We start from the raw sequence: 114,007 nt of genomic DNA on the forward strand, positions 1-114,007 counted from the left end.
TACCTTCTGGTTCGATGCGACTCGCCTGCTGCGTACCCAGACGTCCGGCGTGCAGATCCGAACCATGAAAGACAAGCAGCCGCCAATCCGTATTATTGCGCCGGGCCGCGTCTATCGTAACGACTACGATCAGACCCACACCCCGATGTTCCACCAGATGGAAGGCCTGATTGTTGATACCAATATCAACTTCACCAACCTGAAGGGCACGCTGCACGACTTCCTGAATAACTTCTTCGAAGAAGACCTGCAAATTCGCTTCCGCCCGTCCTACTTCCCGTTCACCGAGCCGTCCGCAGAAGTGGACGTAATGGGTAAAAACGGCAAGTGGCTGGAAGTGCTGGGCTGCGGCATGGTGCACCCGAACGTGCTGCGCAACGTCGGCATCGATCCGGAAGTTTACTCCGGCTTTGCCTTCGGTATGGGCATGGAGCGTCTGACCATGCTGCGCTACGGCGTGACCGACCTGCGCGCATTCTTCGAAAATGATTTACGTTTCCTCAAACAGTTCAAATAAGGGCGGGATATCCAATGAAATTCAGTGAACTCTGGTTACGCGAATGGGTAAATCCAGCCAACAGCAGTGACGAGTTATCCGGCCAGATAACCATGGCTGGTCTGGAAGTAGACGGCGTTGATGCCGTTGCGGGCGCATTCCACGGTGTAGTGGTGGGTGAAGTGGTTGAGTGCGGCCAGCACCCGAACGCCGACAAGCTGCGCGTGACAAAAGTCAACGTAGGCGGCGATCGCCTGCTTGATATCGTCTGCGGCGCATCCAACTGCCGTCAGGGCCTGAGAGTGGCCGTAGCGACCGTTGGCGCGGTACTGCCGGGCGATTTCAAAATTAAAGCGGCTAAGCTGCGCGGTGAGCCTTCTGAAGGCATGCTGTGCTCCTTCTCCGAGCTGGGTATTTCCGGCGACCACGACGGCATCATCGAGCTGCCTGCGGATGCACCTGTCGGCACCGACATCCGCGAATTCCTGAAGCTTGACGATAACACCATCGAAATCAGCGTAACGCCAAACCGCGCGGACTGCCTGGGCATTATCGGCGTGGCTCGCGACGTTGCCGTGCTGAACAAGTTGCCTCTGGTTGAGCCAGAAATGGCCGCCGTAGCGGCTACCGTCAACGACACGCTGCCGATTCGCGTAGACGCCGCAGAAGCCTGCCCGCGCTACCTGGGCCGCGTAGTTAAAGGTATCAACGTTAAGGCGCCAACCCCGCTGTGGATGCAAGAGAAATTGCGTCGCTGCGGTATTCGCTCCATTGATGCCGTGGTTGACGTAACCAACTACGTGCTGATGGAACTTGGCCAGCCGATGCACGCTTTCGATCTGAACCGCATTGAAGGTGGGATCGTAGTGCGTATGGCGCAAGAGGGCGAAACCCTCGTACTGCTGGACGGCAGCGAAGCTAAACTGAACGCGGATACCCTGGTCATCGCGGATCATAACAAAGCGCTGGCAATGGGCGGCATCTTCGGCGGCGAGCACTCCGGCGTTAACGATGAAACCCAGAACGTCCTGCTGGAATGCGCCTTCTTCAGCCCGCTTTCCATCACCGGTCGCGCACGTCGTCACGGCCTGCACACCGACGCTTCCCACCGCTATGAGCGTGGCGTAGACCCCGCTCTGCAATACAAAGCGATGGAGCGCGCTACCCGCCTGCTGATTGATATTTGCGGCGGCGAAGCCGGCCCGGTTATCGACGTAACAAATGAAGCTCACCTGCCTAAGCGTGCAACCATTACTCTGCGCCGCAGCAAGCTGGATCGCCTGATTGGCCACCATATCGAAGATGCGCAGGTTAGCGACATTCTGCGCCGCCTGGGCTGCGAAGTGACCGAAGGCCAGGATCAATGGACTGCCGTTGCGCCAAGCTGGCGTTTCGACATGGAAATTGAAGAAGATCTGGTGGAAGAAGTTGCCCGTATCTACGGCTACAACAGCATTCCAAACAGCCCGGTACAGGCAGGCCTGGTGATGGGTACACATCGTGAGGCGGACCTGTCCCTGAAGCGTGTGAAAACCATGCTGGTGGACAAAGGCTACCAGGAAGTCATCACCTATAGCTTCGTTGACCCGAAAATTCAGCAGCTTCTGCACCCGGGCGAAGAAAATCTGATTCTTCCTAATCCTATCTCCAGCGATATGTCCGCGATGCGTCTGTCTCTGCTGACCGGCCTGCTGACTACCGTGGTTTATAACCAGAACCGTCAGCAAAGCCGCGTGCGTATTTTCGAGTCCGGCCTGCGCTTTGTGCCTGATACTCAGGCGGACCTTGGCATTCGTCAGGATCTTATGCTGGGCGGAGCCATCTGCGGAAACCGCTACGAAGAGCACTGGGATCTGGCGCGTAACGGCGTTGACTTCTATGATCTGAAAGGCGATCTGGAGTCTGTTCTGGCCCTGACCGGCAAACTTTCGGACATCGAATTCAGAGCAGAAGCAAATCCGGCCTTGCATCCAGGGCAAAGTGCTGCCATTTATTTAGCAGGTGAATGCATTGGTTTCATTGGTGTTGTTCACCCGGAGCTGGAGCGTAAGCTTGACCTGAACGGCCGCACGCTGGTGTTCGAAGTGCTGTGGAACAGGCTCGCAGACCGCGTGGTGCCTGACGCTCAGGAGATTTCACGCTTCCCGGCAAACCGCCGTGATATCGCCGTTGTGGTGGCTGAAAACGTTCCCGCAGCAGATATTTTGGTCGAGTGTAAGAAAGTTGGCGCAAATCAGGTAGTTGGCGTAAACTTATTTGACGTGTACCGTGGCAAGGGCGTAGCCGAAGGCTACAAGAGCCTGGCCATAAGCCTTATCCTTCAGGATACGGGCCGTACACTCGAAGAAGAGGAGATTGCCGCTACCGTTGCAAAATGTGTAGAGGCATTAAAAGAGCGATTCCAGGCATCATTGAGGGATTGAACGTATGGCGCTTACAAAAGCTGAAATGTCAGAATATCTGTTTGATAAGCTTGGTCTTAGCAAACGAGATGCCAAAGAGCTGGTAGAGCTGTTTTTCGAAGAGATCCGTCGCGCTCTGGAAAACGGTGAGCAGGTTAAACTCTCGGGCTTTGGTAATTTTGACTTACGCGATAAAAACCAACGTCCCGGGCGCAACCCGAAGACCGGTGAAGATATTCCCATTACGGCGCGCCGTGTGGTGACCTTCCGACCTGGTCAGAAGCTAAAAAGTCGGGTTGAAAACGCGTCGCCAAAAGACGAGTAACCTGAGTTAACAAAAGGCCGCTAACGCGGCCTTTTTCTTTTCTTGTTCTCACCCATAAACTCCCCGTAAAATCAGGCGCATAAATGTGCCGGGCTGGAGCCTTTACGCTGATGCTGAGTTTTGTTACCAGGCAACGTCGATTCGAGCGGCGCTGGCTTTTTGCGCTGATCTTCGCGATGGCCGCGGTGGCGGCGCTGAGCCTGTGCGCCGGTGACGTCTGGTTTTCGCCGCTCTCCTGGTGGAGCGATGAGGCGCATCTATTCATCTGGCAAATAAGATTACCGAGAACGCTGGCGGTGCTGCTGGTCGGGGCGGCGCTGGCGGTATCCGGCACCGTTATGCAGGCGCTGTTTGAAAACCCGCTGGCTGAACCCGGTCTGCTGGGCGTGTCTAATGGCGCGGGCGTGGCGCTGGTCGGCGGGCTGCTGCTGGGGCAGGGGATATTGCCCGGCTGGGCGCTCGGCCTGTGCGCTATCTCCGGGGCGCTTGCCATCACTCTTATTCTGTTACGTTTTTCCCGTCGTCATCTCTCCACCAGTCGTCTATTACTTGCAGGGGTGGCGCTGGGTATTATCTGTAGCGCGCTGATGACCTGGGCGGTCTACTTCAGCTCCAGTCTCGACCTGCGCCAGTTAATGTACTGGATGATGGGCGGTTTTGGCGGCGTGGACTGGCAGCAGGCCTGGCTGATGGCGACGCTGTTGCCGGTGATTATCTGGCTATGCCGCCAGCATACGCCGTTGAACCTGATGGCGCTTGGCGAGAACTCTGCCCGCCAGCTTGGCCTGCCGGTCTGGCTCTGGCGCAATATTATGGTGGTCGCGACAGGCTGGTTGGTGGGCGTGAGCGTCGCGCTTGCCGGGGCGATTGGCTTTGTTGGCCTGGTTATCCCGCATATGCTGCGCCTCACCGGGCTGACGGACCATCGTGTTCTGCTGCCCGCCAGCGCATTAGCCGGTGCGGCAGTGTTAACCGGGGCTGACGTGGTGGCGCGGCTTGCATTAAACTCAGCCGAGCTGCCTATCGGCGTGGTCACCGCCACGCTGGGCGCACCGGTATTTATCTGGTTGTTATTGAAAGCCGGGCGTTAACCCGGCTCACTGATTAAGGGGATGCTATGCAAAGCAATGTTCTGAATACCGAAGTAACGACCATTGAAGGCGAAAACACCACGCTGGAAAACTGGCAGGGTAAGGTGCTGTTGATTGTTAACGTCGCGTCTAAATGCGGCCTGACGCCTCAGTACGAGCAACTGGAAAACCTGCAGAAAGATTTCGAGGCACAGGGCTTTAGCGTGCTGGGCTTCCCGTGCAACCAGTTCCTTGGCCAGGAGCCGGGCAGCAGCGAAGAGATCAAAACTTTTTGCAGCACCACTTATGGCGTAACCTTCCCGCTGTTCAGCAAAATCGACGTTAACGGCGAGCACCGCCACCCGTTCTACCAGAAGCTGATCGACGCCTGCCCGGCGGCCGTAGCGCCGGAAGGTAGCGGCTTCTACGAACGTATGAGCAGCAAAGGACGCGGCCCGCTGTACCCGGACGATATCCTGTGGAATTTCGAGAAATTCCTCGTCGGGCGTGACGGTAAAGTTATCCAGCGCTTCTCGCCGGATATGACGCCGGAAGATCCGATTATTCTGGATGCCATCAAGCAGGCGCTGGCGAAATAATTTGCCACTCCTGCAATTAAACGGGGTCACCGTCGCAGACCGGCTTGGGCCGATTACCGCGACGGTGGAGCCGGGCGAGCTAATCCACCTCGTGGGGCCTAACGGGGCGGGTAAGAGCACCTTGCTGGCGCGCATGGCCGGGCTGAGCGAGGGGCAGGGCAGTATTCAGCTCAACGAGCAGCCGCTTGAGGCCTGGCTCCCCGCCGCGCTTTCACTTCGCCGCGCCTGGCTTAGCCAGCAGCAACTTCCTCCTTTTGCTATGCCGGTCTGGCATTATCTGCAACTGCATCAGCCTTCGCCCGATGCGGAACAGGCAATGATGCGCCTGGCGGAGGCTTTGTGGCTGACGGATAAGTTAACGCGGCCGGTTAACCAGCTTTCGGGCGGAGAATGGCAGCGCGTGCGGCTTGCCGCGGTGCTGCTGCAAATCGACCCGGAGGCCAATCCTCTCGGGCAGCTTCTGCTGCTGGACGAGCCGATGAACAGCCTTGACGTTGCCCAGCAGGCGGCGCTTGACCGCGTGCTGCTGGCGTTTTGCGAAGCCGGTATTGCGGTTGTGATGAGCGGCCATGACCTGAACCACAGCCTGCGCCACGCCCATAAAGTGTGGCTGCTGCGCGAGGGTAAAATGGTGGCTCAGGGCGGCCGCGATTTGGTGCTGACGCCGCAAAATTTAGCCGCCGCCTACCAGATGCCGTTTCGCTTACTGCGCATTGAAGGGCACAGTATGCTGATAAGTCCGCTATAACATCGCGGAAAGCTTGCAATAATTTCGCATGGCAGGCTAAATTATCGGAAATTATAACGCCAGGAGATGTCTGAAAAATGCGTTTGTGGCTTATTGCATTGGCATGCATAGTTTTGGTGGGGTGTAGCCATAATGCTCCTCATCCAAACGCCCGGCTTTCGGACTCCATCACCGTTATTGCTCAATTAAACGATCAGCTGCGTAGCTGGCACGGCACGCCGTACAGCTATGGCGGCATGAGCCGCCGCGGCGTGGACTGTTCGGGCTTCGTGTTGATGACCTTCCGCGACAGGTTTGAACTGATGCTGCCGCGCATGACCAGCCAGCAGGCGGAAATCGGCACCCGAATCGATAAAGACGACCTTTTGCCGGGCGATCTGGTTTTCTTCAAAACCGGCTCGGGAGAAAGCGGCCTCCACGTTGGCATCTACGACACCGACAATACCTTTATCCACGCCTCTACCAGCCGCGGCGTAATGCGCTCCTCGCTGGATAACGTCTACTGGCGTAAAAAGTTCTGGCAGGCGCGCCGTATCTAGCTTCTTCCGTTAAACCTGGCTGAAAATCGTGACCGTTCCCGCAAATCTGCGGGCGGTGTCAACGCGCTTTCTAATATCAGGTAATATCGGCAAGCACTGTGTTTTCCCGCTAAGGATTGTTCAATGGTTACCCTCGAAGATGTTGCCGCCCACGCCGGTGTCTCTCGCGCCACCGTCTCTCGCGTGGTGAACGGCGATACTAAGGTTAAATCGCATACCCGAATTAAAGTCGAAGCCGCTATTGCCGAGCTGGGTTATTCCCCCAATCCTGCCGCGAGGGCGCTGGCCTCCAGCCAGAGCCACACCATCGGGCTGGTGACTACGTCTTACACTGGCGGCTTCTTTGGCTCGCTGATGGACACGGTGCAAAGCGAAGCCGAATCAAACGGTAAACAGCTGCTGGTGACCCAGGGGCGCGGCGTGGAAGAGAACGAACGCAATGCCATCCAGAGGCTCTACAATCTGCGCTGCGACGGGCTGGTTATTCACGTTCGTGCGATATCTGACGAAACCCTTGTGCAACTGGCCGAGCGCGGTAATAAATTTATCGTGCTCGACAGAGAGGTTCCGGCGCTTCGCGAGCGCTGCGTGGTCTTCGATCATCGCCTTGCCAGCCAGATGGCGACCCAATATCTGCTGGATGCCGGCCACCGGGCTATCGCCTGTCTTCACGGCCCGACTCAGCGAGCCTCAAGCCTGCTGCGTCGCCAGGGGTTTCTGGACGTGATGGAACGCGACGGCATTAAGCCGGTCGCGGTGGTGGAGGGCGAGTACGACATGCCCAGCGGCTACAAGCAGACGGCGGCGCTGCTGGATAAGTATAAAATCAGCGCCCTTTACTGCTGTAATGAAGAGATGGCCGTCGGCGCTATGTTAGCCATTACCGAACGCGGTTTACGCATCCCGCTGGATATATCCCTTATATGTTATGACAGTGGAGACCGAGCGGCATTTGTTCGCCCGGCGTTAACCAGCATCTATTTCCCCATCGGGGATATGGCGCGTTACGCAACGCGTAAATTATTAAATGAACAATGTGAGAATGAATCTTTTTTACCTTCGATCGTAGCCCGCGACTCGGTGCGTGATTTGCGTTAAAAACTGGCTATGTACGGATATCCAGGATAAGCTGCAAATAATTAAAAGATAAAGCTTAAACGTTTCAGGGATGAGTGTGAAATACACAGCGATAGCGGCTATCCGAATTTTCTCGGAGTGGCGCTGTATCTCTCTGCCGTCCAACCGGAAATCTACAGGGCTGGCAAATGATTGTTTCACTTGATATTGTTTATTGTTCTCACCTCTACTTTCGCCCGGCAATGAAGCCGGATGATAGCGTTATGGGCGTGGAAATAGTGGCAAACTTTGTCGGTGAGGATGCGCCGGTGCGTATTCCCGTTGAGCTTCTTACTCCCCATCTTAGCCCGCAGCAGCAGCTCTCCCTGTTTAGCGAAAAATTAGCGCTTATTGAAGAGCATAAAAGTTTCTTTATCTCTCAGCGTCTGATTGCCTGGGTTCATATTAATGAAATCATCGTTGACGCGCTAATTAATGACCAGAGTTTATTCCTCAGGTTAAAAGCGCTGCCGTTTATTGAATTAACCCTGAGCGAAAGTTTCCCCGACCTGAATAGCGGAACGGCTAATTTAAGGCTGGCGCAAATTGCGGGTCATTTTTCACTGGTGCTGGCTGACTTCGGTGCCGGAAACGCCACCACAAAACCTATTTTTGACGGCCTGTTCAGGCGCGTGATAATGGATCGTTTCTTTATTCAAAAACAGCTGCCGGGGCGCAGTTTTACGCCATTTATGCTGGCCATCATCGGGCAAATTTCGCCTTTTTGTGAATCGCTGCTGGTGGACGGAATCAATACCAGCGCCGCCCGGCGCAAAGTACAGGGGCTTGGCTTTGCCGCGATGCAGGGCAAGCTCTGGCCGCTGGTGCCGCCCAATGAGTTAGTCTCTCTTTTACCTCCGCACGATGGGCTGATGCACTAAAGCCCCTGCTGGCTGACCGTGTTTAAAAGTCATGACAGGGGCTACACTGTGGGCCGGAGGAACCATGACCAAAACTTTAGCTTTTCTGAACAGCTGGCACGACGAGCTGCCGGGGTTCTACAGCGAATTAAAACCGACCCCGCTGAAAAATGCGCGGCTGCTTTATCACAGCCGGCCTCTGGCCGATGAACTCGGGCTGGATGCTTCGCTTTTTGATGCGCAGCACACGGGCATCTGGAGCGGCGAAACACTGCTGCCGGGTATGCAGCCGCTGGCGCAGGTATACAGTGGCCATCAGTTTGGGGTCTGGGCAGGGCAACTGGGGGACGGGCGAGGCATTCTGCTGGGCGAGCAACAGCTTGCCGACGGGCGCAAAGTTGACTGGCACCTGAAAGGCGCAGGGCTTACCCCTTACTCGAGAATGGGCGACGGGCGGGCGGTGCTGCGCTCAACTATTCGCGAGTTTCTCGCCAGCGAAGCCATGCATGCGCTGGGCATTCCCACTACGCGGGCGCTGACCATTGTTACCAGCGAAACGCCGGTGCAGCGTGAAACGGTCGAGCAGGGCGCGATGCTGCTGCGGGTGTCAGAAAGCCACCTGCGTTTCGGCCATTTCGAACATTTTTACTATCGCCGGGAGCCGGAAAAGGTTCAGCAACTTGCCGATTACGCCATTCTCCACCACTGGCCGCACCTGCTGGGGCTGAACGAGCGCTACGAATTGTGGTTTAGCGATGTGGTGGAGCGCACCGCCTCGCTGATTGCGCACTGGCAAACCGTTGGCTTTGCGCACGGCGTAATGAACACCGATAACATGTCGATTCTCGGTCTGACCATGGACTACGGCCCGTATGGTTTCCTTGACGATTATCAGCCAGAATTCATCTGCAATCACTCTGACTACCAGGGGCGTTACGCCTTCGATAATCAGCCTGCGGTCGGCCTCTGGAATCTGCAACGCCTGGCCCAGACCCTGTCGCCCTTTATCCCGGCTGACAGGTTAAATACCATTCTGGACGGCTACCAGCCCGCGATAATGCGTGCCTTCGGCAAACAAATGCGGGCTAAGCTCGGGTTGTTCAGCGAGCAGCAGAACGATAACCAGATCCTCAGCGAGCTGCTTGCCCTGATGAGCAAAGAAGGAAGTGATTACACCAGAACCTTCCGCCTGCTCGGCCTGACGGAGCAGCAGAGCGCGGCTTCACCGCTGCGGGACGAGTTTATCGACAGGGCGAGTTTTGATGCCTGGTTTGCTCGCTATCGTGAAAGATTGCAGGCTGAGCAGATAAGCGACGCGGAGCGCCAGAGGAAAATGCAGGCGACAAACCCGGCGCTGGTGCTGAGAAACTGGCTGGCGCAGCGGGCAATTGCCGCTGCGGAGCAGGGAGATACAGGCGAACTGGAGAAGCTACATCAGGCGCTGCTTCAGCCGTTTACCGACCGCCAGGACGATATCACACGGCGTCCGCCTGACTGGGGAAAACGGCTGGAAGTTAGCTGTTCGAGCTAGTTTACTGACGCAGGCCAACCTGGGGAACCGGGTGTTCCGGGTGGCGGAATACCCGCAGGTCGGCCTGATACCAGTGCTGTAAAACTTGCTCATCGAGCACCTCGTCCGGCGTACCGTCGGCCACCATTCTTCCCTTATGCAGCAGCACGATGCGGTCGGCCCAGAGCGCGGCCAGATTCAGGTCGTGCAGCACTACGCAAACCGACAGGGTACCCATTTGCGCCAGGCGGCGCAGCAGGCGTAAAACGTGCTGCTGGTGGTATAAGTCCAGGGCAGAGGTCGGTTCGTCGAGGAACAGCCAGCCGTGCGGCTGACCGTCGCACCACAGCTGAGCCAGCGCGCGGGCAAGCTGCACCCGCTGCTGTTCACCGCCGGATAAGCGGCAAAAATCTCTTCCGCTCAGATCATCGCAGCCGGTAAGCGCCATCACTTCGGCCACTACTTTGCCGGTAGATTCCTGCGGCCAGGGCGCTCGACCCATGGCAATCACTTCTTCTACCGTCCAGCTAAAAGCCATGCTGCTTTGCTGGCGCATCACCGCACGCTTGCGCGAAAGCGCCTCACTTGACCACTGCGTCAAATCGTCACCGGCCAGGGCAACATGCCCGCTGTCGGGCAGCTGAAACCCGGTAAGCAGGCGCAGCAGCGTGGACTTACCCGCGCCGTTAGGGCCTATCAGGGCGACCACCTCACCCGGTTTAAGGGCGACGTTGACGTCATCAATCAGCAGGCGGTGACCCATTTTCAGCGAAACATGGTGCGTTTGCAGAACCGCAGACATCAGCCTTTCTCCTTGTTGCGGAATATCATCGCCAGGAACCACGGGCCGCCAATCAGGCTGGTGAGTAAGCCAACCGGCATTTCGGCAGGTGCGACCAGGGTACGCGCCAGGGTGTCGGCAATCAGCAGCAGCATTGCGCCCGCCAGCACCGAGCCCGGCACCAGCCAGCGGTGGTCGGAGCCGAGCCACATGCGCACCAGATGAGGGACCACGAGGCCGACAAAACCGATTACGCCGCTGATTGCCACCGCCGCCGCGACCAGCAGCGCGCTGAGGATCAGCAGCTGGCGCTGGGTGGTTTTCACGTCAACGCCCAGGTAATGCGCTTCTTCGTCACCCAGCTGAAGCAGGTTAAGGCGTTTAGCCAGCAGCCAGATACCGACGGCGGCGGGCAGAATAAGCGAAGCGGTCGCAAGCAAGGTTGACCACTGCGCCTGGCCGAGACTGCCCATGCCCCACAGCGAAAGCTGGCGCAGCTGCGCATCATTGCTTACCCACGACAGTACGCCAACCGCCGCGCCGCACAGGGCGTTGATAGCAATCCCGACCAGCAACAGGCGTGACAGGCTATTGCTGCCTTTACGACTAAGCAGGAAGATGGCAAGGGTCACAGCAAGGCTGCCGACAAAAGCGGCAAGCATTGGAGCATATAATGCGAGCACGGCAGGCAGAGCCAGCGGGAGGACGACGGACAGGCCGACCGCCAGCGCGGCTCCGCTGCTGATCCCCAGCAGGCCAGGGTCGGCCAGCGGGTTACGAAACAGCCCCTGCATTACGCAGCCGGAAAGCGCCAGCGCGCCGCCGATAAGCGCGGCCAGCAGCACCCGGGGGAGACGAATGTTGAGCCAGATGTCGCGTAGCGCTTCATCATGAGCCTGCCACAGCACGGCAACGGACAGCCGCATCGCGCCGAGATTAGCGGCGAGCAGCGCCAGCGCCAGCAGCACCAGGCCCATTAACCACAGGGCATGATGGGGCAGGGGGCGACGTATCACGGGAGTTGCTCCGCTTTCTGGCGCAGGGCGAGAATAGCCTGCGGGGTATCAATCCCGAAGCCGAGCAGCGCCATATCGTCAACCACCATCAGCTGTTTATGCTTGCCCGCAGGGGTTTGCGCCAGGCCCGGTAAGGCCCAGACGTTAGCTTCCCCGCCGAGGGTTTTCACGCCGTCTGTTGTCACCAGCACTAAGTCAGGCTGGCTGGCAATTACGCCTTCCTGAGAGAGCGGCTGGTAGCGCTTAAAGCCCTGCATCGCATTACTTAGCCCGGCAGCATGAATTGCCGCGTCTGCCGCGGTTTCCTGCCCGGCGGCCATCGCGGTCATCCCGCCGTGGCTCATAATAAACAGCACTTTTTTACCCAGCGGTTTTTCAGGGATAGCGGCCAGCTGGTCGTGAAGCTGTTTACGCAGCTTGTCGCCCTGTTCCGTTTTCCCCAGCGCACCGGCAACGGCGGCCACTTTGGCATCAATTCCGTTGAGATTATTATCCGCCGGTACGGTAATGACCTTTACCTTGCTGGACTCAAGCTGCTTAAGCGCCAGCGAAGGCTGGGCCTGAGCGCTGGCAAGTACCAGAGTAGGGCGCATAGCGAGGATGCCTTCGGCGCTCAGCTGGCGCAGATAGCCGACATCCGGCAGTTTTTTCACGGCCTCAGGATGAAGGCTCGTGCTATCACGAGCCACCACGTCCTGACCCGCACCCAGAGCCCAGGCGATTTCGGTGACATCGCCACCGATTGTCACCACGCGCTCTGCCGCACCTGCCATTAACGGCAGGGCGAATAAGGTGAGGATCAGGCGTTTCATGCTGCCAGCCCTTTGCCGGTCAATGCGTCAATCTGAAGACGCCATTGCTCCTGCTCCGGCTGGCCTTCGGTGCGCTGGCCGTACAGCTGCGCAATCTGCGTACCGTCGGCGGCAAACAGCTCAAGGCTGGTTACGTGGCCGTCTGCGGTTGGCTTGCGCGTTACCCAGCTCTCGGCGATGGTATCGGCCATCAGGTGCAGGGTGAATTCCGGGTTGAAGATATTGACCCAGTTTTCCATCGGCACGACTTTCTGAATTTCGCCGGTGAAGATCTGCACGCAGCCGCGGTTGCCAACGAACACCATGATTTCGTTGCCGTCTTTCTTCGCCTGGTTCAGCAAATGAGAAAGCGCTTCGTTATCCACGCGGCAGGCCAGATCGTCTTTCACCAGGCGGAAAGCCTGCTGACGAGTCAACTGGTGGCGTTTCAGCAGCATAAAGAACTGATGCACGTCGGTCATGGCGCGCCATTCGCTATCGAGCTTGTCGGCTTCTACGGTTGGGGTCATTACCGCTTCTTCAACGGCTTTTAGCTCAAGCGCTGGGTTATCCGCGTGAATGAAACGGGTCAGCACCTGGCTCCATGCATCAAAGTCGGTATTGTCGGTGGTGTACACCTTCAACAGTGCATCGCCCTGATGGTCGAAGAACTGAATACTCTGACGCTCGCCGCGAGCGGTTGTTTCGCGGACGTGGAAGATGCTGGCCCACTGGTTCAGGAACAGGCGCAAGTCCAGGGCGCGAGGGTTCAGCACCAGCCCGGCATGGCCGTTCAGATGCTGGTTCTCAAAGCGGCCCACCTGCTCGTGTACCGCATATTCGTTGCGGCAGATGCATTTGGTTTCGCCAACGGCTTCCAGCGCGGCAAACACTTCTTTCACATCACCTTTTAAGCGCCATGCGTCGTGTCCGACGCGGGCATGGGTCAGTTCCGCTTCACTGATTTGCATCAGTTTGGCGATATCCCGGGCGTATTTCTTCGGGTGTTCCTGCTTCAGCTGCAACCAGCTGTCATAACGCTGACTCATGAAAAACTCCTTTACCATTGATAGCTCACGAAAATTTTACCGTTACGGCCATCCTGCGGCATACCCTGCGGTGACCAGTACTCTTTATCGAAGGCGTTACCAAACACCAGCGTGGTGGTTAAACCGCGCAGCTGCTGTTGCCCCGTATAGCTGACATAGAAATCGTTGACCGCGTAACCCGGTTGCTGAGCATAAGAGCTGCTGATGTGGGTAGAGCGCTCGGCGAAGGTGCCGACCCAGCCCACGGAGAAGCCGCTGTGTGCCACAGGAATGTCCAGCGTGGTGGTCACGGTGTCCGGGTTCAGGCTGGAAATGTACTCGCCGGTATCTTCGTCTTTACCGCGGGTGCGGTTATAAGCGGTATCCAGGCTGAACAGGTCGGCGGTGTATTTGGCGTTAACGTCCCAGCCCCAGATTTTGGCTTTCGGCACGTTGTAGGACATGGTCGTCATCTTGCGCATATCGACCGTGGTGGAGATGTAGTCCTTCGCTTTGGTATCGAAGTAGCTCGCTTTGAACTCCAGGCCGTCGTTAGCCATTGCCAGGTTGTCGAAGCGCAGGCCGAAACCGTATTCCTGAGTTTCGTTGGTTTCCGGGCGCAGGTTAGGGTTTGGCACCCAGTAGTTAGTCCCCATGCGAGGGATGGTGAAGTGTTTGGAATCGTTATACATTTCGCCCATAGTTGGGGCGCGGAATGCCTGAGCATAAGAGCCAAACAGCATCAGCCAGTCGGTCGGGCTAACGGACACGGCGCCGCGAGATGACCACTTATCGGCATCTACGTCTTTATAACCCTGGCTGCTGCCGCTGTAGTTGTCATAGCGGGTTCCGGCGAGGATAGAAACAGGCAGGTCACGCAGGGTGATTTCGTCCTGCAACCAGCCGGAGCCGAAGTCGATTTTCGCCTGTGGGAAACCGGTGGTCAGGCCGCCTGGGTTCTGCTGCTGGCGATAATATTCGCCGCCGTAGGTCAGCAGGTTAGCCGCAAAGCTGTCGTTAAACAGACGGCTGCGGTTTTCCAGTTTGCCGCCTTTGGTGGTTTGCTTGCGGAACTCGCCGCCCGCTCCCGGGGTTTCGGCATTGATACGCGCTTCTGACCAGTAAGCCGTCGCATCAGCGTTCAGCCAGTCGTTATCCTGCGGATCAAGGTGATATTTCAGCTGGGCATCGCGCTGGATGGTAGAACGGTTGGTCATCGGGTTAGAGGAAGATGCGTCCGTCGTTTGCGGGTTCTTCGGTTCGCGAGCGCTGTTGTTGTAATAACGCAGGGAGCCCGCCAGAGACTGGGCGGAGTCGATGTACCAGGTGCCTTTGGCCAGCATATTGCCGATGTTTTCGTCGTTAGGCGCGGTTTCACCGTCGCTCTGACGCAGATTGCCGCGGTCGCGGCTGGACCAGGCAACGACGCCGTCCAGATTATCGGTACGGCCAAATGCGCTGGCGCCCAGACCGAGGCTGTGGTCGCCGGTGCCGCCGGTGCCAAATACGCGGTAACCGCTGTTCTGGCCTTCAAACAGTAAATCAGCCGCGTCGGCGGTTTCATAGGATATGACGCCGCCCAGCGCGCCGCTGCCGTACAGCAGAGCCGCAGGCCCACGCACGACTTCAATACGTTTAATCAGCGCAGGATCGAGGAAGGTGCTGTTCAGGTGCCCGGTGTCAGTCCCCTGGCGAATACCGTCCACCAGGGTCAGAACGCCGCGACGATCGTAGCCGCGCATATTGATGTCCTGGCCGTTAGTGCGCCCGGAGCCGTCGATGGTTATTCCCGGAACTTTACGCAGCATGTCGGCCGCGGACGTTGCCGTCTGGCTTTCCGGAGAGCTGCCGTCGATGACGCTAACCATCATCGGCGCCTCAAAGGTGCTGCGCTGGTTGCCGGTGGCAACAACGGTCATCTGCTCGTCTTTAGCAAAAGCGGGCAGAGCGGTGAATACGGCTAACGTGAGTAAAGACAGACGGAAACCCGCCGTGTGTGTGCAAGGCATAGCGCAACTCTCCATAGGAATAACGAAAGCGCTGGCTGCCTGGGGATGACCTGGGTGGCTGGCTAATGTCCCCGTTTTAGTCAGGGGAACGGTTTGTTTAAATTTATTTAGTCAGGATAAGCTTTCCTGCCTGAGTCTGGCGTAACAGGTATTGCTGCCCTTCATGGACGATAACCACGCGGCCGTCTGCGCCAAGCAGCGCTTTGCTGTCAATCCGGCGGGGTTCCGTTGTGGTCTGCGGGCTGGCAGGGGTGAATGGCTTTTCCATACGCTTCACTCTGTATACAAATGACAATCAGTGTAACAATGAGAATCATTATCAGAAAAAGGCGATTCTGCGGCAAGCATTATTTGTAAGAAATATGTGAATTGCGGAATTTTGTGACAAAACGGCTGTCGTTACGGGTAACGCTATGAAATCCGGCGGGTTATTAAAATTCCCGCCGGAAAATATGGACTAGAAACGTCGGGCGGTGGCTTCCGCCAGCATGTTGACCAGGGTTTCAGTGTCTTCCCAGTTCAGGCACGGGTCGGTAATCGACTGGCCATAGTTCAGCGGCTGTCCGGCAACAATCTGCTGGGTGCCTTCCTTCAGGAAGCTCTCAGCCATAATGCCGGAAATAGCGCGGGATCCGTTGCGGATCTGGGTGCAGACATCCTCACACACGTCCAGCTGGCGGCGATGCTGTTTCTGGCAGTTGCCGTGGCTAAAGTCGATAACCAGGTGCTCCGGCAGGTCGAAAGCGCTTAGCGTATCGCACGCTGCGGCAATATCTTCCGCATGGTAATTCGGCTGCTTGCCGCCGCGCATGATGATGTGCCCGTAAGGGTTGCCGCTGGTCTGGTAGATGGTCATCTGCCCTTCTTTATCCGGGGAGAGGAACATATGGCTGGCACGCGCGGCGCGGATAGCGTCAACCGCGATGCGGGTATTGCCGTCGGTGCCGTTTTTGAAGCCGACCGGGCAGGAGAGCGCAGACGCCATTTCGCGGTGGATTTGGCTCTCGGTGGTGCGTGCCCCAATTGCGCCCCAGCTAATCAGGTCGGCGATATACTGCCCGGTCACCATATCGAGGAACTCCGTGGCGGTCGGCACGCCCAGCTCATTAACCTGTAACAGCAGGCGTCGGGCCTGCTCAAGGCCGTAATTAATGCGGTAGCTACCGTTCAAATCAGGATCGGAGATAAGCCCTTTCCAGCCCACCACGGTGCGCGGTTTTTCGAAATAGGTACGCATGACAATCTCAAGACTGCCCTGATGTTTATCGCGCAGGGTCTTGAGCTGCCGGGCGTAATCCATCGCGGCATCGAGATCGTGAATCGAGCAGGGGCCGACGATAACCAGCAGGCGTTTATCTTCGCCGGTGAGGATCTTTTCAATGCGGCGGCGGGCCGCGGTGACGTGCTGTGCCACCTCAGCGGAAACCGGGAAGCGTTCGGTCAGCTCGGCCGGGGTGACCAAGCTGTCGATGCGCGCGGTCCGCAATTCATCTGTTTTATTCATTGGGTGTCTCAGAAATTTTGTCTTCTCTGCGGCGATTTACCGGGAAGTGATGGGGATCACAATAAACCAAAGCTGACCGATTTCAACTCCCGGGCCGCTCTGATGGATGGATTACCCCAACGCAGTCTGTACACCCTAACATACAGGGAAAATCTTTTGTACTAGTTTCTTAGTACATGCGGCGATTCAGTCCCATAATATCGAGGATCTTGGTCGCCATCTCTTCCACTGAATAATTGGTGCTGTTGAGGTAGCGAATCTGGTTTTTACGAAACAGCGCTTCGACCTCGGCCACTTCAAGACGGCACTGGCGCAGGGAGGCATAGCGGCTGTTTTCCCGGCGCTCTTCACGGATAGCCGCCAGCCGCTCGGGGTTAATCGTCAGGCCGAACAGCTTATGCTGAAGCGGTTTGAGTACCGCCGGGAGCTGAATATTATCCATATCATCGGCGATAAACGGGTAGTTGGCGGCGCGAATGCCAAATTGCATCGCCAGATAGAGGCTGGTCGGCGTTTTTCCACAGCGAGAAACACCCAGTAAAATCACCTGAGCCTGATCAAGATTACGCATTGAAATGCCGTCATCGTGCGCCAGCGTGTAGTCAATAGCGGCGATACGAGCATCATACTTTGTCAGGTTGCCGGGGTTAAGGCCGTGGGTGCGGTGGGCAACGGGCGTAGGGTCGAGTTTTAGCTCCTGCTGCAGCGGGGCGACCAGCGTCTGCACGATGTCCTGACAAAAGCCTTCGCTCTGCACAATGATGTCGCGGATTGCGGGCAGCACGATGGAATAAAACACCAGCGGGCGCACGCCGGTCTGCTGATAAATCGCGTCAATTTGCTCTTTAACCGCCCTGGCCCGGCTTTCGTTTTCCACAAACGGCAACGTAATACTGTTGATAGATACCGGGAATTGTGACATCACCGCATGGCCAAGCACTTCGGCAGTAATAGCGGTGCCGTCGGAAATACAAAATACGTGACGATCGACTAAGTTATCCATTTTTATTCCTGAACCCTGGATGCCATTTTTCTAAAGCATAAAGTAAAACAAGGTATTCCGAGTAGCGCTAATCTTAATTTTAAAAGTGAAATAGCGTTTTTAAATTTAATAAACCATCGCAAATATAATCAATACAATACTATAACCATTTGTATAGTGTGGACTATATGATAATCAACGGTTTATGAAGTGAGCGGATCTATCCGAAAATCTCATATTTTATTTTGCTTGAACGATTCACCGGTTTCATTCCACCCTCAGAATATGCAAAGCTAAATACGAAGTCTGGTGTTTCTTGTACCCATTCATTTAAAAAAGGATTGTTTCGATGTCCAATAATGGCTCGTCACCGCTGGTTCTTTGGTATAACCAACTCGGCATGAACGATGTAGACAGGGTCGGGGGCAAAAATGCCTCCCTGGGTGAAATGATTACCAATCTTTCGGGTATGGGCGTCTCCGTCCCGAATGGTTTTGCCACTACCGCCGAGGCGTTTAACCTGTTTCTCGACCAGAGCGGCGTGAACCAGCGCATTTATGAGCTGCTGGATAAGACCGATATTGATGATGTCACCGCGCTGGCAAAAGCCGGGGCGCAGATTCGCCAGTGGATTATCGATACGCCATTCCAGCCTGAACTGGAAAACGCAATCCGCGAAGCCTATCAAACTCTCTCTTCAGACGATGCCGAAGCCTCTTTCGCGGTACGCTCCTCCGCTACCGCCGAAGACATGCCGGACGCCTCGTTTGCCGGGCAACAAGAAACTTTCCTTAACGTGCAGGGCTTTGACGCCGTGCTGGTGGCGGTGAAACACGTTTTCGCCTCGCTGTTTAACGACCGCGCTATTTCTTACCGCGTGCACCAGGGCTACGACCATCGCGGCGTGGCGCTGTCTGCGGGCGTGCAGCGTATGGTTCGTTCAGACTTAGCTTCCTCCGGCGTGTTGTTCTCCATCGACACCGAATCCGGTTTTGACCAGGTTGTGTTTATCACCGCCGCGTGGGGCCTGGGTGAAATGGTGGTGCAGGGCGCCGTCAACCCGGATGAATTTTACGTCCACAAGCCGACGCTCGAAGCGGGCAAACCGGCTATCGTGCGCCGCACGATGGGGTCGAAAAAAATCCGTATGGTCTACGCTCCAACCCAAGAGCACGGTAAGCAGGTGCGTATCGAAGACGTGCCGGAAGCCGACCGCGACCGCTTCTGCATCACCCCGGATGAAATCCAGGAGCTGGCGAAGCAGGCGGTGCAGATTGAAAAACACTACGGCCGCCCGATGGATATCGAGTGGGCTAAAGACGGGCATACCGGCAAGCTGTTTATCGTTCAGGCTCGCCCGGAAACCGTTCGATCTCAGGGCCAGGTGATGGAGCGCTACCAGCTGCACGCCCAGGGCCAAATCGTGGCCGAAGGCCGCGCTATCGGCCACCGCATTGGCGCCGGGGCGGTAAAAGTGATTCACGATATCAGCGAAATGAACCGCATTCAGCCGGGCGATGTACTGGTCACCGATATGACCGACCCGGACTGGGAACCTATCATGAAGAAGGCGGCGGCGATTGTGACCAACCGCGGCGGGCGTACCTGTCACGCGGCCATCATTGCGCGCGAGCTGGGTATTCCTGCGGTTGTGGGCTGTGGTGATGCGACCGAGCGCATGAGCGAGGGCCAGAACGTGACCGTCTCCTGCGCGGAAGGCGATACCGGCTATGTGTACGCCGAGATCCTCGACTTCACCGTAAAAAGCTCTACCGTTGACGCGATGCCCGATCTGCCGCTGAAGATAATGATGAACGTCGGCAATCCGGACCGCGCTTTCGATTTTGCCTGCCTGCCGAACGAAGGCGTTGGCCTGGCGCGTCTGGAATTTATCATCAACCGCATGATCGGCGTGCATCCGCGTGCGCTGCTGGAGTTTGACCAGCAGGAACCGGCTTTGCAGGCTGAAATCCGCTCGATGATGAAAGGCTACGACGATCCGATCGAATTCTACGTGGGCCGTCTGACCGAAGGGATCGCAACCCTGGGCGCGGCCTTCTGGCCGAAGCGCGTTATCGTGCGTTTGTCTGACTTTAAGTCGAACGAATACGCCAACCTGGTGGGCGGCGAGCGCTACGAGCCTGAAGAAGAGAACCCGATGCTGGGCTTTCGCGGGGCGGGCCGCTATGTGGCAGACAGCTTCCGTGACTGCTTCGCTCTGGAATGTGCGGCCATGAAGCGCGTGCGCAACGAAATGGGTCTGACCAACGTTGAAGTGATGGTGCCGTTCGTGCGGACCGTAGCGCAGGCAAAAGCGGTGGTTGAGGAGCTGGAGCGCCAGGGCCTGAAGCGTGGCGAAAACGGACTGAAAATCATCATGATGTGCGAGATCCCGTCCAACGCCCTGCTGGCCGAGGAGTTCCTGCAATACTTTGACGGCTTCTCTATCGGCTCGAACGACATGACTCAGCTGACGCTGGGGCTGGACCGCGATTCCGGCGTGGTTTCCGAACTCTTTGATGAGCGCAACGACGCGGTGAAAGCGCTGCTGTCGATGGCTATCAAAGCGGCGAAGAAGCAGGGTAAATACGTCGGGATTTGCGGGCAGGGGCCTTCCGACCATGAGGACTTCGCCGCGTGGCTGATGGAAGAGGGGATTGATAGTCTGTCCCTGAACCCGGACACCGTGGTGCAGACCTGGCTGAGCCTCGCCGAACTAAACAAGTAAGACTTAATCTTCCCCTCTCTTTGAAAAAAGAGAGGGGAATTATCCCTCCTGAAATAAAATCCTTCGCATCGTTAATAATCACCCCGGAACAGAGGGTGTAAATTCCCCACGCGCCATAAAAAATCAGTTTTCATTCATGTTGGCGATCACATTCCGGCAAAAAAACAAAAAATCATAAACCCACAGTTTAATTCTACAATTGTCGCTGTCTGCCGACTTTTTAATACTCAGGGTGCGTCGTGCAATACCGGCATTGAATATTGCACCACGGGTTGAAAATGCTTTTTAACCTGATAAGGCAGATAATAATGACAATATCCTCCGTACTCACTACGAAAGATAAAATTGGCTATGGCCTTGGCGATATGGCAAGCGCCCTGGTGTGGCAAACGGCTACGCTATTTCTTGCTTATTTTTACACGGATGTGTTTGGCCTACCGGCGGCTATTATGGGCACCATGTTCCTGCTGGTGCGGGTTATTGATGCTTTTGTTGACCCCTGTATTGGCGCGCTGGTAGACAGAACGCAAACCCGCCACGGCCGTTTTCGCCCCTGGCTGCTGTGGTTTGCTATTCCGTTCGGCGTCAGCTGCATTATTACCTTCTACGTGCCGGACGTGGGCGAGACGGCAAAAATAGCCTATGCGTGCCTGACCTACGCGCTGCTCAGCTTTATCTATTCCGCGATTAATGTGCCTTACTGCGCTATGCCCGGAGCCTTAACTATGGATCCGCATGAGCGCCATTCCCTTCAGTCCTGGCGCTTTGGCCTGTCGTTTGTCGGTGGGCTGATTGTGACGGTGATTGCCCTGCCGCTGGTGGCAAGTCTTGGCAAGGGTGACGACAGGCAAGGCTATTTTTATGCCATGAGCCTGATGGGCCTGCTGGGGATTATTCTGTTTTTCTGCTGTTTCTTTTTTACCCGCGAACGGTTTACGCCACGCAATGAAACCTCTGGCTCGCTGGTTGGCGACCTGAAACTTCTTGCTGCTAACGGCCAGTGGAGAATTGTCTTTCTGTTTAATATTTTGCTGCTGACGGCGGTGGTCACGCGTGGCTCGGCGACAATGTATTACGTGAAATATGTTTTACTGCGCCCGGAAATGGTCTTTACCTTTATTGTCGGCGGGATGATTGCCGCGCTGAGCGGTGCGCTTTTATCCGCAAAATTGCTGGGGAAATTTGACCGGGTGCGGGCTTACCAGTGGACGATGGTGACCTTTATTATTTTTTGTCTGCTGATTTTCTTTATTCCTGCCGAAAACGTGTGGCTTATTTTTGGCCTCAATATCGTTTTTAGTTTTATTCAAAATTTGACCACGCCGCTTCAGTGGACCATGTTCTCGGACGTTGTCGACTACGAGGAGCATCGCAGCGGGCGACGGATGGACGGACTGGTCTTTTCGACCGCGCTGTTTGCCATCAAGTTTGGTCTCGCTCTCGGCGGTGCGGTGGTGGGCTGGGTGTTGGGCATGGTGGATTATGTGCCGAATCAGGCGCAGCAGGCGTCAGGCGTGCTCACCACTATCAACTTGCTGTTTACCTTTATCCCTGCAGGACTCTTTATTGCGATGGTCGCGCTGCTGGCGATTTACAAACTGAACAGCCGCACGGCAGATACTATCGCCCTCGAGCTGGCACAAAAGCGAGCCAACGGCGCGGGGCAGGCGCCGCAGCCAACCTTTCATTCAGCTACCCAGGAGTAACCGATGACCGTAATCTACAAAGACCCGCAGCGCCCCGTAGCCGAGCGAGTTGCCGACCTGCTGGCGCGGATGACGCCGGAAGAAAAATTTGCCCAGATGCATGCTTACTGGCTGGTGCTTTCAGAAACCGGCGATCACCGTGAAAGAACGGATATGAGCGATGAGTTTGCCGGTGTTTCGGAGCAGGCCTCGCTGGCACAAAGGTTGAAGTCTGGTGTCGGGCAAATAACGCGGCCTTTGGGGACGCATATTGTTGAGGCTAAAGAGGGCGTGCGGGCCGCCAACAAGCTGCAAAAAATGCTGGTCGAGGAGACCCGGCTGGGTATTCCCGCGCTGTTTCATGAAGAGTGCCTTGTGGGCCTGCTCTGCAAAGATGCGACCCTTTTTCCTTCTTCGCTGAACTACGGTTCAACCTGGGACCCGGCCCTTATTCGCCAGGCCGCCATGCACATTGGAGAGGAGGCCCGCAGCACCGGCTGCCATCAGGGGCTTGCTCCGGTGCTGGACGTTTCCCGGGATGTTCGCTGGGGACGGACGGAAGAGACATTCGGCGAAGATCCCTGGCTGGTGGGGCTTATGGCCTGTGCTTATGTCGAAGGGTTGCAGGGTAAAAAACGCGATTTGCTGGCGACGTTAAAGCACTACGTGGGGCATTCGTTCAGCGAAGGTGCGCGTAATCATGCGCCGGTTCATCTGGGGTTTTGCGAACTAAATGATACCTTCCTGCTGCCGTTTGAGATGGCGGTGAAGCTGTCGCACGCAGGCTCCGTGATGCCCGCCTATCACGATATCGACAATCAGCCGGGCCACAGTGACGGCTTCCTGATGACGGATATTTTGCGCGAGCAGTGGGGGTTTGACGGCATCATCGTAGCCGATTACGGCGGCGTCAGTCTTCTACATCAACATCACGGCGTTGCGCGGGATGCGGCGGAGTCGGCGGCGCTGGCGTTTAATGCCGGGCTGGACGTGGAATTACCCAAGGATGACTGCGTCCGCCATTTAGGCGATGCGGTGGAACGCGGGCTTATCAGTATGGCAAAAATTGATGAGATTGTTGCCCGCACGCTGGCGGTGAAGTTCCAGCTTGGCCTGTTTGAACGGCCTTATGCCGATGAAACGAAGGTCGTGCTTCAGAGCAAACAGGCGCGGCAGGTTGCCAGAGACGTTGCCACGCGTTCCGTTACGCTTCTGGAAAACAGGGCGGCAATACCGCTGGCAGAAAATCAGAGGATGGCCGTGATCGGGCCGACCGCCGACGATCCTCTGGCGCTGCTGAGCGGCTACAGCTTCCCGGTGCATTTGATAATCAGCGACATGCTTGAGGAAACAACGCAGGTCACCACGCCTCTGGCGGCGCTGCGCCATTACCTGGGCGATGAGAAGGTCAGCTATGCCAAAGGTTGCCATATTATCGAAAAACGCATGGCCGGTGCGCCGGTCTTCCCCGGCGACAGCAGCGGAAAACCGATTCAGCATTCACCGGTTTCGCTTGATACTTCTCTGATTGCGCAAGCGGTTCGTACTGCGGAGCAAAGTGATATTGTTGTCGCCTGCGTGGGCGACCTCGCCGGGCTTTTCCAGAGCGGTACGGTGGGGGAAGGGTCGGATACTGACTCTCTTAATTTACCCGGCGTTCAGCAGCAACTGCTGGAAGCGCTGGTAGCGACCGGAAAGCCGGTCATTGTAGTGATGACCGGCGGGCGCCCTTATAACCTGGGGGGGCTGGAAGATAAATTTTCAGCACTCATTATCGCGTGGGCGCCGGGTCAGGAAGGCGGCTGGGCGATTGCAGACGTTCTGACCGGCCGGGCGGAGCCGCAGGGTAGGTTGACCGTCAGCATACCGAAGAGCGCCGGAGCGATGCCTTATTATTACAATCACAAACTGAAAAGCGGCGGCACGCCGTATGCGTTTCATTTTGGCAGCCGCTACCCGTTTGGCTATGGCAAAAGCTGGACCAGCTTCAGCTACAGCCCGATAACCCTGCGCGGTAAAACGGTGGCGATAGATGGAGAGATTACGCTAAGCGTGACCGTAACCAACACCGGGGAGCGCAGCGGAAGTGAAGTTGTTCAGCTTTACGTTCGCGACAACGTAGCCTCGATGGTGCGGCCGGTTAAGGAGCTAAAGGGCTTTGAGCGCGTTGAACTTGAGGCGGGGGAATCGGCCACGCTGACCTTTATTCTGCCCGTCGATATGCTTAATTTCACCGCCCGCAGCGGGAAACGCATTGTTGAACCGGGAGAGTTTACGCTGATGGTGGGCGCGTCGTCTGAGGATATTCGCGAGACAACTCAGGTTGAAGTGCTGGGGGAAACGCGAACTTTGCCGAAGATATGGCGAATGCTGAGCCACTGCGAAGTTAGCCGCTAATTTTTATGTTTGTGACAACCCCTCTTTCGGTCGAAAGAGGGGCGCCGTCCGGCAAGCCACGAGGAAGGGGAAAAATTAATCCCGCTTAATCAAATCCTTCACGCCCGCGATAATGGCCTCGCACCAGGCGGCATAATCATGGCCGCTTGACCACGGGTGAAAACTGACCTCATAACCTTTGTCGCGCAGTACCGTCTCAAGCTGCTGCGTATTACGGTAAATTCCGCCGTCTGAGCCTTTGCTTTCAAATCTCCCGGCCTGAAGCCAGAAGCGAACCGGCAGGCGAGGAGACTGCTGATATTGGCGAGTAAGCCAGCCCGGCGCTTCGCCCTCCGGCGCCCACCAGTAAGAACCGGACAGGCTCAGCACGTTGCCGAAAACGTCGGGGTGACGCAGGGCAACCCACGACGAAGCCAGGCCGCCATAGCTTGAACCAGCGACAATGGTTTTCTGCGCCGTCAGGCTAATGCCCTGACGTTGTAGCCACGGCACCAGTTCCTGGGCCATAAAATCGGCGAAGTCCCGATTGGGCGGCAGCTCTTTTTCGCGCCGATCGCCGTCGAGGCTGTCAATAAATACTGCATTGATTGGCGGGAGTGAATGGCGGGCGATCAGGCCGTCCAGCACGTTAGCGAGACGGTAGCGATTCTGATACATGCGGCCATCAAACAGCATCAGCGTCCAGCGTGCGGGCTGGCTGCCGCGCGGGCGATAGACAGTGACTTCGCGGCTGTTAGCAAGCTTCTTGCTCTCCACCTGATAGCGCACCAGCGAACCGTTGCGAATCGGCTCCGAGGTTGCGTCAGGCGTGAAGTAGCGGGTGGACGTGAGGTTTAAAAGCGAGAAGCGGTTCCAGCGGTCGGCCTGGCCTGCGGGACTGGACTGGGGGTTGAGCGGGTCGGCCTGGGCGCTCACCAGAATAGCGCGACGCTGTTCGCGAGCGGTGCCTTCTACCAGAGGAACGTCCGGCGCGAGCTTATATTGCATCAGCGTGTCGGCCGGAACGACATAGCTGCGATACCAGACGTCCGACTGGCCGAGGCGGAACATCGGGTCGTGATCCCCGGCGGGAGAGCCAAGCACGAAGACATTGCTGGTCGCGCCGCGCCACAGGAAAGTCACGCGTTTATTACTGGCGTCTATTGCCTCCACCAGAGGCGTGCCTTGCTCACGTCTTGCCTTCCAGAAAGCATCGGTATTGCCGCCGTGGCTCAGAGCCTGCTCCAGAGCCAGCAGCGCCGGGCTTTCCGGGGTCAGCACTTCATTCCGTTTCAGCGGAACGGTTTCGCGAATTTGCCAGCGGAACCGCCAACGCTGGCCGGGTTCCCCGCGCAATACCAGGGTTGAGGGCACGCCAACCGGCAAAGCAAAGAGAGGATTATGCTTGCCATCGACCGGGCCATTTTCCACCAGCGCGCGCCAGACACGGCCTTTACTGTCAAGCAGGTTGGCGTCCGTTATGCCCGCGAGTTTCACATTGGCGTAGTTATCCCTAAGAGCGGGAAGGCCAAAACAAATTTCACCGCTGGCGTCGAACTTCCCCTCCTGCTCTCCCTGGCTACCGGTAAATGTGCAGGTTGCGGCGACCGCCGAGGCTGAACAAAGTCCGATCATTAGTGCGCTCCACGCGGCTCTCATGTTGTTCCATCTTTGCTGTAAAAAAAGTTGTTACACGCTAATGCAAATGAGATTGATTTGCAATAACATTGCGAACCGTTGCGCTTTATGACAAAACGTAACCGGAGATCGCGGGGCGATCTTTGTTAACCCAGTAACAGGGGACGTAACGGTAATGAATTTTAAAAACAATAAAATGACCCACGGCATCTTGCTGATGGGGCTGAGTAGCATTGGGATGGTTAGCGGCGCGCAGGCGGAAGACCGCCGCGCTGCTGAAGAGACGATTGTGGTATCCGGCAGGGTGAGTGAGGATCCCTCCGCGCCGGTGAAAGGGATAGTGGCGACTAAAACGCTGTCCGCCACTAAAACGGTTGCCGACCTGGTGAAAACGCCGCAGTCGGTATCGGTTATTACCCGCGACCAGATGAACGCCTAGGATGTCACCTCCGTCTCCCAGGCGCTGCGCTATACGGCAGGGGTATTTACCGAATACCGGGGCAGCTCGAACCGTAATGACGAGGTTTTTGTACGCGGCTTTAGCTACGTGCCTAAATACCTCGACGGCCTGAGCTACGGCGCAACCGCCTCGTCGCAGACCGGGACTTTTGACCCCTGGCTGCTGGAGCGCGTGGAGCTGGTTCGCGGCCCGGCCTCGGTGCTGTTTGGCCAGGTGAACCCCGGCGGGCTTATCAGCATGACTAGCAAACGCCCGGTACGCGAAGCAATACATGAAGTGCAGTTCCGCACCGGGAACCAACATCTTGCCGAGGGCGCTTTTGATTTTGGCGGTCCGCTAAGCGACGATGGCCGCGTGCTTTACCGCCTTAACGGCATCGCCCGCACCCAGCATAGCCAGGTTGCCGATTATAAAGAGCAGCGTATGGCGATTGCCCCGGCGCTGACCTGGTATCCAAATGACCAGACTCGTTTTACGCTGCTCACCAGCTATCAAAAAGATCCGCAGGCGGGCTACCGTAATTTCCTGCCCGCCGCAGGCCTGGTCACTAAGACGTCTGCCGGGTATATTCCGCTGGACTTTAACGTCAGTGACCCGAGCTATGACCAGTCGTGGCGCGAACAGACGATGATTGGCTATGAGTTTGAACATAGCTTTAATGATATCTTCACCTTCCGCCAGAACGCCCGCTACGCGAAGATTAACCAGAAGTACCGCTATCTTGTCTATTCCACCTCCAAAAGCGACACGCTGCTTTCGCGCCGCGCCCAGCATGAAACACGCGACACCGAAGAGTTCGGGCTGGATAACCAGCTAGAAGCGCAGTTCGACACCGCAAGCGTCGGGCATACCCTGCTGAGCGGGCTTGATTATAAATCCAGTCACGACCGTCAGCAGCTTAGCCGCGGCATGGGATCTCAGTATGATCTCTACTGGCCAAACCCGCGTTACGGCATCAACGTAGATGAAAGCACTTTCAGCGCGGTGAGCGACGACCAGCAGAATCTCGATCAGGTTGGGGTCTATTTGCAGGATCAGCTCAGCTGGAATAACTGGCAGCTGCTGCTTTCCGGGCGCTACGACCAGGCCGAGGTGCGCACAACCGACCGGCTCAAAAACAAAATGGTGCAGCAGAATGACGGTAAATTCACCTGGCGTACCGGCCTGCTGTACGCTTTTGACTTCGGGCTTTCGCCGTACATCAGCTACAGCACTTCGTTTGAACCGAATCTGCAAACGAATCGTGCTCCGGGGGCGGCACCTTTTGACCCGAGTCTCGGCAAGCAAACCGAAATCGGGCTGAAGTATCAGCCGCAGGAACAGACATACATGACGCTGGCGCTGTTTGACCTCCGCCAGACCAACGTCGGGACTTATAACAGCGCGAAAGGGTGGTTCGAAAACGCCGGTGAAGTCCACTCTAAAGGGCTTGAAGCGGAGGTTCATTCGACGTTATTCGACAGTCTTAATCTGATTGGCTCTTACACCTGGACCGATGCTGAAACCGCCAGCACCACCGTGGCCGGAACCGAAGGCAAGACGCCAGCCCGTATCCCAACGCATATGGCTTCGGCGTGGGGCAGCTACACCGTTCCGGGAGGCCTGTTTAAAAACCTGACCACCGGCGTGGGCGTGCGCTATATCGGAACAAGCTATGGCGATGCAAAAAATACCTTTAAAGTAGCGGCCGTGGATTTGTATGACGCGATGGTGCGTTATGAGCTGGGTGAAGTCAGCAGCAGCCTGAAAGGGGCGGCCGTTCAGTTCAACATCAATAACCTCGCCGACACTAAGTATGTTGCGTCCTGCGCTTCGGACTCGGCCTGCTTCTACGGTATTGGCCGCACCATCACGGCAACCGTCAGCTACGGCTGGTAAGGAGAAAAACGTGCGCTACCTGCTAACAATGCTTATGGCGCTCATCGCTGCCCCTGCGGGGGCGGTAGTGAGTGAAGATAAGCCCTATACGCTGGCGAATACGCTGGTGCATACCCTTAGCTCGCCGGAAAACGGCGATTATAAAATTCTGGTTTCGTGGCCGCAGGGGAAAGCCCCGTCTGAGGGCTGGCCGGTAATTTACCTGCTGGACGGTGAGTCGGTGTTTCCGGGAGCCGTCTCGCTGATGCAGCGCCTGACCTGCGATCGCTGCCCGCTGGTGCCGGGTGTTATTGTCGCCATTGACTACCCGGAAGAGAGCCGACGGGAGAGGGATTACCGCCCGGCGGTTGATAAAATCGTGCTGGAAGCGAATCCCGCCGGTGGCACTTATCCGCCAGGAAAGCCGGGTGAAGCACAGAAATTCTGGCAGTTTATCGATACCGAGCTTAAGCCATGGGTCGCGCAGCGCTGGAAAACAAATCCTCAGCGGCAGGCGCTGTTTGGCCACTCTTATGGCGGGCTGTTTACCACCTGGCTGTTTATGACCTCGCCAAACGCGTTCCAGCATTTTTACGCCGCCAGTCCTTCAGTATGGTGGAACAATCGCTACCTGCTGCGCACGGCGCAAAATTGGCAGCCGGACGATAGTCGTTCTCACCTGTCGATTTATGTCGGGGAGTATGAGCAGTCGCTTCAGCCCCATGAGATAAAGCTCCCGGAGGCAAGAAGAGCGGTCCTGGCTCAGCACCGGGGTCAGAGAGCTATGGTTGATGGCGGTCGCCAACTGGCCGAGTCGCTTAAAGCTAAAGCCCCGCAGCGCGTCGATTTTAGCCTTGTTGAAGGGCAAACCCACCTGACGATTGCGCCGCTGGTATTGCACGGCGCTATTATTAATCACTTTGCTAAGCCTGAATGAACAATAGCCCATCATCACGATGGGCTGAACTAATAACTGTTATCGCCTGAGAGTGTCTGTTATTAAAAGCGCTTTTTAATAGCGACAGGATTAATTGTATTTATAAATATCAGTGATGTTTATTTTCGGTTCGTTCACTTTCAGGAGATATCACTATGCCTAACACCGTTCTCGAAATGTCACCTCTGGCTCGCTCATCCCACAGTATAAATATAGACGACCTGCCATCCCTTCCTGCCGACAGCGATAAGAAAAATTCTCCGCTGGCCGCCCGACTAACAAGGGTTAATAACAGCGCGGAAGAGTTAAATGTTTCAGATTCAGAAAATGATGAAATAGAAGTTCTTGCTGAAGGGAAACGCTTGCATCATCTGGCTAGCTCATTAAATTCCTCGTCGTATGAATTGCCCGTCGTAAAAGATCAAAATAAAAATGGCAGTTGGAAAAATAAAACCTTATGGGTTTTAGGTCTGCTGGGCGTGGGTACATTAATAGGGACAAAAGTGAATGCGTGGGGAAGTAAAACCAGCGTACAGCCCCAGAGCCTTGATATGCCGCATGTCTTGCCATTAACAATAGGGGGGACGGATGAAAGAGTTCCTTATGCTCGGCCGAATCGAGGAACAGAAAGTTCACAGCCGGCAATTTCTCAGCATTATAACATCGATTTAAGCTATGCAACTCCAGTGGGAAATCGTACAGCAACCGCTAGTGGTGGACAATTTTATAAGTTGGGTAATAAATCTTATTTTGTAAAACCTGGCGTAGGTAGAATTTCGCTGACACCGCAACAACAGCGGTTTTTTGCCTCGTCTGAAGTTGCCAGTAATACCCTGACTCGCTTATTTGCAACCGGTACAGAAGGGGCTCCTGTTTCATTTATTGGAACACGTTCAGGCGTTCCTCATGTAGCAACAGAAACAATTGATTTTAACGAATTGGGTAAGTTCTTCAGGAAAGATAAAGCGATAAGCAATTTTGCCGCATCGCATCCGGAGATGGCGGCTGATAATGTGGCTAAATTAAAGGCTAATGCCGTTAAGATATCTGAGCATTACAGGAAAATGAAGGAGCTTGAAAAAAGTCGACCCAATGATTGGTGGGAGACTAAAGAAAAGACGTTTGTTGACGATTATCGGACGGAAGCCCAACCCTTTAGGGAATTGATTCTTGAGGGACTAAAACTGTTACCCGATGATATTCAAAAAATGGTGCAGGAGCATATTGTCATTGGCCAGATTGTTGGTGATTGGGATTTTTTAAATGAGCGGTTTGAAAATATAGGTATCTCCAAAAATTCTGATGGGCAATACCGCGCTGCGAGTTTAGACCGCGGGATCTCATTTGGTGTCGGTTTCTGGGGGAAATCTAAACCGGAGGGTTACCTTCAGGCGGTAAGCCAGCGACCACCCGCATTTCTGCCTCTGGAAAGCGAATTTGTGCGAGAAAAAGCGGTTTTTGGAAGCGATTTACCTGAGTTAGGAAAGGATTTCTCTTACATGCCATATGCGGATGTTGCCAGGCTTTCTTCCGGAAAGGCTGAGTGGCTACCCGAGACGCTAAAGAAAATTGCCTATAGAATCACCGTTGCCAACGAACATAATATTATCCATAACATACTGAATGATACATTGATTGATGCCTCGGATGCTGGTCTTGAAAATCATCAATTTCTGAGTAAAGCACAGACTCAAACTATTTTTGACTCCAGATTACAACATGTTATTGAGCAGGCGGGGGGCATTGAAGCGGTACGACTCTGGGCGCTGAATAATGCGGCAGAAGCGCAGAGAATTAGCGTTGAGGTCGCTGCTATTCAGAAATCATTAGGCTATTAAAAAAGACCTTAAATTGGATGGTAATGCCTTTCACGGCAAATATCGGGTCAGTCCATGTGAACATGGGCTGACCATTTTCAGTAAATAAAACATCTTTTATTCTTTTCTCATCCATGAACCACTGTATTTAACCAAACCCTACAGGAGCGACATAAATCCATTTTTATGTTCCTGTTTCAGCGCTTTCTCTCCCTTTCCCGGACTCTTACCAACCTGCTTCGCCAGGAGCCTGAGCGGCCGGATGTTACAAAAAAAGGGCAAAAAAAAGCCCATCATCAAGATGGGCAAAGACTACACACAGCAATTCGTTGTTTCACTCAGGGGATATCGATGTTTATAAATCAAGGGGTTGATTCATAACCGTGAGTTAAATAGTAGGCATCCCGGCAAAAGCAGTCACTCAGATTCGTCTCAATAGTTAACGAAAGGTGAATAGTTACCGACAGGATAGCGGGGCGCGCGCGGTTCAATGGCCGGAATAGCGCCAAAAAAATACGCTATAGATTAGATTTATTAACTAGTTGCGAAAGGTGACTCCCCCGAATGGCGGGGGAGTCAGGGGGAGATTATTTTTTAACGTTTAACGTATCCTGCTCTTCGAGCAGTTCAACGACTTCTTCCGGAGAGTCCTGCGGGGCAGGTGCCTCGTGCATCCATACTGAAATCAGGCGATAAGAGACGGCCAGCAGCACCGGGCCGATAAACAGGCCAATCATCCCGAAAGCAATCAGGCCGCCGATAACACCCGAAAGGATCAGAATCATCGGCAAATCCGCACCCATGCGAATCAGCACCGGGCGAATAAAGTTATCCATGGTGCCAACCACGCAGCTCCAGACCAGCAGCACGGTGCCCCAGGTGGTGTCGCCGCTCCAGTAAAGCCAGATAATCGCCGGAACCAGAATCACCAGCGGGCCAAGCTGGATAAGACAGCTAAGCACCATCAGCACGGTGAGCAGCGCGGCGTAGGGAATGCCGGACACCGCCAGACCGATACCGCCGAGCACGCCCTGAACCAGAGCCGTTACCACTACGCCCAATGCTACGGCGCGAATGGCCTGGCCTGCCAGCAGCACGGCAGCATCGCCGCGTTTATCCGCAAGGCGGAAGGCAAAATGGCGAATGCCGTTGCCGAGGGTTTCGCCTTTGGCGTACAGCAGGACGCTAAACAGCAGCATCAGCCCAAGGTGCATGAGCAGGGTGCCGATGTGTACCGCCTGGCCCAGGAACCAGCTGGTCGTGGTGCCAATATAAGGCCGAACTTTTTCCATAATGGCGCTGCCGCCGCTGCTAACCAGCGCATTCCAGCCGGTATAAAGCTTGTCGCCTATCAGCGGAATGCTGTGCAGCCACTCAAAGGTTGGGAGCGCCATATGGCCCTTTGTTGCCCAGGCGATAACCGGGCCGCTGTTGTCCACCAGGCTATTGACCAGCATAGCGATAGGAATAACGAACAGCATCAGCAGCAGGAGCGTCATCACCAGCACCGCAAGCGAGCGTTTACCCCACAGCAGTTTTTGCAATTTAATCAGCAGCGGCCAGGTCGCAAGAACGATGGTTCCCGCCCAGGCAAATCCCAGAACAAAGGGACGCACAATCCACAGACAGGCGATAATCATCACCGAGATAAACAGCACGGACAGCAGGATCTGCAGCAGATCCTTTGGCTGACTGACTTTGACCATAGAAAGAATCACCTCAATAAAAAGCGCCAGCGCTAAATTCGCTTAGCGGATGCTTTAATGATGATGTATTTCCTCGATTTTGGACAGGCGCAATTCGCGAAGCATTATCTTAAATAACAGCCGCAAATCCTGACGGAATATGATAAAAACAAGACAGACACGCAAACGATAACTCTTACAACGCAACACAGGGTCGACCCGTCAATGATCCCACAAATTTCTCAGGCACCGGGCGTAGTTCAGCTGGTGCTCAATTTTTTGCAAGCACTGGAGCAACAGGGTTTCACCGGCGATAGCGCCACCAGCTACGCGGATCGCCTGACAATGGCGACCGATAACAGCATTTATCAGCTGTTGCCGGACGCGGTGCTGTTTCCCCGCTCGACCGCAGACGTCACGTTAATCACCCGCCTGGCTTCAGAAGAGCGCTTTAAAACCCTGGTCTTTACCCCGCGCGGCGGCGGTACGGGAACCAACGGGCAGTCGCTCAATAGCGGCATCGTGGTGGATATGTCCCGCTATATGAACCGCATCATCGAAATCAACCCGGAACAGGGCTGGGTGCGCGTAGAAGCGGGCGTCATCAAAGATCGGCTAAACCAGTTCCTCAAACCGCACGGCTATTTCTTTGCGCCTGAACTCTCCACCAGCAACCGCGCCACGCTGGGCGGGATGATCAATACCGATGCCTCGGGGCAGGGGTCGCTGGTGTACGGCAAAACTTCCGACCATGTTTTGGGCGTGCGTGCGGTGTTGATGGGCGGAGAGATCCTGGACACGCACCAGATGGCGACCGCGCTTGCCGAAGAACTTGGCCGCGAGCAAACCATAACCGGGCAGATTTACCGCACGGTGCTTGAGCGCTGCCGCGAACAACGCCAGCTGATCCTCGACAAATTTCCCAAACTAAACCGCTTCCTGACCGGCTACGATCTGCGCCACGTATTCAATGACGATCTTTCTAAGTTCGACCTGACGCGCATTCTTACCGGTTCGGAGGGCACGCTGGCCTTTATCACCGAGGCGAAGCTGGATATTACCCGGCTGCCGAAAGTGCGCCGCCTGGTAAACGTAAAATACGACTCCTTCGACTCGGCCCTGCGTAATGCACCTTTTATGGTGGAGGCGAGAGCGCTGTCGGTGGAGACGGTCGATTCCAAAGTCCTTAACCTGGCGCGGGAAGATATCGTCTGGCATTCGGTCAGCGACCTGATTACCGACGTGCCGGATAAAGAGATGCTCGGCCTGAACATCGTTGAGTTTGCCGGTGACGATGAGCCGCTTATTGAAAGCCAGGTTAGCTCCCTGTGTGAACGCCTCGATGCTCTGATAGCGTCGGGCGAGGGCGGGGTGATTGGCTGGCAGATTTGCAGCGAGCTGGCCGGTATCGAAAAAATTTACGGGATGCGTAAAAAAGCCGTTGGCCTGCTGGGTAACGCTAAAGGGCTGGCAAAGCCAATTCCGTTTGCGGAGGACACCTGCGTGCCGCCGCAGCACCTGGCTGACTACATCGTAGAATTCCGCGCGCTGCTGGACGGCCACAACCTCAGTTATGGCATGTTCGGCCACGTTGACGCAGGGGTGCTGCACGTTCGCCCGGCGCTGGACATGTGCGACCCGCAGCAGGAGATGCTGATGAAAAGTATCTCAGATGACGTCGTGACGCTGACGGCAAAATACGGCGGCCTGTTGTGGGGCGAGCACGGTAAGGGCTTCCGCGCGGAGTACAGTCCGGCGTTCTTTGGCGAGACGCTGTATGAGGAACTGCGCCGGATCAAAGCCGCCTTCGACCCGAACAACCGTCTTAATCCGGGGAAAATATGTCCGCCGCTCGGCGTGGATGACCCAATGATGCAGGTGGATGCGGTAAAACGCGGGACTTATGACAGGCAAATTCCTATCGCGGTGCGCACTTCATGGCGCGGGGCGATGGAGTGTAACGGCAACGGGCTGTGCTTTAATTTCGACGTGAAAAGCCCGATGTGCCCGTCGATGAAGATTTCCAGCAACCGCATACATTCTCCGAAAGGGCGTGCGACGCTAACCCGTGAATGGCTGCGCCTGCTGGCAGAACGTGGCGTTGACCCGCTCCAGCTTGAAAAGCAATTACCGGAACAAAAAGCCAGCCTTCGCGGCCTGATTGAGCGGACGCGCAATTCGTGGCATGCCAATAAAGGCGAATACGACTTCTCCCACGAGGTGAAAGAGGCGATGTCCGGCTGCCTGGCCTGCAAAGCCTGCTCCACCCAGTGTCCGATTAAAATCGACGTGCCGGAATTCCGCTCTCGCTTCTTGCAGCTTTACCACACCCGCTATTTGCGCCCGCTGCGCGATCACGTTGTGGCCTCGGTTGAAAACTATGCCCCGCTGATGGCGCGTGCGCCGAAGACATTTAACTTCTTTATGAGCCAGCCGTGGGTTCGCAACCTGTCCGAGAAGCATATCGGCATGGTTGACCTGCCGATGCTTTCCACGCCGACGCTGCAACAGCAGCTGGTGGGGCATCGCTCGGCAAATACCACGCTGGAGCAGCTCGAAAGCTACTCGCCGGAACGCAGGGCTAAAACGGTGCTGGTGGTGCAGGATCCGTTCACCAGCTATTACGATGCACAGGTTGTGGCGGACTTTATCAAGCTGGCGGACAAATTGGGGTTCGAGCCGGTTGTGCTGCCGTTTTCACCGAACGGGAAAGCGCAGCATATTAAAGGCTTTCTGCAACGTTTTGCCCGCACGGCGCGTAAAACATCTGATTTCCTCAATCGGGTTGCGAAACTGGGCATGCCAATGGTGGGGGTCGATCCCGCGCTGGTGCTGTGTTATCGCGATGAATACAAACACACTTTAGGCGATGAGCGCGGTGATTTTCAGGTGCAGCTGGTGCACGAGTGGCTCCAGGACATGCTGAAAGAGCGGGAAGTACAGAGCGCGGGCGGGGAAGCATGGTACCTGTTCGGCCACTGTACCGAAGTGACTGCGTTACCGACGGCACCGAATCAGTGGGCCGGAATTTTTGCCCGTTTTGGCGCGAAACTCGAGAACGTTAGCGTCGGCTGCTGCGGCATGGCCGGCACTTACGGCCACGAGGTGAAGAATCACGCCAATTCCTTGGGCATCTATGAACTATCCTGGCATCAGGCGATGCAGCGCCTGCCGAGAAACCGCTGCCTGGCAACCGGCTATTCGTGCCGCAGCCAGGTGAAGCGCGTTGAAGGCAACGGCGTTCGGCATCCATTACAAGCACTTCTGGAGATTATCGGATGATTTGGCGACGTGAAGCGACGCTTGCCGCGCTCAATAAACTGGGGGCGAATAACATGGTCGGGCATGTAGGGATTGAATTTACCCGTTTTGATGACAACGAAATAGAGGCCACCATGCCGGTGGATGAACGTACCCGGCAGCCGTTTGGCCTGCTGCACGGCGGCGCATCCGTGGTGCTGGCTGAAACGCTGGGTTCGGTCGCGGGCTACCTGTGTACCGAAGGCGATCAGAAGGTTGTTGGCCTGGAAGTGAATGCCAACCATATTCGCTCCGCGCACGAAGGCGTGGTGCGCGGCGTTTGCCGGGCGGTGCATGCTGGCCGCCGTCATCAGGTCTGGCAAATAGACATTTACGACCAACAGGACAGGCTGTGCTGCACCTCGCGGCTGACCACGGCGGTGGTTTAAGGTAATCCTTTGAGACCAATCACTCGCCTTTTTGAAAGGGCGAGTGATTGCGTTTTCTATAATAAAATAAAGAAAATACTATTTATTACTGCACATTATTTGCACCTGATGGGTAACAAATAAACGGCAGGCTATTATATCCATGTTGAAACTGAGCTCTTAAATTTTTGCCATCATGGTGAAAATGCTGGTAAAAAGCCCCCCTCAGGATGTTTATAACTTAAGGACATGGATATGTGGATATTACTGGCAGTTGCCTTGCTGCTTTTGCAGTTCAATAAAAAAGCCTCTATCGGGCTGCTGTTGATCACCCTGGTTTGGGCCGCAGTCGGCGGCGTTATCGACGGGCGCGCCGTTATTGCCCTGGCGGTAATCGCCGCACTCGCGCTGGCTTATTTGAAAGCTGGGCACCATAAAGTCGCCAGGTATTCGCTCGAACTTGTGCTGGTTGTAAGCGCCATCGGGTTAACGATGCATCTTATTCCGGGTTTCCATAATCCGAAGGTGCTGGATTCGGTCAATGCCGGGCCGCTGAGTGTCCCTTTCTCGATGTATTACAACTTCGATAAAGCGCTGGTGCCTTTCGTCCTGCTGGTGGTAATGAAATCGCTGTTCGTAAGCGAGCCAGAGTCTCGCCCGGCAAAACCATGGTGGGGCCTGCTCGTTGCTTCTATTCCCGCTTTACTGCTTCTGGCCGTCGCGCTGGGTGGGCTGAAGATTGAACCTCATGCCGCGCAGTGGCTGCTGCCGTTTCTGTTTGCCAATATCTTCTTTGTCTCTCTGGCAGAAGAGGCGCTGTTCCGCGGCTACCTCCAGCAGCGGCTGTCCGGGTTTATGCATCCGGTTCTGGCGCTGGTTATTTCAGCGGCGATTTTTGGCGCGCTTCATTTTGCCGGTGGGCCGCTGCTGATTGTGTTTGCCGCGCTTGCGGGCCTGATTTACGGCCTGGCCTGGATGTGGAGCGGCCGGCTTTGGGTGGCAGTGGCTTTCCATGTTGGGTTGAATGCCGCTCACTTGCTGTTCTTTACCTATCCTATGCTTCGGCACATTCCGCACTGATTTATTCCCGCTTACGGCCTGGTTTCCGGGCCGTTGCAGGTGACAGCCCTGAGCGTTCATGTAAAAATAGATTTTAATAAAACTCTATTTATCTGGGGGATCAAATGGGGCGTTCCAGTAAACAGCAGGCGGCTGAAAACCGTAACCTTATCGTCGAGAAAACCAGCGAGCTTTTTAAGGCCCGGCAGATAGCGGACGTCAGCATTCCCGACATCATGAAAGCTGCGGGCATGACGGCGGGAGGTTTTTATAAACACTTTGAGTCAAAAGAAGCATTAGTGCTTGAAGCCGCCGAACTGGCTTTTATTAAAGCAAGGGAGCGCTGGGACAGCATTGATGAGAATGACAAAGGCAGCGTACAGCACAACATTGCCGACTATTATTTCTCGCCAAAGCCTGCCCAAAAACGCTGCCCGATGCTGGCCTTCGGCGGCGACGTGATGAAAAGTAATGCTTCTGAACAGCTTGCAAAAGACTGTACCGACGGGATCAAGTCCCTGATGGAGTGTTTTATCGGGCACCCTCATGATGAGCAGGGCGCCGATGATGAAAAAAATCTTGTGCTGTTTGCTGCGATGGTCGGGGCGAATTATCTCGGTGAAATAAGTTCAGATCCTGCCTTCGCCGAGCGTCTTAAAAAGGCCGTTTTGGCCGCGATAAAATAACGCTGCCAGCGGCAAGTCAGGCTTTAACTCCCATCGCCGCGATGATTTCACTGGTGGTCAGAATTTCGTGGGCATACGTCGGGCCGTTGATATCGTGAGCGGCGTGCAGGGCTTCGTCCGTACGGGCGGATGTTGCGTCCCGCACCAGGGTGACGTGGAAGCCCAGTTCCATACCAATTCGCGCCGTAGCTTCGATGCAGGTATTCGCCATTAGCCCGACGCAGATAATCTTTTCCTTGCCGTATCTTTTAAGCTGATGCTCCAGATCGGTATTAGGAAAACCGCCGGAGCCCCAGTGCTCAGAAGCCACAATATCATCTTTGTGGATAGGGAAATCCTGATGCCAGGTTCCGCCCCACGATCCTTTGGCAAACGACTGCCGTGCTGCGCCGCTAAGCTGGTACGGCGTCGGGTATTTCCAGCTTACATAATCACCTTCTTCCCAGCGATGGTGAGGAACGTGGTAGACCTTAATTCCCGCCTTGCGCGCCGCGGCTACGATGTTAAGCAGGTTCTGGTGCATGTTGTGTCTGACGGCAATATCCTTGATTAACGGATAGAGTTTGCCCTCATCGGCCAGGAAGTCGTTATACAGATCCACGCACAGCAGCGCGGTAATTTCAGGTTCATAAACGGGATGGCTCATTTTCATTACCTCAGGGTTAGGCATTGTTCGTGCAAAATAGAGTATGATCATAATCTATTTTGCGCGACGAATTTTATAAACCCTGCGATGAGGTCAGTGTTATCTCGATAATAATCGCCACACCAGCCACGCGGTTCCGGCTATGGAGCACAACAAGCCGATGGCGGGGAAGAACGGGATGCCAAACGGCGTCCAGTTCAGGCCAAACAGCCACGGCATAACCACCAGCACCAGGGCGGCTAAAACGATGGCAAGCGCCAGGGTTGCCGCGGCACGTTCCAGTGATTTACCAAGATCGCTAATATTCTCCACGGAAATATCCGCGTGGAGTTTACCGTGGCGCAGTCTCTGCATAACCAGCCGCAGGGTCTGGGGCAGGGAATCGCCGCTGTCCAGAAGCTTGTTACCCAGCGCGAGCAGGCGTTTGCGGCTGCTTATGCGAGCGTAGCGCCTGAACATTTCTTTCTTAATGACCGGGCGAAGGATGCGGATAATATCAAACTGTGGGTCCATGCGGAGCAGTACGCCATCAGCGGTGATTAGCGCTTTGAACAGCAGCACCAGGTCGGGCGGAAGCGTAAGGCGAAACTCTCGTGCGGTGGAAAGCATATCGGTCAGCGCTTTGCCCAATTGAAGCCTGAGATTGCCCTGTTTTTGCAGAAAATAGTTGGCCGCCAGTTCCAGTTCGGTCAGGTTCAGCGAGTGCTCGTCACTCCATGAGATCAGGGCATCGACAATGCCGCTGGCGTCGCGTTCGCTGATGGCATAAATCAGAGACAGCAGCTCATTACGCCGCTCTTCACTGAGATAACCCACCATGCCGAAATCAATAAAACCTACGCGGTTTCCTTCAAGCGCCATCACGTTGCCAGGATGAGGATCGGCATGATAAATACGGTGCTCGAAAAGCATTTTTATAAACGCCTCAGAGCCTTTACGCGCCAGCAGCGCCCCGTCAAAACCGGCGGGAGCAAGCTGGCCGCTGTCGACGGGAGAAACGCCGGGAAGAAACGCCTGCACCACCAGCGTAGGACTGCACCATTCCCAATAAATTTTAGGAATGGCCACGTCTTCGGAGCTTGCGAATAGCTGATAAATTTTTTCACCGTTAGCGGCCTCATGGCAAAAATCCAGCTCCTGATGCAGCGCATTTTCCAGATAACGGACCAGCATCACCGGCTGAAATCGTGCCAGCGTTTCGCTTTGCTGCTCAACGCTTTCGGCAAGATAGCGCAGCAGGCGCAGGTCTGCTTTTATCGTGGCTTCAATCCCTGGGCGCTGGATCTTGACGATAACTTCATCGCCGTTTTTAAGGCGGGCACGGTGAATTTGCGCCATCGAACCGCTGGCGAGGGGCTTTTCGTCAAACCGGGCAAATATATCGGCGGGGGGAGCGCCAAGCGTAGCGGTAACCTGCGGTTCAAGCATCGGCCAGGGCAGCGGATTAGCGCCAGAATTTAGCTGACTTAGCGCCTGAGTCCAGGCTGGCTCCAGCAGATCGCTGCGGGTAGAAAGAATTTGCCCGAGCTTAACGAAGGTGGGGCCTAGCTCTTCGAATGCGGCGCATAAGCGCTCCGGCACAGGGCGCAAATCATGCTGATGATTACTGCTTAGCTTGTCGTGAAGAGAAGATAAGCCCAAAAGCCGCACGATATCCTGCAGGCCGTAGCGGAGCATCACTCCGGTTATCTCCTGCAACCGCACCCGGTCGCGAGCCGTGACCATAATCATTTTTATCATCTGGCTAAACTCCTTTTTTCCTTATCAGGAGGATAGCTGATAAATCGGCTATTAGTCCTGGAGCAAAATTTACGGCAGCTTGACTGAAACTTAGTGATACTTTGGTCAAATTAATACCTGTCGAGCACGCCTCCAATCACATAAATAGATATTTTCTATACATCTTTTCCCTTGCGGCGTTCAGCCGCTTTTCTTATTTGATATTTCCTTTTACACCAGTGGCTTAAACAGCTCTTTTCGCCATCGGCAAGAGTTTTACGACGGTCTATTCTTAGTAAAGACGCCCAAAAAAGCAGCGTTTCCCGAATACCCCTGTTTTCAGAACGTTGTATTGATAATTGTTATCATTAACATAAGGGTATCGGCCTTCGGGCGCAGAGACAAATGAGGTGATTAATGGATGTGCAAACCGGTTCCTTCGATCCCAGTGAATTTGCCTGGCAGGGGCTAACCCTGACCCCGGCGGCCAGCGCTCATATCCGCGAGCTGGCGGCGAAGCAGCCCGAGCTGCGGGGGATACGCCTGAGTATCAAACAGACGGGCTGTGCGGGGTTTGGTTACGTGCTGGACACGGTTACCGAGCCTAAGCCGGACGATCTGGTGTATGAGTTTGACGGCGCGCGCCTGTGGGTGCCGCTCTCCGCGATGCCTTTTATCGACGGCACCGAAGTTGATTACGTGCGCGAAGGCCTGAATCAGATCTTTAAATTTAATAACCCGAAAGCCCAGCACGAATGCGGCTGTGGCGAAAGCTTTGGGGTATAGGCGGTACTTATGTCTCGTAATACTGAAGCAACTGACGATGTCAAAACCTGGACCGGCAACCTCAATTATAAAGAGGGCTTCTTCACCGAGCTGCAAACCGAGCAGATTGCGAAGGGCGTAAACGAAGAGGTGGTTCGGGCCATTTCAGCTCGTCGTAACGAGCCGGACTGGATGCTGGAGTTTCGCCTGAACGCTTATCATGCGTGGCTGAAGATGGAAGAGCCGCACTGGCTCAAAGCCCATTATGAAAAGCTTAACTACCAGGACTACAGCTATTATTCCGCGCCGTCGTGCGGCAGCTGCGATGACAACTGTGCCTCTCAGCCGGGTGCGGTGCAGCAGCCAACTAACGCGTTTCTGACTAACGAAGTGGAAGAGGCGTTTAAGCAGCTTGGTGTGCCGGTGCGTGAAGGTAGCGAAGTTGCGGTCGATGCCATTTTTGACTCCGTATCGGTCGCCACGACTTACCGCGACAAGCTCTCCGAACAGGGCATTATTTTCTGCTCCTTCGGGGAAGCGATTCATGATTACCCGGAGCTGGTGAAGAAATATCTCGGCACCGTGGTGCCGTCCAATGATAACTTCTTTGCCGCGCTGAATGCCGCCGTAGCGTCCGACGGCACCTTTATCTACATCCCGAAAGGCGTGCGCTGCCCGATGGAGCTGTCCACTTACTTCCGCATCAACGCGGAGAAAACGGGCCAGTTTGAGCGTACCATTCTGGTGGCCGATGAAGGCAGCTACGTCAGCTATATCGAAGGCTGTTCTGCTCCGGTTCGCGACAGCTATCAGCTGCACGCTGCGGTGGTAGAAGTCATCATTCATCGCGATGCGGAAGTAAAATACTCCACGGTGCAGAACTGGTTCCCGGGGGATAACAACACTGGCGGCATCCTCAACTTCGTGACCAAGCGCGCGCTGTGCGAAGGTGAAAACAGCAAGATGTCCTGGACCCAGTCGGAAACCGGCTCGGCCATCACCTGGAAATACCCGAGCGTCATCCTGCGCGGCGACAACTCCATCGGCGAGTTCTTCTCCGTGGCGCTGACCTCCGGCCACCAGCAGGCGGACACCGGCACCAAGATGATCCACATCGGCAAGAACACCAAATCGACGATTATTTCGAAAGGGATTTCCGCCGGGCACAGCCAGAACAGCTATCGCGGCCTGGTGAAAATCATGCCGACGGCCACCAACGCCCGTAACTTCACCCAGTGCGACTCAATGCTCATCGGCCCGGACAGCGGGGCGCATACCTTCCCGTATGTCGAATGCCGTAACAACACGGCTCAGCTTGAGCACGAAGCCACAACCTCGCGCATCGGTGAAGACCAGTTGTTCTACTGCCTGCAGCGCGGCATCAGCGAAGATGATGCTATCTCGATGATAGTCAACGGATTCTGTAAAGACGTGTTCTCAGAGTTGCCGCTCGAATTCGCGGTGGAAGCACAAAAATTATTAGCCATCAGCCTCGAACACAGCGTCGGTTAAGGATTAAGGGAAAATTATGTTAAGCATTAAAGATTTACAGGTCAGCGTTGAGGACAAAGAGATCCTGCGTGGCTTAAACCTCGAAGTGAAGCCGGGCGAAGTGCACGCCATTATGGGGCCGAACGGCTCCGGCAAAAGTACCTTATCCGCGACGCTTGCAGGCCGTGAAGACTATGAAGTCACCGGCGGTTCGGTACAGTTTAAGGGCAAAGATCTGCTGGAGCTTTCGCCGGAAGACCGTGCGGGCGAAGGCATTTTTATGGCCTTCCAGTATCCGGTGGAAATTCCCGGCGTCAGCAACCAGTTCTTCCTGCAAACCGCGCTGAATGCGGTGCGTGAATACCGCGGGCTGGAGTCACTGGACCGCTTCGACTTCCAGGATCTGATGGAAGAGAAGATTGAACTGCTGAAAATGCCGGAAGATCTGCTGACCCGCTCGGTTAACGTCGGTTTCTCCGGCGGCGAGAAAAAGCGCAACGATATTCTGCAAATGGCGGTGCTGGAGCCGGAACTGTGCATTCTCGATGAAACCGACTCCGGGCTGGATATTGACGCCCTGAAAATTGTTGCCGAAGGGGTTAACTCCCTGCGTGACGGCAAGCGCTCGTTCATTGTGGTAACCCACTACCAGCGCATCCTCGACTACATCAAGCCGGACTTCGTGCACGTGCTGTATCAGGGGCGCATCGTTAAATCCGGCGACTTTAGCCTGGTGAAACAACTGGAGGAGCAGGGTTATGGCTGGCTTACCGAACAGCAGTAACGGCAACGCGCTCCAGCAGTGGCATCATCTGTTTGAAGCCCAGGGCACGGGGCGTTCAGAAGCGGCTCAGCAGCATATGCAACAGCTGCTGCGCCTTGGGCTGCCGACGCGCAAGCATGAAAACTGGAAATACACGCCGCTGGAAGGCCTGCTGAACAATCAGTTTGTGCTGGCGCCGCAGGGCGGGTTGACCGCTCAGCAGCGAGACGAGCTGGCATTGCCGGTAGATGCTCTGAGGCTGGTATTTGTGGATGGCCATTTTAGCGCGGAGTTAAGCGATGAGACGGCCGACAGCGGTTTTGTTATTACGATTGACGACAACCGCCAGACGCTGCCCGCCCCGGTGCAGGGCGAAGTATTCCTGCACCTTACCGAGAGCCTGGCCGAAACGGTTACCCACATTGACGTAGATCGTAACACACAGCCTAAGAAAACGCTGCTGCTGATGCACGTGACCCGCGGCAGCGGGCAGCAGGTAATGGCGACCGCCCACTACCGGCATCACCTGACGCTGGGTGAGGGCGCGCAGGCTACGGTAATAGAGCATTTTGTCAGCCTCGATGACGCCGCGCATTTTACCGGCTCACGCTTTACCGCCGAAGTTGCGGCTAATGCCCAACTGAATCATTACAAACTGGCGTTCGAAAATGCCGCCAGCTACCACTTCGCCCACAACGACCTGCTGGTTGCCCGGGATACAACGGTAAGCAGCAGCAGCTTCCTGCTGGGGGCAGCGGTGCTGCGCCACAACACCAGCACGCAGCTGAACGGCGAAAATAACCAGTTGCACATCAATAGCCTCGCGTTGCCGGTTAACAACGAAGTGTGCGATACGCGTACCTGGCTTGAGCACAATAAAGGCTATTGCAACAGCCGCCAGCTGCATAAAACCATCGTCCGCGATAAAGGCAGAGCGGTGTTTAACGGCATGATCAAAGTGGCTCAACACGCGATCAAGACCGACGGGCAGATGACCAACAACAACCTGCTGCTTGGCCGCCTTGCGGAAGTGGACACTAAACCGCAGCTGGAAATTTACGCCGACGACGTGAAGTGCAGCCACGGGGCGACCATCGGGCGTATTGACGACGAGCAGATGTTCTACCTGCGTTCACGCGGCATTAACGAGCAGGCCGCGCAGCAGATGATTATCTTCGCCTTTGCCGCGGAACTGACCGAGAGCATTCGCGACGAGGCCTTAAAACAGCAGGTGCTGGCGCGTATTGCCCGGCGTTTTGCAGGAGGCGAGGCATGAGTTTTCCCATTGAGCAGGTCAGAGCGGATTTCCCGATATTAAGCCGCGAGGTCAACGGGCAGCCGCTGGCCTATCTCGACAGCGCCGCCAGCGCCCAGAAGCCGCAGAGGGTTATCGACGCGGAGCTGGAGTTCTATCGTAATGGCTATGCTGCCGTGCATCGCGGCATCCACACGCTGAGCGCACAGGCCACCACGCTGATGGAAAATGTACGCAGCCAGGCGGCACGTTTCATCAACGCCGCGAAGCCGGAAGAGATTGTATTCGTGCGCGGCACCACCGAGGGCATTAACCTGGTGGCGAACAGCTGGGGCAACGCGAACGTGGCCGCTGGCGATAACATCATCATCAGCGCCATGGAGCACCACGCCAATATCGTGCCGTGGCAGATGCTGTGCGAGCGGACCGGGGCCGAGCTGCGCATCATTCCGCTGAATCAGGACGGGACGTTGCAGCTGGATGTGTTTCCGACGCTGATTGACGAGCACACAAAGCTGCTGGCGATAACCCACGTCTCCAACGTGCTGGGAACGGAAAATCCGGTGCAGGAGATGATTGCCTCCGCGCATCAGGCAGGTGTGAAAGTGCTGGTGGACGGCGCGCAGGCGATAATGCACCACGCCACGGACGTCGCGGCGCTGGATTGTGATTTTTATCTGTTCTCCGGGCATAAGATTTACGGGCCAACGGGCATCGGCGTGCTCTATGTGCGCGAAAGCATTCTGCAGGATATGCCGCCGTGGGAAGGCGGTGGCTCGATGATTGCCACCGTCAGCCTGACGCAGGGCACAACCTATGCGGCAGCGCCGTGGCGCTTTGAGGCAGGTACGCCTAACACCGCAGGGATAATCGGTCTGGGAGCCGCTCTGAGCTACGTTGAGAGCCTTGGATTAGATAAGATTAGCGAGTATGAGCGCTCGTTGATGAGCTACGCCCAGAATGCGTTGCAGGCCGTTCCTGACCTCGTTGTTTATGGTCCGACGGAGCGCCGCGGCGTGTTGGCCTTTAATCTTGGGAAACATCACGCCTATGACGTCGGCAGCTTCCTCGACAACTACGGTATTGCGGTTCGCACCGGCCACCACTGCGCGATGCCGCTGATGGCGTTTTACGGCGTACCCGCAATGTGCCGCGCTTCGTTTGCCATGTACAATACCCGGCAAGAAGTGGATCGCCTGGTCGCTGGCCTGCAGCGTATCCACAGCCTGTTAGGATAACGGAGACGGTCATGGCAACGCTGCCGGATAAAGACAAATTACTCAAGAATTTCAGCCGCTGCGCGAACTGGGAAGAGAAGTATCTCTACATCATTGAACTCGGCAGCCGCTTGCCGGAGCTGGCGGAAGAGGAGCGTAGACCCGGGAATATTATTCAGGGCTGTCAGAGCCAGGTGTGGATAGTGATGCACCAGCAGCCTGATGGCGTTATCACTCTGGAGGGCGATAGCGATGCGGCTATCGTTAAAGGGCTGATCGCCATCGTATTTATTCTCTACCAGCAGATGACACCGCAGGACATCTTGGCATTTGACGTGCGCCCGTGGTTTGAAAAAATGGCGCTCGCTCAGCACTTAACCCCATCCCGCTCTCAGGGGCTGGAAGCGATGATCCGCGCTATTCGTAATAAAGCCTCCAGTCTCAGCTAAGTTAGCTAAACTTAATCATACCTATGGTCCTGTTTTGCGAGGCGGTTTTCTGCCTCGCTTGTCTTTCAGCCTGCCGGCGTCCGTCGGCGTGACTACAGGAATAAAAAGTATGAAATACGCGTCTTTACTCACACTAGCCATCATAGGCGCGCTCAGCGCCATACGCCCGGCTTTAGCGCTGGACTATCCTTTACCGCCGGAAGGCAGCCGCCTGATTGGCCAAAACCAGACTTATACCGTTCAGGAGAGTGACCGCAACTTGCAGGCCATTGCCCGGCGTTTTGATACCGGTGCGATGCTGTTGCTGGAAGCGAATAACGCCATAGCACCGGTGCCTAAGCCGGGCACGGTGTTAACCATTCCCAGCCAGCTGCTGCTGCCTGATGTGCCCAGAGAAGGCATTGTCGTCAATCTGGCCGAGCTGAGGCTTTATTACTTCCCGCCGGGTGAAAACATTGTTCAGGTTTACCCGATAGGCATTGGCTTGCAGGGGCTGGAAACACCTCTGATGAGCACGAAAATAGGCCAGAAAATCCCTAACCCGACCTGGACACCAACGGCAGGCATTCGTCAGCGTTCTCTTGAGCGCGGCGTTAAGCTGCCGCCGGTTGTTCCCGCCGGGCCGAACAACCCGCTGGGGCGCTTTGCTATGCGCCTGGCGTACGGCAACGGTGAATACCTCATCCACGGCACCAGCGCGCCGGACAGCGTAGGGCTGCGCGTGAGTTCCGGGTGTATCCGCATGAACGCGCCGGACATCAAGGCGCTGTTTGAGCAGACGAGAACGGGCACGCCTGTGCGGGTGATTAACGATCCGGTGAAATTCTCCGTGGAGCCTGACGGCGTGCGTTATGTTGAGGTGCATCGCCCGCTGTCGCAGGACGAGCAGCAAAATACGCAAACCATGCCTTACGTGCTGCCTGCCGGTTTTAGCCAGTTCCGCGAAGGGAGTGAAGTAGACAAGGCGGTTATTGAGAAAGCGCTCTATCGGCGTGCCGGTTACCCGGTTGCGGTCTCCGCGGGGCAGACGTCGGTCACGGCAAATGGCGTGCAGTCGGCTCAAAACGTGGCGGTGAATACGGGGGAGGCGGCAAGCGCGACTCAGTAATGAAGAAGGGCTGGATGACGGGCAAAAAAAATGGCGCACATTGTGCGCCATTTTATACCAGTGACTCTTACTTACGGTAAGAGTGAGCCTGGTTGTCCAGACGCTGGTTAGCGCGTGCTGCGTCGTCTTTAGCAGCCTGAACGTCGGAACGCACTGCGTTCACGTCGTTGCTCAGCTGATCAACTTTAGCGTTCAGAGTCTGAACGTCAGAAGACAGTTGATCGATTTTAGCGTTAGAAGAACAACCTGCCAGCATAGTAGAAGCCAGGATTACCGCGCCCAGTACCAGTTTAGTACGATTCATTATTAATACCCTCTAGATTGAGTTAATCTCCATGTAGCGTTACAAGTATTACACAAACTTTTTTGTGATGAGAATAATTTTTTGTTGGGAATACCCTTAAATTTGATCGTTCGCTCAAAGAAGCATCGAACCGAGCTGGAAAGTTAAAAAAAAGAGAGAAAACAGGGGATTTTCATCGGATTCGTCTTACTAAAACGACGCTTAAATAGTAAAAGCCGATTTGCATTTTTATTAATAGCCATAAGGCACGGATATAAAAAAAGCGCCCTAAGGCGCTTTTGACGTAAATAAACTTGTTAACAAGTCAATTACAGGACATGTACGGATGCGGTGTTGGTGGTGCCGCTTGGGACTAACGCACCGGAAACCATCACTACGATGTCGCCTTTGCGAGCCAGGCCGCTTTCCAGAGCCACTTCTTTACCCAGACGGTAGAAGTCGTCGGTAGAAGCAATTTCTTTCACCAGCTGAGGGATAACGCCTTTGCTCAGCACCAGCTGACGAGCGGTCACTTCGTTGGTGGTCAGCGCCAGAATGGTCGCGTTCGGGAAGTATTTACGCACGGCTTTAGCGGATTTACCGCCCTGGGTTGCAACGACGATAACCGGCGCTTCCAGTTTCTCGGCAGTCTCAACCGCGCCGCGGCAAACTGCTTCGGTGATGCGCAGTTTACGGCTGTCGTTGCTGTTGTCCAGACGGCTGGTCATTACGCGGTCGGTACGTTCGCAGATGGTTGCCATGATGGTCACGGCTTCCAGCGGGTATTTACCTTTAGCGGACTCACCGGACAGCATAACTGCATCGGTGCCGTCGATGATGGCGTTAGCAACGTCGCCTGCTTCCGCGCGGGTAGGGCGCGGGTTTTTGATCATCGAGTCGAGCATCTGCGTTGCGGTGATAACAACTTTACGAGCGCGCACGCATTTTTCGATCATCATCTTCTGAGCGAAGATAACTTCTTCAACCGGGATCTCAACGCCCAGGTCGCCACGAGCAACCATGATGCCGTCAGACGCTTCGAGGATTTCGTCGAAGTTGTTCAGGCCTTCCTGGTTTTCGATTTTGGAGATGATCTGGATCTTCTCGCCGCCATGAGCCTTCAGGTGCTCACGAATTTCAACCACGTCAGAACGTTTACGGATAAAGGAAGCAGCAACGAAGTCAACGCCCTGCTCGCAGCCGAAGATCAGGTCTTGCTTGTCTTTTTCAGCCAGAGCAGGCAGCGCGATGGAAACGCCCGGCAGGTTAACGCCTTTGTTCTCGCCCAGGTCGCCGTTGTTCAGCACTTTACAGACAACGTTTTTGCCTTCGATAGCGGTGACTTCCATACCGATCAGGCCGTCATCCACCAGAACGGTGTTGCCTACGGACAGGTCGCTGGTGAAACCTTCGTAGGTTACAGCAACAATCTCGTTGTTACCCACTACGGACTTGTCGGTAGTGAAGGTAAAGGTCTGGCCTGCTTTCAGCGCAACGTCGTTGCCGCCTTCCAGCTTAATGGTGCGGATTTCAGGACCTTTGGTGTCCAGCAGGATAGCGGCTTTTTTACCGGTTTTAGCAACAACATTACGCAGGTTTTTGATGCGCTGACCGTGTTCTGCATAGTCACCGTGGGAGAAGTTCAGGCGCATAACGTTCATGCCCGCATCGAGCATTTTGCTCAGCATCTCTTCAGATTCGGTTTTTGGACCGATGGTGCAAACAATTTTAGTCTTTTTCATGACAGTCTTATCTATAAGTTGAGGAGGATTGTTAAAACTCGGTTCCGGGAGACGCAGCGGCCGCCGGAGCTTAAAAGAATACTGTGGTGTTGAAAGTGGCACCTGGTAAGGATAGGTGACAGAAATAAAGCGTGCAGAGGAAAGTGTGCTTGTGGTTCAGCCGGGGGTGAAGTCAGACAGTGTTGTTGTATAAAAAGGGAGTCCAATGAGCTGAAACCATTCAAGTTAAGAACGGGCGTATTATAGAGAGATCTTGTCGGGAAAGGAACCAAAACCGTTGATTCAGCGACAGAGTGCACAGTTTTACAGCGAGTTGTAACGAGTGGGTTACGGGATGTTTACAGGCTAGAAAGAAGAATGAAACAGAAAAGAATGGTGCGTTCAATTGGACTCGAACCAACGACCCCCACCATGTCAAGGTGGTGCTCTAACCAACTGAGCTATGAACGCACGGAGTATTCCGCTAAAAAAAATAATTAACAAACTGATTTAATTACCTTTTTAACTCCCACGGCGGGGAGTGACGTTATTATGACTGGCGCGGCGGACATTGACAAGCCCCGCCGTACCTATGTGAACAATGTTTGAGCTTTTCGCCGGGGGAGACAGCGCCGCCGCTAAAGCTTCACCGCCAGTTCCCCGCTAAACAGGATAACCGCCCGGCCGGAAATGCTCACTTTTTCCGGCTGGTTGTCGCGGATGGTCACGGCAATATCGACCACGCCGCTGCGGCCAAGCGCGCGCCCCTGATTCCCTTGAATGCGCAGCAGCTTGCCGTCATGGGGCAATGCGCCGTGATGCACCAGCCACGCGCCCATCGGGCCATTAGCATTTCCCGTTACCGGATCTTCTACAATACCGATGGCGGGAGAGAACATGCGGCCATCCGTTGCGTTTTCGCCGGGGCGGATCTGGAACGGGAAGAAGCCGTTGCAGCCAATTTCCTTGCTGATGGCGGCAAGCGCAGCCAGGTCCGGAGCCAGCGCATCGAGAGCGACTTCAGGCTTCAGCGGAACCATCACCTTGGAATGCCCTGTGGAGGCTACCTGAATGGGCAATCCCGGTAGAATATCGTCTTCATTGAGGTGAAATGCCGCGATAATTGCCGCGCGCAGGTCACCTTCAAGCGGCGGTTCAAATTCCGGTCTGCCCTGAACCAGCGTGATGCGGTAATCGTTGTCTTCAACAACTTCAATCGCTACCCGGTGGCGGCCTGCCAGCGAGGTCTGGTAAAGCTCGCAATTTTGCAGCCCAAGCACTTTCGCTCTCACGTAATGCGCCGCTACCGTCGCATGGCCGCAAATCGGCACTTCTACAGTTGGCGTGAAGTAGCGAATGCGCACATCGCTCTCTTCACTGCGGAGTACAAAAGCGGTTTCAGAATGGCGTAGCTCACGGGCGATAAGCTGCATCTGGCTCTCGCTCAGGCCATCGGCATCGAGCACTACGCCCGCCGAGTTGCCGCGAAATGGCTGGGTGGTAAAAGAATCAACGTGGTAAATCCGTGGCGTCATTTTTATTCTCGTATCAGAATCTGCTTACAGAGCTTTGCCTGAATGTTTTACCAGCCTGTCGATAAATAGAAAAATTTTCACCTGCTGGTGTCTCTTTTACTGCGGGGTAATGTGAAATATCTTGCGGTGAGGAGTTCTGCCTGAGCAGGCTTCGGGTACAAAAAAACCGGCTGAATGAGCCGGTTTAATTAATCAGATTTTGCAGGCGTCGCCGCAATCGTCATCGGCAACAACGGCCTGAGCTTTTTTATCAGCATCTTCCTGACGCTCGGCGTTGCGCACTTCGGCTTCATCTAATCCGGAAAAAACCAGATTCTCAAGATCGATTTCCATAGGTCACCTGTTGCAGTTTAGTTATCGGCTTTCTCAATAATATTCAACATTCCGCCGCCCTGCATCCCGAATATCCCTGAAACGCTCAAAACGATAAAAATGCGCAGCTTCTGTCCCGCGATCAGAAGCAGGAGTTTTGGTTGATTCTATTGCCCACGGCGTAAACTTTGTTGGTCTTTGGGTCAATATTAAACACCACGTATCTGCGTTGCGGGCAAATCAGTTCAAGGGATTTCTTGCCGCACTGCAACACTGTGGATCGGCGTACTACATTGCCGATTTGCACCGGGACATCGGTATCAACGTAGTCATCACACTCGAACCCGGCCTGCGTGGCCCTGGCTCGAGCTTCATTCATTGTCAGGCCGACGGCGTTTAATTCACGCACCGCTTCGGCATGGCTTGCTTGCGAAACGCGGGTTAACGTACAGCCGCTTAACGTCACAGACGCTATCAGGAGCAGGGTGAGTCGAAGCATAGTTGTCCTTAACGGATAAGCCAGCAGGCAGGGTGAGAGAAAAACTAACGGCGAATTAAGGCTTGCTAAATCATAGCCTGAGTGATGAATAAATGGCTTGTTTTAATGAGTTTTGAAAATAAAGGAGATAAGACAGAGGAGTAGAGATTTGCAAATATGGTGCGTCCGAGTGGACTCGAACCACCGACCCCCACCATGTCAAGGTGGTGCTCTAACCAACTGAGCTACGGACGCACTGAATATCTGAAAATGGTGCGTTCAATTGGACTCGAACCAACGACCCCCACCATGTCAAGGTGGTGCTCTAACCAACTGAGCTATGAACGCATTGTTGTCTTGGCGACAGCGGGGACGAATATTAGCGGCACACTTCGGGGCTTGCAAGGGGAATAACGCAATTTTATTCCAGATTTCACGCAATTGCCGAGCATCTGCGCAGAGTGTTGAGAAAGTAGCCGCCAGGACGGCGGCTACGGGTTAATTAACGTGCAGCGCGTTGCAGGATAGTGATGGAGGGCTGGCGTTGTAACCAACGCATGCGCAGCATCATCAGGATGGCGGCGGAGGTCAGACCGATAATAAAGCCAATCCAGAAGCCTGCCGGGCCCATCGGCTCAACCACCCAGTCGGTAAGTGCCAGCACATAGCCACTCGGCAGGCCGAGAACCCAATACGCGATAAAGGTGATAAAGAAGATCGAACGCGTATCTTTATAGCCGCGCAGCACGCCGCTGCCGATAACCTGAATCGAGTCGGAGATTTGGTAAATCGCCGCCAGCAGCATCAAGTGGGCTGCCAGTGCTACGACCGCCGGGTTGTCGTTATACAGCAGCGCGATATGCTCCCTGAAGGTCACGGTAAACAGCGCCGTGCACATCGCCAGGCAAATCGCCACGCCAACGCCGGTGCGGGCGGCAACCTGGGCATCCAGCGTTGAGCCCTGGCCCAAGCGATAACCCACGCGAATGGTGACCGCCGCGCCTAATGAAAGCGGTAACACAAACATCAGCGAACTGAAGTTAAGCGCTATCTGGTGCCCGGCAACGTCGGTAATGCCCAGCGGAGAAACCAGCAGGGCAACCACGGCGAACAGCGTGACTTCGAAAAATAACGCCAGCGCAATCGGCAGCCCGAGCTGGCTTAAACGTTTAAGCACCGCCCAGTCCGGTTTACTGAAGTCGTCCGGGTTTTTAATGTCGCGCATCGAACGGGCTTTCTTGATATAGGAAAGCATGCTGAAGAACATCACCCAGTAGACCGCCGCCGTTGCCACGCCGCAGCCCACGCCGCCCAATTCCGGCATGCCGAAGTGGCCGTAAATAAAGATATAGTTAACCGGGATGTTCACCAGCAGGCCGATAAAGCCCATCACCATGCCGGGCTTGGTTTTCGCCAGCCCTTCACACTGGTTACGGCCAACCTGGAAGAACAAATAACCCGGCGCGCCCCACAGCAGCGCACGTAAATAGCGCACGGCTTTATCGGCAAGTTCCGGGTCGATGTTATGCATGGCATGAATAATGTGCCCTGCGTTCCACAGCACAACCATCACCAGCACGGATACCATACCCGCAAGCCAGAATCCCTGACGAACCTGGTGAGCAATGCGGTCGCGACGCGCGGAGCCGTTAAGCTGGGCGACGGTTGGCGTCAGGGCGAGCAGGAGCCCGTGGCCGAATAAAATGGCCGGTAGCCAGATAGAGGTGCCTATAGCCACTGCCGCCATATCGGTGGCGCTGTAGCCACCGGCCATAACGGTATCGACGAATCCCATTGCAGTTTGTGCTACCTGAGCGATGATCACAGGTATCGCCAGGGCAAGGAGCTGGCGAGCTTCGGTGAAGTACTTCTGCATGTTTACACCTGATTATTTTTATAGAGACGAGAGACTAAAAAAGCCGCCATAAAAGGCAGCAAGAAGATGAACAGGGGAATTTGCCAGTCTATTGTAGCGAGAGTTTATTTATACGCCAGTCAAAAATATAGCGCTGCGGCGAGCAGGGCTGGCAAGGTGATTTTCCACCTGTTAAAGTGCGGCAATGTCCTTTATCGGCGGTAGTTTTACCGCGCGTGAATCGCCAGGAGTTTTTAGATGTTTACAGGTATTGTGCAGGGCACCGCGACCCTGGTTTCCATCGACGAGAAACCTAACTTCCGCACCCACATTATTGAGATGCCGACTGAGATGCTGCCGGGCCTTGAAACCGGCGCTTCGGTGGCGCATAACGGCTGCTGCCTTACGGTCACCGAAATCAACGGGAACCGCATCAGCTTTGACCTGATGAAAGAGACGCTGCGTATTACCAATCTCGGTGAGCTAAGCGTTGGCGACAGCGTTAACGTTGAACGTGCGGCTAAATTTAATGATGAAATTGGCGGTCATTTAATGTCCGGTCATATTATGACTACCGCCGAGATCTCTAAGATCCTGACCTCGGAAAATAACCGTCAGATCTGGTTTAAAATTCAGGATAAAGCGTTGATGAAATACATCCTGCATAAAGGCTATGTTGGTATCGACGGTATTAGCCTGACGGTGGGCGAGGTCACGGCGACGCGTTTTTGCGTGCATCTGATCCCCGAAACGCTGGAGCGTACAACGCTTGGCGCTAAGAAACTTGGGCAGCGCGTTAATATCGAAATCGACCCGCAGACTCAGGCGATTGTCGACACCGTAGAGCGCGTGCTGGCGAGCCGTGAAGCCGCGCTGGTGGCCGCTATTCCTGCGGGCGAATAACGCTTCTCTCGCAGCATAAGAAACGGGGCCGATTGGCCCCGTTTTTGTTTTTTAGTCCTGCTCGTTGAAACCGTTTTCAGCGGCGGTTTTCATAAACCATTCCCCGCTCTTCTTGATGGTGCGCTGCTGGGTTTTGAGATCCAGCGAGACAAAGCCATAGCGGTTTTTGTAGGCGTTGCACCACGACCAGTTATCGATAAAGGTCCACATATGGTAGCCGAGGCAGTTGCTGCCCTCGCTGATGCCCTTGTGCAGCCACTTCAGGTGGTCGCGCACAAAGTCGATGCGGTATTCATCGTCAATTTGACCGTCGTTGATGAAACGTTCTTCGTTCTCCACGCCCATGCCGTTCTCGGAGATATAGCAGGCAGGGTTGCCGTAATTCTCGCGCAGGTTGGTGAGAATGTCGTAAATACCGCGCTCGTAGATTTCCCAGCCACGGTAAGGGTTCATCTTGCGGCCCGGCATTTCGTAGGACTCGAAGAACCACTCCGGCATAAACGGGCTTTCAGGATTTACCAGGGTGTCGCGGCATTTAATGCGGCGCGGCTGGTAATAGTTAATCCCGAGTAAATCGACCACGCCGGCGGCAAGCAGGGCTTTGTCCTCAGGCTGGCAGGCCGGCAATTTATCATGCTGCTTCAGGAAGTCGACAAGCTCCTGCGGGTACTCGCCGCGCAGCGCCGGGTCCAGGAAGCTGCGGTTAAACATCAGGTCTGCCAGATTCGCGGCTTTGACGTCTGCCGGATTCTGAGAACGAGGGTAGGACGGCGTCAGGTTAAGGATGATGCCAATTTGGCCGTCTTCATTGCGAGCGTGGTAGTTTGTAACCGCTTTCGCGTGGGCGAGCATGGTGTGGTAGGCCACGGTAACCGCGCGGTCAAAGTCCACGACGTTAGGGTAGTGGTAGTCATACAAGTAGCCGCATTCTACCGGCACCACCGGTTCGTTAAAGGTAAACCAGTGCTTCACCCGGTCACCGAACAGCTCAAAGCAGGTATTGGCATAGCTGGCGTAGGCGTCAACGACTTCACGGCTTTCCCAGCCGCCTTTCTCCTGCATAACCATTGGCATATCAAAGTGATACAGATTGATAAACGGCTTGATGCCCTGGGCCAGCAGCTCGTCGATAACCTTGTTATAGAATTCTACCGCCAGAGGATTCACCTCCCCGGTGCCGTCCGGGATCAGGCGGGCCCAGGAGATTGAGGTGCGGAAGGTGTTGTGGTTGAGCTTCTTCAGCAGGGCGATATCCTGCTTCCAGCGCTGATAAAAGGTCGAGGTATTTTGCGGGCCAACGCCGTGGTGGAAGCGATTGGGCTGTTCGGCAAACCAGCGGTCCCAAATAGTTTCGGATTTACCAAAGTTCAGCGCTTCACCTTCGGTTTGCGGCCCGGAAGCGGCGCTGCCCCACCAGAAATGCTCAGGAAATGCGTATTTCATCGTTATCCTCACGGTCTGGCCTGTCATCTCCGACAGGCAATCATTTATACGGTCAATATGTTGATTGTCTGTGATTGATGAAACCGGTTTCTATGACGGGAAACGATATCTGTTAAGCAGATCAAGTCGTCGCGGCCAGACAGGCTTAAACCTGTGATGTGTATCACGTCAGTGCGCAAGGAGAGACAATTGGAGGTAAAAAACCCGGCAGATGCCGGGTTAGTGACTAGCGAGGGACACGTAAACCGTTTTCAATACCGCGGCTAAATACCACCTGCCACAGCTGAATATCGCGCGCCCGGAAGGCTCCGGCGCAGGCATTGAGGTAGTAACTAAACATCCGTTTGAAGCGTTCGGAGTAGTTATCGGCAATTTCCGGCCAGCAGACGAGGAAGCGTTCGTACCACGCCATTAGCGTTTTATCATAGTCGGCACCGAAATTATGCCAGTCTTCCATGACAAAATGCGGTTCGCTGGCGTCGGCTATCTGGCGCACAGAAGGCAGGCAGCCGTTGGGGAAAATGTACTTATCAATCCACGGATCGACATTATTGTCGGTCTTTGTAGAGCCAATGGTGTGTAGTAGGAAAATGCCGTCAGGCTTCAGGTTGCGGTCGGCAACGTCGAAGTAGGTGGCATAATTTTTCGGGCCAACATGCTCAAACATGCCGACGGAAACAATGCGGTCAAACTGCTCGTTGAGGTCGCGATAGTCCTGCAAAAGAATGGTCACATCCAGCCCTTTGCAGCGCTCTTGCGCCATTTTTTGTTGTTCTGCCGAAATGGTTACGCCAAACACGGAAACATCGTAATTTCGTGCGGCAAATTCCGCCAGACCGCCCCAGCCGCAGCCGATATCCAGCAATTTCATGCCGGGGCCAAGCTGCAGTTTTTCGCAGATCATTTTCAGCTTCGCTTCCTGGGCTTCGGCGAGAGTCGTCGCATCTTTCCAGTAGCCGCAGGAATATTGCATGTGCGCGTCCAGCATGCGGCTGAACAGATCGTTACCGAGATCGTAATGTTCTTTGCCGACTATCCACGCGCGCTTTTTGGACTGCAGGTTAACCAGCCTGGCAGCGGCGATACGCAGAGTATCTTTGAAATGGTGGGGCAGCTGGTTTTCCAGCCCGGCGCGCAGCACTTTAGTGAAAAAGACATCCAGGCGTTCGCATTCCCACCAGCCGTCCATATAGCTTTCGCCAAGGCCGAGGGAGCCTTCCTGCAAAACGCGTTTAAAAAAATCTGGGTTTTTAACCTGAATATCAAAAGGGTTTGGGCCGTTAACGGTTATGCCTGCCCGGCTCAGCATTTCATTTGCGATACGATACCATTCGTTATCTCGTACGCTCACTTCTTCTATACACGATGAACTCATAGCTTCTCCATCACCTTGTTGTGATCAGAACCTTAAAACAGCGTAGACGCTATTACCGGCTTGTGAGAACTCTCACGGAAAATTCCGTGCGCCTGATATCCGACGTAAACAGAGAAAGGGGGGATTCTCCCTTACTGAAAGGCCATCCATGGAAAAACGGAAGCACTCCGGCTCCCGTAAAAATAAAATTTATGAGGCTTATAGTAGAACCGCAATAACTATAAGCCTGTTTTTTTGATGGTTCAACGGAATATTGTTAGCAAGCTAATCACACAATATTCACACTATCGCGTCTGTTATTGCGCCCGGGATAGCTCGGCGTTGGCGCCAGCCTGCGATGCACGGCTGGAGGAGTACTGCATCGCATAGCCCAGCACCGCGAGTAAAATTGTCGCCAGCATTACGCTGGTGGTGGTGAGCAGCGGGGTGGCGACCAGCCAGGAAACCATCAGGCTTGCCAGGAAGCAAAGCCCCAGCTGTAGCGTGTTTTGTAGCGCGGCGGCCTTGCCGGTTGCCTGAGGGAACGGCAGCAGGGCGGAGGCCACAACGATCGGGTAAATTGCCCCGTTGGCAATCGCCATCACGCAGAACGGGATCAGCAGCAGCGTCAGGCTGGCATAGCCGCTCACCGCTACGGCCCAGGTGGCAACAATGCTCAACGCATACAGCGCCAGCAGCCAAGGCAGCAGCTGTTTCCCCTGCCATTTTTGCAGCGCGCTGCGGCAGCCATAGCCGCCAATCAGGAAGGCGACGGTCTGCGGCATATAGCTCAGGCCAATAACAGACGGGCTGTAGCCCATCTCATTAAGGATAAACGGGGAACCGGTTAACCAGGCGAAGAAGCTGGCTGAGCAGGCAGCATAAATCAGCACATTGCCGCTGTAGGTGCGCGAGCGTAATAAAGAGAAGAAGCTGACTTTATTGTCTTCAGTCTGCGGGTGATGCTGAGTGCGCGGCTTGAGGCGCAGGGTGGGGATCATCAGCAGCAGGGCGATGGCGAACAGCACGGCAAAAATAGCCTGCCATTCAAAATGGTTAAGCAGCCAGCTGCCGAGCAGCGGCGCAAGCGCGGGTGAAAGCCCTACCAGCGGCATAATGGTGGCGAAGATGCGGCCAGCGCGGTTGGCAGGATAATAATCCGTGACCAGCGCCTGCCAGCTCACGGCGGCGGAGCAGACGCCAACGGCCTGAATAAAACGCAGGACCAGCAGCGTGGCGGCGTCTTCGACCCACAGCATGCCGATACAGCCGACGGCAAACAGCCCCAGGCCAATCAGCAGAATAGGTTTACGCCCGAAGCGGTCTGACAGCGGGCCCCACATTAACTGCGCGAAGGCAAACCCGGCGAGGAACAGGCTCAGGCTGGCGCTGACCGCCGAGGCGTTAGTCCCCAGATCTTGCTGAATGGCGGCGAAGGCGGGCAGATACATGTCGGTGGCGAGGAAGCCAAGAACGCTCAGCCCGGCAAGCCAGATAAGAAATCCCTTTGATGGTTGCATAGTTTTCTCTTGATTTTGATAGCAGGTTAACGGGGCAGGAGTCTACGGAGTGCAAAAGCGCTTGTGAAACGCTAATATTTGCGAGTTGCATTCAAAATTTTTGCAGGCAAAAAACATGTGGTCTGAATATTCTCTGGAGGTCGTTGACGCGGTGGCGCGCAACGGCAGTTTTAGCGGGGCGGCACAGGAGCTGCATCGCGTGCCTTCTGCCATCAGCTATACGGTACGTCAGCTCGAAGAATGGCTGGCCGTGCCGCTGTTTGAACGTCGCCATCGCGATGTTGAGTTAACCGCCGCCGGAGCCTTTTTTCTTAAAGAAGGGCGTTCTGTTATCAAAAAAATGATGGCAACCCGCCAGCAGTGCCAGCAGATAGCCAACGGCTGGCGCGGGCATCTCTCCATCGCGGTGGACAATATCGTGAAGCCGGAGCGGACCCGCCAGCTGGTGCTGGATTTTTATCGTCACTTCCCGGATATCGAACTGCGGGTGTTTCAGGAAGTGTTCAACGGCGTGTGGGACGCGCTGGCGGACGAGCGGGTTGAGGCGGCTATAGGCGCAACTCAGGCCATTCCTGTAGGGGGGCGCTATGCGTTCCGGGATATGGGGGCGTTAAGCTGGCGTTGCGTGGTTTCCTCCGGGCATCCGCTTGCGCAACACGAAGGTGTAATTCCTGATGATGAGCTAAGGGCATGGCCGTCGCTGGTGCTGGAAGATACTTCGCGTTCGCTGCCCAAGCGCATTACCTGGCTGCTGGATAACCAGCGCAGAGTGGTGGTGCCGGACTGGGCTTCGGGGGCGGACTGCCTGAGCGCTGGCCTGTGCATTGGCATGGTGCCTGCCCACATCGCTAAGCCGTGGCTGGACGGCGGCGAGTGGCGGGAGCTTACCCTGGAAAATCCGTTCCCGGATGCGGCCTGCTGCCTGACCTGGCGGCAGGACGATGCCTCGCCGGCTTTAAGTTGGCTGCTGGACTACCTCGGGGACAGCGAGACGATGAATCAGGAATGGCTGCAGGAGCCGGGGCGGCAAAACCCGGCTCCGCTGAGCATTTAGCGGCGGTAATCGCGGAACGGACCGTCGGCAACCGAGCGGCGCTCGATCAGGCGCGGATGCACCTCAATGGTCTGCGACTCTTCGCGTTTGTTAACAATACGGTCTAGCAGCATGTTAAAGGCGGTTTCACCCAGTCGCTCTTTCGGCTGGTGAATAGTGGTTAACGCCGGAGAGAAGTAGCGGGCGTTGCGCACGTTATCGTAGCCGATGATGGAGATATCCTGCGGCACGCGCAGTCCCATCTCATCCGCTGCGCAAATGGCGCCCATTGCCATAATATCGCCGCCGCAGAATACCGCGGTAGGGCGATGAGGCTGGTTAAGCAACTGCTGCATGGCGCGGTAGCCGGACTCCGGCTCAAAGTCGCCCTGAACCACCCAGTTCTCCGGCACTTTGATATTGGCCTCTTCGAGCGCCTTGAGGAACCCGGCATGGCGACCGCCGCCGGTGTTGCGTTCCAGCTGGCCCGGAATAGCGCCGATGTCGCGATGGCCGCGCTCGATCAGATAGCGGCCAGCGAGATAGCCGCCGTGGAAGGCGTTATCGATGACCGAGTCGGTAAAGTCGGCGCGGGCTTCGCCCCAGTCCATGACCACCATCGGAATATGGCGGTACTCTTCCAAAGTAGAGAGCAGCGTTTCCGGGTACTCGGAGCACATCACCAGCAGCCCATCAACGCGTTTTTGCGCCATCATCGACAGGTAGGCGCGCTGCTTATCAAAGTTGTTGTGCGCATTACCGAGGATCAGGGTATAGCCTTTGGCGAAGCAGCTATTTTCAACCGACTCAATAATTTCGGCAAAATAGGGCGCTTCGCTGGAGGTTGCCAGCAGGCCAATAGATTTGGTGTGGTTGACCTTCAGGCTGCGGGCTACGGCGCTCGGAGAATAATGCAGCTCTTTGATGGCCGCCCAAACGGCGTTGCGCGTCTCTTCCGCAACAAAACGGGTCTTGTTGATGACATGTGACACAGTTGTAGTGGAAACGTTTGCGCGTTTCGCTACGTCCTTAATCGTTGCCATTAGATGTCACTCCAGACCATATCGTAAACTCCTGATAACTCATGTGTTAAACGTTTGCCTTCGCTAACTCCTGGGGCAACACGTTGGTTGCAGGCCTGTCGGGAATGCGACATACAGCGGGAGGAGGGCGTTGCCGGGCGATACGCGGTAAATTAGCGAAGGATTTTGGCTTATCCCGGAGCAAAGTGGAAGAGGGAAAACCGAGATCTGTGCAAATCCAGCAGGATTTTTATCGCCAATTGTGGGAAAATCACCCCACTTACACTTTGTAGGGAAATAAAGGAGCTTACGATGAGTACCGATCTGAAGTTTTCCGTGGTGACCACGGTTGTCGTACTGAGCTTGATTGTTGCCGGTGCGCTAACCGCCGTACTGCACTGATTTAATAAGGGCCGCTCAATGCGGCCCTTAACATTTCTGGTAAACAGAGAAACGTCGTGCTCTCTGGTTATCAGGCGGCGAGGTTTTTCGCCACGAAGCTCCAGTTTACCAGCGCCCAGAAATGCTCAAGGTACACCGGGCGAGCGTTACGGTAATCAATATAGTAGGCGTGCTCCCAGACATCCACGGTCAGCAGCGGCGTGGCGTCGGTCGTCAGCGGCGTTCCGGCATTCGCGGTAGAAACAATAGCCAGACCACCATCGCTATTTTTCACAAGCCAGGTCCAGCCCGAACCAAAGTTTTTAATTGCCGCTTCACTAAACTGCTTTTTAAACGCCTCAAAGCTGCCAAACGCCTGGTTAATTTTAGCCAGAAGCTCACCCGTTGGCTCTCCGCCAGCGTTCGGTGCCAGGCAGTGCCAGTAGAAGGTATGGTTCCAGACCTGAGCCGCGTTATTGAAAATTCCACCTTCTGAACTTTTCACTATCTGTTCTAACGTTTTCCCTTCAAACGGGCTGCCTTTTACCAGGTTGTTCAGGTTAGTGACGTAGGTCTGGTGATGCTTACCGTAGTGGTATTCCAGGGTTTCGGCCGAGATGTGTGGCGCGAGAGCGTCTTTGCCATAGGGCAGGGCGGGTAGTTCGAACGACATTGCTTCACTCCTTGTTATTTTGAGTACACCAAATAACTACTTTTATTGTGGTTATTAGGGTAACAAATTGAAAGAGTGTGCAAAAGCAGAAAGGCACTGCCCGTTGCCGGGCAGTTCAGTATTTAGCGGATGGTTTTCGGAGTCATCACGCGGCGGGCGCCGACGTAGTGACGCTGCCAGTAATCTTCGCTCAGGGAGGTAATCTGGATATCGCGGCCGCTGCGCGGAGACTGGATAAACTTGCCGTTGCCGACGTAGACACCCACATGATCGGCGGTGCCGCGCCCCTGGGTGCGGAAGAACACTAAATCGCCGCTTTCCAGCTCGCCACGGCCAACCGACGCGGCATCACGCAGGTGATACATTTCGTTTGCGGTGCGCGGGATACGGATGTTAACCAGATCTTTGTAGGCGTAATAAATGAGGCCGCTGCAGTCAAAACCGGTACGAGGCGAAGTGCCGCCCCAGCGATAAGGTTTACCAATCTGGCCCATCAGTTTGTTCATTGCCGTTTTCTGTGCTTTCTGCACCCGGACTTTATGCGCCTGAGCGATAGTCTGGTTTTTTTCTGCCTTAACCTTTACGCACTGTTTTTTATGACCTTTACGGTGGGTGCATTTTTCAGTGAAGGTGGCGGCGGTTGGCTGAATGGCCAATTTCTGAGAGGCTTTTTTACTGCTGCTTGCGAGGGTTTTGCTTTTGCCGGAGGTTTTGTTCTTTGCGACTTTGCTTTTTGCCTGAACGGTTTCTTTCTTTCCGGACTTCTTTGTGGAGCTGGTGCTGACCTTTGTTTTTGCTTTCTCTTTGACCTTGCTGCTTTTACCTGAGGTCTTCGCCGGGTGGCTTTTCTGTGCAGCATGGTGACGGACGTGCTCGGACGCCTGCGCCAAAGGAGTATAGGGCAAAGCAAATAGCAGAGCACATAGCGTGATAGAGATTTTATTTATCCGCGCCACTCGTCAATCCCCTGATAAATGAAAGCACGATGCTAACCATCATGCCTGCGTATGATTTTTGCGAAACCCGACGATTCTAATGCATAAAAGCCGATAATGTTAATAGGCAATTACTATTTAACGGTCAAAAGTGGAAGCTGGTGCTAAAAAATTAATCATTCCCGGGGGTTATCTGCTGTTTTATTGATCGTGGATGGAGCAAATTGCTAATTTTCGCGCGGCTGAAAAGTGTTATTCTTAAAGCATGTTTGCATCGCCGCGCATTCCAGGGAAAAACCTTTCTAAAATTGGTGTTTTCTGGCAGGGGTGCAACTGGCTACAATGGCAGACTGTTGCCGTATCAAGGTTTGAGGAAGCAAGACAATGAGCACTATTGAAAAAATTCAAAACCAGATCGCTGAGAACCCGATTCTTCTCTATATGAAAGGTTCCCCGAAGCTGCCGAGCTGCGGCTTCTCCGCTCAGGCCGTTCAGGCACTTTCCGCCTGCGGCGAGCGTTTTGCCTATGTTGATATTTTGCAGAACCCGGACATTCGCGCCGAGCTGCCGAAATACGCGAACTGGCCGACCTTCCCACAGCTGTGGGTTGACGGCGAACTGGTTGGCGGCTGCGACATCATCATCGAGATGTACCAGCGCGGCGAATTGCAGTCCCTGATTAAAGAGACCGCAGAGAAGTACAAATCTCAGGAGTCAGGCGCGGAGTAATCCCGCCCGGCGAATAAAAAAGCGACCCTCGGGTCGCTTTTTTTATGCTTCGCACTCAGATTCTTCCGCCGGGGGCAGAGGCCAGCCGCCGAGGCGCTTCCAGCGGTTGACGATTTCGCAGAACAGCAGGGCGGTTTGCTCGGTGTCGTACAGCGCGGAGTGCGCCTGGCTGCTGTCAAATTTTTGGCCAGCGGCAATACAGGCTTTTGCCAGCACCGTTTGGCCTAGTGCCAGCCCGCTTAGCGCGGCGGTATCAAACGTCACGAACGGGTGGAACGGATTACGCTTCAGCGAGGCGCGCTCGGCGGCGGCCATCATAAAGCTGTGATCGAAGGTTGCGTTGTGCGCCACCATAATCGCGCGGCTGCATCCGCTGTCCTTAATCCCTTTGCGCACGGCTTTAAAGATGGCGTGCAGCGCATCGTATTCGCTGACTGCACCGCGCAGCGGGTTGTGCGGGTCAATGCCGTTAAAGGCCAGCGCTTCAGGCTGAAGATTAGCGCCTTCAAACGGATCGACATGGAAATGCAGCGTTTCATCGGGGGATAACCAGCCGTTTTCATCCATTTTCAGGGTAACGGCGGCGATTTCCAGTAACGCATCAGTTTTGGCGTTAAAACCTGCGGTTTCAACATCAATAACCACCGGATAAAAACCACGGAAACGGTCGCACAGGCCATGCAGTTGCGTGTTGTCTGACATCAGATTCTCTTAATACGGGGAAAATGCAGCGCGCATTATGGCAAATTTCGGGGAGTGTTGCAGTATTGGGCGCACATTGCGCCCATTGCCTAACGAAAAATCAGTTACCCAGGCCTTTGCCCGCGTGCTTCTCTTCGATCAGTTCGATTTTATAGCCGTCGGGATCTTCCACGAAGGCGATAACGGTGGTGCCGCCTTTAACCGGGCCCGCTTCGCGGGTAACGTTGCCGCCGTTGTTGCGAATGCGTTCGCAGGCTTCAGCCGCGTTGTCCACGCTTAAGGCGATGTGGCCGTAAGCGGTGCCGAGATCGTAGCTTTCCACGCCCCAGTTATAGGTCAGTTCGATAACTGCGGTGTCGCTTTCATCGCCGTAGCCAACAAAGGCGAGAGAGTATTTATATTCGGTGTTTTCGCTGGTGCGCAGCAGTTTCATGCCCAGCACTTTGGTGTAAAACTCGATGGAGCGTTGCAGATCGCCAACGCGCAGCATGGTATGAAGTAGACGCATAAAATCCTCGTCGAATGAAACAGTTATTTGCACAAGCTTTGAGTATAGCGGCGATCGCTCGCCGCTATCAATGAAAGGAACTTCGGTATTACAGAGTTGGGTAGTCGGTGTAGCCTTCGGCACCGCCGCCGTAGAAGGACTCAGGGCGCTGCGGGTTCAGGTCAGCATTGGCCTGCAGGCGGGCAACCAGGTCCGGGTTGGCGATGAATGCGCGGCCAAAGGCTACCGCATCAATCAAACCTTTGGTGATCAGGTCTTCCGCTTTTTCAGGCGTATAGGCACCGGCACCGATAATCACGCCGCTGAAGCGCTCGCGCACTTTCTCGCGGAAGGCTTCCGTGTACGGCTCGCCGCCTGCCCAGTCAGGTTCGGACATATGCAGATATGCGATACCGCGCTTGCCCAGCTCTTCAATCAGGTACAGAGCGTCTTCTTCTTCGTTCGGGCCGTTATCCACATTCTGGAAGGAGCCAATCGGGGAAACGCGGATCCCGATGCGATCGGCGCTCCACTCTTTGATCCCCGCGTCCACCACCTCAAGCACCAGGCGAGCGCGATTTTCGCGGCTGCCGCCGTACTCGTCGGTACGGTGGTTAGAAGAAGGGGACAGGAACTGGTGCAGCAGGTAGCCGTGGGCGGAGTGCAGTTCTACCAGGTCAAAACCGGCGTCACGCGCGTTGCCAATCGCCTGACGGAAGTCATTGACGATACCCGGGATTTCGCTGGTTTCCAGCGCGCGAGGCATCGAAGTATCTTCGCGAACCGCGTTACCGTTTTCATCACGTAGCGAAGTGCGGGTACCGGCGATAATTGCGGATGGCGCAACGGGAGCCTGCTGGTCTGGCTGGAGGGTGTTGTGGGAAATACGACCGGTATGCCACAGCTGAACGGCCATATGGCCCTTCGCCGCATGTACGCCAGCGGTGATGTCTTTCCACACCGCGATTTGCTCATCGCTGTGCAGGCCTGGGGCACCGGCATAACCTTTAGCCTGAGCAGAAATCTGCGTAGCTTCGCTGATGATAAGGCCAGCGCTCGCACGTTGACGGTAATACTCGCCCATTAGCGGCGTTGGGATATCGCCAGGTTCGATGCTGCGCAGGCGCGTCAGCGGAGCCATAAAGATGCGGTTTGGTACGGTAATTGCGCCAACTTTAAGCGGCGTAAACAGTTTATCTGCTGACATGGATTTTCCTCAAGTAGACCGGTCGTCTAGTAATTTCGTAAATAAAAACCCGTTAACGAACGGGTTCAGCTAATAGGGTTTGCACATGCGCAAGGGCGCTTTCCAGCGGCACGGCATTGCGGGAAATCTTTGCCTGCAGGCTGGCGCCGAGCCACAGCGCATAAAGCACCATTGCCTGGTCAAAAGCCTCGCCTTCAAAGCTCAGGCTTTTTTCCGCACGGCCTTTTTCAAGGGCGTCTGCAAGCAGGGCGATGACCTGTGCGCCGCCGTTGTTTAACGCGCCGCGCATATCTTCCGAAAGGTCACACACTTCTGCCGACAGCTTAACCACCAGGCAGTTGCTCAGGTTTCCGCTCTGGCAAAAATAGCTCAACATATCCTGATACCACTTCAGCAAACGGCGGCGGTAGTTGCCCTCGCCGTTAGCAAAGTGTTCCGCCAGCCGCTGGTTCGACGCCTGGTAATAACGCTCCAGCATCGCCACGCCAAACGCTTCTTTGGAGCGAAAGTAGTGGTAGAACGAGCCTTTTGGCACTTCCGCCGTGCGTAACAGTTCGCTAAGACCCATGCCGGTAAAGCCTCTGGCAAGGCAAAGCCGTTCGCCGATGGCAAGCAGGTGTTCGCGAGTGTCGTGTTCAGGATGTCGATTCATGGCTACAGAATGTAGTAGACCAGTCAGTCTAATGCAATACCCGACGCTCGCTTTTTTCACGACTGCCGGATTTCAACGGCGACGACAGTCGGCAAGAATATCCATATCTTTCTGATAAACCGAACTATTAACGTTCATCATGCCCAGCAGCGTGGAGAACAAATTATCCTGCGAAACCTCATCTCTGGCGGCTTTTTGGGCCAGGCAGACGTTATCAACGGCAAAATTCTGCTGGTAATCCTGCGACAGCCAGACCAGCAGAGGAATATGCGTTTGCTGAGAAGGCGCCAGCATATAAGGCGTGCCGTGCAGGTAAATACCGTTTTCGCCGAGAGATTCCCCGTGGTCGGCAAGATAAATCAGGGCGGTGTTAAGCTTCTCCTGATGTTGCTTTAGTTTGTCGATGGTGCGGCTCAGCACGTCATCGGTATGCAGAATGGTGTTGTCGTAGGTGTTAATCAGCGCCTGGCGGCTGCAATCCTGAATCTGATTGCTGTCGCAGGTTGGGGCAAATTTACGGAAGTTTTCCGGATAGCGCTGGTAATAGGCCGGGCCGTGGCTGCCCATCAGGTGCAGCACAATCACCGTGTCGTGGCGCAGTCCGTCAATCACATTATCCAGGCGGTGGAGCAGGACGTCATCAAGGCAGGCGTTATCTTTGCAGTACAAATCCAGCCGCCATTGAGTCATATCGCTATGGGGTAGACGGTCGCAGGCTCCTTTGCAGCCGCCGTCGTTGTCGCGCCACAGGACATTTACCCCGGCGTGAGCGAGCACGTCCAGCACCCCTTCCTGGTGGCGAGCCACGTCGGCATCGTAGCTTTTGCGCGGCATATCGGAAAACATGCACGGCACCGACACCGCCGTTTCCGTGCCGCAGGATGACGCTTTTTGGAAGTAAATCACCTGCTGTTTTTTAAGCTGCGGATTGGTTTCTCTTTGGTAGCCGCCAAGGGAATAATTCTCGCCCCGCGAGGCTTCGCCAACCACCAGCAGCACCAGCGTTTTCTTCGCCTGGTGGCGAATGATTGCGCCTTTTTGAGCATCTTCGCCAATTTTGATTAACGTCTGGTCTCCTGCAAACCAGCGCTCTTTGCTATAGCGGCTAATGGCGCTGATGTAGTTTGCAGGGGTGACCATTTTCACCACGCCTTTATTATTGCGAAACAGCGAGGCGTAATCTTTATAAAACACCGAAGCAACGAGGATTATCACCAGAAGCCCGGCCAGAATGCTCACCAGGCGAGTAAGGGCAGTATGCCACCAGCGGGCAGGCGCAACTTTCACCACGGCCAGTGCAAGGGCGGGAACCACGCCAGCCAGCGTCAGCCAGCCTATCAGCTGTGGTGTAACCAGGGCGGCGGCTTCCTGGGAGTCGGTCTCAAACACGTTAACCATCATGTTTTTATCGATGACGGCCCCGTAGGTAAACATAAAATAGTTGCTGGCCGCGCAGCCGATAACCAGCAGCACCAGCACGGGTTTGCGCAGCCACGGCAGATTAATCACGCTAAAGATGGTCAGCCAGGCGCAAAACAGCACTACCGGCACCGAGGCGGCAAAGAGCCAGCTGTGAAAAGAGTCCGGGGCGATCAGCTGCCAGCTGCGGCGAATAAACAGCGAGTTAATCAGGGTGAAGAAAAAGGCGCAGCAGAGGTTAAATTGCGCGTCGTTACATCGTAACTTTCTCAGGAAATCCATATAAGCCGTGAATACAAAACAGAATTTCCGCCAGAATAGTGAGGGAAGATTAGCTCAACCTTAATTTCGCCAGCTTTTATCCGGGCGACGATTATTTAGCCGCCGCGCTTGCATCCCGGCAAGAGTCGGGCTTCAATTGATGCAAAGTCGCCAGCGAGGTGGGTTAGTGTCCGAACAGCTTGAGTTCTTCCCCATTCAGAGTCCCTGTCGCGGCATCTGCCAGTCGGATGATCGCGGTTTTTGCCGCGGCTGTATGCGCAGCCGGGATGAGCGCTTTCAGTGGCAGCAAATGAGCGACGGGCAAAAGCAGGACGTGCTGCGCCTGTGCCGCCAGCGTTTATTGCGCAAGTTACGAGCAAACAAGCCAAATTCTCCTGAAGAACCCGAGCAGCCCTCACTGTTTTAATCATTCAGCGCCGTTATACTCGGGGCAGTTCTTTTCCTTATTGAGGTTATATTTTTATGGTACAGCGCATTACGATTGCCCCGCAGGGACCGGAGTTTTCACGCCTGGTGATGGGCTACTGGCGTTTGATGGAATGGAATATGTCGCCTCGCCAGCTGGCGAGTTTCATTGAAGAACACGTTGAGCTGGGTATTACCACCGCGGACCACGCCGATATTTATGGTGGTTATGCCTGTGAAGCTGCGTTTGGGGAAGCCATGCGCCTGGTGCCGCATCTGCGTAGCAAAATGGAGATTGTTACCAAGTGCGGTATCGCCACTACGGCGAAGCCAGAGAACGCTATTGGTCACTATATTACCGACCGCGATTATATTATCAGCAGCGCGGAAAGCTCCCTGAAAAAGCTGGCAACCGACTATATCGACCTGCTGCTTATTCACCGTCCGGACCCGCTAATGGATGCCGATGAAGTGGCCGAGGCGTTTACCGCGCTGCACCACAGCGGCAAGGTACGCCACTTCGGCGTATCTAACTTTACGCCGGCCCAGTTTGCGCTGTTACAGTCCCGCCTGCCGTTTACCCTGGCAACCAACCAGGTGGAGCTCTCCCCGGTACACCAGCCGCTGCTGCTTGACGGCACGCTGGATCAGCTCCAGCAGCTGCGCATTCGTCCGATGGCGTGGTCATGCCTCGGCGGCGGCAGCCTGTTTAATGATGATGCGTACCAGCCGCTGCGCGACGAGCTGCAAAAAGTGGCGGAAGAAATGGGCGCCGACACTATCGAACAGGTGGTTTACGCCTGGGTGATGCGCCTCCCGTCTTCTCCGCTGCCGATCATCGGCTCGGGCAAAATCGAGCGCGTACGCTCCGCTATCCATTCCCTGTCGCTGGAAATGAGCCGCCAGCAATGGTTCCGCATCCGCAAAGCGGCTCTCGGTTACGACGTGCCTTAACCGTTACTGACCGCCTGCCAGCGTTCCGGCAGGCGGTGCCTGTTCCAGCTGCGAAAGCGAGCAGTAAAGCCGCCAGATAATTCCCGCTAGTTCCCGCGCCGCCGGATCATGATGGTGCGCCAGCGTTTCGCAGATCCTCTGTAGTTCCTTAAGTGACTCCGCCAGCGGCCTTTGCAGTACGCCGCGTTCGCTCATCACGTCGCGCAGAGTATGGATGCAGACATCCCGCACCATCGACAGCGGGTCGGAGCGCGTTTCCCAGCCGCGTAGCTGCCAGACAACATGCGAACAGTTAAGCAGAACCACGCCCCAGCGCAGCAGCCAGCGGCGGGCCGCGTCATCTTTACTGCTGCTTAGCTGGCTGATGTGATGATAAACCAGCGACTCAAACTGGCTTTCGCTGTGCTGCGGTTTGCGGCTGAGCTGGTCGATAAAACCGCGCCGCAGCGCTCTGATATGGCGGCGGCTGCGGCGGGTATCCGAGCTCGGCTTGAGGACCGAAAACGCGAGCCAGGAGATGCCGACCCCGAGCACTTTTGCCAGGTTGTCATTCATAAAACCGGCAAAGTCATAAACCGGCGGATTGCTGACGGCGAGAAATGACCCCATAAACACGATCAGCTGTCCCCACAGGGCGGCGCGTTTGGGCTGCTGCAATTTTAACAATTGCATGGTTGCCAGCAGCGGCAGCAGGAAAAGCAGGAATTGCCAGAGCTGGGTTATCTGGATCATCAGGCCAAATTTGACCAGGAAGCTAAACAGCGACAGCCAGAGCAGGGTGCGCATCAGCAGCGTCAGCGACCCAAGCGGTGAAGCAACCGAGGAATAAAGCACGCAGCTAATCGCGGCAAGCGACAGCGCGCCGCTCCCGGACTCCCACTGGGTGCCGATGCACCAGGCTCCGGTAAGGGTGATAACGCAGAAGGTGCGCAGCGCGCTCCACAGCGCTTCGGCGTTGTCGGTATGGCGGGCGAGAGGCGGAGCCTCGGGCGGCGTAATAATTGAAACCGGGGTAGCGTTTTCCAGCGCCCTCAGCCAGCGGCTGCTGTTGAGATAGAGCCAGCAAAAATAGCGCAGGCGGTGCCAGAACGCCTGATGGCGATAATCATCCGCAGAGCCAGGCGCAATTTGTTGCAGCAGCTTTGCAACCGCGTATTTGCTGGCATCCGGCTTTGCCAGCTCGCGCAGCAGGCTGTCCAGCACCGACCAGATATTCGCCGGAGCTTCCGGCCAGTTAAGCAACATGCGGCGCAGGCTGGAGATAACGCTTGTCAGCCGCAGCTGCTGGTGCAGGAGATAATTCAGTAAATTGTTTTGCCGCCGGAAGCGGTAGTGGCTCCAGAACGCCTGAATGCGCAGCAGATTCATGGTCAGGATCTGGCCGATAATCCCTTCATGCGCGGTGCGTATGGCATCGGTGGTTTCCGGCTGCCACAGCAGGCTGGCGTGCTCCAGCAGGCGGGCGTGCATATTTTTCAACGCGCTGACCAGAGCGCTGCCGTCAGAAGTGCTCGGCAGCACCATCATCATAAAACCGCTGCACAAAATCCCGACAACCACCTCGCAAACTCGCGCCTGGGCGATATCCCAAAGCTGGGTTGACTCGAGGGTATTCACCATCGGGAAGGCGATAATCGCCGCGGTGTAGCCTGCCAGCATAAACGCATAGGCGACGTTATTCTGAAAATGGCTGGAAGCCCAGGTACACAGCGCCAGCCAGCTGGCCATGGCGAAGGTAAACAGCCAGGGATCGTTAAGCGCATTACCGGCGATAATCAGCGAGGCGGCCGCGCCGATAAAGCTCCCGGCAATACGCCCGAGGCTTTTGCTGATGACGCCGCCAACGGTAGGGAAGCTGACCACCGCCGCGGAAGTCATTGCCCAGTAAGGTTCGTCCAGATCGAGCGCATAGGCGATGGTGAGCGCCATGCCCATTGCAATAGCGTTGCGTAGCGCATAGCGCCATTGGCCGCCGGTCGCTTTACCCCACGGAGTGTTACGCCATTCGAGGAAACTCAGGTTCATCGGGCGGCTCAGGGCTGAACGCTAACGGTGCAGGTAGTGCCCGATACCAGCGTCACGCCCTGAGGCACGGCGTCCAGGCTAATGCGTACCGGCACGCGCTGCGCCAGGCGAACCCACGGCACGTTTGGTTTGATGTCCGGCACCAAATCACTGTCACTTTCAATACTTTGGTCGTATATGGCGCGGCCGATGCTTTCAACTTTGCCGCTCAGCTTCTGGTTACCGTTATACAGGACGATTTGCACCGCGTTGCCCGGCTGAATATGGCGCAGCTTGGTCTCTTCAAAATAGCCGACGACGTAAAACGAGTGGCTGTCGACCAGGGCGAATACGGGTTTGCCTTCGGTCGCGTAGTTGCCGGGACGCGAGGAAAGATTAGTGACCCAGCCGTCAACCGGGGCGGTGACCGTGGTTTGCGACAGCTGCCACTGCGCCTGCTCCAGCGTGGCCTGGGCGACTTTTACCGCCGCCTGCATCGCTTTAACGTTGATATTCGCGGTATCCATATCCTCGGCGGAGATGTAGTTGCGCGGCAGATTATGGCGGCGATTCGCTTCGTTACTGGCCTTTGCCAGATCGGACTGGGCCTTTGCCAACTGGGCTTCGGCATTAAGCACCGCGATATGGTAAGGCGTTGCGTCCAGGGTAAACAGCGGCGCGCCTTTGCTGACGAACTGATTGTCCTTCACGTTCAGGGTAACAATGGTGCCGGAAACCTGCGGCGTAATGCTCACCTGTTCGGCGCGAACTTTACCGTCCCGCGTCCACGGCGATTGCATGTAGTAGTTCCACAGCAGCCAGCCTGCCAGCAGCGCGGCGGCAAGAACAAGCAGGGTAGAAAAGTATTTTATTGTTTTTAAATTCATTTCGTTACCAGAAAACTAAAAGGGCCATCGCGCCGCTTACGGAGAGCGAGAAGAGGGATAAGTCCATCAGCGTGGGGTGCCAGATTTCACCGGAGTAGATCCAGTCGCGCAGCAGGCGATGCACCACCAGCCAGATAAAAAAGCCGAGAAAGACCGCTTTGAACAGCGGGGGGAAGTAAACGGAGGCCCCGACCACAAGATCCTGAAGCGGGAAGCCGGACGGGCTAAAAGTGAGACTCACGTACGATAATCCTTTAAAAAACGGGGATGGCTGCCGTTTCCCCTCACTTAGATGTAGAATAAAAGTATAGCTGGTTGCATAACTTCAGCGAAAGTAAGGGATTTGTTTTTAACAATTAATGCCTGCACAATAGTCTAAAATCAGTATAATAAGTTAGCAAGCTAATTATAAGGAGATGAAATTGGAATCGCCATCGCCATTAGGATCGGATCTGGCCCGCCTGGTACGCATTTGGCGTGCTCTGATCGACCATCGTCTCAAACCTCTGGAATTGACACAGACACACTGGGTAACGCTGCATAATATTCATCAGCTGCCGCCAGATCAGTCGCAGATTCAGTTGGCAAAAGCGATCGGCATCGAGCAGCCATCACTGGTTCGTACTTTGGATCAGCTCGAAGAGAAGGGATTAATTTCCCGTAAAACCTGTGCTAACGACCGTCGGGCAAAGCGCATTAAATTGACCGAGCAAGCGGCACCGATTATCGAGCAGATGGAGAGCGTGATAAACGAAACGCGCGGTGAAATTCTTACCGGAATTTCTCGCGAAGAGCAGGCGCTATTAATTAACCTGATAAGCCGCCTCGAGCAGAACATTATCGAGCTGCAAAGCCGCGGTTAATTTCGCTCATCAGGTAAAGCCTCACCGTCGGGTGGGGCTTTTTTTATGCCTGACGCTGGACAGATAATAAATCTCTGCTATCACGATTTGTTTATCTATATTTCAGAAGTGTTAATGTTATTTAATTGTTTCTCTCCGGCGCGCCGCGCTTTTAATAATGAAGGCATGTTAATAAAAACGAGCCTGCATTATGTCTTATCGCATCAGTATTCTGGATAAAAGCCCGATTTCAAACGGCGAAAGCGCGACGGATGCGCTGGCGCGTACTCTGTATCTGGCCCAAAGGGCAGAAGAATGGGGCTATCACCGCTTCTGGATTGCCGAACATCATAATACCGCGCAGCTGGCCAGCCCTTCGCCGGAAGTGGTGATTGCGTGGCTTGCCGGGCAGACGAAGCGTATTCGCATCGGCTCCGGCGGCGTGATGCTGCAACATTACAGCCCATACAAAGTTGCTGAAAACTTTAATCTGCTGGCATCGCTTGCCCCGGGGCGAGTCGATCTTGGTGTGGGAAAAGCACCCGGCGGTTTGCCGCGCTCAACCCAGGTTTTACAACTGGGAAGCTCGCCCGAGGCCAAAGGCACGTTCGACGACCAGCTCGCCCAGCTCGATAACTGGCTTTCGCTGACCGATCCGGCGGAAGAGGACGGCGTTCGCGCCACGCCGCTACCTGCCCAGCGCCCGGAGGGTTTCCTGCTGGGTGCCAGCCTGCAAAGCGCAAGACTTGCCGCCAGCCTCGACTGGAATTTTGTTTTCGCCGCCCATTTGAACGGCGACAAAGCGCTGCTGCACGAGGTGCTGAGCTACTGGCGGGCTAACAGCCGCCGCGACGTGCTGGTGGCGGTTCAGGCCGTTGTTGCCCAGGACGTTGCCGAAGCGGAACGCCTGGCTCAACAGGTTGAAGTCTGGGGCGTCGAACTGGAAAACGGCCAGCGCGTCAGCGTTGCCAGCGAGGAGCAGGGCCGCAGCTTCGCCCGCCAGTCGGGAAGCCCGTTGCGCAGCCTGGTCCGGCGCGAACCCTCCCTGCTGAAAGGCACCCCGGAAACGGTTCGTGAGGGGCTGGAGGCCCTGCACCAGAATTACGGCATCAATGAATTTATTATCGATACCCCGCTGGCGGAAGGTCCGGCGCGTATTGCCTCCCTGCGGCTGCTGGCCGAAGCCCACGCGGCGACGGAGGTGGTGTTATGAGTTTTGGCCAACAGCTTATTGCCTGGCGGCGTGAACTTCACCAGTTCCCCGAGCTTTCCCTTCGGGAGGTTGCGACTACGGCCCGCATCCGCGACTGGCTGCAAAGCGCGGATATTCGCCTGCTTCCTTACGAACTGAAAACCGGCGTAGTGGCCGAGATTGGCAGCGGGGAGCGCGTTGTGGCGCTTCGGGCGGACATTGATGCTTTGCCCATCGAGGAAACCAGCGGCGTGGCGTTTAGCTCGCAGCATCCTGGCGTTATGCACGCCTGCGGCCACGACGTCCACAGCAGCGTGATGCTGGGCGCGGCCTTATTGCTTAAGCAGCATGAGCCGGAGCTGGATGGGCGAGTACGCATCCTGTTTCAGCCCGCAGAAGAACGTTTTGGCGGCGCGCAGCTGCTGATTAACGCCGGAGTCCTGCAGGGCGTATCGGCTATTTTCGGCATGCACAATGAACCCGGCCTGCCGGTTGGCGCTTTCGCCACCCGCGGCGGAGCGTTCTACGCTAACGTGGACCGCTTTATTATCCGGGTGACCGGCAAAGGCGCTCATGCCGCTCGTCCCCACGAGGGTAAGGACGCCATTCTGCTTTCCAGCCAGCTGGTTAGCCTGCTTCAGAACATTACCAGCCGCGAGGTGAATACGCTTGATTCCGCGGTACTCAGCGTAACGCGTATCGCCGGGGGCAACACCTGGAACGTTCTGCCGGAAAGCGTCGAGCTTGAAGGCACCTTGCGCACGCATCGCGCCGCCGTGCGGGAAGCCGTAAAAGTGCGGGTCGGCGAAATTGCCGCAGGGCTCGCCGCCGCCTTTGGATCGCAAATAGAAGTTGAGTGGCATCCCGGCCCGGACGCGCTGATCAACGATGAGCGCTGGGCGGCCTTCGCCGATGAAATTGCGGCAGCCGAGGGGTACGAAACCCGCCCCGCCGATCTGCATATGGGCGGCGAGGATTTTGCGGTATACCTCCAGCATATTCCCGGCGCTTTTGTCAGCATCGGGAGCGAGAGCAGTTATGGCCTGCATCACCCGGGCTTTGATCCCGACGAAAAACTAATTGAACCGGCAGCCCGCTATTTCTCACATTTAGCGCAGGCTGCATTAAAACAACTTTAATTAAATACTCATTATTGCGGGCCGGGGCGGCTCGCATAAGGATCGGGCATGTCTGCAAAACGGCAATTACGTCTTGGCACTATATTACATGGCGCATCGGGAAATATGTCCGCGTGGCGTCATCCGGCAGCGACGGCGGATGCCAGTATTAATTTTGAATTCGTCAAACAAACCGCGTTAAAAGCCGAAGAGGGAAAGCTGGACTTTTTATTTGTCGCCGACGGCTTATATATTAATGAAAAATCCATCCCGCATTTTTTAAATCGCTTCGAGCCGCTCACCGTATTATCCGCGCTGGCAAGCCTGACCCAAAATCTTGGGCTGGTGGGAACGTTATCTACCTCCTACAGCGATCCTTTTACCACGGCCAGGCAGTTTGCCAGCCTGGACCACCTGAGTAACGGGCGCGCTGGCTGGAACGTTGTGACCTCGCCGCTTGAAGGCTCGGCAAAGAATTTTTCCCGGGAGAAGCACCCGGAACACGCTCTGCGCTACCGAATTGCCGATGAATATCTCGACGTGGTGAAAGGCCTGTGGGACTCCTGGGAAGAAGATGCCTTTATTCGCAACAAAGAGAGCGGCCAGTTTTTTGACGCCGAAAAACTTCATGCCCTGAACCACCGGGGTGACTTTTTCCAGGTTGCAGGCCCGCTAAATATCGGCCGCACTCCGCAGGCCAGGCCGATTATCTTCCAGGCCGGAGCCTCAGATGACGGCAAAAAGCTGGCGGCGCGGCATGCCGATGCGATCTTCACCCACCATGAAAGCCTCGCGGAGGCAAAAGCCTTCTATCGTGATGTGAAAAACCAGCTAGAAGGACAGGGGCGTGAGCCTGACTCACTGCATATTTTCCAGGGCGTCAGCGTTATTGTTGGCCAGGACGCCGATGACGTTGAGCGGCAGTATCAAACTACGGCGGCGCTGGTTTCCGTAAACGACGCGCTGAACTATCTCGGGCGCTATTTCGAGCACCATGATTTCAGCCAGTATCCGCTGGATGAACCCTTCCCGGACATCGGCGACCTTGGGCAAAACAGCTTCCGCAGCACAACCGATGAAATCAAACGCAACGCCCGCGAACGGGGGCTTACGCTGCGGCAGGTTGCCCTTGAAGCTGCCAGCCCGCGCCCGCGCTTTTTCGGCTCGCCGGAACAGGTGGCCGACGGCCTGCAACAGTGGTTTGAAGAACAGGCCGCGGACGGCTTTATTATCCAGGGCGGCACGCCAGACACCTTCCCACGTTTTGTAGAGCAGGTCGTGCCCGTTCTGCAAGTGCGCGGGCTGTTTCGCACGGACTACCCCGGCAGCACGCTGCGGGAGAGCTTTGGTCTTACACAACCTAAAAATCGCTACGGCAAATAAAAAAGAGAAACCGCTATGCAGAAATCATCGCTATTACTGGCTATTGCTCTGGCCTGGGCTCCGCTTACGTGGGCAAACGACGTTACGATTAACGGCACCGGCGTGAGCGTGGAAGCTAACAAAGCGCCAGTCCATACCGCTAAGAACCCGCAGGCTATTGCCCAGCTTCCTCAAGATTACCGCTTTGCCGTGCCGGGTAAATTTACCGTGGCGGTGGCGGCGCTGAATTCCCCGCCGCTGACGGTGTTCTCCGACGACAATAAAACCCTGCTCGGCAGCGAGGTGGATATTGCCCGCCTGGTTGCGGACAGTCTGGGCCTTGAGCTTAACGTGGTGCCGACTTCGTGGGAGGACTGGCCGCTGGGCGTGGCTTCCGGGAAATATGATGCCGCGATCAGCAATATTACCGTCACCAAAGAGCGCAAAGAGAAATTCGACTTTGCCACCTACCGTAAGGACTCGCTGGGCTTCTACGTGAAGGCCAATAGCCCGATAAAGTCGATTGCCAACGCGCAAGAGATTGCCGGGCTGCGCATTATCGTCGGCTCCGGCACCAACCAGGAGGCAATTTTGCTGGCCTGGAATGAAGAGAACAAAAAGAAAGGCCTGAAGCCGTTTACGCCGGTCTACACCAAAGACGACGCGGCCTTGACCCTTGCGCTCCAGTCCGGGCGCGCGGACGCCTTCTTTGGCCCGAACGTTATTGGCGCGTGGAAAGCGGCGTTGACGGGTAAAACGAAGCTGGTGGGCAGCGTGGACGGCGGCTGGCCGAAAGCCGCGCATATTGCCGTGACCCTGAAAAAGGGCGGCGGCCTGGTAGAAGCGGTGCAGACGTCGCTCAACGGCGCAATTAAAAGCGGCGATTACGACAAAGTGCTTAATCGCTGGGGCGAGGGCGTGGAGCGTATCCCCGCTTCGGAAATCAACCCAGCCGGTTTAGGCGACTGAGGAGGCCACGATGAGCGAACATTTTCGGGTTTTATCGCCGGAGGCTCCGGAGCTCCAGCCGATAATCAGCGGCCTGTTCGGGGAGTACGCCGCCCGCTATGGGGATTACTTTTCGCGCGATGCGGAGGTGGAGCTAACCGAGTGGTATCTGCCGCCGCAGGGGATATTTGTCGTCCTTGAGCGCGACGGGGAAATCATCGCTACCGGGGCTTATAAACCCTATGACGAACAGACGGCGGAAATTAAGCGCATCTGGACCAAAGGCACGCTGCGCAAGCAGGGGCTGGCCGGGCGCGTCGTGCGCGAGCTGGAACGCCTGGCTCTGCTTGCGGGCTATAGCCGTATCTATCTGACGACCGGTTTCCGCCAGCCCGAGGCCGTCAGGCTCTATCTCAGCGAAGGATATGAAGCGCAATTCGACCTGCAACGCGACCCGGAAGAGTTCAGCCAGCCTCCTTACGACGGGCGGCTGCGTTTCACCAAAATATTGTCACTGCAAAGCCTGAGTAAGACGGCCTGAGGAGAAAAGATGAAAACATCTGAAACCATTAAGGTGGTGCCCGCGCGCTACCCCCTGCGTGCCGTCGGCGCGGTGATTGCTCTGTTTGTGCTGGCGGTGGTGGTGCAGTCCGTGGCGTTTAATCCGCGCTGGGAGTGGGCGGTCTTCGCCCGCTGGTTCTTTGACCCCGTGATCCTCGAGGGGCTGGGGCAGACCTTGCTTCTTACCCTGCTGGGAACGGCCCTGAGCGTGGTCATTGGCGGCCTGCTGGCGCTGGCGAGACTCTCGTCTTCCTGGCTGCTCAGTAGCCTGGCCTGGGGCTACATCTGGCTGTTCCGCTCGCTGCCGCTGATAGTCGTGCTTATCGTTTTGTATAACTTTTCTTACCTTTACGACACGCTCTCGCTCGGCGTGCCTTTTACCGGCATCACCTGGGCAAGCTACGAAACCATTAACGTACTGGGGCAGTTTTCCACCGCCGTAGTGGGCCTCACGCTGGTGCAGAGCGCCTACACGGCGGAGATTGTGCGCGGAGGTTTTCTCGGCGTGGATCACGGGCAGTATGAAGCTGCCGCCGCGCTGGGGTTGCCCGCATGGCGGCGCACCGTGCGCATCATCCTTCCCCAGGCGCTGAGAACCATTCTTCCGGCGGGTTTTAATGAAATCATCAGCCTCGCGAAAGGCACGGCGATGGTATATGTCCTGGCGATGCCGGAGCTGTTTTATACCATCCAGATGATCTACAACCGCACCCAGCAGGTGATCCCGCTGCTGATGGTCGGGGCGGTCTGGTATCTGGTCATTACCAGCGTGCTGTCGATTATCCAGCACCTGGTCGAACGCTCTCTGGCGCGCAGCGAACGCCGCTCCGCGATTAATCAGGCTCGTTCCTCAACCCGCACCGTCGCCGTTACCTCGCCAGCCACAACCCAGGAGCCGATTCATGCCAACCTCTCATAGCGGCCATATATCGATTACCGGGGTCAGCAAATACTTTGGCCGCCATAAAGCTCTGGACGAAGTCTCGCTGGAGATCCCGCCCGGTACGGTGACGGTTATTCTCGGGCCGTCCGGCTCCGGCAAGTCCACGTTGCTGCGGGCAATTAACCACCTTGAGCGCGTGGATGAAGGCTTTATTCAAATTGACGGGGACTACATTGGCTACCGCCTGAAGGGCGACAAGCTGTATGAGCTGAAAGAGAAAGAGATCCTGCGCCAGCGGGTGAACGTCGGCTATGTGTTCCAGAATTTCAACCTGTTCCCGCATCTCACGGTGCTGGAAAACCTGATTGAGGCACCCATCGCCCATAAGCAGCTCAGCCGTAAAGAAGCGGTTGAGCGGGCTTATGACCTGCTGGATGTGGTCGGCCTGCGCAATAAGGCCGACGCGTGGTCGCGGCATTTGTCTGGCGGGCAGCAGCAGCGCATCGCTATTGCCCGTGCGCTGGCGCTCAGCCCGCGCGTGATGCTGTTCGATGAACCCACTTCTGCCCTGGACCCGGAACTGGTAGGCGAAGTGCTGGACGTGATTAAGAAACTGGCGCGTTCGGGCACCACGCTGGTGGTTGTGACGCACGAAATCGGCTTTGCCCGTGAAGTGGCAGACCAGGTGGTCTTTATGGTGGATGGCAAAATTGTCGAGCAGGGAAGCAGCGATGAGGTTCTCAATTATCCGCAGCATCCGCGTACCCGGCAGTTTTTATCGAAGGTGCTGTGAAATGAAATATGGATTACTGGCTTTGATGATTTATGCCTCGGCCTCCACGGCGCACGGCGGTCTTGACCTGGCAGCAAATGAAAAACCGCTCCCGACAACGCGGGACGAGCAGGCGATAAGCAAAATCCCCACCGGCTATAAATTCGTTGAGCCGGGCACGCTGACGGTGGCTATCTCGGCGCTCAATTCGCCGCCGCTTGCGTTGCTGGCAAGCGATAATCGTACGCGTATCGGCAGTGATCCGGATATCGCTCGCCTGCTGGCGGGCAGCCTTGGGCTGAAGCTAAAACTGGTCCCCACGGCATGGGAAGACTGGCCGCTGGGCATCAGCTCCGGGCGTTATGACGTGGCGCTGGTGAATATTGCGGTGACCGAACAGCGTAAAGAGAAGTTCGATTTTGCCACTTATCGCGTGGATTCGCTGGCGTTCTCGGTGAAGTCCGGCAGCCCGATAAAGGCCGTCAGCAAGGCGGAAGATCTCGCCGGGCGCAGGGTTATAGTAGGCTCCGGCACCAACCAGGAGCGTATTTTACTGGGCTGGAATGCTGAAAACGAAAAGGCGGGCCGCGAGCCTGCGCAGCCGGTTTATCTCACCGACGATGCTTCGGGCAATCTCTATATTCAGTCCGGCCGGGCAGACGTCTTCTTTGGCCCGCAGTCCGTTGCCTCTTATAAAGCTGCGCTTAACGGCACCACGCGGGTTGTGGGGCTTGGGCCGAAAAAGGCCTACGTCGCGACCACGACGAAAAAGGGCAATGGCTTAGTGTTTGCGCTACAGGCGGCGCTGGATGGGGCAATTAAACGGGGCGAATATCAGCAGGTGCTGGCGAGATGGGGGGAGCAGGGCGAGGCAGTGGCCGAATCGGAGGTCAACCCGCCCGGCATAACGTACTAAAAAAATGGCCCGATGAACGGGCCATTTTTATTTAGCGAGGGGCAACGGTGATGTTGTTGCCGCTGCCGGAGATAGCTACGCGCTGGCCCACGGAGTAGCGGGTGTCGCCTTGTTTCTGCACGGCAATAATGGTCTGGCCGTCATCTTTACGGATTTCCAGCTCAACACCTTTACTGTTGCTCATTGCGCCGCCAACGGCATCACCCGCCAGGCCACCGGCTACTGCGCCGCCTGCGGTTGCCAGAGTACGTCCGGTACCGCCGCCAACGGTGTTACCCAGCAGGCCGCCGAGTACCGCGCCGCCGATAGCGCCGATTGTGCTGCTGCCTTCGCTGCCTTTAATGGTGACCGCGCGAACGTGGGTAATGGTACCGTAGGTCACGGTTCTTACCTGTTTAGCTTCGGATGCATTATAAACATCGCCGGACAGCGATTCATTGGCGCAGCCAGCCAGCGTCAGACTTACCAGTGAAATAGCCAGAATACGTGAAATCATTTATACCTCTCCTGTGTACCCATCAACGCTCAGTGAGCATCCGTTATGGCTAAATTATATGGCAATTCCTCGCCACAGTTCATATTTGTTCGACAACAATCTTGTAAAAATAGTAAACCAGCCGCCTTTAACAATGGCTAAACCGCTGTATTGAAGTGAATTTGCATTAAGTCACCCCGTTTTTGTTGCGCTTCGTTACACAGATTATTAATAAAATATATTAATAAATCATAGCATTGCGTGCTAGTTTATCGACGTCAAGTTACAGTCCCCGGTAACAATAAGGAGTGTTGGATGAAGTCAGGTCGCTATATTGGCGTAATGTCAGGAACCAGCCTGGACGGCATCGATGTGGTGCTTGCCGCTATCGATGAGCATCTGGTTGCCCAGCAGGCGAGTTACAGCCACCCGATGCCGCTGGCCATCAAAAACGCCGTTCTTGCCGTTTGCCAGGGGCAGCAGCTTACGCTTTCTCAACTGGGTCAATTGGACAATCGCTTAGGAAAATTGTTCGCTGAGGCGGTGCAAATTCTGATGGAGCGTGAAGGGCTGCGGCCTGAAGACGTCACCGCCATTGGCTGCCACGGGCAAACTGTGTGGCACGAACCGCAGGGCGAGGCCGCCCACACCATGCAAATTGGCGATAACAATCAAATCGCCGCGCTGACCGGCGTTACCGTAGTAGGCGACTTCCGCCGTCGCGATATGGCGCTCGGTGGGCAGGGCGCGCCTCTGGTGCCTGCATTCCATCAGGCGCTGCTGGCGCATCCGGTGGAAAGACGCATGGTGCTGAACATCGGCGGTATCGCCAATCTTTCTTTGCTGATCCCCGGCCAGCCGGTCAGGGGCTATGATACCGGGCCGGGCAATATGCTGATGGACGCGTGGATCTGGCGTCAAAAAGGCAAAGGCTACGATAAAGACGCGCAGTGGGCGAACAGCGGCAAAGTTATCATCCCCCTGTTACAGCAAATGCTGAGCGACCCTTATTTCTCCGCTCCCGCGCCGAAGAGTACCGGGCGTGAATATTTCAACTATGGCTGGCTTGAGCGCCAGCTGGCCATGTTCCCGGCGCTGGCCGGAGAGGACGTGCAGGCTACGCTAACCGAACTGACGGCCACGACGATTGCCGAACAGGTGCTGCTGAGCGGCGGCTGCGAGCGGGTGATGGTCTGCGGCGGCGGCAGCCGTAATCCACTGCTGATGGCGCGGCTGGCGGCTCTGTTGCCGGGGATTGAAGTCACCACAACCGACGAAGCGGGCATCAGCGGCGACGATATGGAAGCTCTGGCCTTCGCCTGGCTTGCCTACCGTACTATGTCCGGCCTGCCGGGCAACCTGCCGTCGGTCACCGGCGCGTCCAGGGCGACGGTGCTCGGCGCTATCTATCCGGCAAACCCGCCGCATAATCAGAGTTAACTGAAATTATCCCGCGGGAAAAGCTTCTAAACTGAAGACGTTGAGGAGGGCGCATGCCCTCCAGGGATAAGAACGCCTTCAGGATAAAAAGATGAAAAAACTGCTTGTTGCCACGCTTCCGCTGTTGCTCGCCGGCTGTAGCTACTACAACGCCTTCCTTGTAAAAATGCATACCGACACGCTGGCCTACCAGTGCGACGAAAAGCCGCTGACCGTGAAGCTCAATAACGACAAACAGCAGGTAAGCTTCGTCTATGACAACCAGCTGCTGACCCTGACACAGGGGCTTTCCGCCTCCGGGGCGCGTTATACCGACGGCGTGTATGTGTTCTGGTCTAAGGGCGATGACGCGATCGTCTACCGCAAAGACAATATCGTGCTGAATAATTGCCATATACAGACCGCCAAACGTTGAGATTTATCAGGGTGGAGAGCACAATAGCTCCACCCGAGGATAGCCTGACGTAACGCCATGTCTGATAACGATTCTTTGCAACAAATTGCCCATCTGCGCCGCGAATATACCCAGGGCGGCCTGCGCCGTCGTGACCTTACCGACACGCCGCTGCCGCTGTTTGAACGCTGGCTGGCGCAGGCCTGCGAGGCAAAACTCGCCGATCCTACCGCGATGGTCGTCGCCACGGTTGATGAAAACGGCCAGCCGTATCAGCGCATCGTGTTGCTGAAGCATTTCGATGAGAGAGGGCTGGTGTTTTATACCAACCTCGGCTCGCGCAAGGCTCACCATCTCGAAACCAACCCGCGTATAAGCCTGCACTTCCCCTGGCATATGCTGGACCGCCAGGTGATGGTACAGGGCACCGCCGAACGCCTTTCTACGCTGGAAGTGATGAAATACTTCCACAGCCGCCCGAAGGATAGCCAGATAGGCGCCTGGGTGTCGAAGCAGTCGAGCCGTATTTCGGCGCGCGGCGTGCTTGAAAGCAAATTCCTCGAACTGAAGCAAAAATTCCAGCAGGGCGAAGTGCCGCTCCCGAGCTTCTGGGGCGGATATCGCGTAAGTATTGAGCAAATGGAATTCTGGCAGGGCGGCGAACACCGTCTGCACGACCGTTTCCTTTATCAACGCGAAGGAACTGCCTGGAAAATAGACCGTCTCGCCCCGTAAGGTCAGGATTTTCATGTTAAGCGCTGGTACTACGCGTGCCGGCGCTTTATTCTATACGCCCCAAAAAGTATTACTTTCGCCAGTGGGCGAAAAGCCGTGTACCGGCCAAGGTGCAGTCGTATAGAGATGGAGAATTTGATGGCGAACATCAATTTGATAAAACAATTGCAAGAGCGGGGCTTAGTTGCCCAGGTGACGGATGAGGAAGCGTTAGCAGAGCGACTGGCGCAAGGGCCAATTGCACTCTATTGCGGCTTCGATCCTACCGCCGACAGCTTGCATTTGGGCCATCTGGTTCCGCTGCTGTGCCTGAAGCGTTTTCAGGAAGCAGGCCATAAACCGGTTGCGCTGGTGGGTGGTGCAACGGGCCTTATCGGCGACCCAAGTTTTAAAGCGGTTGAGCGTAAGCTGAATACCGAAGACACCGTGCAGGAGTGGGTGGAAAAAATCCGCCGCCAGGTTGCACCGTTCCTCGACTTTGACTGCGGCGACAACTCCGCGGTAGCCGCGAACAACTATGACTGGTTCGGCAACATGAACGTGTTGACCTTCCTGCGTGATATCGGCAAGCACTTCTCCGTTAACCAGATGATTAACAAAGAAGCCGTGAAGCAGCGCCTGAACCGTGACGATGTGGGTATCTCGTTCACCGAGTTTTCCTACAACCTGCTGCAGGGCTATGACTTTGCCTGCCTGAACAAACTGCACGGCGTCGTGCTGCAAATCGGTGGTTCTGACCAGTGGGGCAACATCACCTCCGGTATCGACCTGACCCGCCGCCTGCACCAGCAGCAGGCCTTCGGCCTGACCGTGCCGCTTATCACCAAATCAGACGGCACCAAATTCGGTAAAACCGAAGGCGGCGCGGTATGGCTGGATCCGAAGAAAACCAGCCCGTACAAGTTCTACCAGTTCTGGATCAATACCGCCGATGCCGACGTCTATCGCTTCCTGAAGTTCTTCACTTTTATGGATATCGCAGAGATAAACGCTCTGGAAGAAGAAGACAAAAACAGCGGCGCGGCGCCTCGTGCCCAGTATGTGCTGGCCGAGCAGGTTACCCGCCTGGTTCACGGCGAAGAAGGCCTGAGCGCGGCGAAGCGTATTACCGCCAGCCTGTTTAACGGCAACCTCAGCGACCTGAGCGAAGCGGACTTTGAACAGCTTGCCCAGGACGGCGTGCCGATGGTTGAAATCGAGCGCGGCGCGGACCTGCAACAGGCGCTGGTTGACTCCGAGCTACAGCCATCTCGTGGCCAGGCACGTAAAACCATTGCCCAGAACGCTATTACTATTAACGGCGAAAAACAGTCTGACCCGGAATACACCTTTACCGACGGCGACATTCTGTTTAACCGTTACACCCTGCTGCGTCGCGGTAAGAAGAACTACTGCCTCGTCTGCTGGAAATAAGCTAGTCAGACCCGAAGGGCGTGGCGTAAACCACGCCCTTTATTTTTACTCATCAAGCACAACGCCAGGCGTTTCATCCGAGTAGAAAAATGAAAAACATCCTTGCCATTCAGTCTCATGTGGTATTTGGCCACGCCGGTAACAGCGCGGCCGAATTTCCGATGCGCCGGCTGGGCGCTAACGTCTGGCCGCTGAACACGGTGCAGTTCTCCAACCATACTCAATACGGAAAGTGGACCGGCAGCGTGATGCCAGCCAGCCACCTGAGTGAAATTGTGCAGGGCATTGCCGATATCGGTCAGCTGCAGCGCTGCGACGCGGTGCTGAGCGGCTATCTGGGATCTGCGGAGCAGGGGGAGCATATTCTTTCTATCGTCCGTCAGGTGAAAGCCGCTAACCCGAACGCCAAATATTTCTGCGATCCGGTGATGGGCCATCCTGAAAAAGGCTGCATCGTTGCGCCGGGCGTGGCCGAATTCCACACCCGCTATGCCATGCCCGCCAGCGATATCATTGCCCCAAACCTGATTGAGCTGGAAATCCTCAGCGGCCACGGCGTGAACAACGTTGAGGAAGCCGTGGCTACCGCCCGCGAGCTGATTGCTCAGGGGCCGCAAATCGTGCTGGTGAAACATCTTGCGCGCGCGGGCTACCAGCAGGATCGTTTTGAAATGCTGCTGGTCACCGCCGATGAAGCGTGGCATATCCATCGCCCGCTGGTGGATTTTGGCGAGCGCCAGCCGGTTGGTGTGGGCGACGTGACCAGCGGTCTGCTGCTGGTCAAGCTACTACAGGGCGCAACGCTGCGCGAAGCGCTGGAGCACGTCACGGCGGCGGTGTACGACATTATGGTGGTCACCAAACGTATGGAAGAGTACGAGCTACAGCTGGTGGCGGCTCAGGACGGTATAGCCAAACCTGAGCACTACTTCACCGCGGTGAAGCTGTAAAATAAAAAACGCCCTCATTTGAGGGCGTTTTGCTTTAAGGGCTCCGGGCGTTTAGAGGCCTTCGGCAGCCAGCGCCGCGGCAACCGCAGGGCGCGCCTTCATGTGTTCCAGATAGGCTTCAATATTGCTCAGACCAGCCAGCTCCAGCTTCAGAGCATAGGCCCAGCGCAGCACGGTAAACAGGTAGGCATCCACCACGGTAAAGCGGGAGCCCATCAGCCACTGTTTGTCTTTCAGCTCTTCATTCACGTAGTGGAATTTTTTCTCCAGCTGCTTGCGTACCACCGCCTTAAATTCTTCCGGGGTCGCCGGGTTGAACAGCGGCGAGAAGCCTTTGTGCAGCTCGTTGGCAACGTAGTTGAGCCACTCCAGAGTGTGGTAACGCGTCATGCTACCGGTGGGAGCCAGCAGCTGGCGGTCCGGTACTTTATCGGCAAGATACTGCACGATAGCCACGCCTTCGGTCAGCAGAGAACCATCATCCAGCAGCAGGGCGGGAACCTGGCCTTTAGGGTTAATCGCCAGGAAATCGTCACCATTTTCGGTACGTTTGCTCGCCAGGTCTACTTTGACCAGAGAAAAGTCCAGCCCAGATTCGCGCAGGATAATGTGTGGGGAAAGGGAACAGGCACCGGGCTTGAAATACAGTTTCATCACGAACTCCGTTAGGGCACTAAGTTAATCCATGTTAGTGCGGCTTCAGGTAAAAAAAAAGCCGCCAGCGTTAAAGCTGGCGGCTTACAGACTGATTTTTTTCCCGGAATGTTACGCGGTCGCGGTTTCTGAAGCTTTCTCAGCTTTGTCTTCGCTCAGCGTCATGCGGTTCAGCTTAGGCGCGGTCAGCAGCATCAGCACGGCAATCACTGCGGTGACGATACCAATCTGCATAAATACGCGGCCATAAACTTCCAGGGACAGCAGCGGGTCGGTCACGTTTTCCGGCACCGCCATCAGGCCTGCAACTTTACCGGCAATGATTGCCGCACCTGCGGTAGTCAGGAACCAACTACCCATGATGAAGCCCATCAGACGCTGTGGAACCAGCTGCGCAACCATTGCCAGGCCCAGGCCGGAGATCATCAGCTCGCCGATGCTTTGCAGCGCATAGCTCAGGATAAGCCAGTTAACGGAAACGATACCCGCTTCGTTAGCGAATTTAGTCCCGACCGGCAGAACCAGGAAGGCCAGGGAGCACAGCACCATACCAATAGCAAACTTGTGCGGCATCGGCAGGCGGTCGCCCATCTTGTTATAGATAGCGGCCAGAATCGGGCTACCAATCATTATCCAGAACGGGTTCAGCGCCTGGAACTGCTCGGCTTCGAAGGTGATGCCCAGGATTTCATGGCCCACATTACGAATCGCGAAGAAGTTCAGGGAGGTCGGCATCTGGCTGTACAGCACGAAGAAGACGATAGCTTCAACCATCAGGATGAAGGCCACAATCATTTTACGGCGTGCGGCACCTTTCATGGCAAAAGCTTCTTTACCGAAGATAAACACGATGCCCAGAGCGACGAGGCCCAGTACGGCGCGAGCAATGCCCTGGTTGTGCAGCAGCCAGGTTGCCACGGCGATAAGCACAACCACACCAACGATGGTGGTCAGCAGCTTACCGAAGTGAACCGGCGCGAAGTCAGGTTTAGAACCGTAGTTTTTAACCCACTTCTTGCAGAAGATGAAGTTGACCAGGGTAATCAGCATCCCGACGAAGCTCAGAGAGAACGCGGTGCTCCAGCCGTACTGCGCGGCAAGCCACGGCGTAGCCAGCATAGAGAAGAAGGAGCCGATGTTAATGGACATGTAGTACATGGTGAATGCACCGTCCAGACGCGGGTCGTCTTTATCGTAGCAGGTGGACAGCAGGGAGGAAGGGTTCGCCTTGAACAGGCCGTTACCTACCGCAATGGTCGCCATACCGATATAGACCACGCTGACGTCATGCCCGGAGTAGGCTACCAGCGCATAGCCGATGGCCAGCACGATAGTCCCGAGCATGATAACGCGCTTGGTGCCGAGCACTTTATCGCCCAGCCAGCCGCCAATCGCTACCAGGCCATAGACCAGGGCGCTAAAGGAGGAGAACAGCGTAATGGAGTCCGCTTCGGACATGCCCAGCATTTTGACCAGATAAACGGCCATGATGCCTTGCAGGCCGTAATAGCCAAAGCGCTCCCAGAGCTCAATAGAGAAAATCAGATAGAACGATTTAGGTTGCTTGAAGGCGTTAAGACTCACGCTTTCCGCTGGTTTTTTGTTTGCAGTCGACACATATACCTCTTTTTTTACATCCCGCTTTAATAAGGGGCTTGCTGTTGCAATACCGAGGCGGCATGCACTTTCTAGTTATAAGGAAGGAAAAACGGCTGGTAATGTTCACTATCCGGGTGCCTCAGGCAAGGGGTTTGCAATATTCTGTTACATATAACCCGGGCCGGATAATAAGCCTTAACCTGATTTGTTATTCAGCGTTAAATTTTACTATTCCAGGCTTTATCGATTTTTTGTCTTTTTTTACAGCACAATTTTAACTATTTAGTTATATATTCTGCTTGCAAGCCTTAAAGGCAGTGATATAGACCATGTTATTTAATATACCTGGCCTATTGTATTGCTATTGATCCATTAATAGTAACGATAGCAAGCCGTTAGAGCCCGATTTATCACTATTTTTTAACCTGAAGTTATCAAAGTGATGCAGATCACAAATTTATAGAAATTTCTTATCGCAAAAAAACGATTAACCTGGTGGGCAGGTAATGCGTCGAACAAAATAAAATCATCAGTCGGTTTTAATGGCATAAACGAATGAAATGGCGGCAATGGCCAGCAGGCCAGGGGGAAGAGCTACAGGCTCACGAGCGTGAGCCGGGGGAATCAGACTTCGACCTTCTCTTTAAACTCGCAGAGATCTTCGATGATACAGGAGCCACAGCGCGGTTTGCGGGCTATGCAGGTATAGCGGCCGTGAAGGATAAGCCAGTGGTGGCAATCAACCTTAAATTCTGCCGGAACCACCTTCAGCAGTTTTTCCTCTACCTGCTCAACGTTTTTGCCTGCGGCAAACTGGGTGCGATTGCAGACGCGGAAAATATGGGTATCCACGGCGATGGTCGGCCAGCCGAAGGCGGTGTTAAGCACCACGTTTGCGGTTTTACGCCCTACGCCCGGCAGCGCTTCAAGCGCGGCTCTGTCTTCCGGTACTTCGCCGTGATGCAGCTCCAGCAGCATACGGCAGGTTTTAATCACGTTTTCCGCCTTGCTGTTAAACAGGCCGATGGTTTTGATGTATTCCTTTACGCCGTCAACCCCCAGGGCCAGCATCGCGGCAGGCGTATTAGCCACCGGATAGAGCTTCGCGGTGGCTTTGTTCACGCTCACGTCGGTGGCCTGAGCGGAAAGCAGTACCGCAATCAGCAGCTCAAACGGGCTGCTGAAGTTAAGCTCGGTAGTGGGGTGCGGGTTGTTGTCCCTTAAACGGGTGAGGATCTCAATCCGTTTGCTGTTGTTCATGAAGCCTTCTCTGCATTCCCTTCAACGACGGCTGCGGCTTCACGCGCGCGGCGCGCCTTCATTTTTTCATCAATGAGGTATTTTAGCGCCAGCAGCATGCCGAGGCCAATAAATGCGCCCGGCGGCAGCATCGCCAGCAGGAAAGGCGTATCGGTATGGAACACTTCGATGCGTAACACCTTAGCCCAGCTTCCCAGCAGGCCGTCGGCGCCGTCGAACAGGGTGCCGTTACCGATGATTTCGCGAATTGAGCCCAGCACAAACATCGCGCTGGTTGCGCCGAGGCCGGTTGCAAAGCCGTCCAGGGCGGCGTAAGGCACGCTGGCTTTTGCCGCATAGGCTTCAGCGCGGCCTACCACGATACAGTTGGTGACGATAAGCGGGATAAAAATCCCCAGCGATTGATAAAGACCAAAGGCGTAGGCGTTGATAAGCATTTGCACGATGCTCACCACCGAGGCGATTATCAGCACGTAGACCGGGATACGGATCTCAGACGGCACCCAGCGGCGCAGGGCAGAGATGGTTCCGTTAGTCAGCGTCAGCACAAGCGTTGTGGCAAGGCCAAGGCCCAGCGCGTTAGTCGCGGTGGACGTTACGGCCAGCAGCGGGCAGAGCCCCAGCAGCTGAACCAGCGCCGAGTTATTCTTCCACAGCCCGTTAACCAGGACGCGTTTAGTTTCACTCATTGTTTGTCTCCACAGGCGGGCAGTTCGCCAAGCTGCTGAGGCAGCGTTTCGGCAAACAGCCCGGCACGTTTAACCGCGTTGACCACGGCGCGCGGGGTAATGGTGGCTCCGGTAAACTGGGTAAACTGGCCGCCGTCTTTTTGCACCGCCCAGCTCGCGTCATCGCTGCCCTGAATACGCTTATTGGTAAAGTGGGTTATCCAGTCGCTCAGGCGCAGTTCAATTTTGTCGCCAAGGCCCGGCGTTTCGTGGTGTTCGGTTACGCGAGTGCCGAGAATGGTGCCTTTAAAATCGGCGCCAACCAGAATTTGTATCGCACCAGAATAGCCGTCCGGAGCGGTGGCTTCCATTACAACGGCAACCGGCGTATCGCCTTTACGGGCGACATAAATATGGCGAGCCCCTTTCCCGAGCGGGGAGTCCTTTACCAGCAGGCAGCTATTCTGAATATTGTTATCGTAAACATCATCCGGGATAACCTGGTCGAACAGCATTTTTTGCTGAAGCGCGGACTGCTGGGCGATGGTCGGCTTTGTCAGTTCATTCACCAGCGCGGTGAGGCCGGTAAATAGGGCGGCAAACAGCGCCAGCGCTACGCCATGCTTTTGCATTGTTTTAAACATAGCGTCTCCTTAACGGTGGCCGTAGGCGCGAGGGCGCGTGTAGTAGTCGATAAGCGGCACGGTAATATTGCCAAGCAGCACCGCAAACGCCACGCCGTCCGGGTAGCCGCCGTAAGTGCGGATAAGCCACACCAGCAGGCCAACCAGAGCGCCAAAAATCAGGCGGCCGCGGTTAGTCGTTGAGGCGGTAACCGGGTCGGTAAGAATAAAGAATGCGCCCAGCATGGTTGCGCCTGAGAACAGGTGTACCAGCGGAGAAACGCATTTCTCAGGAGCGATGAGCCAGCCCAGCGTGGAGCAAACCAGCAGAGCAATCAAGAAGCCCGCAGGAATATGCCAGCGAATCGTTCCGCGCCACAGCAGGAACAGGCCGCCCGCCAGATAGGCAAGGTTAACCCACTGCCAGCCCAGGCCCGCGAGTACGCCGCCAAAAATCGGGGCTTGCAGCAGCTGTTCGGCGGAATGCCCTGCGTGCAGGCCGGTTTTAAAGGTATCGAGCGGCGTAGCCTGGCTAATGCCGTCCACGCCCATACGCAGCTTGTCCATGGTGTCGCCGGCGGCGGTAGCACCGTGGAAAATCACCTGCAGGCTGTCAACGAAACCCGGCACCGTAGCGGCAATCGACTGCGGAGGCAGCCAGGAGGTCATCTGTACCGGGAAGGCTATCAGCAGCACAACATAGCCAATCATCGCCGGGTTGAAAGGGTTATTGCCCAGGCCGCCGTACAGCTGTTTGGCGATAATAATCGCAAAAACCATGCCCAGCACCACCATCCACCACGGCGCAAGGGGGGGAATACTGATGCCCAGCAGCAGCCCGGTGAGCAGGGCGGAGTTATCCCCGAGATGGCTTTGCAGCGATTTTTTGCGCAGGCGAAGCACTAATGCTTCTGCGGCCATGGCGCTGGCTATCCCGAGCGCGACCTGAACCAGCGTTCCCCAGCCAAACCAGTACCACTGCATCGCGATGCCGGGCAGGGCGGCGAGGGAAACCAGCATCATAATCCGCGCCGTGCTGCGCTGGTTATGGGTAAACGGGGAGCTTGCGATTTTAAAAACCATTTATTCCTCTGGAGACATCTGAGCGGCTTTGCGTGCCTGTACTCGGGCGATCGCCGCAGCCACCGCGGCTTTGCGTGGATCTTGTTCTTTTTCAGCCGGTTCAGACTGCTCCGACTCGGCTTTCTGAGCCGCTTTACGTGCTTTAGCTCGGGCGATAGCGGCTTCAACGGCGGCTTTACGCGGATCTGCCTCCGCGTTGGCAGGAGCTTCCGTCTGCTGAGCTTTCTCCGCCTGGCGCGCGCGCGCTTCGGCTTTACGCGCTTCGCGAGCGGCAATGACTTCGCTATTGTCCGGCACGCTTCCAGCTTTAACGATAATGGGCTCTTCGCTGGCCTGCGCTTTTTTGCTTTTCACGCGGGCAAGTGCAGCCTGAATAGCATCGTTGTCCTTCGCCGTTGGCTGAACTGCGGCGCTTTTATGGCGCTCAAGGCGGGCGGCCTTCTCGCGCTCAAGCCTTGCCTGACGGGCTTCAAAGCGCGCTTTCGCTTCAACGGTGCGCTTAGCCTCAAGCTCAATCTCGCGGATCTCGGCTTTTTCCTGGCGGAAGTATTGCACCAGCGGAATATTACTCGGGCAAACATAGGCGCAGGCGCCGCATTCGATGCAGTCCGAGAGGTTATGCGCTGTTGCCTTGTCGTGCTGCTGGCCTTTGCTGAACCAATAAAGCTGCTGTGGCAGCAGATCGGCCGGGCAGGAGTCCGCGCAGGCGCTACAGCGAATACAGCCTTGCTCTTCCTGCTCTTCGCCCATTTCGCTTGCCGAAGGGGCAAGCAGACAGTTGGTGATTTTTACCACCGGCACGTCAAGCCACGGCAGGGTGAAGCCCATCAGCGGCCCGCCCATAATCACCTTCTGCTCTTGTACCGGCCTGAAGCCCGCAAACTCCAGCAGATGATTAACCGGCGTACCGAGGCGCGCCCATACGTTACCCGGCTGAGAGATGGACTCCCCGGTTAAAGTGACCACGCGTTCGGTAAGCGGCTCGCCGTCAATAACCGCGCGTTTTACCGCATAAGCCGTCCCGACGTTTTGCATCAGAATGCCGATATCCGACGAACGGCCGCCGTGTGGAACCTGCTTGCCGGTCAGGATCTGAGTCAGCTGTTTGGCGCCGCCGGACGGATATTTCGTTGGGATCACGCGTAACTGCATGTCGTGGCTATTTGCCAGCACCGCACGCATCATCGAAATCGCCTGCGGCTTATTATCTTCGATGCCAATTAGAATGCGCTGCGGCTGCAATATATGGGCGAGAATGCGCACGCCTTCGACGATTTGCGCCGCGCAATCCTGCATTAGCCGGTCATCGGCGGTGATATAGGGTTCGCACTCAGCGGCGTTAATGATGAGCGTGTCGATCTTATCGCCGCCGCCCAGCAGCTTATTGCCGGTAGGAAAACCCGCGCCGCCCAGCCCGGCAACGCCGAACTGATGAATGCGTTCAATAAGCGCCTCGCGGCTCTGGCATCGGTAGTCGCTCCAGCCGTCCCGCTCAATCCAGATGTCTTCACCGTCGGCATCGAGGATGACGCTTAACTCCTCGAGTGCGGAAGGGTGTGCCGTTGAGTGTGGGGCAATGGCTTTTATCGTACCGGAGGTTGGGGCATGTACCGGCAGCATTCTGCCGCGCCCGCGGGTCAGCGGCTGGCCGCGCAGCACGTAATCACCCGGCTTCACGCAAAGCTCGCCTTCAGGGCCGATGTGCTGTTTAAGCGGAATAACCAGCTGAGAGGGCAGAGGAACCTGGCGCAGCGGCGTGCCGTTGGACTGGGTTTTCATCTCCGGGGGATGAATGCCGCCGTCGAAATCCCAGATCCTGTCTTTTTTAAAGCGATTGAAAAAATTAAGCATGATTATCCGCCGGGATCATACGCACCGGGATGGTCTGCAAATCCCATTTCCAGCTTTCGGTAGTGGGGCTGACCGGACGCAGTTCAATGCAGCGGGTCGGGCAGGGGTCAACGCAGAGATTACAGCCGGTACACAGGTCGCTCACCACGGTATGCATCGCGCGGGTTGCCCCGACAATGGCATCTACCGGGCAGGCCTGAATACATTTGGTGCAGCCGATGCAGTTCGCTTCGTCGATAATAGCCAGCATGCGCACCGGCTCCGCATCGGCGGCGTCGCCGTCAATGGGCTGCGGGTCAACGTTTAGCGTAGCGGCAATCTTGAGCATCACGGCTTCACCGCCGGGCGCACAGAGGTTTATCTTCGCACCTTGATTGCCTACCGCTTCAGCATAAGGGCGGCAGCCGGGGTAGCCGCACTGGCCGCACTGGCTCTGCGGCAGCAGTTCGTCAATGCGGTCAACAATAGGATCTTCTTCAACCTGGAAGCGGCGCGAGGCATACCCGAGGATCACGCCAAACAGCAGGCCCATCAGCGTGACCGAAATAATAGCCATCCACAGCGTAGTCATCAGAACTTCACCAGACCGCTAAAGCCCATAAATGCAAGCGCCATCAGTCCGGCGGTAACCAGCGCAATGGCGTTGCCACGGAAAGGCGCGGGGATGTCGGCAACGACCATGCGTTCGCGGATGGCGGCAAATAGCACCATCACCAGCGAGAAACCAAGCGCGGCGGAGAAGCCGTAAACGGCGGACTGCAGGAAGTCGTGCCCGAGGTTAATGTTGAGTAGCGCCACGCCGAGCACCGCGCAGTTGGTGGTGATAAGCGGCAGGAAGATACCCAGCAGACGGTAAAGCGCGGGGCTGGTTTTACGCACCACCATTTCGGTGAACTGCACCACCACCGCGATAACCAGAATAAAGGCCAGCGTGCGCAGGTAAATCAGGTCCAGCGGCACCAGGATAAATTCATCAATTATCCAGGCAAAAATTGAGGCGAGCGTCATCACGAAGGTGGTTGCCAGACCCATGCCGATGGCGCTTTCCAGTTTTTTGGAAACCCCCATAAACGGACACAGGCCAAGGAACTTCACCAACACGAAGTTATTGACCAGCACAGTACCAACAAAGAGCAGCAAGTAATCTGACATTATTCGACCTGAAACAAAAAAAGCCGCCTATTATCGACTAATCGAAGGGCGGCGACAACGGGCTATCTATAGGGTTATTACGGGTTAATGAAGGTCTGCTTTACGCGCTTAGAACGCTTCAAATAAGGCACCAGTAATGCCGCAGCCATCAGGGAAGGGAGCAGCAACTGCACCGCCACCTTGTCGCTTACCGGCGAGAATGCAAAAGATTTAATCGCCAGCAGTACGGTAAACAGTAGCCAAAGAACATAATGGCGGACCACGTTCTGGCGGCGTTTAAAGAAAGCGATAGTTAACCACAGCGTGTAGCCCCACATCGCCAGCGCGCAGCCGACGGAAAGGGCAAACAGCAGGGTCGTTTTGGCATCCGCATTGCCGAGGGCCTGGCGGGCCTCAGGGGAAAGAAGCAGCATCAGGAAGCTCGCCAGCGCTATGGAGCTGCTGAGTAACGACATTAATAGCCACGCCAGGGGCGCAAGCAGCCAGCCTGCAATACGAGGCGGTTGGGTCGTTGTCATATTTCCTCCCGATTTACCAATATGATGAATAAAGCGGGGGGATTATAAGGGATTTTGCCGCCATTGCTACCGGCAGGCGTTTACTGAACGTAACGCCAGACGGTTTTGGGGACACAGCCAAGGTCAAAAAGGCGGCCGCCGGAAGCGAGTTCTGCCCGGCGATGATCGGCAGCGCGGTACATACTAATGATTTCGCCGCTGTCGGTTAGCGTGTAATTGAGGTGGTCGAACAACTTTTCCAGACTGTCGGATGTGTTGATTTTACGAAACTTCATCAGGTAATCGAGGGTGCTCAGGGCGGTAGCATTTTCCATAAGTAGAGTAAGATTATAATTATCAGTTAACGGGAATGAGGGATAATAATCGCAAAAGGGGACAGAAACTTAGCGCTATTATTAAGCAACTGAACAATTAGGAGTTTTCTCTGCCGGAGCCAGGAAGATAGTGACGCAGGAGGCTAATTATCTTATTCATTTAATTTAATCTGACAGGCTGTAGAGCTTATTAGACATTGATATTAAGACCACAGCTAATATCAGGTTAATTAGCAATAATGGCTCTCAACCGGCCGGTAATTACGCAACGCGGTAACTTGCTGTTGTGGCAAGTCGGGGGATAAGGTGAAATGACGGAGTCCATTGACGAGAGGAAAACAAATGAGTGATACCATTCGTGTCGGGCTGATCGGTTACGGTTATGCCAGCAAAACTTTTCACGCGCCGCTTATCTCCGGTACGCCTGGAATGAGCCTCGCTGCGGTATCCAGTAGCGATGCCGATAAGGTTCACGCTGACTGGCCGGGAATGAAGGTTGTTTCAGACCCTCAGCATCTGTTTAACGACCCCAATATTGACCTCATAGTGGTTCCCACCCCGAATGATACCCACTTCCCGCTGGCAAAAGCGGCGCTGGAAGCGGGAAAACATGTCGTTGTCGACAAACCGTTCACCGTAACGTTGTCGCAGGCTCGCGAGCTGGATGCGCTGGCGAAAAATCTTGGCCTGCTGCTTTCGGTATTCCATAACCGCCGCTGGGACAGCGACTTCCTGACGGTGAAAAATCTGCTCGCCGACGGCACGCTGGGCGAAGTGGCCTATTTTGAATCTCATTTTGATCGTTACCGCCCCCAGGTTCGCAACCGCTGGCGCGAGCAGGCGGGCGTCGGGAGCGGTATCTGGTACGATTTGGGGCCGCACTTGCTTGACCAGGCGCTGAATCTGTTTGGCCTCCCGGTCAGCATGACGGTCGATCTCGCGCAGTTGCGGGCGGGCGCTCAGGCTACCGATTACTTCCACGCCGTGCTGGCTTACCCTCAGCGCCGCGTGGTGCTGCACGGAACCCTGCTGGCGGCGGCGGAAACGGCTCGCTACATCGTTCATGGTACGCGCGGGAGTTATATCAAATATGGGCTCGACCCTCAGGAAGACCGCCTCAAGGCCGGTGAGCGTCTGCCGCAGGAAGACTGGGGCTATGATATGCGAGACGGCGTGCTGACCCTGGCTCAGGGCGAGTTGATGGCCGAGCAAACCTTGTTGACTGTCCCCGGTAACTACCCGGCTTACTATGCAGGCATTCGCGATGCGCTGACCGGCAAAGGGGAAAACCCTGTTCCGGCCGCGCAGGCAATTCAGGTGATGGAGTTGATTGAACTGGGCATGGAGTCGGCGAAGAAACGCGCCACGCTGAACCTTTCCTGAGTAAAATCCCTCACCGCAGCGGTGAGGGATCTCCTTAATGCAGATTATTAAAGTTGTAGGTAAACGTCAGGCTGAATCGCCAGTCGCGACGGCTGCTGTCGCTGGGTAAATCGGCCAGCGGCCTTGCTGCTTCAACGGAAACAGAATAATGACGGCTGTCGCCGACCGTGACGCCGGTAGCCACCGAGGCCAGACGCTGGTGCCGGAACCCCTGCTGGTTAAACCAGGTTTGGGCGGTATCCGCCACCACGTAAGGCTGCACCGTGTTAAGCCATACGCCTTTCTCCAGATTATGCAGATAGCGCAGTTCAACCTGCCCGCCGTAGCCGTAGTCACCGCTTGCCTCGCCGTCCGGGTAGCCTCGCCCGTAGCGCTGGGCGCCAAAGCTCACGCGCTCTGCTTCCGGTAAATTATTGTTCGACCAGTCACCCTCCAGCGAAGTGCTTAACTTCCAGCGCTCGGCCACCATCCAGGCAGCATCGCCGTTGGCTTTCCAGCGGGTGAAATTGAGATTAGTGCCTGAGCCCGGTGTGGTGCTTGCGCCGAATCCGTCGATGCCTTTGCGCAGCGTCAGGCGTGTGCTCCAGTTTGTTTTCTCATATTCCCGGTAGCCCCAGGCCGAAAACTCGGCTGCCGGGTAGCGCGTCCGCTGGCTGACGGAAGGTAAGTCGATACTATTTTCGAACCTGCTGGCCCGCAGGGCGTAATCGTCGCGCTTATCTATATAATCCAGCCCGCCGCTGACGGAAAATTGTTTTTTACGCTCCAGCAGCAGGGGATAGCTGAAGGCAATCCCGCCGGTGTACTGCGTGGTTTTTTCCCGTGCTTCAATGGCAATGTCCTGCGGCAGATACAGCAGCGGCGTAAAGTCGCGCGGGTCTTCGCGGTAGAAACTGCCCTTGAGCTGCATCAGCAGGCCGTTATCGGTGAGGTATTGCTGATAGTTTGCGCCGAAATAGGTTTTGCGGGTGCCGTTATCCAGCGGGATAAGCGTTGCCAGCCCCAGCTGATCGCCGTAGCTGGTGAGATTGCTCAGCGTGCCGTTCACCAGCGCCAGGTTAGATCCTTTGCGCGTATCGATGGTGGAAGAGAGATCCCATATATGCGGCTGCGTGGCATCGATTTTCATATCTGCCGCGCCGTAAATATTATTCGGCAGGGCGGCATTAGCCTCAACTTTAGTGGCCGGAGTACGCTGCATCAGCAGGCTGTAGCGGTCGAAGGTGGCCTGGCTGAGCGGCTTCTCCTCCATCATCAGCGCCGAAAGGCGGCTTAAACGCTCGCTGGTGCTGGCATTGTCGCTGTTGATATTGCTGTGGGCGATATAGCCCTCAACCAGCACGATGCGCACCGTGCCGTCATGAAAATTATCGCTCGGTAAATAAGCATACGAGAGCGGGAGGCCATCCTGCTGATAGCGCTGAGTGATGCCGTTTGTCAGCGCCAGCAACTGCGAGAGCGGAACGGTTTTGCCCACCAGAGGGCGAAAAGGTTCAACCAGCGAGTCCAGCGGATAGCGGGTACCGCCGATAAACTGCAAATGCTTTACCGTCACCGGCGTTTGCGGCGTCAGCTGCGGGGCCGGAGGGGCAACACTGACCTGAGGCGTTTTTTGCCCGACCGGGGGAAGCGCAACGGGGCGCGCCGCTTTGGCGGGGTTATTGGGGTCGATAAGCGTGGGGGACATGTCAGCAAAGCTGATGCTCAGCGTTGCTCCGTACAGCAGCAGAATACCCAGACGATTGTCCATAGTGAGCTCCCTTAACTGCGCAGCGAATCAAATGCTGTGAAAAAAGTGCTCCCGCCGTTACCACGGGAGCACATGTGCCATATTAAGCACTATTTACTTTTCAGAAGACCGCCGACCGCTCCGGTAAGCCCGGTTTGCTGGCCTGTTGTTCCGTTATTGGTAGTGCCTGCGCTGGCGCTGACGTTCGTGGTTAGCGATGAGGTCAGGCCGGTGACGGTAGTGCCGAGGTTGGTGACCAGCCCGTTACCGCCGATGCCGAGCGAGCCGGAAGCGCCCGCCGATACCGAACCTGAACCGCTGCCGCTGCTGCCGGTTTGCACCGGTTTTACCAGCGCGCCGCTGTCCGTCACGGCCTGCCCGGTGTTCTGAACGACTTGCCCTACGCCGCTAAGTGAAGGGTTGCTGCCGCTGATATTTGAGCCAATGCCGCTCACTGCGCCACCTGCCGACGTCAGGATATTGTTAACCGGCGTGCCGAGCCCGGTTGCGCCGCCTACGGCCTGAGTGGCTTTTTGAGTGTCGGCGAGCGTAGTGTTAACAAGACCGGTAGCGCCGGTCGTCAGATTGGCGACGCCCGGGCTTTGTACGGTTTGCGTCAATGCATTACCCGCGCCGGTAACCACTTTGCCCGTGGTATCCACCAGGCCGCCCGCTGCGCCGGTTAAGCTACCGGCTGGAGTATTCGCCGTGCTACTGGCAAGGTTAGTGCCGATAGCCGAAACGGTAGTTCCCAGCCCTGAAACCGCGTTAGTTGAACCGGACAGAGTTGTGCCGAGACCGTTCGGGTTATTGGCGTTACCCAGCCCGGTAACCAGCCCGTTGCTGACGGTTGAAACCGCGCTGCCGGTTCCGCCGACGGCAACCGCTACGGTTGAGGTCACCGGATTATTAACCGGAAGTTGAGAGGCTACTCCGGTAAGCGTGCTGCCCACGCCGCCGGTTGCCCCGCCGACATCTTTAATCACGTTATTTCCGGCGCTGTTGGCAACGGTTGTACCGCCACCGCCTGTTCCACCGCCGCCAGTACCTCCTCCTCCGGTGCCTCCGCCAGAGCCGCCGCCACCTGTTCCACCACCGGTTCCGCCCCCTGAGCCTCCACCGCCGGTTCCTGTTCCGCCTGAACCCGATCCGTCTCCGCCTGAACCAGTGCCACCCCCGCCGTTATTTGCGGTATCTGTCCCGCCGGCGTTGGTGCCGGTCGCCCCGGCCGTTTTCGCCGTATTGTGCGAACTTCCGCCCCCGCCGCTACAGGCGGACAGGGAGAATGCAAGCAGTACCGCCATCGCAATAGCGCTGAGGCGGCCAATGTTATTTGAGCGCATAGCAATACTCCACTATTAGCACGCCGGACGGCGTAATAATAAGTGTATGGCTTATTTCACGCATCGCCACACGGTAGACAATTTAATATGAATTTAAATTGCTAAATGAGAGCTATATCTTCTTTGTTTATTGGTTTGGTTAAAAATGGCGCGTTAATTTTCAATATTATCAATGATTTGATTTTTTACCATGAGGTCAAAATTTATTTATTTAAATTACCTTGATTTAATCTAATGTGCGTTATTAGAGTGGTTTTAAATTAAGCGCTACTGCATTCATACTTTAGTTGTAGTTGTGCTAAAAACTTAGCGTTTCGTTTTTCAATAAAAATAGAACGAGAAGGTAAATAATTTTTCGATGGTTATGAAATTGTTAACTCGCCAGCGCGGCAAAATTGTTGCAAAGTAACGGACTGGTTCGTTTTGGTAAGGAAAGGAACAACAATGGGTTGGTTGCAAAAACTAAAAATTGATAATTTTTTGCTGATAATGATTGCTGTAGTTGTGGTTGCTTCGCTGTTTCCCTGCGAGGGGATAGTGAAAACCGGGTTTGAGTATCTGACGACTTTTGCGATTGCGCTTCTGTTCTTTATGCACGGCGCCAAGCTCTCCCGTGAGGCGATTATGGCGGGAATGGGGCACTGGAAACTGCATTTAGTCGTGTTTCTCAGCACCTTTGCTCTGTTCCCTCTACTGGGGCTGGCAATGGGCTTTCTCTCTCCGGCCATTCTTAGCCAGCCGCTGTATATGGGCTTCCTTTATCTCTGTGCGCTCCCGGCGACGGTTCAGTCGGCAATCGCCTTTACTTCCGTTGCGGGCGGGAATGTAGCTGCAGCGGTTTGCAGCGCCTCTGCCTCCAGCATTCTCGGCATCTTCCTTTCGCCGGTCCTGGTTGGCGCGTTGATGCAAACTCAGGAAGGCTCCACCGATACCCTGCATGCCATCGGTAAAATCATCATGCAGCTGATGGTGCCGTTTGTTATCGGCCACCTTTCTCGTCCGCTTATCGGTAAATGGGTGGATCGCCATAAGAAACTTATCGGCCTGACCGACCGGTCGTCCATCCTGCTAGTGGTTTATGTCGCCTTTAGCGAGGCGGTTGTTGAAGGTATCTGGCATCAGGTAAACGGCTTCTCGCTGCTGATGGTTCTTATCTGCTCTCTGGTATTGCTGGCGATTGTGCTGGTGGTAAATACCCTGGCGGCGCGGCTGCTCGGCTTTAATACTGCGGATGAAATCACCATCGTTTTCTGCGGCTCGAAGAAGAGCCTGGCAAACGGCGTGCCGATGGCAAATGTCCTGTTTCCCGCAAGCGCGGTGGGGATGATGGTGCTGCCGCTGATGATTTTCCACCAGGTACAGCTGATGATCTGCGCGGTGCTGGCCCAGCGCTATGCGCGTAAAACTGCCGCAGAAAAACGGCAGCTGGAATCAGCGTCCTGACGCCAGCCGCCGCAGAGCGTTAAGCGGCGCGAACCTTAGCGGTTAGCGCCTGCTTTTCGGCTTCGCTGAGGAAGGCAATCTTCAGGCCATTCTCCTGCGCGGTGCGAATATGCGCCGCGCTGAGGCCCGCTCGCGGAGCCGCCACGGTATATTCATGAATAATATCGATACCCTGAACCGCCGGATCGTCGGTATTCAGGGTCGCCAGCACGCCGTGATCGAGGAAAGTTATCAGCGGGTGCTTCTCCAGCGCTGCAACGGTGCTGGTCTGAATGTTGGAGGTCAGGCAGGATTCGATGCCGATTTTATGCTCGGCGAGGAAGTCCATCAGCGCCGGATCTTCAACCGCTTTGACGCCGTGGCCAATGCGCTCTGCGCCCAGCTCGCGAATCGCCTGCCAGATGCTTTCCGGGCCTGCGGCTTCGCCCGCGTGAACGGTAATGCGCCATCCTGCGTCACGCGCACGGTTAAAGTGATTCAGGAACAGGCTGCCAGGGAACCCCAGTTCGTCACCGGCCAGGTCCAGGGCGGTAATGCTGTCGCGGTGGGCGAGCAGGGCATTCAGCTCGGCTTCGCACGCTGCTTCGCCGAAGGTGCGGCTCATAATACCGATCAGGCGGGCTTCAACCCCGAAATCACGGCAGCCCTGGCGAACGCCTTCGATAACCGCTTCTACCACGCCCGCTACCGGCAGGTTATGGCTCATCGCCATATAGCCCGGCGAGAAACGCAGCTCGACGTAATGCAGGCCGTTGCGGGCGGCATCTTCAATGTTTTCCCAGGCAACGCGGCGGCAGGCGTCGAGATCGCCCAGCACTTTCACGCCCCAGTCCAGTTTTTGCAGGAAGCTCACCAGATCCGGTGCGGTTTCAACTACCTGAACGTGTGGGCGCAGGGATTCGAGAGTATTGGCAGGTAAAGATAAATTAAACTGGCGGCCGAGATCGAGGATGGTTTGCGCACGAATATTGCCATCAAGGTGGCGGTGCAAATCGGTTAACGGCAGGGTGGTATCAATCATGGTCGCACTCTTTTTTTGATTAAAGTGCGGCGTATTATAAAAAGAAACCGGGGGCAATTGCTATGGTTGTGAGAACTTTGTTGCGCAAACGTCCCTGTTGCGGTTCAGAAGATAAAAACTACTTCAGCGAAAGCTTGTAACCAAGATGGCTGGCTATATCGTTTCCCGCACCGGGAATGATGACGGGTTAGTAACGTCTGAAAAACATGTTTATGTTGACAGACTTGGCAAGCAGCATCGTACAATTGGAAGTATAAATTACGATGCGAATCAGGCAATTCTGAATTATGGCTATATCACGAAGGATTCTTTTGAAGATGGCTGCACCGTTCGCCTTGCTAACTAGTGCTTGCGCTGGAAGAGTAACGGCGAATACTAAAGCTGGGGAAGGTCATTCCCCAAAGTAGCAACCCCCGGCTCAACGCCAAACAGCACCGGGGGTATCAAGAATGATGCATGGGGAGGTGTTGATGATGCCACCCTTAGAACAGAGCTTAAGTCAAACCATGGGGCAGACCTGATTCGAGGCAAAAAATTGCTTCCTGGATCGCCAGGCAGAGCTCTAACGCAGATCATTTCTGATGAGGTTTCAATTCGAGACTTCTCTGGAAGTGATGATTATAATGGGAAAAAAGGAACTAATAACCTCAATGCAATAAAGTCTTATGTTGCATATCTTAAAATTAATGGTGGAGGAGTTCTTCGATTCCCGAAAAAAAACACAGGAATTTATTACATAGAGGGTAGTGATTCTACTTTAGTTAGTGGTGATGGATACGAAATAATTGCCGATGAAGGCGTTTCATTTGTTGTTAACGGCTCCTGGACTCCTTTAATTACTAAAGGAATAAAAACTAATCGTGAAATTAAATTTAAGTTATTACCTATAAATTATACATTTTATCTGGGTAGGAATGCTTACAATCGTCCGTCAGATCAAATGCCTGCCATAAATCAAATGCAAGGCACTTATGAAATACCTCACGCATTAACTAGTGATGATTTTCATGGATATTTACTTTCAGGAACAGCTGGGACCAGACCATCGGTAACTGTTACTGGAGGCTCAGAAACGCTAAACATTGTTTTCACATCGCCAAATGAGCGAAGCGTAGGTGTTACCTCGTGCACTATTGGCGATGAGGTTGGGATGCTTAATGATGCAGTGTCTGGGTCCGTAAGCGTAGGCGTTGTAACTCCCAATGGATTTGCCTTGGTTGAGCAAGACCTGGAAACGGGAGGCATTGCATTTAACTTAAATGGATCTCTTTCCTCTATCTCTATGAACGTTACAAGCTCAACCCGGAACCAATTTAACTCTGCTTTACTATCTGTGAAAATTGTATCAGATCAGATTTTTCAAGTATGTGTAAATGGCATTCCAATTAGTACATTCGATGCCGAAGAGGGTATTAGCGGAATTGCATTTGGTGGGTTTGGACGAAGTACAAATATGAGCTGGTCAAGCATGTATAAGATAAAGAACAGCAAAATATCCGGATTTAAATCGCTCAGAGCGATTATGTTAGGTGATTCGACTTCGGACCCGATTATACCATGTAGCCAATACGATTATATGCGGCAATTTTTGGCATCAGCTGGAATACAATTTTATGAGTTTGTAAATCTGGCAAACTCAGGCGATACATCTACTACTCAGAGAGCCAGATTTGATAATTATGGGATTTCAGGTTTTGATGTCTGCATAGCAAACATTGGGATAAATGATATACAGGGAGCTGTAACTCCTGGCGTCTTTGCAAATAATGTTGCTGCAATAGCAGCAAGATGCGTTGCTAACGGGGTTAAGTTCATCATGAGTATACCAACTGTGTGGTATACAAAATTAGAGGCATCCGCTCACGGACAGGGTGGGCAAGAAACACTTAATAGCGCTGGCGGGGCAGAATATCGAGCTGCCGCCATTAGGGCTATAGCCCCCTATGCTGATAAAGGTTGCGTTATTAGTACTGCGCCGCTAAGAATGGAGGGGATGATAACAGCAGACTATCTTGGTCTCAGTGGTGTGGATTCAGTATTGATGGATAACATTCATCCAACAGCTTACGGGCGAATGATGATGGGTATGGGTAATGCAATGGCAGTTATCGGTCTGTTTAACCCGCTAGGTTATCGAGATAATAAAATAACAATGATGCCTCTTCGCTGGGCTGCAGAGGGTTCTGATATATCAACATCAGCACCAAGAATATCCATCCAAAACGGCGATGTTAAATTTATGGGCAATATTGGAATTACTCCAGATTACGTTCCTGGTCATCCATTGTTGAGAATAGATCGCGAGCTAACAACCTCAAGATATGAAACTTTCCCCGCGACCGCACTCAATATTTCTGGAGGTATTGGTGTTGCAACGCTAGCAGTTTCACCGGACGGTGTTATTTCCTTATTTAATATACCCAATGGAACCGGGTATATTTCACTTGATGGGTTGAAACTATCAAAATGACTTTCTGAAGTATTGCCGAGTAATTGCTGGTGCTCTTAATATTTTAAATGGGCGGGAAATTCCCGCCTTCCTTAGTAATAAGGCGTCTGTTTTTCAAGCTCTAAAACTCGACTTCTATAATCAATGTCATCATTGTTTGTATTTTTTTTATTAATTATTTCATTCAGGCACTCGCCTAATAATGAACTTCTGACAAATGCTCCATAACCATTGGTATGGTACTGTGAATCAATGAATAGTTGGCTATCAAGATTTGATGCTGTTGGCGAACAGTAAATATTAATGCCACTGTCGGCAAGCATTCTCTTTATATGATTCAAGTTTTCTTTTGTCTCTTTTTTGCTGGTGTCAAAAGATGGGTTTCTCATTGTTACTGGCCATGTCAAAATAAACTTGCCATTATTTTTCTCTACAAAATATTTTATTTCTTTAATCTTTTTTAAAGCGTATGGAGATAACTGGTTTATATCAGAGAAGTAGTCAAAAGAACCTTTTTCAATGCGTTCATAGACAGTTTTTGAGTTAGATTTAAAATTTATATCTCCATTGTGATTAAAACTTTTATAATTATAACCATAATAATTACCATCACTTTTTGTTATCCTTTGTTCAACTATTTCTATCGGGTCAACATAGTTTTTATCAGTGGCAGTCAATCCTTCCCAGAGTCTCCTGGGGGTTATGTTTGCCAGGAATTTAATATAGTCGTAAGTATCTAACGTAGAAAGATAATCATGGCCCCACCCAGTCATATTATTGACAAACCAATCTGTTGGCTTTCCGTTTGAAGTGTAGTATTCATATTCCAGTGGCATAACAACTACATCACCAGGCTTCATGTATTTTTTTATTATGAAGGCATGATAATTAATGTCCAAACCTGCATGAGTGGCTAAGTTTACGACAGGCATTCTGGTTTTGTTTGATATTATATCGCTATCTATAGAGAAAAGGCTATTCGAGCCACTCACCACCATTATTTTCTTTGTTGAAATACCATCAGACACCATCCCTTTGAATTGATAAGCGTTGACTAGCCACCACTCACCAATAACTTGTTTTTTTTCCTGAAGTTTGAACGCCAGCAAGAATAACCCTATCGCTGTAAAAATTATTGCAAAAAAAATTATTATGCCATTTCTATAATTCATGTGACACCATCAAAAGTTAAAGTAAATAAATGAACCAGGAGCAGCACCACCGAGTGATACATAAACAGACAAACATAGACCAAATGCACATAATGCGGGAGTGACAATATTCCATTTGACACCGGCCTTGTCGTTTTTTGTCATTGAAATTATCAAGTTTGAGTTAAATGGATTAAGGCATATCGCAATGGCGGCTAAGCATGCAACGAGCATATATGGACCACTTAAACTTTTTGCATAGAAGAAAGCGTCAGCAAAAGGCTGGTTAAAAAGTAAGCTGCCTTGTATATTTCCTGAAAAAAGAAACATCTTCTTAAGAATGAGCGCTGCATCAGGAATATTGTCTGTACGGAAGAATATCCATGTGACATTAACAAAGTTAAATGTCACAAACCACCCAATTATTGAGGGCATTTTGAGCCCCATTTGTGACCACAAACGGTGAATAACCAAGCCTGCACCATGCAATGCTCCCCAAACAAGGAAATTCCATCCCGCACCATGCCAGAAACCACCAATAAGGAACGTTAAAAAGAGGTTCACATATGTTCTTAATGAGCCTTTGCGGTTACCGCCAAGAGGGATATAGACAAAATTTCTCAACCATGTTGATAGTGTTATATGCCACCGTCGCCAAAAGTCCTGAAGGTCGGATGCCAGATATGGGGAATTGAAGTTAACTGGTAGTATTACTCCGAATAACATGGCTGAACCTATTGCCATATCAGTATATCCTGAGAAATCAAAATATAGCTGCATACTATATGAAAGACTTGTTACCCATGAGTCAATTATACTCAATGAACTCACATTAGCATATCCTTGATCCGCAATGACTCCAAAGTAGGATGCAAGAACCACCTTTTTAAAAACACCAATGCTGAAAATAAAAACTGCCGGAGCAAAATATTTACCTAAATATAAACTCCTGCTATTTAATTGTGATGTTATTATTTCATAGTTTGTGATAGGGCCAGATATAAGTTTTGGGAAGAATAAAATATAGCAACAGTAATCTATGAAGGGAATATCTGAGATATTTTTTCGATATATGCTCACCGATAATGATATCTGCTGGAATGTGTAAAAGCTAATTGCAAGGGGAGCAATGACTTCTATATTTGCCAGATGCATATCGAATGCTTTTTCTATATTAAAAATAAAGAAGTTACAATACTTGAAATACCCAAGCGATATGACGTTAAAAATTATGGAAAGAGAGACTGACTTTATTGTTTTATCATGGTTAATGGCTCTAATTAATGCGTAGTTCACAATCATAGAGGATATTAACACTGGCAGAAATTGGGCGGTGAAAAAAGAATAGAAGTATATGCTTGAAATGCAAAGCCATATCTTTGATAAAGTAATGCTTAATTTTTTAAATATGAAAAATAAAATAACCGAAATGGGTAAAAAGAAAACAGCGTATTCAAGTGAATTAAAAAGCATCAATGATCCCCAAGGTAATCGTTCGGTTTATGAATTGGAGCTATGAGTGGAGTTAACCTTGGGTAGATTGTATTGTTTTTTAGACGGTTAGTCATTTGTAAATGAGAAAAAGAGATGAAAGTTATAGTAGGTATAGTTTTGGGCTGGTGTATACAGTCGTAGCGACATCTGTCGCACTCATGTAAAAACAATACCTTACATGACTCGATTTTAGGATTTGATGGTTGCTCGTTGAATGTGGTGACCCTCAGAGCAGGTAAAAAATTAGCGCAAAACAATTCAAAATCACAGATGGTGTCGATTCGTCTTGCGCTAATGCTCTGATGTAATGATGTTGCGCAAACGTCCCTGTTGCGGTTCAGAAGATAAAAACTACTTCAGCGAAAGCTTGTAACCAAGATGGCTGGCTTCGAAACCCAGCTTTTCATAAAAGCGATGCGCATCGGTTCGTGTTTTATCCGTCGTCAACTGGACGAGGTGGCAGCCACGTTCTTTGCATTGCTCGATGGCCCAGGCAAACATTTTTTTGCCAAAACCGGTGCCTCTCTGCGAGCGGGCGATACGCACGGCTTCAATTTGGGCGCGCCATGCGCCTTTACGCGCTAACCCCTGTATGAAAGTTAACTGCAAGGTTCCGATTATTTCATCCCCAGATACGGCAACGGCGAGCAGCTGATTCGGGTCGGCACTGATGGCATGGAAGGCTTCAAGGTAACGCGGGTCCGTAGGTGTACTGGGATCTTCTCTCAGGCGGCCCAACACGTCGTCGGCCAGAAGGGCTATGATGGCGGAAACATCGGCAAGTTGTGCTTTGCGAAATATTATCTCTGTCATTAAATGGCTTCCGTCAGTAGGGAGGGGCGAAATATCTAAGCCTGTGAATATTATCATAGCCCGCCTGGCAAATTGGTTAATGTTTGTTCTCAAATGTGTTTATTTGTAGAGGTATATCGATGAAAGCTAATGCTCATCCAGGTTTGTTTAGCTAAATGCTCCCCGCAGAAATATTGCAGAGTCTGATTCTGCGGGGAGATTTTTTTATTTAATTGCGCAGGTTGCTATAAATGTTGGCATATAGCGCTCTATTAAAAACCTTGGGTTGGGCTGCTGGTCTTCATAAAATCGCATAACCTGAAACCTGCCGCGAGCTGGCCTCCAATTTGCTGATTTAGCGAATGACCAAAGATCAGCGCTTCTCCACGTTTTTGCTTTGCGGCTAATTCATCCGCCGGGAGATCTTTTATATCGGAATAAGGTAGGCTAAAGCGAGGACGAATGATCCCTTGCTCAGCGTATTCCGCCGCCCGGTCGCCGATAAAAACGACCGGATTGAAGAAGCTGGATAATAACTTCCCTCCACTGGCTAATATTCGGTAGCAGCCCTGCCATACGGGGCGTATGTCCGGCACGTATTGGTTGGATATCGGGTGAATTATATAGTCGAAGCTTTCGGCCCCGAAGGTAGACAGGTCGCACATATCACCTTCAATCAGAGTAAGCGTTAAGCCGTCTCTTTCGGCGACGTATCGGTCTTTTTCAAGCTGGCCTCTGGACAGGTCAAAAACCGTCACTTCTGCGCCCGCTGCCGCCAGGACCGGTGCCTGCTGGCCGCCCGCAGAAGCGAGGCAGAGAATACGTTTCCCCTGCACGTCCGGGAGCCAGTCGGCAGGTAGCTTGCCCGGCGTAAGATGGATTTGCCATTCGCCACGGCGGGCGCGGGCAATAATTTCCTGGCTAACGGGCTGCGACCATTCGGCCTGCTGCCGGGCAAGCGTGTCCCAGGCGGTACGATTATGTTCGAGCAAATCGGCATGTTTTGTATAAGTATCAGGCATCTTATTTTCCTTTAAATTGAAAAACAGAGCCAGGGGAATACAGGTGTTAGCAATAAAACGCGGGGCGGAGACTCCACGGCTGAAATTGCAATAATAAACAATGATGCGTATTCACACTGGCATAGAATTAGCGTGGTTTCGCATTAGTTGTTCATTTCGTTGCAAGCCTCTGGGGAGTTCTGGATGAGGTTTTTAATTTAGACGCAGCGTATTAGCGGGTCAATATAATTATCGGCGGGAGAGAGGCGCGAGCTAAGCCCGCGCCCGAATATTTAAGCCTGTACGGCGCGTTTCTCATCAATCAGGCGGCGCAGCAGCGGGATAAGCAACAGCAGCACGGCGCCTGTCAGGAGCGAGCCCCAGCCCAGCTGATTGAAGACCGTGCTGTAGCCCGGATCGGTTAATGCCGGTGTGGTGCCGCTATTTTGCGGCATGCGGCCGGAGACATAGCCTGCAAGCACCGAGGCCACGCCGGTCACCATCATCCAGCAGCCCATCATCAGGCCCTGGAGATTGGCCGGAGCCAGTTTGCCTATCATCGAGTAGCCCACAGGGGAAATCAGCAGCTCGCCGATACTTTGCAGAATATAGCTGATAACAATCCATTTCAGAGCAACCATGCCGTCCGCGCCCGCCATAGAAATACCCAGCGGCAGTACCAGCATGCCAAGCCCCATGCAGAACAGGGAGGAGGCAAATTGCGCGGGGATATCAATCCGTACACCGCGATCGCGCAGGCGTTTGAACAGCCAGGCCATCAGCGGCCCGCCAATCACAATCACAATCGTGTTGATGTTTTGCAGCCACTGCGGCGAAACCTGCCAGCCAAAGGCGTTCAGGGTAACGTTATGTTCGGCAAACAGCGTCAGACCCATCGGTGCGAGCTGGTACAGCGACCAGAAGACCAGCGAGCCTGCCGCCAGCAGCAGGTAGGCAACCATGCGGCGGCGCTCTTGTTTACGTGAGTGGCGGGCCGTCATTACGCACAGCATCAGGAACACCAAAGCGCCCAGCACCAGCACGAAGCTGCTGCTGAATTCAGGATGCCCCAACAGCAGGCGCAGCACCGGTACAAGCAGGGCGAGGATCAGCAGGCCGAATGCCATGCGCAGGTAAAAATTGCGTCCCTTAACGTGCTGGAGCGGGGTGCTGATGTCGGCCAGAACCGGCCAGCGGAGCAGGGTTATCACCACGGCGGCAACGTTGCCGAGGGTGGCGAACAGGAACAGCGCCCGGTAACTTTCGGTCAGCTGGTAGTAGCCCGCCACGGTAAAGCCGATAAAGAAGCCCAGGTTCATCCCGGCGTAGTTCCACAGGAAGGCGGCTTCCCGGCGGTCGTCATCCGGGGCAAAGCGCTGGGTCAGCATCATATTCAGGCAGGTCACGTTCAGCCCGCTGCCGCTCAGGAACATCGCCAGGCCCCACCAGAGGCCGGTCAGGCCCGCATCCGCTATCAGGTAACAGCCTGCCACCTGTAGCAGCATGCCGAGGATAAACAGGTTGCGGTTGCTCAGGTAACGCCCGCCGAGGCAGCCGCCAAACAGGTGCAGCCCGTAGTTAAAGGCTCCGAAGATACCCATCATGGCGTCGGCCTGGCCGTCGCTGAAGCCTAGGCGTTTAGTCACGTACAGGACCAGGGTGGAGTACAAAACCGCAAAGCCGAGCGTGGCGAACATCTGGATGAAGAACAATGCGCCGGAGCCGGGAGGGATCGCCTGCTGCGAGGCGTGGCCGGAAGATAAACTCATACTGGTATCTCTCTGAACAACAAAAAGACCCGGGAGGCAAAGGCGTCACCGGGTCTTATTTCTATGACTATGATGAGAGAGCATTTTCGTCGCATTTAGTCTTTTTATGCAAAAGAGATCGACTAAATATTCATATTAAATAATTTCAAAATTTTACAAAAGGCGATTCGGTCAGCAACGGGCTGCTGTTTTTCTGAGCGCTGGCGCAGAAAAAACTACTCATCGTCCGCGCCGCGGGGGAAGGACAGATGAGCGGTGACATCACCCCAGGTTTTGCCTACTGGCGCTTTAAACAGCGGATGATCCGCACAATAAATAGGGTTGATCATGCCCTCCAGCGTGCCGTTGCTGCGGCGAATATCCCACCGAACCCATGCGTGCTGCGCCATATCGCAGCGAATATCTTGCGGAGCGGAGCTTAGCGGATATTCCGCCTGTATGCCTTTCTCAGAGACTACCTGGAGCCTGTAGCTCTGTTCGTCGTCACGCACGGCTACGGTCAGGATCGCCGTTTTGCCGTCGGCAGCCTGGCCCGGCAGCAGGTCACCATTGTTCAGGCTGAAGTTCAAACCGCAGCGGCGTTCAAAGTAGCTATGGCCTTTTTTAATGGCGGCAAGAATAGCTTCCCCGCTGAGCGCAGAGGCATAAACATAGGTGCTTGGGTCGCCGTAAATCGAGGGCTCTGTCGCCTGCGGATAGCGTTCGTGAGGCTGCATATGGCAGTCGCTGCCGCCCACGGCATAAATACGATGCCCGGCGTTCCACAAGGTAGTAAATATCTCTACAACCTGTTCGTTGCAGGTGGCGGCGGTTTTCCACGTCGGGTCGTTCAGCACTTCCAGCACATCGATTTCGGCCAGCGGCATGTCGTCGTACAACCAGCTCCAGGGGTGCAACATGGCGTGGTTTACGCTTAGCACGCTTTCGGGGCGTTTAAGTGCGATGCCCTGAGTAATCAAGCCGCGGCTGCTGTAGTCGGCGTTGTACATATTCAGCGTAGCGGCAGGGCCGTGAACGTTCAGATGGCCTTTATCTGCCGTGACTTCAATGCCCGGTAACAGTAGCACGCTGTCGTGGCGCGGCAGGCAGGCGTGAGACAGGTTGTGTTCGGTCAGGAAAAAGAAGTCCAGCCCCTGTTCGGCCATGATATCCAGCGCCTGGGGCAGCGTGTTATTACCGTCAGACAAGGTGGTATGGCCGTGCAGATCGCCGCGATACCAGCCGGGGCGGTCGCTGAGTGTGCGCTGGTAATCAAAAATGACCTGATGATCGGCGCGCAGGACGTCCAGTTTTTCAAAGTCTACCGGGGCGGCGAGCGCGTCAAAGCTGATATCAAGCCGGTAGCTCATCGGCTGCGGCGAACGGCTTTCGCCGATGACGTTATAAACGTGCAACTGCCACTCTCCCGCAGGCAGGTCTCCGGCCAGCGCGCCAACGGAGGCCCAATCAGAGCAAACCGTCAGCACTTTTTCTGGTTTTTGCAGCATAACCGAAGCCCGCAATTGCTGGCGGCTGTCGTAGAGGTAACAGTAAAGATGACCCGTGCGCAGCGTGGTGCCCGTCAGGCTGATTGCCGGGGTGTTTTCTGCTACCGCAAAGGAGTGAACAACGTGGCCGAAGGGAATTTCACCGGAAAAAACGTGCATGATTTGCTCCTGTTTTTAATGGACAAGAGCGTAAGGGAAACGGGTGAAGATAGTGTGTCGGTTGGGTGTCGGAAAGATGACGGAGAAATGAATTGGCCCGGT

Annotated in this window: 101 protein-coding genes, 3 tRNA genes, 1 other RNA gene and 2 pseudogenes (1 of these 107 running past the window's edge); 50 read left to right on the forward strand and 57 right to left on the reverse strand. The window is 54.8% G+C overall.

Features of this window, described 5'->3' with window-relative positions; all coding sequences use genetic code 11:
• From pheS to selO, 10 genes are all read left to right on the forward strand, one after another.
• Positions 1–517 carry the 3' portion of a phenylalanine--tRNA ligase subunit alpha gene (gene pheS / locus HMPREF0201_RS07940; RefSeq protein WP_016536038.1) on the forward strand. The gene continues 467 nt to the left of window position 1, outside the view, so the window shows 517 of its 984 coding nt (coding positions 468–984); its start codon lies off the left edge, out of view; it ends in the stop codon at positions 515–517.
• A gap of 14 nt (positions 518–531) precedes the next feature.
• Positions 532–2,919 (forward strand): phenylalanine--tRNA ligase subunit beta, encoded by a 2,388-nt coding sequence (gene pheT / locus HMPREF0201_RS07945; protein ID WP_016536039.1) that lies wholly within the window; start codon positions 532–534, stop codon positions 2,917–2,919.
• Positions 2,920–2,923: 4 nt separating this feature from the next.
• The gene (gene ihfA / locus HMPREF0201_RS07950) at positions 2,924–3,223 is read left to right on the forward strand and encodes an integration host factor subunit alpha (protein WP_001229265.1); all 300 of its coding nucleotides are present in this window, start codon (positions 2,924–2,926) and stop codon (positions 3,221–3,223) included.
• A 110-nt stretch (positions 3,224–3,333) separates the two neighbouring features.
• Positions 3,334–4,314: a vitamin B12 ABC transporter permease BtuC gene (gene btuC / locus HMPREF0201_RS07955; RefSeq protein WP_039899245.1), complete on the forward strand. Its 981-nt coding sequence runs from the start codon at positions 3,334–3,336 to the stop codon at positions 4,312–4,314.
• Between the two features lie 26 nt (positions 4,315–4,340).
• Positions 4,341–4,892 (forward strand): glutathione peroxidase, encoded by a 552-nt coding sequence (locus HMPREF0201_RS07960; protein ID WP_016536041.1) that lies wholly within the window; start codon positions 4,341–4,343, stop codon positions 4,890–4,892.
• On the forward strand, positions 4,864–5,640 hold the full coding sequence (gene btuD / locus HMPREF0201_RS07965; RefSeq protein WP_055696355.1) for a vitamin B12 ABC transporter ATP-binding protein BtuD: 777 nt from the start codon (positions 4,864–4,866) through the stop codon (positions 5,638–5,640). The genes HMPREF0201_RS07960 and btuD overlap by 29 nt, the downstream gene beginning before the upstream one ends.
• 77 nt (positions 5,641–5,717) lie before the next feature.
• Positions 5,718–6,179: a C40 family peptidase gene (locus tag HMPREF0201_RS07970; protein ID WP_016536043.1), complete on the forward strand. Its 462-nt coding sequence runs from the start codon at positions 5,718–5,720 to the stop codon at positions 6,177–6,179.
• Between the two features lie 123 nt (positions 6,180–6,302).
• Positions 6,303–7,277, forward strand: coding sequence for a LacI family DNA-binding transcriptional regulator (locus HMPREF0201_RS07975; protein ID WP_016536044.1), 975 nt, complete (start codon positions 6,303–6,305; stop codon positions 7,275–7,277).
• Between the two features lie 167 nt (positions 7,278–7,444).
• A complete protein-coding gene (locus tag HMPREF0201_RS07980; RefSeq protein WP_039898120.1) occupies positions 7,445–8,176 on the forward strand; it encodes an EAL domain-containing protein in 732 nt (243 codons plus the stop codon).
• Positions 8,177–8,240: 64 nt separating this feature from the next.
• The gene (gene selO / locus HMPREF0201_RS07985) at positions 8,241–9,686 is read left to right on the forward strand and encodes a protein adenylyltransferase SelO (protein ID WP_039898121.1); all 1,446 of its coding nucleotides are present in this window, start codon (positions 8,241–8,243) and stop codon (positions 9,684–9,686) included.
• A gap of 1 nt (position 9,687) precedes the next feature.
• Here the strand turns inward: selO and HMPREF0201_RS07990 are convergent, their stop codons facing one another.
• The 8 genes from HMPREF0201_RS07990 to ppsR form a co-directional block, all read right to left on the reverse strand.
• Entirely contained in the window at positions 9,688–10,467 is a 780-nt protein-coding gene (locus HMPREF0201_RS07990) for a heme ABC transporter ATP-binding protein (RefSeq protein ID WP_016536047.1), read from the reverse strand.
• Positions 10,467–11,423: a FecCD family ABC transporter permease gene (locus HMPREF0201_RS07995; RefSeq protein ID WP_016536048.1), complete on the reverse strand. Its 957-nt coding sequence runs from the start codon at positions 11,421–11,423 to the stop codon at positions 10,467–10,469. The genes HMPREF0201_RS07990 and HMPREF0201_RS07995 overlap by 1 nt, the downstream gene beginning before the upstream one ends.
• A 35-nt stretch (positions 11,424–11,458) precedes the next feature.
• Positions 11,459–12,274, reverse strand: coding sequence for a heme/hemin ABC transporter substrate-binding protein (locus HMPREF0201_RS08000; RefSeq protein WP_016536049.1), 816 nt, complete (start codon positions 12,272–12,274; stop codon positions 11,459–11,461).
• Positions 12,271–13,302: a hemin-degrading factor gene (locus tag HMPREF0201_RS08005; RefSeq protein ID WP_039898123.1), complete on the reverse strand. Its 1,032-nt coding sequence runs from the start codon at positions 13,300–13,302 to the stop codon at positions 12,271–12,273. Before HMPREF0201_RS08005 ends, HMPREF0201_RS08000 begins: the two co-directional genes overlap by 4 nt.
• A gap of 11 nt (positions 13,303–13,313) precedes the next feature.
• Entirely contained in the window at positions 13,314–15,290 is a 1,977-nt protein-coding gene (locus tag HMPREF0201_RS08010) for a TonB-dependent hemoglobin/transferrin/lactoferrin family receptor (protein WP_039898125.1), read from the reverse strand.
• A gap of 103 nt (positions 15,291–15,393) precedes the next feature.
• A complete protein-coding gene (gene hemP, locus HMPREF0201_RS08015; protein WP_016536052.1) occupies positions 15,394–15,558 on the reverse strand; it encodes a hemin uptake protein HemP in 165 nt (54 codons plus the stop codon).
• 189 nt (positions 15,559–15,747) lie between these two features.
• Positions 15,748–16,794 (reverse strand): 3-deoxy-7-phosphoheptulonate synthase AroH, encoded by a 1,047-nt coding sequence (aroH, locus tag HMPREF0201_RS08020; RefSeq protein WP_016536053.1) that lies wholly within the window; start codon positions 16,792–16,794, stop codon positions 15,748–15,750.
• Positions 16,795–16,963: 169 nt separating this feature from the next.
• Entirely contained in the window at positions 16,964–17,797 is an 834-nt protein-coding gene (gene ppsR, locus HMPREF0201_RS08025; RefSeq protein ID WP_016536054.1) for a posphoenolpyruvate synthetase regulatory kinase/phosphorylase PpsR, read from the reverse strand.
• A 328-nt stretch (positions 17,798–18,125) separates the two neighbouring features.
• Here ppsR and ppsA point away from each other — a divergent pair, with 328 nt between their 5' ends.
• The 3 genes from ppsA (at position 18,126) to HMPREF0201_RS08040 (ending at position 24,586) form a co-directional block, all read left to right on the forward strand.
• On the forward strand, positions 18,126–20,504 hold the full coding sequence (gene ppsA, locus HMPREF0201_RS08030) for a phosphoenolpyruvate synthase (RefSeq protein WP_016536055.1): 2,379 nt from the start codon (positions 18,126–18,128) through the stop codon (positions 20,502–20,504).
• A gap of 308 nt (positions 20,505–20,812) precedes the next feature.
• A complete protein-coding gene (locus tag HMPREF0201_RS08035) occupies positions 20,813–22,210 on the forward strand; it encodes an MFS transporter (protein WP_039898127.1) in 1,398 nt (465 codons plus the stop codon).
• A gap of 3 nt (positions 22,211–22,213) precedes the next feature.
• Positions 22,214–24,586 carry a glycoside hydrolase family 3 N-terminal domain-containing protein gene (locus tag HMPREF0201_RS08040; protein ID WP_016536057.1) on the forward strand — a complete coding sequence of 791 codons (2,373 nt, stop codon included), beginning with the start codon at positions 22,214–22,216 and terminating at the stop codon, positions 24,584–24,586.
• 75 nt (positions 24,587–24,661) lie between these two features.
• Here the strand turns inward: HMPREF0201_RS08040 and HMPREF0201_RS08045 are convergent, their stop codons facing one another.
• Complete coding sequence (locus HMPREF0201_RS08045) at positions 24,662–26,224, reverse strand: alpha/beta hydrolase-fold protein (RefSeq protein WP_016536058.1); 1,563 nt, start codon at positions 26,222–26,224, stop codon at positions 24,662–24,664.
• Positions 26,225–26,420: 196 nt separating this feature from the next.
• Between HMPREF0201_RS08045 and HMPREF0201_RS08050 the strand changes: the two are divergent.
• The 3 genes and pseudogenes from HMPREF0201_RS08050 (at position 26,421) to HMPREF0201_RS08060 (ending at position 31,295) form a co-directional block, all read left to right on the forward strand.
• A pseudogene (locus HMPREF0201_RS08050) lies at positions 26,421–28,541 on the forward strand (TonB-dependent siderophore receptor).
• A gap of 10 nt (positions 28,542–28,551) precedes the next feature.
• On the forward strand, positions 28,552–29,457 hold the full coding sequence (locus HMPREF0201_RS08055) for an alpha/beta hydrolase (protein WP_115586255.1): 906 nt from the start codon (positions 28,552–28,554) through the stop codon (positions 29,455–29,457).
• 155 nt (positions 29,458–29,612) lie between these two features.
• Positions 29,613–31,295 (forward strand): hypothetical protein, encoded by a 1,683-nt coding sequence (locus HMPREF0201_RS08060; RefSeq protein WP_039898129.1) that lies wholly within the window; start codon positions 29,613–29,615, stop codon positions 31,293–31,295.
• A gap of 257 nt (positions 31,296–31,552) precedes the next feature.
• On the opposite strand, the gene rprA is transcribed toward HMPREF0201_RS08060, so the two are convergent.
• Positions 31,553–31,659: antisense sRNA RprA (gene rprA / locus HMPREF0201_RS22470), an RNA gene on the reverse strand.
• A 202-nt stretch (positions 31,660–31,861) separates the two neighbouring features.
• Positions 31,862–32,980, reverse strand: a complete 1,119-nt coding sequence (gene ydiK, locus HMPREF0201_RS08065) for an AI-2E family transporter YdiK (RefSeq protein ID WP_016536065.1) — start codon at positions 32,978–32,980, stop codon at positions 31,862–31,864.
• 204 nt (positions 32,981–33,184) lie between these two features.
• On the opposite strand from ydiK, the gene ydiJ reads away from it, so the two are divergent.
• From ydiJ to HMPREF0201_RS08085, 4 genes are all read left to right on the forward strand, one after another.
• Positions 33,185–36,241, forward strand: coding sequence for a D-2-hydroxyglutarate dehydrogenase YdiJ (gene ydiJ / locus HMPREF0201_RS08070; RefSeq protein WP_016536066.1), 3,057 nt, complete (start codon positions 33,185–33,187; stop codon positions 36,239–36,241).
• The gene (gene menI, locus HMPREF0201_RS08075; protein ID WP_016536067.1) at positions 36,238–36,648 is read left to right on the forward strand and encodes a 1,4-dihydroxy-2-naphthoyl-CoA hydrolase; all 411 of its coding nucleotides are present in this window, start codon (positions 36,238–36,240) and stop codon (positions 36,646–36,648) included. The genes ydiJ and menI overlap by 4 nt, the downstream gene beginning before the upstream one ends.
• A gap of 234 nt (positions 36,649–36,882) precedes the next feature.
• Positions 36,883–37,707, forward strand: coding sequence for a CPBP family intramembrane glutamic endopeptidase (locus HMPREF0201_RS08080; RefSeq protein ID WP_039899248.1), 825 nt, complete (start codon positions 36,883–36,885; stop codon positions 37,705–37,707).
• A gap of 104 nt (positions 37,708–37,811) precedes the next feature.
• Positions 37,812–38,372: a TetR/AcrR family transcriptional regulator gene (locus HMPREF0201_RS08085; protein WP_016536069.1), complete on the forward strand. Its 561-nt coding sequence runs from the start codon at positions 37,812–37,814 to the stop codon at positions 38,370–38,372.
• 16 nt (positions 38,373–38,388) lie between these two features.
• Here HMPREF0201_RS08085 and HMPREF0201_RS08090 read toward each other — a convergent pair whose 3' ends face one another.
• Together HMPREF0201_RS08090 and HMPREF0201_RS08095 are read right to left on the reverse strand one after the other, a co-directional pair.
• Complete coding sequence (locus HMPREF0201_RS08090; protein ID WP_039898131.1) at positions 38,389–39,018, reverse strand: cysteine hydrolase family protein; 630 nt, start codon at positions 39,016–39,018, stop codon at positions 38,389–38,391.
• Positions 39,019–39,117: 99 nt separating this feature from the next.
• A complete protein-coding gene (locus tag HMPREF0201_RS08095; RefSeq protein WP_016536071.1) occupies positions 39,118–40,758 on the reverse strand; it encodes an ABC1 kinase family protein in 1,641 nt (546 codons plus the stop codon).
• Between the two features lie 396 nt (positions 40,759–41,154).
• Between HMPREF0201_RS08095 and sufA the strand changes: the two genes are divergently transcribed.
• From sufA to ldtE, 7 genes are all read left to right on the forward strand, one after another.
• Positions 41,155–41,523: a Fe-S cluster assembly scaffold SufA gene (gene sufA / locus HMPREF0201_RS08100; protein WP_016536072.1), complete on the forward strand. Its 369-nt coding sequence runs from the start codon at positions 41,155–41,157 to the stop codon at positions 41,521–41,523.
• Between the two features lie 9 nt (positions 41,524–41,532).
• Entirely contained in the window at positions 41,533–43,014 is a 1,482-nt protein-coding gene (gene sufB, locus HMPREF0201_RS08105; protein WP_016536073.1) for a Fe-S cluster assembly protein SufB, read from the forward strand.
• A gap of 16 nt (positions 43,015–43,030) precedes the next feature.
• Positions 43,031–43,777 (forward strand): Fe-S cluster assembly ATPase SufC, encoded by a 747-nt coding sequence (gene sufC / locus HMPREF0201_RS08110; RefSeq protein ID WP_016536074.1) that lies wholly within the window; start codon positions 43,031–43,033, stop codon positions 43,775–43,777.
• Positions 43,752–45,032, forward strand: coding sequence for a Fe-S cluster assembly protein SufD (gene sufD, locus HMPREF0201_RS08115; RefSeq protein ID WP_016536075.1), 1,281 nt, complete (start codon positions 43,752–43,754; stop codon positions 45,030–45,032). Before sufC ends, sufD begins: the two co-directional genes overlap by 26 nt.
• Positions 45,029–46,249, forward strand: coding sequence for a cysteine desulfurase SufS (gene sufS / locus HMPREF0201_RS08120; RefSeq protein WP_016536076.1), 1,221 nt, complete (start codon positions 45,029–45,031; stop codon positions 46,247–46,249). The genes sufD and sufS overlap by 4 nt, the downstream gene beginning before the upstream one ends.
• Positions 46,250–46,260: 11 nt before the next feature.
• On the forward strand, positions 46,261–46,677 hold the full coding sequence (gene sufE, locus HMPREF0201_RS08125; RefSeq protein WP_016536077.1) for a cysteine desulfuration protein SufE: 417 nt from the start codon (positions 46,261–46,263) through the stop codon (positions 46,675–46,677).
• Between the two features lie 109 nt (positions 46,678–46,786).
• Positions 46,787–47,785 carry a L,D-transpeptidase LdtE gene (gene ldtE / locus HMPREF0201_RS08130; protein ID WP_016536078.1) on the forward strand — a complete coding sequence of 333 codons (999 nt, stop codon included), beginning with the start codon at positions 46,787–46,789 and terminating at the stop codon, positions 47,783–47,785.
• Between the two features lie 67 nt (positions 47,786–47,852).
• Here ldtE and HMPREF0201_RS08135 read toward each other — a convergent pair whose 3' ends face one another.
• The 9 genes from HMPREF0201_RS08135 to mdtK all read right to left on the reverse strand — a co-directional run bounded on the left by HMPREF0201_RS08135 (position 47,853) and on the right by mdtK (position 53,990).
• Positions 47,853–48,089, reverse strand: a complete 237-nt coding sequence (locus HMPREF0201_RS08135) for a major outer membrane lipoprotein (protein WP_008456504.1) — start codon at positions 48,087–48,089, stop codon at positions 47,853–47,855.
• A 308-nt stretch (positions 48,090–48,397) separates the two neighbouring features.
• On the reverse strand, positions 48,398–49,810 hold the full coding sequence (pykF, locus tag HMPREF0201_RS08140; RefSeq protein ID WP_016536079.1) for a pyruvate kinase PykF: 1,413 nt from the start codon (positions 49,808–49,810) through the stop codon (positions 48,398–48,400).
• A gap of 373 nt (positions 49,811–50,183) precedes the next feature.
• A tRNA-Val gene (locus HMPREF0201_RS08145) sits at positions 50,184–50,260 on the reverse strand.
• A 167-nt stretch (positions 50,261–50,427) separates the two neighbouring features.
• Complete coding sequence (locus HMPREF0201_RS08150; protein WP_016536080.1) at positions 50,428–51,324, reverse strand: PhzF family isomerase; 897 nt, start codon at positions 51,322–51,324, stop codon at positions 50,428–50,430.
• Positions 51,325–51,516: 192 nt separating this feature from the next.
• On the reverse strand, positions 51,517–51,657 hold the full coding sequence (locus HMPREF0201_RS23020) for a hypothetical protein (RefSeq protein WP_016536081.1): 141 nt from the start codon (positions 51,655–51,657) through the stop codon (positions 51,517–51,519).
• Between the two features lie 121 nt (positions 51,658–51,778).
• Positions 51,779–52,135 carry a hypothetical protein gene (locus tag HMPREF0201_RS08155; protein WP_016536082.1) on the reverse strand — a complete coding sequence of 119 codons (357 nt, stop codon included), beginning with the start codon at positions 52,133–52,135 and terminating at the stop codon, positions 51,779–51,781.
• Positions 52,136–52,292: 157 nt separating this feature from the next.
• A tRNA-Val gene (locus tag HMPREF0201_RS08160) sits at positions 52,293–52,369 on the reverse strand.
• 16 nt (positions 52,370–52,385) lie between these two features.
• A tRNA-Val gene (locus HMPREF0201_RS08165) sits at positions 52,386–52,462 on the reverse strand.
• 154 nt (positions 52,463–52,616) lie between these two features.
• Positions 52,617–53,990, reverse strand: a complete 1,374-nt coding sequence (mdtK, locus tag HMPREF0201_RS08170) for an MdtK family multidrug efflux MATE transporter (protein ID WP_016536083.1) — start codon at positions 53,988–53,990, stop codon at positions 52,617–52,619.
• A gap of 237 nt (positions 53,991–54,227) precedes the next feature.
• On the opposite strand from mdtK, the gene HMPREF0201_RS08175 reads away from it, so the two are divergent.
• Positions 54,228–54,872, forward strand: a complete 645-nt coding sequence (locus HMPREF0201_RS08175) for a riboflavin synthase (RefSeq protein ID WP_016536085.1) — start codon at positions 54,228–54,230, stop codon at positions 54,870–54,872.
• A 51-nt stretch (positions 54,873–54,923) separates the two neighbouring features.
• Here HMPREF0201_RS08175 and HMPREF0201_RS08180 read toward each other — a convergent pair whose 3' ends face one another.
• The 3 genes from HMPREF0201_RS08180 to punC all read right to left on the reverse strand — a co-directional run bounded on the left by HMPREF0201_RS08180 (position 54,924) and on the right by punC (position 59,189).
• A complete protein-coding gene (locus tag HMPREF0201_RS08180; protein ID WP_039898134.1) occupies positions 54,924–56,315 on the reverse strand; it encodes a glycoside hydrolase family 1 protein in 1,392 nt (463 codons plus the stop codon).
• 226 nt (positions 56,316–56,541) lie between these two features.
• Positions 56,542–57,690 (reverse strand): cyclopropane fatty acyl phospholipid synthase, encoded by a 1,149-nt coding sequence (gene cfa / locus HMPREF0201_RS08185; RefSeq protein ID WP_039898135.1) that lies wholly within the window; start codon positions 57,688–57,690, stop codon positions 56,542–56,544.
• A 296-nt stretch (positions 57,691–57,986) separates the two neighbouring features.
• Positions 57,987–59,189 (reverse strand): purine nucleoside transporter PunC, encoded by a 1,203-nt coding sequence (gene punC / locus HMPREF0201_RS08190; RefSeq protein WP_016536088.1) that lies wholly within the window; start codon positions 59,187–59,189, stop codon positions 57,987–57,989.
• Positions 59,190–59,304: 115 nt separating this feature from the next.
• Between punC and punR the strand changes: the two genes are divergently transcribed.
• Positions 59,305–60,243, forward strand: a complete 939-nt coding sequence (gene punR / locus HMPREF0201_RS08195; RefSeq protein WP_016536089.1) for a DNA-binding transcriptional activator PunR — start codon at positions 59,305–59,307, stop codon at positions 60,241–60,243.
• Here the strand turns inward: punR and purR are convergent.
• Complete coding sequence (purR, locus tag HMPREF0201_RS08200) at positions 60,240–61,265, reverse strand: HTH-type transcriptional repressor PurR (RefSeq protein ID WP_016536090.1); 1,026 nt, start codon at positions 61,263–61,265, stop codon at positions 60,240–60,242. The genes punR and purR overlap by 4 nt on opposite strands.
• Before the next feature lie 291 nt (positions 61,266–61,556).
• Here purR and cydH point away from each other — a divergent pair, with 291 nt between their 5' ends.
• Positions 61,557–61,646 carry a cytochrome bd-I oxidase subunit CydH gene (cydH, locus tag HMPREF0201_RS23025; RefSeq protein WP_039898138.1) on the forward strand — a complete coding sequence of 30 codons (90 nt, stop codon included), beginning with the start codon at positions 61,557–61,559 and terminating at the stop codon, positions 61,644–61,646.
• 70 nt (positions 61,647–61,716) lie between these two features.
• Here the strand turns inward: cydH and sodB are convergent, their stop codons facing one another.
• Both sodB and HMPREF0201_RS08210 read right to left on the reverse strand, forming a co-directional pair.
• Positions 61,717–62,298: a superoxide dismutase [Fe] gene (gene sodB / locus HMPREF0201_RS08205; RefSeq protein ID WP_016536092.1), complete on the reverse strand. Its 582-nt coding sequence runs from the start codon at positions 62,296–62,298 to the stop codon at positions 61,717–61,719.
• Positions 62,299–62,420: 122 nt separating this feature from the next.
• Positions 62,421–63,254: a C40 family peptidase gene (locus HMPREF0201_RS08210; protein ID WP_016536093.1), complete on the reverse strand. Its 834-nt coding sequence runs from the start codon at positions 63,252–63,254 to the stop codon at positions 62,421–62,423.
• 363 nt (positions 63,255–63,617) lie between these two features.
• Here HMPREF0201_RS08210 and HMPREF0201_RS08215 point away from each other — a divergent pair, with 363 nt between their 5' ends.
• A complete protein-coding gene (locus HMPREF0201_RS08215; protein ID WP_016536094.1) occupies positions 63,618–63,962 on the forward strand; it encodes a Grx4 family monothiol glutaredoxin in 345 nt (114 codons plus the stop codon).
• A 42-nt stretch (positions 63,963–64,004) separates the two neighbouring features.
• On the opposite strand, the gene rnt is transcribed toward HMPREF0201_RS08215, so the two are convergent.
• The 5 genes from rnt to eptA form a co-directional block, all read right to left on the reverse strand.
• Positions 64,005–64,664, reverse strand: a complete 660-nt coding sequence (gene rnt, locus HMPREF0201_RS08220; protein WP_016536095.1) for a ribonuclease T — start codon at positions 64,662–64,664, stop codon at positions 64,005–64,007.
• A gap of 100 nt (positions 64,665–64,764) precedes the next feature.
• On the reverse strand, positions 64,765–65,172 hold the full coding sequence (gene gloA / locus HMPREF0201_RS08225; RefSeq protein ID WP_039898140.1) for a lactoylglutathione lyase: 408 nt from the start codon (positions 65,170–65,172) through the stop codon (positions 64,765–64,767).
• Between the two features lie 88 nt (positions 65,173–65,260).
• Positions 65,261–66,358, reverse strand: coding sequence for an alkene reductase (gene nemA / locus HMPREF0201_RS08230; RefSeq protein WP_016536097.1), 1,098 nt, complete (start codon positions 66,356–66,358; stop codon positions 65,261–65,263).
• A 52-nt stretch (positions 66,359–66,410) separates the two neighbouring features.
• Positions 66,411–67,010, reverse strand: coding sequence for a TetR/AcrR family transcriptional regulator (locus HMPREF0201_RS08235; RefSeq protein WP_016536098.1), 600 nt, complete (start codon positions 67,008–67,010; stop codon positions 66,411–66,413).
• 72 nt (positions 67,011–67,082) lie between these two features.
• Positions 67,083–68,711, reverse strand: coding sequence for a phosphoethanolamine transferase EptA (eptA, locus tag HMPREF0201_RS08240; protein WP_016536099.1), 1,629 nt, complete (start codon positions 68,709–68,711; stop codon positions 67,083–67,085).
• A gap of 166 nt (positions 68,712–68,877) precedes the next feature.
• Here eptA and HMPREF0201_RS08245 point away from each other — a divergent pair, with 166 nt between their 5' ends.
• Together HMPREF0201_RS08245 and HMPREF0201_RS08250 are read left to right on the forward strand one after the other, a co-directional pair.
• Entirely contained in the window at positions 68,878–69,117 is a 240-nt protein-coding gene (locus HMPREF0201_RS08245) for a DUF1289 domain-containing protein (RefSeq protein ID WP_016536100.1), read from the forward strand.
• 56 nt (positions 69,118–69,173) lie between these two features.
• Positions 69,174–70,070, forward strand: coding sequence for an aldo/keto reductase (locus tag HMPREF0201_RS08250; protein WP_016536101.1), 897 nt, complete (start codon positions 69,174–69,176; stop codon positions 70,068–70,070).
• A 3-nt stretch (positions 70,071–70,073) separates the two neighbouring features.
• Here the strand turns inward: HMPREF0201_RS08250 and HMPREF0201_RS08255 are convergent, their stop codons facing one another.
• Genes HMPREF0201_RS08255 through HMPREF0201_RS08265 form a run of 3 tightly spaced genes read right to left on the reverse strand, consistent with a single transcriptional unit; the run spans position 70,074 to position 73,202 of the window.
• Positions 70,074–72,095: an FUSC family protein gene (locus tag HMPREF0201_RS08255; protein WP_016536102.1), complete on the reverse strand. Its 2,022-nt coding sequence runs from the start codon at positions 72,093–72,095 to the stop codon at positions 70,074–70,076.
• Positions 72,096–72,103: 8 nt separating this feature from the next.
• Positions 72,104–72,961 carry an efflux RND transporter periplasmic adaptor subunit gene (locus HMPREF0201_RS08260; protein WP_016536103.1) on the reverse strand — a complete coding sequence of 286 codons (858 nt, stop codon included), beginning with the start codon at positions 72,959–72,961 and terminating at the stop codon, positions 72,104–72,106.
• Positions 72,962–72,965: 4 nt separating this feature from the next.
• Entirely contained in the window at positions 72,966–73,202 is a 237-nt protein-coding gene (locus HMPREF0201_RS08265; protein ID WP_016536104.1) for a DUF1656 domain-containing protein, read from the reverse strand.
• Positions 73,203–73,377: 175 nt separating this feature from the next.
• On the opposite strand from HMPREF0201_RS08265, the gene slyA reads away from it, so the two are divergent.
• From slyA to HMPREF0201_RS08310, 8 genes and pseudogenes are all read left to right on the forward strand, one after another.
• Positions 73,378–73,824, forward strand: a complete 447-nt coding sequence (slyA, locus tag HMPREF0201_RS08270; RefSeq protein WP_016536105.1) for a transcriptional regulator SlyA — start codon at positions 73,378–73,380, stop codon at positions 73,822–73,824.
• Positions 73,825–74,014: 190 nt separating this feature from the next.
• Positions 74,015–75,016: an MsnO8 family LLM class oxidoreductase gene (locus HMPREF0201_RS08275; protein WP_016536107.1), complete on the forward strand. Its 1,002-nt coding sequence runs from the start codon at positions 74,015–74,017 to the stop codon at positions 75,014–75,016.
• Positions 75,013–76,134: an amidohydrolase gene (locus HMPREF0201_RS08280; protein ID WP_016536108.1), complete on the forward strand. Its 1,122-nt coding sequence runs from the start codon at positions 75,013–75,015 to the stop codon at positions 76,132–76,134. The genes HMPREF0201_RS08275 and HMPREF0201_RS08280 overlap by 4 nt, the downstream gene beginning before the upstream one ends.
• 48 nt (positions 76,135–76,182) lie before the next feature.
• Positions 76,183–78,444, forward strand: a pseudogene (locus tag HMPREF0201_RS23320) (NtaA/DmoA family FMN-dependent monooxygenase).
• 10 nt (positions 78,445–78,454) lie between these two features.
• Entirely contained in the window at positions 78,455–78,964 is a 510-nt protein-coding gene (locus tag HMPREF0201_RS08295) for a GNAT family N-acetyltransferase (RefSeq protein WP_016536111.1), read from the forward strand.
• A gap of 9 nt (positions 78,965–78,973) precedes the next feature.
• Positions 78,974–79,903, forward strand: a complete 930-nt coding sequence (locus tag HMPREF0201_RS08300) for an amino acid ABC transporter permease (RefSeq protein ID WP_016536112.1) — start codon at positions 78,974–78,976, stop codon at positions 79,901–79,903.
• Entirely contained in the window at positions 79,887–80,660 is a 774-nt protein-coding gene (locus HMPREF0201_RS08305) for an amino acid ABC transporter ATP-binding protein (protein ID WP_016536113.1), read from the forward strand. The genes HMPREF0201_RS08300 and HMPREF0201_RS08305 overlap by 17 nt, the downstream gene beginning before the upstream one ends.
• A gap of 1 nt (position 80,661) precedes the next feature.
• Positions 80,662–81,555, forward strand: a complete 894-nt coding sequence (locus HMPREF0201_RS08310; RefSeq protein WP_016536114.1) for an ABC transporter substrate-binding protein — start codon at positions 80,662–80,664, stop codon at positions 81,553–81,555.
• A gap of 31 nt (positions 81,556–81,586) precedes the next feature.
• Here the strand turns inward: HMPREF0201_RS08310 and HMPREF0201_RS08315 are convergent, their stop codons facing one another.
• Positions 81,587–82,051, reverse strand: coding sequence for an outer membrane lipoprotein (locus tag HMPREF0201_RS08315; RefSeq protein ID WP_016536115.1), 465 nt, complete (start codon positions 82,049–82,051; stop codon positions 81,587–81,589).
• Positions 82,052–82,345: 294 nt separating this feature from the next.
• Between HMPREF0201_RS08315 and anmK the strand changes: the two genes are divergently transcribed.
• The 5 genes from anmK (at position 82,346) to pdxY (ending at position 86,962) form a co-directional block, all read left to right on the forward strand.
• Entirely contained in the window at positions 82,346–83,470 is a 1,125-nt protein-coding gene (gene anmK / locus HMPREF0201_RS08320; protein ID WP_016536117.1) for an anhydro-N-acetylmuramic acid kinase, read from the forward strand.
• 91 nt (positions 83,471–83,561) lie between these two features.
• Positions 83,562–83,885, forward strand: coding sequence for a C-type lysozyme inhibitor (gene mliC, locus HMPREF0201_RS08325; RefSeq protein ID WP_016536118.1), 324 nt, complete (start codon positions 83,562–83,564; stop codon positions 83,883–83,885).
• Positions 83,886–83,942: 57 nt separating this feature from the next.
• Positions 83,943–84,599, forward strand: a complete 657-nt coding sequence (gene pdxH / locus HMPREF0201_RS08330) for a pyridoxamine 5'-phosphate oxidase (RefSeq protein ID WP_016536119.1) — start codon at positions 83,943–83,945, stop codon at positions 84,597–84,599.
• A gap of 138 nt (positions 84,600–84,737) precedes the next feature.
• Positions 84,738–86,012 (forward strand): tyrosine--tRNA ligase, encoded by a 1,275-nt coding sequence (gene tyrS, locus HMPREF0201_RS08335; RefSeq protein ID WP_039898144.1) that lies wholly within the window; start codon positions 84,738–84,740, stop codon positions 86,010–86,012.
• Between the two features lie 89 nt (positions 86,013–86,101).
• The gene (gene pdxY, locus HMPREF0201_RS08340) at positions 86,102–86,962 is read left to right on the forward strand and encodes a pyridoxal kinase PdxY (RefSeq protein ID WP_016536121.1); all 861 of its coding nucleotides are present in this window, start codon (positions 86,102–86,104) and stop codon (positions 86,960–86,962) included.
• A gap of 51 nt (positions 86,963–87,013) precedes the next feature.
• Here pdxY and gstA read toward each other — a convergent pair whose 3' ends face one another.
• The 11 genes from gstA to ydgT form a co-directional block, all read right to left on the reverse strand.
• Complete coding sequence (gene gstA / locus HMPREF0201_RS08345; protein ID WP_016536122.1) at positions 87,014–87,616, reverse strand: glutathione transferase GstA; 603 nt, start codon at positions 87,614–87,616, stop codon at positions 87,014–87,016.
• Between the two features lie 111 nt (positions 87,617–87,727).
• Positions 87,728–89,233, reverse strand: coding sequence for a dipeptide/tripeptide permease DtpA (gene dtpA / locus HMPREF0201_RS08350; protein ID WP_016536123.1), 1,506 nt, complete (start codon positions 89,231–89,233; stop codon positions 87,728–87,730).
• A gap of 606 nt (positions 89,234–89,839) precedes the next feature.
• A complete protein-coding gene (gene nth, locus HMPREF0201_RS08355) occupies positions 89,840–90,475 on the reverse strand; it encodes an endonuclease III (protein ID WP_016536126.1) in 636 nt (211 codons plus the stop codon).
• On the reverse strand, positions 90,472–91,164 hold the full coding sequence (locus HMPREF0201_RS08360; RefSeq protein ID WP_016536127.1) for an electron transport complex subunit E: 693 nt from the start codon (positions 91,162–91,164) through the stop codon (positions 90,472–90,474). The genes nth and HMPREF0201_RS08360 overlap by 4 nt, the downstream gene beginning before the upstream one ends.
• Positions 91,161–91,787: an electron transport complex subunit RsxG gene (gene rsxG / locus HMPREF0201_RS08365; RefSeq protein ID WP_016536128.1), complete on the reverse strand. Its 627-nt coding sequence runs from the start codon at positions 91,785–91,787 to the stop codon at positions 91,161–91,163. The genes HMPREF0201_RS08360 and rsxG overlap by 4 nt, the downstream gene beginning before the upstream one ends.
• A gap of 9 nt (positions 91,788–91,796) precedes the next feature.
• Entirely contained in the window at positions 91,797–92,849 is a 1,053-nt protein-coding gene (gene rsxD / locus HMPREF0201_RS08370) for an electron transport complex subunit RsxD (protein WP_016536129.1), read from the reverse strand.
• Positions 92,850–94,700: an electron transport complex subunit RsxC gene (rsxC, locus tag HMPREF0201_RS08375; RefSeq protein WP_016536130.1), complete on the reverse strand. Its 1,851-nt coding sequence runs from the start codon at positions 94,698–94,700 to the stop codon at positions 92,850–92,852.
• A complete protein-coding gene (rsxB, locus tag HMPREF0201_RS08380; protein ID WP_016536131.1) occupies positions 94,693–95,271 on the reverse strand; it encodes an electron transport complex subunit RsxB in 579 nt (192 codons plus the stop codon). Before rsxB ends, rsxC begins: the two co-directional genes overlap by 8 nt.
• Entirely contained in the window at positions 95,271–95,852 is a 582-nt protein-coding gene (rsxA, locus tag HMPREF0201_RS08385) for an electron transport complex subunit RsxA (RefSeq protein ID WP_016536132.1), read from the reverse strand. Before rsxA ends, rsxB begins: the two co-directional genes overlap by 1 nt.
• A 77-nt stretch (positions 95,853–95,929) precedes the next feature.
• Positions 95,930–96,370, reverse strand: coding sequence for a DUF2569 domain-containing protein (locus tag HMPREF0201_RS08390; RefSeq protein WP_016536133.1), 441 nt, complete (start codon positions 96,368–96,370; stop codon positions 95,930–95,932).
• An 80-nt stretch (positions 96,371–96,450) separates the two neighbouring features.
• The gene (gene ydgT, locus HMPREF0201_RS08395) at positions 96,451–96,666 is read right to left on the reverse strand and encodes a transcription modulator YdgT (RefSeq protein WP_039899250.1); all 216 of its coding nucleotides are present in this window, start codon (positions 96,664–96,666) and stop codon (positions 96,451–96,453) included.
• 360 nt (positions 96,667–97,026) lie between these two features.
• On the opposite strand from ydgT, the gene HMPREF0201_RS08400 reads away from it, so the two are divergent.
• On the forward strand, positions 97,027–98,067 hold the full coding sequence (locus HMPREF0201_RS08400; RefSeq protein WP_016536135.1) for an oxidoreductase: 1,041 nt from the start codon (positions 97,027–97,029) through the stop codon (positions 98,065–98,067).
• A 34-nt stretch (positions 98,068–98,101) separates the two neighbouring features.
• On the opposite strand, the gene HMPREF0201_RS08405 is transcribed toward HMPREF0201_RS08400, so the two are convergent.
• A complete protein-coding gene (locus HMPREF0201_RS08405) occupies positions 98,102–99,817 on the reverse strand; it encodes a ShlB/FhaC/HecB family hemolysin secretion/activation protein (protein WP_016536136.1) in 1,716 nt (571 codons plus the stop codon).
• Positions 99,818–99,906: 89 nt separating this feature from the next.
• Complete coding sequence (locus tag HMPREF0201_RS08410; protein ID WP_039898147.1) at positions 99,907–101,139, reverse strand: collagen-like triple helix repeat-containing protein; 1,233 nt, start codon at positions 101,137–101,139, stop codon at positions 99,907–99,909.
• 444 nt (positions 101,140–101,583) lie between these two features.
• Between HMPREF0201_RS08410 and HMPREF0201_RS08415 the strand changes: the two genes are divergently transcribed.
• Positions 101,584–102,582 (forward strand): bile acid:sodium symporter family protein, encoded by a 999-nt coding sequence (locus HMPREF0201_RS08415; RefSeq protein WP_016536142.1) that lies wholly within the window; start codon positions 101,584–101,586, stop codon positions 102,580–102,582.
• A gap of 19 nt (positions 102,583–102,601) precedes the next feature.
• On the opposite strand, the gene add is transcribed toward HMPREF0201_RS08415, so the two are convergent.
• On the reverse strand, positions 102,602–103,603 hold the full coding sequence (gene add / locus HMPREF0201_RS08420) for an adenosine deaminase (protein ID WP_016536143.1): 1,002 nt from the start codon (positions 103,601–103,603) through the stop codon (positions 102,602–102,604).
• A gap of 535 nt (positions 103,604–104,138) precedes the next feature.
• Between add and HMPREF0201_RS23035 the strand changes: the two genes are divergently transcribed.
• Positions 104,139–106,073, forward strand: a complete 1,935-nt coding sequence (locus HMPREF0201_RS23035; RefSeq protein ID WP_157056725.1) for an SGNH/GDSL hydrolase family protein — start codon at positions 104,139–104,141, stop codon at positions 106,071–106,073.
• A 71-nt stretch (positions 106,074–106,144) separates the two neighbouring features.
• Here HMPREF0201_RS23035 and HMPREF0201_RS08435 read toward each other — a convergent pair whose 3' ends face one another.
• Together HMPREF0201_RS08435 and HMPREF0201_RS08440 are read right to left on the reverse strand one after the other, a co-directional pair.
• Entirely contained in the window at positions 106,145–107,224 is a 1,080-nt protein-coding gene (locus HMPREF0201_RS08435; RefSeq protein WP_016536146.1) for a hypothetical protein, read from the reverse strand.
• Positions 107,225–107,233: 9 nt separating this feature from the next.
• Complete coding sequence (locus HMPREF0201_RS08440) at positions 107,234–108,634, reverse strand: MBOAT family O-acyltransferase (protein ID WP_342341889.1); 1,401 nt, start codon at positions 108,632–108,634, stop codon at positions 107,234–107,236.
• Between HMPREF0201_RS08440 and HMPREF0201_RS23325 the strand changes: the two genes are divergently transcribed.
• Entirely contained in the window at positions 108,558–108,722 is a 165-nt protein-coding gene (locus HMPREF0201_RS23325) for a hypothetical protein (protein ID WP_016536148.1), read from the forward strand. The genes HMPREF0201_RS08440 and HMPREF0201_RS23325 overlap by 77 nt on opposite strands.
• 326 nt (positions 108,723–109,048) lie before the next feature.
• Here HMPREF0201_RS23325 and HMPREF0201_RS08445 read toward each other — a convergent pair whose 3' ends face one another.
• From HMPREF0201_RS08445 to HMPREF0201_RS08460, 4 genes are all read right to left on the reverse strand, one after another.
• Complete coding sequence (locus HMPREF0201_RS08445) at positions 109,049–109,510, reverse strand: GNAT family N-acetyltransferase (RefSeq protein WP_039898152.1); 462 nt, start codon at positions 109,508–109,510, stop codon at positions 109,049–109,051.
• Positions 109,511–109,761: 251 nt separating this feature from the next.
• The gene (locus tag HMPREF0201_RS08450; protein ID WP_016536150.1) at positions 109,762–110,511 is read right to left on the reverse strand and encodes a class I SAM-dependent methyltransferase; all 750 of its coding nucleotides are present in this window, start codon (positions 110,509–110,511) and stop codon (positions 109,762–109,764) included.
• Between the two features lie 272 nt (positions 110,512–110,783).
• Complete coding sequence (locus tag HMPREF0201_RS08455) at positions 110,784–112,259, reverse strand: peptide MFS transporter (protein WP_016536151.1); 1,476 nt, start codon at positions 112,257–112,259, stop codon at positions 110,784–110,786.
• 215 nt (positions 112,260–112,474) lie between these two features.
• Complete coding sequence (locus HMPREF0201_RS08460) at positions 112,475–113,905, reverse strand: CehA/McbA family metallohydrolase (RefSeq protein ID WP_039898153.1); 1,431 nt, start codon at positions 113,903–113,905, stop codon at positions 112,475–112,477.
• Positions 113,906–114,007: the final 102 nt, after the last annotated feature.

Origin of the sequence: Cedecea davisae DSM 4568, from assembly GCF_000412335.2 — a bacterium.
Classification (GTDB): domain Bacteria; phylum Pseudomonadota; class Gammaproteobacteria; order Enterobacterales; family Enterobacteriaceae; genus Cedecea; species Cedecea davisae.

What these genes read in the sequence shown, in the direction of transcription:
- sufE (WP_016536077.1), top strand. Translation starts at nt 46,261, where the DNA reads ATGGCAACGCTGCCGGATAAAGACAAATTACTCAAGAATTTCAGCCGC.
- HMPREF0201_RS08405 (WP_016536136.1), bottom strand. Translation starts at nt 99,817, where the DNA reads ATGGACAATCGTCTGGGTATTCTGCTGCTGTACGGAGCAACGCTGAGC.
- HMPREF0201_RS08215 (WP_016536094.1), top strand. Translation starts at nt 63,618, where the DNA reads ATGAGCACTATTGAAAAAATTCAAAACCAGATCGCTGAGAACCCGATT.
- HMPREF0201_RS08255 (WP_016536102.1), bottom strand. Translation starts at nt 72,095, where the DNA reads ATGAACCTGAGTTTCCTCGAATGGCGTAACACTCCGTGGGGTAAAGCG.
- sodB (WP_016536092.1), bottom strand. Translation starts at nt 62,298, where the DNA reads ATGTCGTTCGAACTACCCGCCCTGCCCTATGGCAAAGACGCTCTCGCG.
- HMPREF0201_RS08280 (WP_016536108.1), top strand. Translation starts at nt 75,013, where the DNA reads ATGAGTTTTGGCCAACAGCTTATTGCCTGGCGGCGTGAACTTCACCAG.
- purR (WP_016536090.1), bottom strand. Translation starts at nt 61,265, where the DNA reads ATGGCAACGATTAAGGACGTAGCGAAACGCGCAAACGTTTCCACTACA.
- HMPREF0201_RS08060 (WP_039898129.1), top strand. Translation starts at nt 29,613, where the DNA reads ATGCCTAACACCGTTCTCGAAATGTCACCTCTGGCTCGCTCATCCCAC.
- HMPREF0201_RS08095 (WP_016536071.1), bottom strand. Translation starts at nt 40,758, where the DNA reads ATGATAAAAATGATTATGGTCACGGCTCGCGACCGGGTGCGGTTGCAG.
- HMPREF0201_RS08080 (WP_039899248.1), top strand. Translation starts at nt 36,883, where the DNA reads ATGTGGATATTACTGGCAGTTGCCTTGCTGCTTTTGCAGTTCAATAAA.
- btuC (WP_039899245.1), top strand. Translation starts at nt 3,334, where the DNA reads ATGCTGAGTTTTGTTACCAGGCAACGTCGATTCGAGCGGCGCTGGCTT.
- cydH (WP_039898138.1), top strand. Translation starts at nt 61,557, where the DNA reads ATGAGTACCGATCTGAAGTTTTCCGTGGTGACCACGGTTGTCGTACTG.
- HMPREF0201_RS08435 (WP_016536146.1), bottom strand. Translation starts at nt 107,224, where the DNA reads ATGAATTATAGAAATGGCATAATAATTTTTTTTGCAATAATTTTTACA.
- HMPREF0201_RS08000 (WP_016536049.1), bottom strand. Translation starts at nt 12,274, where the DNA reads ATGAAACGCCTGATCCTCACCTTATTCGCCCTGCCGTTAATGGCAGGT.
- punC (WP_016536088.1), bottom strand. Translation starts at nt 59,189, where the DNA reads ATGCAACCATCAAAGGGATTTCTTATCTGGCTTGCCGGGCTGAGCGTT.
- ydiJ (WP_016536066.1), top strand. Translation starts at nt 33,185, where the DNA reads ATGATCCCACAAATTTCTCAGGCACCGGGCGTAGTTCAGCTGGTGCTC.
- rsxA (WP_016536132.1), bottom strand. Translation starts at nt 95,852, where the DNA reads ATGTCAGATTACTTGCTGCTCTTTGTTGGTACTGTGCTGGTCAATAAC.
- HMPREF0201_RS08260 (WP_016536103.1), bottom strand. Translation starts at nt 72,961, where the DNA reads ATGAATTTAAAAACAATAAAATACTTTTCTACCCTGCTTGTTCTTGCC.
- HMPREF0201_RS08175 (WP_016536085.1), top strand. Translation starts at nt 54,228, where the DNA reads ATGTTTACAGGTATTGTGCAGGGCACCGCGACCCTGGTTTCCATCGAC.
- punR (WP_016536089.1), top strand. Translation starts at nt 59,305, where the DNA reads ATGTGGTCTGAATATTCTCTGGAGGTCGTTGACGCGGTGGCGCGCAAC.
- HMPREF0201_RS07995 (WP_016536048.1), bottom strand. Translation starts at nt 11,423, where the DNA reads ATGGGCCTGGTGCTGCTGGCGCTGGCGCTGCTCGCCGCTAATCTCGGC.
- HMPREF0201_RS08455 (WP_016536151.1), bottom strand. Translation starts at nt 112,259, where the DNA reads ATGAGTTTATCTTCCGGCCACGCCTCGCAGCAGGCGATCCCTCCCGGC.
- ppsR (WP_016536054.1), bottom strand. Translation starts at nt 17,797, where the DNA reads ATGGATAACTTAGTCGATCGTCACGTATTTTGTATTTCCGACGGCACC.
- nemA (WP_016536097.1), bottom strand. Translation starts at nt 66,358, where the DNA reads ATGTCAGCAGATAAACTGTTTACGCCGCTTAAAGTTGGCGCAATTACC.
- HMPREF0201_RS08415 (WP_016536142.1), top strand. Translation starts at nt 101,584, where the DNA reads ATGGGTTGGTTGCAAAAACTAAAAATTGATAATTTTTTGCTGATAATG.
- HMPREF0201_RS08250 (WP_016536101.1), top strand. Translation starts at nt 69,174, where the DNA reads ATGGTACAGCGCATTACGATTGCCCCGCAGGGACCGGAGTTTTCACGC.
- HMPREF0201_RS08150 (WP_016536080.1), bottom strand. Translation starts at nt 51,324, where the DNA reads ATGACGCCACGGATTTACCACGTTGATTCTTTTACCACCCAGCCATTT.
- nth (WP_016536126.1), bottom strand. Translation starts at nt 90,475, where the DNA reads ATGAACAACAGCAAACGGATTGAGATCCTCACCCGTTTAAGGGACAAC.
- rnt (WP_016536095.1), bottom strand. Translation starts at nt 64,664, where the DNA reads ATGTCAGACAACACGCAACTGCATGGCCTGTGCGACCGTTTCCGTGGT.
- rsxC (WP_016536130.1), bottom strand. Translation starts at nt 94,700, where the DNA reads ATGCTTAATTTTTTCAATCGCTTTAAAAAAGACAGGATCTGGGATTTC.
- HMPREF0201_RS08090 (WP_039898131.1), bottom strand. Translation starts at nt 39,018, where the DNA reads ATGAGCCATCCCGTTTATGAACCTGAAATTACCGCGCTGCTGTGCGTG.
- HMPREF0201_RS08410 (WP_039898147.1), bottom strand. Translation starts at nt 101,139, where the DNA reads ATGCGCTCAAATAACATTGGCCGCCTCAGCGCTATTGCGATGGCGGTA.
- HMPREF0201_RS08400 (WP_016536135.1), top strand. Translation starts at nt 97,027, where the DNA reads ATGAGTGATACCATTCGTGTCGGGCTGATCGGTTACGGTTATGCCAGC.
- mdtK (WP_016536083.1), bottom strand. Translation starts at nt 53,990, where the DNA reads ATGCAGAAGTACTTCACCGAAGCTCGCCAGCTCCTTGCCCTGGCGATA.
- sufS (WP_016536076.1), top strand. Translation starts at nt 45,029, where the DNA reads ATGAGTTTTCCCATTGAGCAGGTCAGAGCGGATTTCCCGATATTAAGC.
- HMPREF0201_RS08035 (WP_039898127.1), top strand. Translation starts at nt 20,813, where the DNA reads ATGACAATATCCTCCGTACTCACTACGAAAGATAAAATTGGCTATGGC.
- pdxY (WP_016536121.1), top strand. Translation starts at nt 86,102, where the DNA reads ATGAAAAACATCCTTGCCATTCAGTCTCATGTGGTATTTGGCCACGCC.
- HMPREF0201_RS08305 (WP_016536113.1), top strand. Translation starts at nt 79,887, where the DNA reads ATGCCAACCTCTCATAGCGGCCATATATCGATTACCGGGGTCAGCAAA.
- HMPREF0201_RS08010 (WP_039898125.1), bottom strand. Translation starts at nt 15,290, where the DNA reads ATGCCTTGCACACACACGGCGGGTTTCCGTCTGTCTTTACTCACGTTA.
- tyrS (WP_039898144.1), top strand. Translation starts at nt 84,738, where the DNA reads ATGGCGAACATCAATTTGATAAAACAATTGCAAGAGCGGGGCTTAGTT.
- HMPREF0201_RS08460 (WP_039898153.1), bottom strand. Translation starts at nt 113,905, where the DNA reads ATGCACGTTTTTTCCGGTGAAATTCCCTTCGGCCACGTTGTTCACTCC.
- slyA (WP_016536105.1), top strand. Translation starts at nt 73,378, where the DNA reads ATGAAATTGGAATCGCCATCGCCATTAGGATCGGATCTGGCCCGCCTG.
- pykF (WP_016536079.1), bottom strand. Translation starts at nt 49,810, where the DNA reads ATGAAAAAGACTAAAATTGTTTGCACCATCGGTCCAAAAACCGAATCT.
- hemP (WP_016536052.1), bottom strand. Translation starts at nt 15,558, where the DNA reads ATGGAAAAGCCATTCACCCCTGCCAGCCCGCAGACCACAACGGAACCC.
- HMPREF0201_RS23325 (WP_016536148.1), top strand. Translation starts at nt 108,558, where the DNA reads ATGCTTGAAATGCAAAGCCATATCTTTGATAAAGTAATGCTTAATTTT.
- ppsA (WP_016536055.1), top strand. Translation starts at nt 18,126, where the DNA reads ATGTCCAATAATGGCTCGTCACCGCTGGTTCTTTGGTATAACCAACTC.
- HMPREF0201_RS08390 (WP_016536133.1), bottom strand. Translation starts at nt 96,370, where the DNA reads ATGACAACGACCCAACCGCCTCGTATTGCAGGCTGGCTGCTTGCGCCC.
- pdxH (WP_016536119.1), top strand. Translation starts at nt 83,943, where the DNA reads ATGTCTGATAACGATTCTTTGCAACAAATTGCCCATCTGCGCCGCGAA.
- HMPREF0201_RS08180 (WP_039898134.1), bottom strand. Translation starts at nt 56,315, where the DNA reads ATGAAATACGCATTTCCTGAGCATTTCTGGTGGGGCAGCGCCGCTTCC.
- gstA (WP_016536122.1), bottom strand. Translation starts at nt 87,616, where the DNA reads ATGAAACTGTATTTCAAGCCCGGTGCCTGTTCCCTTTCCCCACACATT.
- HMPREF0201_RS07970 (WP_016536043.1), top strand. Translation starts at nt 5,718, where the DNA reads ATGCGTTTGTGGCTTATTGCATTGGCATGCATAGTTTTGGTGGGGTGT.
- HMPREF0201_RS08310 (WP_016536114.1), top strand. Translation starts at nt 80,662, where the DNA reads ATGAAATATGGATTACTGGCTTTGATGATTTATGCCTCGGCCTCCACG.
- ydiK (WP_016536065.1), bottom strand. Translation starts at nt 32,980, where the DNA reads ATGGTCAAAGTCAGTCAGCCAAAGGATCTGCTGCAGATCCTGCTGTCC.
- HMPREF0201_RS08005 (WP_039898123.1), bottom strand. Translation starts at nt 13,302, where the DNA reads ATGAGTCAGCGTTATGACAGCTGGTTGCAGCTGAAGCAGGAACACCCG.
- rsxB (WP_016536131.1), bottom strand. Translation starts at nt 95,271, where the DNA reads ATGACTACGCTGTGGATGGCTATTATTTCGGTCACGCTGATGGGCCTG.
- sufB (WP_016536073.1), top strand. Translation starts at nt 41,533, where the DNA reads ATGTCTCGTAATACTGAAGCAACTGACGATGTCAAAACCTGGACCGGC.
- HMPREF0201_RS08235 (WP_016536098.1), bottom strand. Translation starts at nt 67,010, where the DNA reads ATGAATCGACATCCTGAACACGACACTCGCGAACACCTGCTTGCCATC.
- rsxG (WP_016536128.1), bottom strand. Translation starts at nt 91,787, where the DNA reads ATGTTTAAAACAATGCAAAAGCATGGCGTAGCGCTGGCGCTGTTTGCC.
- eptA (WP_016536099.1), bottom strand. Translation starts at nt 68,711, where the DNA reads ATGGATTTCCTGAGAAAGTTACGATGTAACGACGCGCAATTTAACCTC.
- HMPREF0201_RS08360 (WP_016536127.1), bottom strand. Translation starts at nt 91,164, where the DNA reads ATGAGTGAAACTAAACGCGTCCTGGTTAACGGGCTGTGGAAGAATAAC.
- selO (WP_039898121.1), top strand. Translation starts at nt 8,241, where the DNA reads ATGACCAAAACTTTAGCTTTTCTGAACAGCTGGCACGACGAGCTGCCG.
- sufA (WP_016536072.1), top strand. Translation starts at nt 41,155, where the DNA reads ATGGATGTGCAAACCGGTTCCTTCGATCCCAGTGAATTTGCCTGGCAG.
- anmK (WP_016536117.1), top strand. Translation starts at nt 82,346, where the DNA reads ATGAAGTCAGGTCGCTATATTGGCGTAATGTCAGGAACCAGCCTGGAC.
- HMPREF0201_RS08135 (WP_008456504.1), bottom strand. Translation starts at nt 48,089, where the DNA reads ATGAATCGTACTAAACTGGTACTGGGCGCGGTAATCCTGGCTTCTACT.
- HMPREF0201_RS08445 (WP_039898152.1), bottom strand. Translation starts at nt 109,510, where the DNA reads ATGACAGAGATAATATTTCGCAAAGCACAACTTGCCGATGTTTCCGCC.
- mliC (WP_016536118.1), top strand. Translation starts at nt 83,562, where the DNA reads ATGAAAAAACTGCTTGTTGCCACGCTTCCGCTGTTGCTCGCCGGCTGT.
- HMPREF0201_RS08275 (WP_016536107.1), top strand. Translation starts at nt 74,015, where the DNA reads ATGTCTTATCGCATCAGTATTCTGGATAAAAGCCCGATTTCAAACGGC.
- HMPREF0201_RS08040 (WP_016536057.1), top strand. Translation starts at nt 22,214, where the DNA reads ATGACCGTAATCTACAAAGACCCGCAGCGCCCCGTAGCCGAGCGAGTT.
- HMPREF0201_RS23020 (WP_016536081.1), bottom strand. Translation starts at nt 51,657, where the DNA reads ATGGAAATCGATCTTGAGAATCTGGTTTTTTCCGGATTAGATGAAGCC.
- HMPREF0201_RS08315 (WP_016536115.1), bottom strand. Translation starts at nt 82,051, where the DNA reads ATGATTTCACGTATTCTGGCTATTTCACTGGTAAGTCTGACGCTGGCT.
- menI (WP_016536067.1), top strand. Translation starts at nt 36,238, where the DNA reads ATGATTTGGCGACGTGAAGCGACGCTTGCCGCGCTCAATAAACTGGGG.
- HMPREF0201_RS08450 (WP_016536150.1), bottom strand. Translation starts at nt 110,511, where the DNA reads ATGCCTGATACTTATACAAAACATGCCGATTTGCTCGAACATAATCGT.
- HMPREF0201_RS07960 (WP_016536041.1), top strand. Translation starts at nt 4,341, where the DNA reads ATGCAAAGCAATGTTCTGAATACCGAAGTAACGACCATTGAAGGCGAA.
- sufC (WP_016536074.1), top strand. Translation starts at nt 43,031, where the DNA reads ATGTTAAGCATTAAAGATTTACAGGTCAGCGTTGAGGACAAAGAGATC.
- pheT (WP_016536039.1), top strand. Translation starts at nt 532, where the DNA reads ATGAAATTCAGTGAACTCTGGTTACGCGAATGGGTAAATCCAGCCAAC.
- aroH (WP_016536053.1), bottom strand. Translation starts at nt 16,794, where the DNA reads ATGAATAAAACAGATGAATTGCGGACCGCGCGCATCGACAGCTTGGTC.
- HMPREF0201_RS08295 (WP_016536111.1), top strand. Translation starts at nt 78,455, where the DNA reads ATGAGCGAACATTTTCGGGTTTTATCGCCGGAGGCTCCGGAGCTCCAG.
- add (WP_016536143.1), bottom strand. Translation starts at nt 103,603, where the DNA reads ATGATTGATACCACCCTGCCGTTAACCGATTTGCACCGCCACCTTGAT.
- HMPREF0201_RS08155 (WP_016536082.1), bottom strand. Translation starts at nt 52,135, where the DNA reads ATGCTTCGACTCACCCTGCTCCTGATAGCGTCTGTGACGTTAAGCGGC.
- sufD (WP_016536075.1), top strand. Translation starts at nt 43,752, where the DNA reads ATGGCTGGCTTACCGAACAGCAGTAACGGCAACGCGCTCCAGCAGTGG.
- HMPREF0201_RS08045 (WP_016536058.1), bottom strand. Translation starts at nt 26,224, where the DNA reads ATGAGAGCCGCGTGGAGCGCACTAATGATCGGACTTTGTTCAGCCTCG.
- btuD (WP_055696355.1), top strand. Translation starts at nt 4,864, where the DNA reads ATGCCATCAAGCAGGCGCTGGCGAAATAATTTGCCACTCCTGCAATTA.
- HMPREF0201_RS07990 (WP_016536047.1), bottom strand. Translation starts at nt 10,467, where the DNA reads ATGTCTGCGGTTCTGCAAACGCACCATGTTTCGCTGAAAATGGGTCAC.
- cfa (WP_039898135.1), bottom strand. Translation starts at nt 57,690, where the DNA reads ATGAGTTCATCGTGTATAGAAGAAGTGAGCGTACGAGATAACGAATGG.
- ihfA (WP_001229265.1), top strand. Translation starts at nt 2,924, where the DNA reads ATGGCGCTTACAAAAGCTGAAATGTCAGAATATCTGTTTGATAAGCTT.
- HMPREF0201_RS08300 (WP_016536112.1), top strand. Translation starts at nt 78,974, where the DNA reads ATGAAAACATCTGAAACCATTAAGGTGGTGCCCGCGCGCTACCCCCTG.
- ldtE (WP_016536078.1), top strand. Translation starts at nt 46,787, where the DNA reads ATGAAATACGCGTCTTTACTCACACTAGCCATCATAGGCGCGCTCAGC.
- HMPREF0201_RS08085 (WP_016536069.1), top strand. Translation starts at nt 37,812, where the DNA reads ATGGGGCGTTCCAGTAAACAGCAGGCGGCTGAAAACCGTAACCTTATC.
- rsxD (WP_016536129.1), bottom strand. Translation starts at nt 92,849, where the DNA reads ATGGTTTTTAAAATCGCAAGCTCCCCGTTTACCCATAACCAGCGCAGC.
- HMPREF0201_RS07980 (WP_039898120.1), top strand. Translation starts at nt 7,445, where the DNA reads ATGATTGTTTCACTTGATATTGTTTATTGTTCTCACCTCTACTTTCGC.
- gloA (WP_039898140.1), bottom strand. Translation starts at nt 65,172, where the DNA reads ATGCGTCTACTTCATACCATGCTGCGCGTTGGCGATCTGCAACGCTCC.
- HMPREF0201_RS07975 (WP_016536044.1), top strand. Translation starts at nt 6,303, where the DNA reads ATGGTTACCCTCGAAGATGTTGCCGCCCACGCCGGTGTCTCTCGCGCC.